This is a genomic window from Streptomyces sp. NPDC020681, assembly GCF_044334895.1.
GTDB lineage: Bacteria > Actinomycetota > Actinomycetes > Streptomycetales > Streptomycetaceae > Streptomyces.
Genome location: NZ_JBIRTX010000011.1, coordinates 1 through 115,343, shown reverse-complemented (window position 1 = coordinate 115,343; position 115,343 = coordinate 1). Strand labels below are relative to the sequence as shown.

Annotated in this window: 43 protein-coding genes (1 of these 43 running past the window's edge); 20 read left to right on the top strand and 23 right to left on the bottom strand. The window is 67.6% G+C overall.

Annotated features, from left to right (window positions below):
• Window positions 1-2,080: the 5' portion of a type VII secretion protein EccCa gene (gene eccCa, locus ACH4YL_RS25095; RefSeq protein ID WP_398509676.1), read on the bottom strand. The gene continues 1,898 nt to the left of window position 1, outside the view; 2,080 of the gene's 3,978 nt are visible here — the first part of the coding sequence; it begins with the start codon at window positions 2,078-2,080; the stop codon falls past the left edge of the window.
• A gap of 426 nt (window positions 2,081-2,506) precedes the next feature.
• On the opposite strand from eccCa, the gene eccD reads away from it, so the two are divergent.
• From eccD to ACH4YL_RS25045, 10 genes are all read left to right on the top strand, one after another.
• Window positions 2,507-3,907, top strand: coding sequence for a type VII secretion integral membrane protein EccD (gene eccD / locus ACH4YL_RS25090; RefSeq protein ID WP_398509675.1), 1,401 nt, complete (start codon window positions 2,507-2,509; stop codon window positions 3,905-3,907).
• 106 nt (window positions 3,908-4,013) lie between these two features.
• Window positions 4,014-5,471, top strand: a complete 1,458-nt coding sequence (gene eccB, locus ACH4YL_RS25085) for a type VII secretion protein EccB (protein ID WP_398509674.1) — start codon at window positions 4,014-4,016, stop codon at window positions 5,469-5,471.
• Window positions 5,472-5,720: 249 nt separating this feature from the next.
• Complete coding sequence (locus ACH4YL_RS25080; RefSeq protein ID WP_398509673.1) at window positions 5,721-6,065, top strand: hypothetical protein; 345 nt, start codon at window positions 5,721-5,723, stop codon at window positions 6,063-6,065.
• Window positions 6,066-6,128: 63 nt separating this feature from the next.
• Window positions 6,129-6,449 (top strand): WXG100 family type VII secretion target, encoded by a 321-nt coding sequence (locus ACH4YL_RS25075; RefSeq protein WP_398509672.1) that lies wholly within the window; start codon window positions 6,129-6,131, stop codon window positions 6,447-6,449.
• 30 nt (window positions 6,450-6,479) lie between these two features.
• Window positions 6,480-6,971, top strand: coding sequence for a type VII secretion system-associated protein (locus tag ACH4YL_RS25070; RefSeq protein ID WP_398509671.1), 492 nt, complete (start codon window positions 6,480-6,482; stop codon window positions 6,969-6,971).
• Window positions 6,972-7,043: 72 nt separating this feature from the next.
• Window positions 7,044-10,466, top strand: a complete 3,423-nt coding sequence (locus tag ACH4YL_RS25065) for an AAWKG family protein (protein WP_398509670.1) — start codon at window positions 7,044-7,046, stop codon at window positions 10,464-10,466.
• 2 nt (window positions 10,467-10,468) lie between these two features.
• Window positions 10,469-11,005, top strand: a complete 537-nt coding sequence (locus ACH4YL_RS25060) for a YbaB/EbfC family nucleoid-associated protein (RefSeq protein ID WP_398509669.1) — start codon at window positions 10,469-10,471, stop codon at window positions 11,003-11,005.
• Complete coding sequence (locus ACH4YL_RS25055; RefSeq protein ID WP_398509668.1) at window positions 10,998-11,384, top strand: hypothetical protein; 387 nt, start codon at window positions 10,998-11,000, stop codon at window positions 11,382-11,384. Before ACH4YL_RS25060 ends, ACH4YL_RS25055 begins: the two co-directional genes overlap by 8 nt.
• Window positions 11,371-77,583 carry a hypothetical protein gene (locus ACH4YL_RS25050; protein WP_398509667.1) on the top strand — a complete coding sequence of 22,071 codons (66,213 nt, stop codon included), beginning with the start codon at window positions 11,371-11,373 and terminating at the stop codon, window positions 77,581-77,583. The genes ACH4YL_RS25055 and ACH4YL_RS25050 overlap by 14 nt, the downstream gene beginning before the upstream one ends.
• Before the next feature lie 146 nt (window positions 77,584-77,729).
• A complete protein-coding gene (locus ACH4YL_RS25045; protein WP_398509666.1) occupies window positions 77,730-78,461 on the top strand; it encodes an immunity 49 family protein in 732 nt (243 codons plus the stop codon).
• Between the two features lie 24 nt (window positions 78,462-78,485).
• Here ACH4YL_RS25045 and ACH4YL_RS25040 read toward each other — a convergent pair whose 3' ends face one another.
• Complete coding sequence (locus ACH4YL_RS25040) at window positions 78,486-79,127, bottom strand: hypothetical protein (RefSeq protein WP_398509665.1); 642 nt, start codon at window positions 79,125-79,127, stop codon at window positions 78,486-78,488.
• Between the two features lie 267 nt (window positions 79,128-79,394).
• On the opposite strand from ACH4YL_RS25040, the gene ACH4YL_RS25035 reads away from it, so the two are divergent.
• A complete protein-coding gene (locus ACH4YL_RS25035) occupies window positions 79,395-80,090 on the top strand; it encodes a GNAT family N-acetyltransferase (protein WP_398509664.1) in 696 nt (231 codons plus the stop codon).
• On the opposite strand, the gene ACH4YL_RS25030 is transcribed toward ACH4YL_RS25035, so the two are convergent.
• From ACH4YL_RS25030 to ACH4YL_RS25010, 5 genes are all read right to left on the bottom strand, one after another.
• Window positions 80,044-81,159, bottom strand: coding sequence for a sensor histidine kinase (locus ACH4YL_RS25030; protein ID WP_398509663.1), 1,116 nt, complete (start codon window positions 81,157-81,159; stop codon window positions 80,044-80,046). The two genes, ACH4YL_RS25035 and ACH4YL_RS25030, sit on opposite strands and share 47 nt — an antisense overlap.
• A 3-nt stretch (window positions 81,160-81,162) precedes the next feature.
• On the bottom strand, window positions 81,163-81,942 hold the full coding sequence (locus ACH4YL_RS25025) for a response regulator transcription factor (RefSeq protein ID WP_398509662.1): 780 nt from the start codon (window positions 81,940-81,942) through the stop codon (window positions 81,163-81,165).
• 164 nt (window positions 81,943-82,106) lie between these two features.
• On the bottom strand, window positions 82,107-82,586 hold the full coding sequence (locus ACH4YL_RS25020; protein WP_398509661.1) for a transposase family protein: 480 nt from the start codon (window positions 82,584-82,586) through the stop codon (window positions 82,107-82,109).
• Window positions 82,587-82,817: 231 nt separating this feature from the next.
• Window positions 82,818-83,540 carry a hypothetical protein gene (locus tag ACH4YL_RS25015; RefSeq protein WP_398509660.1) on the bottom strand — a complete coding sequence of 241 codons (723 nt, stop codon included), beginning with the start codon at window positions 83,538-83,540 and terminating at the stop codon, window positions 82,818-82,820.
• A gap of 136 nt (window positions 83,541-83,676) precedes the next feature.
• Entirely contained in the window at window positions 83,677-84,207 is a 531-nt protein-coding gene (locus tag ACH4YL_RS25010) for a WhiB family transcriptional regulator (RefSeq protein WP_398509659.1), read from the bottom strand.
• 325 nt (window positions 84,208-84,532) lie between these two features.
• On the opposite strand from ACH4YL_RS25010, the gene ACH4YL_RS25005 reads away from it, so the two are divergent.
• Both ACH4YL_RS25005 and ACH4YL_RS25000 read left to right on the top strand, forming a co-directional pair.
• Entirely contained in the window at window positions 84,533-85,651 is a 1,119-nt protein-coding gene (locus ACH4YL_RS25005) for a cytochrome P450 (protein WP_398509658.1), read from the top strand.
• Between the two features lie 220 nt (window positions 85,652-85,871).
• Complete coding sequence (locus tag ACH4YL_RS25000; protein ID WP_398509657.1) at window positions 85,872-86,510, top strand: sigma-70 family RNA polymerase sigma factor; 639 nt, start codon at window positions 85,872-85,874, stop codon at window positions 86,508-86,510.
• Between the two features lie 215 nt (window positions 86,511-86,725).
• Here the strand turns inward: ACH4YL_RS25000 and ACH4YL_RS24995 are convergent, their stop codons facing one another.
• From ACH4YL_RS24995 to ACH4YL_RS24980, 4 genes are all read right to left on the bottom strand, one after another.
• Window positions 86,726-87,193, bottom strand: coding sequence for a hypothetical protein (locus ACH4YL_RS24995; RefSeq protein WP_398509656.1), 468 nt, complete (start codon window positions 87,191-87,193; stop codon window positions 86,726-86,728).
• 91 nt (window positions 87,194-87,284) lie between these two features.
• Entirely contained in the window at window positions 87,285-88,046 is a 762-nt protein-coding gene (locus tag ACH4YL_RS24990; protein WP_398509655.1) for a DeoR/GlpR family DNA-binding transcription regulator, read from the bottom strand.
• Window positions 88,047-88,274: 228 nt separating this feature from the next.
• The gene (locus tag ACH4YL_RS24985) at window positions 88,275-89,126 is read right to left on the bottom strand and encodes an RICIN domain-containing protein (protein WP_398509654.1); all 852 of its coding nucleotides are present in this window, start codon (window positions 89,124-89,126) and stop codon (window positions 88,275-88,277) included.
• A gap of 1,324 nt (window positions 89,127-90,450) precedes the next feature.
• On the bottom strand, window positions 90,451-91,023 hold the full coding sequence (locus tag ACH4YL_RS24980) for a hypothetical protein (protein ID WP_398509653.1): 573 nt from the start codon (window positions 91,021-91,023) through the stop codon (window positions 90,451-90,453).
• A gap of 256 nt (window positions 91,024-91,279) precedes the next feature.
• Between ACH4YL_RS24980 and ACH4YL_RS24975 the strand changes: the two genes are divergently transcribed.
• The 6 genes from ACH4YL_RS24975 to ACH4YL_RS24950 all read left to right on the top strand — a co-directional run bounded on the left by ACH4YL_RS24975 (window position 91,280) and on the right by ACH4YL_RS24950 (window position 97,743).
• Window positions 91,280-92,446 (top strand): hypothetical protein, encoded by a 1,167-nt coding sequence (locus ACH4YL_RS24975; RefSeq protein WP_398509652.1) that lies wholly within the window; start codon window positions 91,280-91,282, stop codon window positions 92,444-92,446.
• Entirely contained in the window at window positions 92,433-95,078 is a 2,646-nt protein-coding gene (locus ACH4YL_RS24970; protein WP_398509651.1) for a nitrate- and nitrite sensing domain-containing protein, read from the top strand. The genes ACH4YL_RS24975 and ACH4YL_RS24970 overlap by 14 nt, the downstream gene beginning before the upstream one ends.
• Window positions 95,079-95,084: 6 nt before the next feature.
• A complete protein-coding gene (locus tag ACH4YL_RS24965) occupies window positions 95,085-95,516 on the top strand; it encodes a roadblock/LC7 domain-containing protein (RefSeq protein ID WP_398509650.1) in 432 nt (143 codons plus the stop codon).
• Between the two features lie 7 nt (window positions 95,517-95,523).
• Window positions 95,524-95,904: a DUF742 domain-containing protein gene (locus ACH4YL_RS24960; RefSeq protein ID WP_398509649.1), complete on the top strand. Its 381-nt coding sequence runs from the start codon at window positions 95,524-95,526 to the stop codon at window positions 95,902-95,904.
• Window positions 95,816-96,490, top strand: a complete 675-nt coding sequence (locus ACH4YL_RS24955; protein WP_398509648.1) for a GTP-binding protein — start codon at window positions 95,816-95,818, stop codon at window positions 96,488-96,490. Before ACH4YL_RS24960 ends, ACH4YL_RS24955 begins: the two co-directional genes overlap by 89 nt.
• 65 nt (window positions 96,491-96,555) lie before the next feature.
• A complete protein-coding gene (locus ACH4YL_RS24950) occupies window positions 96,556-97,743 on the top strand; it encodes a branched-chain amino acid ABC transporter substrate-binding protein (RefSeq protein ID WP_398509647.1) in 1,188 nt (395 codons plus the stop codon).
• A 43-nt stretch (window positions 97,744-97,786) separates the two neighbouring features.
• Here ACH4YL_RS24950 and ACH4YL_RS24945 read toward each other — a convergent pair whose 3' ends face one another.
• The 10 genes from ACH4YL_RS24945 to tgmA form a co-directional block, all read right to left on the bottom strand.
• Window positions 97,787-98,449 (bottom strand): DUF6461 domain-containing protein, encoded by a 663-nt coding sequence (locus ACH4YL_RS24945; RefSeq protein WP_398509646.1) that lies wholly within the window; start codon window positions 98,447-98,449, stop codon window positions 97,787-97,789.
• Window positions 98,450-98,485: 36 nt separating this feature from the next.
• Complete coding sequence (locus ACH4YL_RS24940) at window positions 98,486-99,355, bottom strand: D-alanyl-D-alanine carboxypeptidase family protein (protein WP_398509788.1); 870 nt, start codon at window positions 99,353-99,355, stop codon at window positions 98,486-98,488.
• A gap of 478 nt (window positions 99,356-99,833) precedes the next feature.
• Complete coding sequence (locus tag ACH4YL_RS24935; RefSeq protein WP_398509645.1) at window positions 99,834-100,178, bottom strand: SCO0607 family lipoprotein; 345 nt, start codon at window positions 100,176-100,178, stop codon at window positions 99,834-99,836.
• Between the two features lie 135 nt (window positions 100,179-100,313).
• Window positions 100,314-100,559 (bottom strand): Smr/MutS family protein, encoded by a 246-nt coding sequence (locus ACH4YL_RS24930; RefSeq protein ID WP_398509644.1) that lies wholly within the window; start codon window positions 100,557-100,559, stop codon window positions 100,314-100,316.
• 987 nt (window positions 100,560-101,546) lie between these two features.
• On the bottom strand, window positions 101,547-104,408 hold the full coding sequence (locus ACH4YL_RS24925) for an AAA family ATPase (protein WP_398509643.1): 2,862 nt from the start codon (window positions 104,406-104,408) through the stop codon (window positions 101,547-101,549).
• A 207-nt stretch (window positions 104,409-104,615) separates the two neighbouring features.
• The gene (locus ACH4YL_RS24920) at window positions 104,616-105,173 is read right to left on the bottom strand and encodes an RICIN domain-containing protein (RefSeq protein WP_398509642.1); all 558 of its coding nucleotides are present in this window, start codon (window positions 105,171-105,173) and stop codon (window positions 104,616-104,618) included.
• 144 nt (window positions 105,174-105,317) lie between these two features.
• Entirely contained in the window at window positions 105,318-106,790 is a 1,473-nt protein-coding gene (locus ACH4YL_RS24915; protein ID WP_398509641.1) for a hypothetical protein, read from the bottom strand.
• A 189-nt stretch (window positions 106,791-106,979) separates the two neighbouring features.
• A complete protein-coding gene (locus tag ACH4YL_RS24910; RefSeq protein WP_398509640.1) occupies window positions 106,980-110,498 on the bottom strand; it encodes a hypothetical protein in 3,519 nt (1,172 codons plus the stop codon).
• 180 nt (window positions 110,499-110,678) lie between these two features.
• Complete coding sequence (gene tgmB, locus ACH4YL_RS24905; RefSeq protein WP_398509639.1) at window positions 110,679-111,608, bottom strand: ATP-grasp ribosomal peptide maturase; 930 nt, start codon at window positions 111,606-111,608, stop codon at window positions 110,679-110,681.
• Between the two features lie 13 nt (window positions 111,609-111,621).
• Window positions 111,622-111,816 carry a putative ATP-grasp-modified RiPP gene (gene tgmA / locus ACH4YL_RS24900; protein ID WP_398509638.1) on the bottom strand — a complete coding sequence of 65 codons (195 nt, stop codon included), beginning with the start codon at window positions 111,814-111,816 and terminating at the stop codon, window positions 111,622-111,624.
• Between the two features lie 284 nt (window positions 111,817-112,100).
• On the opposite strand from tgmA, the gene ACH4YL_RS24895 reads away from it, so the two are divergent.
• On the top strand, window positions 112,101-113,858 hold the full coding sequence (locus ACH4YL_RS24895; RefSeq protein WP_398509637.1) for a hydrogenase maturation protein: 1,758 nt from the start codon (window positions 112,101-112,103) through the stop codon (window positions 113,856-113,858).
• 155 nt (window positions 113,859-114,013) lie between these two features.
• On the opposite strand, the gene ACH4YL_RS24890 is transcribed toward ACH4YL_RS24895, so the two are convergent.
• Entirely contained in the window at window positions 114,014-114,460 is a 447-nt protein-coding gene (locus ACH4YL_RS24890; RefSeq protein WP_398509636.1) for a hypothetical protein, read from the bottom strand.
• 22 nt (window positions 114,461-114,482) lie between these two features.
• Window positions 114,483-114,935 (bottom strand): HesB/IscA family protein, encoded by a 453-nt coding sequence (locus tag ACH4YL_RS24885; RefSeq protein ID WP_398509635.1) that lies wholly within the window; start codon window positions 114,933-114,935, stop codon window positions 114,483-114,485.
• Window positions 114,936-115,343 lie beyond the last annotated feature (408 nt).

Sequence of the window (115,343 nt, the reverse complement as noted above, 5' to 3'; positions counted from 1 at the left end):
CGGCGCGGAAGCGGGTGAGTGCCTCGACACCCGACTTCAGGAAGCCGGCACCGGGCTGCGAGGGAAGTTCGTAGGCATCCGGGACACCGAGCACTCCGCGGCTCTCCATCGCGGAGAAGGTCCGCAGACCGATGCGGTACGAGAGGTGGCTCTCGAGCTGGTGCATCCGGCCCTCGTCGAGGCGCTGCGAGGCCAGCAGGAGATGCACTCCGAGGCTGCGCCCGAGGCGTCCGATCATGACGAAGAGCTCCATGAACTCCCGGTGTGCGGAGAGCAGTTCACTGAACTCGTCCACGACGACGAACAGGCTCGGCAGCGGAGCGAGCGGCGTCCCAGAGGCCCGGGCCTTCTCGTATTCGAGGGCCGAGGTGTAGTTGCCGGCGGAGCGCAGGAGCTCCTGGCGGCGCATCAGTTCGCCGTGCAGGGCGTCCTGCATCCGGGAGACCAGGGCCACTTCGTCGGCGAGGTTGGTGATGACGGCGGAGGTGTGCGGAAGTTCATCCAGGCCCAGGAAGGTGGCGCCGCCCTTGAAGTCGACGAGGACGAAGTTGAGGGTCTCCGAGGAATTGGTGAGTGCGAGCGCGAGCACCAGGGTGCGCAGCAGCTCGCTCTTGCCGGAGCCGGTGGCGCCGATGAGCATGCCGTGCGGTCCTGTGCCGCCCTGCGCGGACTCCTTGATGTCGAGTTCCACGGGAAGTCCGTCACCCGCGACCGCGATCGGCACCTTCAGCCGGTCGGTCGAACTCCTGCGTTTCCACAGGTCGTCCGCCTCGTGACGGCGCAGATCGGAGATGCCGAGCAGGGTGGTGAGTTCGACATCCGTGGCGAGCGGCTCAGTTGCCTCGGTGCCGAACCCGATACGGAACGGAGCGAGCCGCTTGGCCAGCGAGACCGCGCCGACCACACCGAAGGAGTCGGGCTCACCGAGCGGGGTGGTCTGCTCCTTTCGGTCGCGGTCGGTCCGTACGAGAGAGAGCTCGTCGTCACCCAGGTCGAGCCGCAGGGTGGCCTTGCCCGGGCGCCAGGTGAGGCTTGAACCAATGTCGAACACCACGCAGTTGCTGGTCCCGATCCCGTCGAAGCGGTGTCCGCCGGGAGCCGGTACTCCGTCGAGAACGACGACGCAGTAGGGCTCTTCGCGGCTGGGCTGCGCGTCCGGGTCGAAGGCGGCGCGCTCGGCGAGTTCGGGTCCGAGCAGATCCTCCAGCTCATTGAAGGAGTGCACGATCCGGCGGGCCGGCCCTGCGCCGTCCTGGCTGTGCGGATGCAGTGTGTGCGGCAGCCACTTGGCCCATTCGTAGTCGTCCCTGTGCTCCTCCGCCACGCATACCGCGATCCACAGGTCCTCCGGAGCGTGCATCGTCGCCAACTGGCAGAGCATGGCGCGCACCATGGCCCGTAGCCGCTCCTCGTCGCCCCGCATCAAGACCCGGGCCCAGGCCCGCAGATAGACGGATATCGGCTGGTCGGGGACGATCGAGTAGGCCCGGATGAAGCTGCGCAGTGCATGGGCGCAGAGCGGTTCGAGGTCCTCGACCGGCTTCGTGGACAAGGGATTCAGCTTCAGACCGAGCCGCTGGTCTCCGACAGCGAGGCGGACCTCACCGAAGTCACGGTCGCCTGGCCGCCGCTCCCACAGACGCGAGGTGCCGACCAGGGACCACAGGGCGGTCGGCTCCAAGTTCCGCCAGCTCTGGGCCTTCTGCTGGTCCATCACCGAGGTCCGCACCTTGCGGCGGGTCTGGGTGAGGTAGCGCAGATAGTCGCGGCGTTCGGCCTTGATGTTGTTCTTGCGGTCGGCGGCCCGCTTCATGAACTGGCCGAGAATCATCACCACCGAGGCGATCAGCATCATCCCCATGGCGAGATACATGAAGATGCTGCCGCCGAGCCCCATGCCCGGCCGCATGAACATCATCATCATCGACACCGACATCATGGCCATCGGCAGGTACTGCCACACGGCCCCGCTGTCCGGCACCATCTCCGACAGGGTGGGTGGCTCCTGAAGGGTCAGCTCACCCTCCGGCATATCGGGGCCGGGCCTGCGCGCAGGTCTGCGAAACAGCACGACACTCAACGGGGCCACTCCTTCGATGGTTCGCTGCACACTCCCTACCACTACGGATACGGAGAGCCTAAGGATCGAACCAAGCGCAGATCACACGGAGACCACATCGACGTCCCGCAACTCCAAAAGGAGTTGGGGTTTGAAGCCATTGAGTGCCGACTGTGCCAGTAGGGTGCGGGTGACCGGCATACCTGGTGAAGCCGTTGTACGGCGCAGACCCCGCCAGGCAGCCGGCCACCCTGGGTGTGTCGTGGTCTCTTGCGCTCCGCGACACACCCAGGACCTGTCTCCGGCGGGCAGACCCCACGTATCGCCACACACTCGGGCACTTCTCCCTCACCGTGCGTCCAAGGCGGACAGGCAACTCGACCGCAACGCAGCAACCGGCTGGTGAACCACCCACGACGGGGGCCGACTTGAGGATCACAAGCACACATGACTGAGAATTCGGCGAATCCCCTGTGCCGCCTGACCGTGCGCGCACCGGCGAAGGTCATCGACCTGGCCGTGCCATCCGATGTGTCCGTCGCCGACCTCCTGCCCACGCTGGTGGACTACGCGGGCGAGGAGCTGGCCGAGGAGGGCCTCGAGCACAGCGGCTGGGTGCTGCAGAAGCTCGGCGGCGAGCGCCTCGACGAGGAGCTGAGCTGTGAGTCACTCGGCCTGCACGACGGCGATACGGTCTATCTGCGCCCGCACACCGACCAGTTGCCGGAAGTACAGCTGGACGACTTGGTGGACGGCATCGCCACCACTATGCGGGACCGCCCGTACAGCTGGACCGCGGTGATCAGTCGCAGGGTGATGCTCAGCTGGTCGCTGCTCGTCCTCGTCGCCGGTTTCCTCTCTCTGGCAGCGCCCGGGTCCTCCGGCGGTTTGCGCGCCCTGGCGGCGTCGTGTGTCGCGCTGCTGCTGCTCGCGGGGGCCGGCTCGGCCAGCCGTGCGGTGGGGGACGCGGGCGCCGCGCTCTCGCTGGCCCTGCCCGGAATCGGCTATCTGGCGCTGGCCGGCTGGCTGTTGCCGGGGGGTGACATAGTCGGCGCGATGCCCGAGGCGGGCCTCGGGCCCCGCCTGCTGGCCGCGGGTGCGGCGGCCACCGGAGGTGCGATGATCGCGCTCGCCGCGGTGGCCGCGTATGCGACCTTGTTCATGGCCGCCGCGGTGACCGGCGCGTCGGCCGTACTCACCGGGTCCTTGATGGTGGCCGCGGATCTGACCCCCTCGAAGACAGCGGGTGTGATCTCGCTGGTCGCCGTGGTCTTCGGCGCGTTCGTGCCTTCCCTGTCCTTCCGGCTCGCAGGACTGCGCATGCCGCCGCTGCCCACCAATGCGCAGCAGCTCCAGGAGGGCATCGAGCCGCACTCGCCATCCGCCGTCGCCCAGCGGGCCACGCTCGCGGACGGCTGGATGACCGGTCTGTACGGAGCGACCTCCGTGATCTGCTCGGCCGCCCTCCTCGGACTCGCGACCAAGCCGGGCCTGGCCGAACTGATCACCGGCGCGGTACTGTCCCTGCTTCTCATCCTGCACAGCCGAGGGCTCGGCAACACCATCCAGCGTCTGTCTCTGCAGCTGGCCAGCTGCGTCGGCGTAGGACTGCTGCTTTACGGGGAGATCGTGAGCCTCTCCGGGACGGGCCGCCTGCTGCTCACCGGATCGCTGCTCGGCGTCACCACCGCGCTGACCATCGCCGCATGGACGGTGCCGGGGCGGCGGTTGGTGCCGTACTGGGGACGGGCCGCCGAGATCCTGCACTCCACCACCGCCATCTCCATGCTGCCGCTCGCGCTGTGGGTGCTCGGGGTCTACGGCTATATGCGCGGCCTCAGCGGCTGAGGCCGCGCTGATGGCCCTGATCGTCCAAGAAGCCCTGATGGCGCCGAGCACGCTGAGCGCTCTGAGCACCCTGAGCGCTTCAAGCTCCCCGACGGAGAGATGAGTCATGCAGAACAAACGCGACCAGGTCCAGGCCCATATGTTCCTGATGGGCCGCCTGACCTCCAGCATGCTGCGCGCCGATCCGGACTCCCCCGAGAGTCCGCAGGGACGCACCAACCGGGGCATCGCGATCGGGGTGATCATCGCGGTACTGGTGACCGCGGGTGCTTTTGTCTTCGGGCTGCTCTCCCCCGGCAAGAAGGACTCCTGGCGTACGTCCGGGGAGCTCATCGTGGAGAAGGAGACCGGCGCGCGCTATCTGTTTCTGGACGGCCGGCTCCGTCCGGTGCGCAACTACGCGTCCGCCCGGCTCCTGGTGGGCGCCGACCTCAAGGCCGCCACGGTCAGCGCCAAGTCGCTCCGCGGGACCTCCGTGGGCTCGGCGATCGGCATCCCGGGGGGTCCGGACCGGATCCCCTCGGAGGGGCAACTCTCGGACGCGCCTTGGCTGTTGTGCTCGACGCCGTACGGCGAGGACCCGGACACGGTCAGCACCCTCGCGGTGGCATCGGAGGTGAAGGGGCAGCCCGTCAGCGCGGAGCGCGGCATCGTCGCACAGGGTCCGGACGGCTCGCTCTATCTGCTGTGGAGCGGAATGCGGCTACGCCTGGACGAGGAGAAGGGGGCCCGTGAATCCCTCGGCTACGGGTCGGTCGCCCCGTACAAAGTGGCAGGTTCCCTGCTCACCTCGCTGCCCGCGGGGCCGGACCTCGCTCCGCCCTTCATCCCTGGTCAGGGCGAGCCCGGTCCCCGGCTCGAAGATCGGGAGACCCGTATCGGACAGGTCTTCGGGGTGTCCGTGATGGGGGCGAAGGAGCCTCGGCATTACGTGTTGCAGCAGGACGGACTGCGACAGATTCCGGTGACGGTCGCCGCCTTGATACTCGGCGATCCGGAGACACGGAAGACCGCATACGCCGATGAGACCCCGGGAGTGATCGGCCTCGGACCCGAGGCCCTGCGGGGGCAGTTGGCTCCTCAGGCGCCGGCCAGGAAGAGCCCCATGCGCTTGCCGGACAGCCCTCCCGAGGCGCTCAACGTGCCCAAGGAAGTCAGCCCTTGTGCACGGATCGCCCCGGCCGATCCCGGCTCCACGGGCACAAGCATCAGCATCACCCTGGCCGACATCGGCGACCTGGGACAGCCCGTACAAGCCACGTCGGATGTCGCCGCGAAGGCATGTACACAGGTGGACCGGGTGGTGGTACCTCCGGACACCGGTGTCCTCGTGCAGGTACTCAACGCGAGTGGCACGCGCGGGTCGACGCTCTATCTGGTCTCCGGTACCGGCCTCAAGTACCGCATCCCCACCGAGGAGGCGGCGAAGGCGCTTGGCTATGAGACCACGCCGGCCCAGGGGCTGCCCTCGCAGCTGCTCGGGATGCTGCCGCATGGTCCCGATCTGTCGCCGAAGGCGGCACAGACGGGGCGCCGGAGCGTGGCAGGCCCTCTGTGCAACTAGTGCTCTGCCGTCAGGTCAACTCTCTCCGAGTACACGTGACTTCGCGGCTGGCGCTGGCACGACAAGGTTCCGACAAGAATGCGGCCACCAAACGCAAGACCCGCCCCATACCGTTCACGTGAGGAACGAGACCGCCGGATACCCGTGCGCAGGAGGGCGGAGCTCCGTGCTCCGTCGGGCTTCCGGCAGTCTCCCCTCCCCCGCCGGCCCGGGTCCCCGGCCGCCCACCATCGAGCGAAAGGCAGCCTTGTGGCGACTGCTAGTGGTAACCGTCAGTCACTCGAAAGCGCAACACGCAACGGCATCAACGCCCTTGAGCAGGCCTACATGGGTGTGGACCGCTGCAAGAACGACGTGGAGACAACCAAGCTCAGCCTGACGACCGGCTACCAGGGAAGCGACGGTGGCAGGTTCCAGAGCCTGGTCACAGCCTGGGAGGCGAAGGCCACCACCATTCTCAAGAGCCTCGAGGAAATGATCGAGACGCTCAACGAGACCCTCAGGGAACAGGGACTGCAGCAGGGTTCGGCCAATACGAAGGTCGAGCAGGCCTATCAGGAAGCTCAGGGCGTCTACGACCAGCTCACGGGCTGAGCAGGGCCATGGCGAAACGAGTAACTCCCGGGCTTTTCCCTTCACTCAGAGCGAGGACGGACCATGTCTGACAACTTCTCCGATGGATTCATCTACGTCGACTACGCACACATGAACAACGCGGCCGACGACCTCATCGCCCAGACCCGGGCGATCGCGACGACCCTCACCAATCTGGAGATGGAACTCCAGGAACTGATCAAGTCCTGGGAGGGCGAGGACCGCGATATCTACACGAAGAAGCAGGAGGCCTGGGCGAACGCGGTCCAGGCGATGGAGAACATGCTCATGAAACACGTCGAGCTCCTCAACGACATCTCCGGCTCCTACAAGTACAGCGAGAACGCCCTCAGTCAGCTGTGGTCCGGCGTCCAGATCGGCTGACTCTCGCTCACGTAAAGGCAGGCCACGCCCATGCAAGACCCGAATTCAAGCACCGGCAAGATCACGATCGACAAGAATGGCATCCAGGCCTTCATCGAAGAGCGTGTGAAGGTCTTCGCAACCGCGCTCGACCACATCATGAAGGACGATGAGAAGTTCGGGCCCACGCTGGAGACGGTTCTCGGCACGAACGACTACACGGAAACGGGCAAGGAGAACTACAACCTCAAGAAGCCACTTGCCATCGGCTTCATGGAGGACCCCCAGTACTTGAACGGCCGTGGCAGCGAGATTCAGCAAGGACTCAGGGAATCCGCCGAGTCGATCATCGCCCTCTACAAGCAGCACATAGATCTGATCGCCGAAATCGAGGAAGCCCTCACCGCCACCATCAAGGAATTCCTCACCACTCAGGGCAGCAATCTGACCAAGGTGGGTGGCCGCGAATTCCTGGAAGGGGTCGAGGATGTGATCGACGCCCTGGAGCCGTCGTCGACCGAGGGCTCCGGCGACGAGGAGTAGGAACACCACGGCGCACCAGTCGCCGGCAGCAGCAACACCAGCACATACGTATCCACTCGGGGGATCCCTTTCATGCCTGTCGACTATCTCGACTTCCTCAGCGACGATGGCGACTACTGGTGGACGGCCGTTAAGGCGTTCACCGGATATACGATGCCGACGCAGGCGAATCTCTTCGACCAGCTGATCGGCAACAAAGAGATCCCGCTGATGAGGATTCAGTTCGAGGATGTCGGCCAGAAGGAAGCGGAACAGGTTGAAGCCAGCGACTACTTGAGCTGGCGCACTCACAACTCAGGCCGCGAGATCAAGGTCACTGAATTCACTATTTGCTGGTACACCTATTACGACCAGGCGGCCTTGCATGACGACAAGATTGGGATGAAACGTGCCCGTATCTGGCTGCTCGGCAATATGACCCCCGATTCCCCGCCGGCCGGCGGAGTGATCGAGGGAAAGAAGTTCGGCGTGGAGGGCGGCGGCCAGTTCGACGACATCGCCGCCGGGCATTCATGGGACAGCATCGCGCTCGCACAGTATTCCTTCGGCGGTGGCAAGGCTCTTGAGCAGCTTCGCGACCAGAAGACCACCAGGGGCTTCTCCTGGCACACCATCGATGTGCCCACGGACGGCGCGGTCGAGTTGAGCACGTTCGATGAAGCGGCCGATGCCTACGACCGGGCGGCCAAATTCTTCGACGAGCGGCACCAGGCCCTCCTTGACTGGGAGTTCGACCTCGGCAAGGAGACCTCCGCCTGGAAAGGGAAGGCCGCCGGCGTCTTCTACGACCTGGTGCACGGCCTGGAGCGCCTCTACGAGGACTGGTCGGAAAAGGTGCCACTAGCAGGAGCCGAGGACTCCGTGCAAGGGCAGGCGATCCGCGACTTCAAGACCGCCCTCGTCACGGCCGTGGAGGACCTGGCCGCGAAATGGGACTTCTGGCAGAAGTGGTATGGAAATCCCCTGCGTTGGCTGCACGACGAGCTGATCGACATGACCGAGTGGATCTGGCTCAACAACATCATGATGACCGAGTACGACGTGCTGCCGTCTTCGGACGACTCGTCCGACTTCGGCCTCGTAGCCACTCCGGGGTTCAACGAAATCTATTCCCCGCATGGCGCGCTCAATGATCCCGAGACCTGGAAGCGGATCGCCATTCACGCGATCCGCGAGTGGAAGGTCTCACTCGACGAGCTTTCCCAGCACGCCAAAGACGCAATGATCAACGTGGAGAACGCCTGGAACGACGTCAAGGAGTTGTTCGGGCCGATCAAGTCTCAGGTCAGGATCGACCTCGAGTCGAAGTTCCAGATCGACCTCGCGGAGGCCGAGGCGGCCAACGCCAAGAAGGAGGCGGACAAGACCAAGAAGGACGCCGAGGAGGCTGCGGCCAAGGCCAAGAAGGACCAGGACGACTACATCGCGTGGTCGAAGAAGAAGCAGGAAGACGCGGACAAGCTCAACGAGCAGCGGTACCAGGACAGCCTCGCCAAGGCGGCCGAGCAGGACAAGATCAACGACAAGCGGTACCAGGACAGTCTCGACCGGCAGGAGAAGCAGGACAAGCTCAACGAGCAGCGGTACCAGGAGGAAAAGGCCCGCGCGGATGCCGACCGCGAGGAGGCCAAGGCCGAGCGCGACAAGGCGGACGCGGACAACAAGGCGCGCCAGGACGCGGCGGACGCCCGTGCGCTGGCCTTGGAAGAGGAGCGCAAGGCCGCCGATGCCGAGCGGAAGAAGCTCGATGAGCAGCGGTACGCGGAGAACATAGCGCGACAGGACGCGGCCGCCGCCAAGGCGGAGGCCCGCGCGGCAGAGGCGGATGCCAAGAACGAGGCCCGCCAGAATGCGGCGGAGAAGCGCGCCGACGAGCTGCAGGCAAAGCAGGAAGCAGAGCGGGCGGCCGCGCTCGCGCAGGGGAAGGCCGACCGCGAGGAGCAGAAGCGCGAGCAGAAGAAGGCGCAGAAGGAGCAGGAGGAGCGCCAGGACCGGCTCGAGCGCGAGGCGAAGGACGAGCGCGACAAGGAACTCGCGCGCCAGCAGCAGCTCCAGAAGGAGCAGTTGCAGCGGGACCAGGACAACCAGCGCCGGCAGGAGGAGCAGCAGAAGCAGCAGCTGGAGCAGCAGCAGCAGCGCGAGAAGGAGCAGCTCCAGCGCCAGCAGGAACTCCAGAAGCAGCAGCAGGAACAGCAGCAGCAGCGCGAGGCGAAGGAAGACCAGCGCCACGAGGAGCAGCAGAAGCGCCAGAAGGAGGAGCTGGAGCGCCAGCACCAGCTCCAGCGCGAGCAGCAGGAACAGCAGCAGAAACAGCAGCGCGAGCAGCAGCAGTTCCAGCGCGAGCAGGCCGAGGAGCAGCGCAAGCAGCAGGAGAAGGAGCTGGAGCGCCAGCACCAGATACAGCAGCAGCAGCTGGAGCGCCAGCAACAGCAGGAGAAGCAGCAGCTGGCGCGCCAGGAACAGCAGGAGAAGGCGGCGGTGGACCGCCAGAACCAGCAGGACAAACTCCAGCAGGACAGGCAGAACCAGCAGGACAAGCTCCAGCAGGATCGTCTGACTCAGCAGGAGAGGCTGAATCAGGAGCGCCAGGACCAGCTCGGCGGGCTCGGCTCGCCGGACCGTATCGGCGATCTGCCGGGCGGCGGCGACGGCACACGCACGCTCAACCCCGACGGCTCGCTCACCGACCGGTTCCCCGACGGCAGTACGCAGACCATCGACCCGAAGACCGGCGAGGTCAGGATCAACCCGCCGGACGGCCCGCAGAGCATCCGCGATCTGGAACCGGGCGAGTCCCTGCGCAATCCGGACGGCAGTTGGACCACCCGCAATACGGACGGCACGATCACCACCGACCTCCCGGACGGCAGCTCCACGGTCTTCAACCCGGAGGACAGGTCGCTGACCACGACCTTCCCCGACGGTTCCACAAGCACCACGGAGCTCGATCCGAAGGAGACCCTGACCCGCAACCCGGACAATCCCTACGACTCGCTGCCCCCCGGCGTGGACTGGCCGAGCCGCAACTCGTATGACTCCGGCGGCTACTCGGGCGGCGAGGACGAGGCCTTCGAGCAGGGGCTCGAGACCGGTCCGGACGGACTCGGGGCGCCCGCGGGCGACAGCAGCGGCTACGGAAGCGGTTACGGCGGCGGTGCTCCCCCGCCGATGCTGCCGATGGCCACCCGGATGAACGGCTCGCAAAGCGGCGGCGAGGGAACGGAGCGGGTGCGCACCGTACTTGACGACGGACAGCCGACCATCGTCCGCCGGCGGGCCGCCAACCGCCGTGACGACAACGTCGGTCCGGCCACCCGCGACGGCTCGCAGTCCAGCGGCGCACCGCCGTTCATGCCACCGATGGGCGGCGGCGCCCCCGGCGGCGGACAGCAGACGCAGAACACCGACCGGGAGCGCGACTCCTGGGTCACCGAGGACGACGACATCTGGGGTACGGACGAGGGCGGCGCCCCGGCCGCCCTGGGGAGGGAATAGCGATGACACAGCCCATGGACAGGGATTCCGTCCTCAAGCAGATCGAGCAGGCAAGGGCCGCGCTCGAGGAGACCCAGGCGGCGATCGAAAAGGTCGAGTCGCGGATGCACGCGACGTCGTCGAAGGTCCGTTCGCGCGATCGAAGCGTGGAAGTGGAAGTGGGCGCACGCGGCGATCTGTTGAAGATCCGCTTCCTGGAGAACAAGTACCGCACCATGAGCGCGAATCAGCTTGCGGACTCCGTACTCGAGGCGATTGGTAACGCGCGCAGCCGGCAGGCACAGCAGGTCATCGACGCGTACAAGCCGATCGCCGATGAGATCACTGAACTTCCGGGGATCAGTGACCGTATTAACTGGGACGGCATATTCGGCCCGTTGGAGGAGACAGCCAAGGGCGGCGCATCGAAGAACGCAGGCAGTCGGCTGCATGACGAAATCCACGAGGACGACGAACCGTCGGCATCGCAGCTGGGTGCGGAACAGAGTTCCGCCAAGGATCGGTCCAGCAAGAAGGGCCGGAGGGGCCGGGATGGTTAGCAACGGCAATTTCGAAGCGGATCAGCACGAGCTGGTCGTGGCGGCGAAAGTTCTCGTCGAGCTCGCGAACTACGCCGCAGCGCTCGGCACGGACTTCGAGAAGCTGATGAACATTTACAAGTTCTGGCACATGCCGAGCGGCGAGGCCGATCGGGATGAATTCTCCTACGAAGTGGGAGTCCCGTCGGATGCGATGTTCAAAGACCTGATCGAGACCTACCTCGCTCTCATCAAGGTGCTCGTCGCCGCCCACGATCCGGTCACGCTGGCCGGCAAGGAGCTGGAGAACACGCAGCAAGGGCACGTGCAGGCGATCGACGAGAGCCGCAATTACACCGAGAATTTCAACCCGTACGAGGCAAAAAATGGCCGCAAGTAGCGGTAGCGGTGGCAAAGGCGTAATCGGCAGCGGCAAAGGCGGCGGCTCCGAGAACGGCTCCATACCGGGCGACATCACGCCCACCAAGGAAGAAGACGACCTGGTCTTCACCCTGGTGGGCCAGAGGTTTCCGAAGGCCAGCGAGACGATGGCCTACGAAGCCAGTGGTGTCATGCTGGACGCCTCGTTCGGACTGCTTGAGCTCGCCGGGAAGATGAAGGATGCGAACGGCAAGATCAAGTACGGGTTGCCGGCCGAGGCGTACGCCAACTATGAGCGCGTGATCGGCCAGTTGACCGGCGAGGGCGGCCTGATCAACCGCATCGAGCAGTTCAGGTCGAACCTGACGCGGGCTGGCGACGGCCAGGTCCAACAGTCACTCAATGTGCAGAACTCGAAGTGGCAGCTCATCGCGGAAGTGATCGTCTTCCAGATCGAGCTCGCCTTTCTGATGTCTCTTCTGGCGTTCACTGGTGGCGCGTCCGCCACGGAGATCCTGCTCCTGAAGATGCGCACCCGCCTTGCCATGCTGCTCACCATTTACCTCATGCTCAGCCGCGCCCAGGTGACTCCCGCGCTCGAGCAGGGCCTGCAGGAAGCGTTCACCGCACTGTTCACGCAGATCGCGCAGCAGAACCTGAACACCGGCCGGGCCCGCCCGAAGTCCATCGACGGCATCGACATCGCCAAGTCCTTCACCCTCGGTCTCTTCGCCGGATTCCTCGCAGGTGGCATCGGCGCCGGCCTCGCCGGCGCCCTCAAGACCATTTTCAAGCCGCTCTTCGACAACAAGTTCGCCGCCGACTTCGTCAACGACTTCACCCAGATCCCCGGCGAAACCATCGCTGAACCCACCGCCGGCTACCTCGTCAACGGGTTGTACGACGGCAAGTGGGAGTTCGAGGCCGACGAGATGTTCGGCGCGGCGGTCAGCGCCTCCACCGAGGTCGTCGTCTTCGGCGCCGGCGCCGCCGGCGGTTTCGCCATATACAAGAAGTTCTTCGCCCCCCGCCCCGACTTCAGCTTCAGCGATCTCAACAACACCCCGAAACCCGACTCCAACTCCAACTCCATCACCACCAACAACACCATCAACGACACACGCACCGACACCCAGTCCGCGGACTTCGACCCCGTACCGCCCTACTCACCGCCGCCACCCTCCTACACCGCCACCAACACCACCGACGTCAACGGCAACAACCTCATCGGCAACGACTTCAACCCGGGCCCGGATTTCAACCCGGACGGCAACGGCTTCGTCTCGAACGCCAACACCGTCGGTTCGAACCCGTACAACGTGCATGGCACCGGCGGCGACCTCGACACCCCGCCGGACAACTCCACGTTCGACACCCCCTTCAACACCGGCAGCACCCTGCCGCCGCCCTACTCCACCACCGACAACAACAACGTCGGCCCCAGCACCACCGACCCGCGCACCACCGGCCTCATCGACAACGGTCTGCTCGACGGCCTGCCGCCCAACGTCAACTCCCTGGTGAACAACCCGACCGGCGGCAACCTCAACGGTTCCGGCTCGAACCGCGACGGGTTCAACACCGGCCTCGGCGACCTCGAACCCAACGGCCTCGACCTCACCGGCGGCCCGCTCGGCAACGGCCTACTCAACAGCAGTACCCTGCCACCGCCGCTCACCAACTCCCCCCTCACCAACAGCGGGTTGACCAGCAGCGGCCTCAACAACCCCGGTCTGTCGAATACCGGCAACGCGCTACCGCCACCACTCACCAACGGCACCAACACCTCGTCCGACACCAACTTCAACGACCTCATCGACCTCGGCGACCCGAGCCCGACGGACGACACCCTCGGCCATAACGGTCCGAACGAGACGGGTCCCGGCGACTCCGCCGGCAGCAACAACCCCGCGCTCAACACCCCGGGCGCGGGCGGCAACCCGGGCCCTCAGCACCTCCCCCAGACCGCAACCACGCCGGACCCTGCCCACGCCTACCGCGGCGCGCAGGACGACGGTCAGACGCAGTTCGGCGAGACCCCCTACGACCTCAGCGAGCTCACGCCCGACACCACTGCCGACCCCACAACCGCAGACACCACCAGCACCGACACCGCGAGCACGGTCCCCACCAACACCGGCTCGGCTCCCCGCACCAACCCGCTGCACGCTCCGGCGCAGGCCTGGGCCAACACCCTCAACTCCCCCCAGCTCAATCTGGGCGTTCCCGCCGACCCGGAAGAATTCATCGACTGGCTCACCCAGAACGTCACGGCGGCCGACCTTCCGCTCACCCATCCCCTCCTCACCACGCTCCCCGTCGACCAGGCCGACCGCCTCGCCACGTCCGGCTCCATCACAGAGAGCCACCGCCTTGAGGCGGAGCTCATCGGCAACGGACGTATCCCGCGCGCCAGCACCACCATCACTCCCGTCGCGCTCTTCACCGACCTCCTCGCGAGCGCGGCAAACCTCCCGACGACCAGCACCCCCACCGCCGGCCAGACTCCCGGTGCCGAAGACCAGACCCCCGAGCCCGCCCTGGCCGAGCTCCCTCAACTCCTCGCCACCACGGCCGCATCCGTCGCCTCCCGCACGCACAACGTCACCCTCAGCCTGGTCAGCACCGACCCCACCACCGGCGCCACCGCCGAGGTCAAGTTCGGCTCCGACCCGCTCCCCCACGCCGCTCTCATCCACGACGGCTCCGGCTACCGCACCGCCACCCCGGCCGGTTTCGCCGCACCCACGGGCTCGTCCCTGCCCACGACCAGTTCCCTGCCCGGCAAGCGCACCCGCGAAGCTGCCGAGGACAGTGGCTACGAGTCCGCCACCGACTCAGGTTCCGACACCAGCTCCGTATTCGGCGAGGATGAACTCCCCGGCCCCATGGGCCGTATCGCGACCAGCGGCGAGTTCGAAGTCCCCACCAGCACGGCCGCCGCCACCGTCGGCAAGCTCGCACCCCGTGCGCCGCTCGACCCCTCGGAGCTCCCCACCCTCGCGGCATACAACCCGGGGGTTCGTGTCGCCGACGCCCCCTTCAACGTAGGCCCCCCGCTCACGGTCAGCGGACCGCCGCCGGCTCCGGAACGGTTCGACCCAGTGGCGCTGCACCGGCTGCTGCACAACAACCATTTCGCGCTCACGAGCACCCTGAACCTGTTCGCCGGACGCGACTGGACGTCAGATGGCGACTATTTCGGGGCGCAGGTCGACCCGACGAACATCTTCGTGTACGACATCGCTCCGGACGGCCTTCAGCTGGGCAGCCCGCCAACTCCGCTGACTGCTCCGTGGAGCCATGAATCGCCCTATGTCATCGCGGGTGATTTCAACGATGACGGGAACATGGTGCTGCCGGGCAGCCGCACGGACGAGAATCCGGCGGGCCTGCTGGTCCACCCCTCGGATGTCGCTCAAGCCGTCCTCCTTGACCCCAACATGCCACCGAACGCCCGCGTGATCTTCGCCGGCCGCAACTCCCACATCGCACAGCAGCGGACCGCCAACGAGCTCGGCACCCACACCTGGGGCTCCACCCAGGACGGCGGCCTCACGGTGACCCGCAACGCCGACGGTCTCGCGCAGTCGCTGCAAGTCACGGCGTACAACCACCACCCGGGCCTGAACTGGCCCATCGGCGGTTTCATTCGCACCAGCCCGGCCGCTCCGCGCATCGAGCCGGACCTGGACAAGGTCTACACCTCCTCCGACGGCACACACCGGTTCTCCCTACGGCAGATCGTCAAGTCGTACGCGCGGGTGCCCTCTTCGGCCGACGGGACCACACGGCCGGCGGTCGTCCTCAATCCGACCGTCGACCGCCGCCGAGCCTACGTGCACTACCTCGACCAGAGCGTCGCTCTGCTCGGAATCCAGTCCGAGGGCCGTCCGGAGTACATGGACAAGGAACCGCTGTCGGGGCAGCGCTCCGCCGTCCAGCAGGTCATCGCGATCCATGGCGGACCGGAAGGTGTCGCCTTCGAGGTCGAGGGCCGGCATGTCATGGTGTCCAAGGCCGTCGCCGCCGAGATCATCGCGGACCTGCCGGAGGTGCTCAACGCGCCCCCGGGCGCCGAGATCCGCCTTGACTCCTGCCTCAGCGGCTACGCCGCCAACACCGCGGAGCCTTACTACGAGCACAGCGGCGTGCTTCCGCAGGCCGCCCTCGATCCGCTGGACGACGAAGGCATCGCTCTCGGTCAGCTCGCCGCCAACAGGGCCGGGCGCACGCTCACCGCCACGACTCTCCTGTCAGGTCCCACGGACAAGGGCATCGGCTTCCTCGGCCTGCCCGGCAAACCGCGCTCCGAGCGGGTCACCTATTCTCCGGAGCCCACGCAGGCGGTCCTGAACGCCTACGCGCAGTATCTGGGTGCCGTGCCACAAGGCATGGCAAGCCACGGCTCCCGCGTTCGTGTCCTGCGTCTGGTACGAGCGCTGCGGCTCAAGTTCGGCCACGACATCGACCTCAAGCCCGAGTTTCCGAGTCTGCTCCAGGCCCTCTGGATCCTCGACGACGTGTCCCTCACACGGACCGGCAACTGGGTGCTGCCGTTCCGCCTCGAGATGCTGGACCACTTCACGCGGTTCCGCACCAACGTCAAGAACCCGACGCCTGACGACTACCGCACCGCGCTGCAGGACGTCCACACGTTGCTGCAGCAGAAGCCGCCGGGCGCGAGACTGACACTTGTCGACGTGTCGCCCTACGCGCACCGAGTGCTCAACCCGGGACCGCAGGACCCCGCTCGTCTCACCCCGGTCGAATCGGTTCCGAAGCACGCGTTCGACGGGTTGCGGCCGGACCGCCAGGAATACATCCAGGAAGCCACTCATCGCTTCGTGTGGGCACAGGCGGACGCCCGTCACCGCTTGCACCTGTGGGGAGACTCCATCCACCGGGACGGCTGGGCGCATGACGTCCTGCACGTGAACCGGAACACTCAGTGGACCGCGGAACTCGCGGCCGAGTTCGAGAAGCTCCTCGTCAAGGCCCTCGCGGTTGGCATCGATCCGGACGAGCCCGGGGCACTCGGCGCCCTCCACCTGTGGGAAATGGGCTGGCACACCAGCGTCAGCTCCCTCTCGGCACGCAGGAACGCGGACCGCACTCGTCGGACACGAGATTCCACGGTGGTGCGCTGGAACGTTTCCGGCCAGGACCTCCCCGGCGGAATTGTCAGCACATCTGCATATGAGAGCCCCGCCGGCGTCCAGTTGAGCGCGGCGAACATCGACGTCTTCAAGTACAAGACTCCATGGATGGACGGCGTACCTGACGCTCCTGCCTCCGCGCACCCGCCCGAGACAGGTGAGTCGCGCACACAGAAGATGGTCACGCAGAACCTCGTCCTGGCCGCCGAGCGCGTCAACGGTCGCATCCCGGTTGATGTCGGCGGCGGGAACAGGCTCGCGGCCACCGACGTCGAGGTGGCGTATCTGCTCACGCGCCTCGACAAGACGCTGGCCAACCGCAATCAGGACGACCCCATCATCCTCGCGATGGAGGACCCGGGGGACCTCCCTGCGCTTCTTGCGAAGATGAGTGCCCACGAGATCAGGTTCACCGAGCGTCCGTTCAGGATGCACACCGAGAACAACGTCACGACTTCCAAGATGATTACGGAGCGGGCCGGCTGGGAGTCGACGCATTGGACCGAATACCCGGGCCACGTGTCGCATCTGACCGCCCATGAGAAGCCGCAGCTCCTTGCCGTCAACCACCCCACGTCCCTCGCGCCCTCTCCGGCGGGCTACGACAACGAGTATCTCTCGGCCGGCGATACCGACAGCTCCGCCGATGACTCCGACTTCGGCTCTGACTTCGGCTTCGGCTCGGAGTCGGACTCCGACGTGCGTTCCGACACCACGTATGGCGATATGGACACGCCGTCCGACAGTCCGCCGCACGATGATTCCAAGACCCGGATCGGCCCCGCAGCTGCCACTGCCGCGGACAAGATCGCTCCCGGCGCGCCCCTCGACCCCTCGCAGGTGCCCGCCCTCGCGGCCTTCAACCCTCCCCGGGACGCCCCCGCCGAGGATCCCTCGCTCGTCCCGCTCAGGCCCACCGCGGCGCGGCCGGCTCCGGAGCGGATCCCCGCTGACCAGCTGGACCCACTGCTGCACCACCCCGACTTGGTGCTCATGGACTATCTGGGCGGGTTCGCCGGACGCGACTGGACAGAGAACAGCGGGTACGGCCGCCTGCAGGTCGACCCGTCAAGCATCTACATCTATGACATCTCGGACAGCGGTGTTCCGAAGCCTCTCCCCAGCGATGCCCTGACGGCGCCCTGGGGCAACGAGCCGCTCTATCTCGTCGTGGCCGAGTTCAACCAAGACGGGTACATGGTGCTCCCGGCCAGCCGTACTGCCGAACATCCGGAGGGGCTGCTCGTCCACCACTCGGATGTCGTCGGCGCCATCCATCGGGATCCCCTGCGGGCCGCGAACGCCCGGGTGGTCTTCGTCGGCCCCCGAGCCTTGGGTCCGGCGCAGGAGGCCGCCGATCGCTCCTTCTCCCACAACTTCGCCTCCACCCAGGACGGCGGTCTGGAGGTGATCTTCGACGACAACGGCCGCCCGTTTCTGAACATCGCGGCCTACAACCACCACCCGGGCCTGAACATGCCGATCGGCGGGTTCGTCCGCACCAACCCCAGGTTGGCGCCGACCCCGGAGCCCGACCTGGACCGGGTCTTTGAATCCGCCGACGGAACGCACCGGTTCACCCTGCGGCAGCTCGTCAACTCGTATGCCCTGGTCAACTCTTCGGCCAGTGGGACCAAACTGCCGTCGGTCGTCATCGACCCCACACCTGACCGCCGCCGAGCCTACGAGGGCTACCTCGACCAGAGCGAAACTCTGTACGGCGTAGAACTCGAGGGCGGTCCCAAGTATGTGACCCGAGGACGGCCACTCGAGCAGCCTTCCGGCCTCCAGCAGGTCATCGCGGTTCACGGCGGTCCCGAGGGTGTCATCTTCGGGATCGAGGGCCGGCGCGTCTTGGTGTCCAAGGAAGTCGCCGCGGAGATCTTCGCGAATCTGCCGCAGGTGCTCGGAGCGCCCGCCGGCACCGAGTTCCTCCTCGACTCCTGCTTCGGCGCCTACAGCGCCAACACCGACGAGCTGTACTACGAGCACAGCGGAACGCTGCCGGCGCCGCACCTCGATCCGCTGTCCAACGACGGGATTCCCCTCGGCCAGCTTGTCGCCAATAGGACCGGGAGCGTGTTCACCGCCTCCGAGCTCGTGTCCGGTCCCACGGACAAGGGAATCGGCTTCCTCGGGCTGCCCGGCAGGAAGAAGTCCAAGCGGCTCACCTATCACCCGGAGCCCTCACCGGCGACGCTCGACTCCTACGCGACTCATCTCGGCGCCCCCATGGCGTCCGCCTCGGAGGTCTATACATCCCGCAGGAAGGTCTTGCGCCTGGTACGAGCGCTGCGCCTCAAGCTCGGGCCCGCGATCGACAGCAGTCCCGACTTCCGACTGTTGCTCGAAGCGCTGTGGACCCTCGACGTCGTGTCCCGCACACGCGTCGAATCATCCAACAGGCGCCCCCGAAATGTGCCGTTCCGCATGGACATGTGGGACCACCTCACGCGATACCGCAGCGTCCAGTCCGACGGCGACTTCACGCACATGGCGCCGGAGGACTACCGCGGGGCGCTTCATCACATCCACACGTTGCAGCAGAATAAGCCGCGGGGCGAGTACCTGCAGCTTGACGAGGTGTCACCGTTCGCGCAGGACGTGGTGAACTCGGACCAGCAGACCCCCGGTGACCCTGCGCTGCTCAGCGCGGTCCCGCGTTACGCGTTCCCGGGACTACGGGAAGACAGTTCGGATTACCAGTGGGAAGCGGTGCAGCGTGTCGTATGGGCGCGGGCTGATGCCCGGATGCGCATACAGCACTGGGGAAACCTCATCCACCAGTACGGCTGGGCGCATGACGTGCTGCATGCGGACAAGTCCACCCCTTGGAGCCCGGACCTTCAGTCCCGGTTCGAGACACTGGTGACGAAAGCCATCGCAGCAGGCATCGACCCGGCGGAAGAAGGGGCACTCGGCGCCCTCGACATCTGGGAAAGGGGCTGGCACACGAGCCGGACCAAAGTCCCCAACATGAGGCGGGACGACCGCAAGCTCAAAACCGTGGGCGGCAGCCACGGGGTGCGCTGGAACCTGTCCCCTCAGAGACTCGTTCCCGGCGGCGTGACCGGCATCATCAGTTCCAAGGCATTCGCCCCCCCCAACATCGCGGCGCCGCCCTCAAACCTCAAGCCGTACGCGTACAGACCTCCGTGGATGCCCGAGCCAGGCGCCGCGAATGCAGCCGTGGACACTCCTCCTTCGCGCACGCCAAAATTGTCACGGCAAAACCTCGTCCTGGCCGGCGTGCGCTTGGCCAACGGGCGCATCCCGGTCGAAGTGGCCCCCGGGGAGGAGGTCGAGGCGACCACCGCCGAAGTCGCGTTTCTGGTCGGGGACCTCGACAAGACGCTGGCCAACCGCAATCTGGACGACCCCATCGTCGTCGCGATGCACAACCCAGGGGATCTCCCCGACAAGCTCGTCATGAAGACCGGCCACGAGATCAACTACACGGATGACCCCCTCAGGTTCGCCACGCAGTACGACGTAGACAGCCACTACATGGTGACAAGGGCGGCGGGCTGGAAGACTAAGCATTGGACCCTCCCCGCCACCGAGCCGCAGCTGAGCGACGCGGAGAAGCCGACGCTGGTGGCGGTCAACCGCAGCACCGCGTTCGCGCCCGCTCCCGCGAGCCACCAGAGCCGCTCCGAGAGCGAGTCCGCCCGGGACAAGCTCGCGCCCGGCGCCCGCCTCGACCCCTCGCAAGTGCCCGACCTCGCGACGTTCAACCCTCCTCGCCGTCGGCCCGCCCAGGTCCAGGCGTCTGAGCCTCCCCCGCTCAAGCCCGCCACACGGCGGCAGGCCCCGCCTCCGATCGACACGGTCGAGCTCCACCGGCTGCTGCACGATGGCGCCTCCGCGTTCAAAGACCAGCACGGCCGGTTCGCCGGACACGACTGGACACCGTCCGGCTCGTTCCATCAGCTGCCGGTCGACTCGTCGCTCCTCTACGTCTACGACGTCCCGGAAGGCCCTGATCCGGAGTCTGAGTTCCGCAATGTGCTGAAGGCACCCTGGAGCAACGAACAGCTCTATCTCATCGCGGCCGAATTCACCGACGACGGATACATGGTGCTCCCGGGCAGCCGGACGTACGACAATCTGGACGGCAGGCTCGTCCGTGCCTCGGATGTCGCCCAAGCAATCCGCATGGATCCCAACCGGCCCCCGAATGCTCGAGTGGTTTTCGTGGGTCCCAACTCCCAGGTGCCACGGCGGGAGACCGCCAAGAGCCTCAACGCCCACAACTTTGCGTCCACCCAGGACGGCGGTTTGGAGTTTGGCTACAACGAACAGGGCGAGCTGGTCGGGCTGCGCATCACGGCCTACAACCACCACCGGAACCTGGACATGCCCCTCGGCGGATTCGTCCGCACCAACCCGGACTTCACGCCGGAAACGGTCGCCGACGAAGCCCGGCTCTACACCTCCAAGGACGGCAAGCACCGGTTCACCCTGCGACAGATCCTCAAGTCGTACGCCCTGGTCAACTCGACGGCTGTCGACTCGACGGCTGTCGACGAGACCCTGCCGCCGGAGCGCCGCTTCAAACGGCCGGCGGTCGTCTTCGACCCCACTCCTGACCGCCGCAGAGCGTACGAGGGCTACCTCGACCAGAGCCAAACTCTGTACGGCATGGAACTCGAGGGCGGTCCCAAGTACTTGGCCCGAGGGCTGCCGCTCGAGCAGCCTTCCGCGCTCCAGCAGGTCATCGCGATCCACGGCGGTCCCGAGGGTGTCACCTTCGAGGTCGAGGGCGTACATGTGACGGTGCCCCAGGACGTCGCCGTCGACATCCTGGCCGACCTGCCTGAGGTGCGCAACGCACCCCCGGGCACCGAGATCCTCCTCGACAACTGCCTCAGCGCCTACAGCTTCAACCCCCACGAGCCGTACTACGAGCACAGCGGCATGCTGCCCGCGCGCGCCCTCGACCCGCTGGCCGACAGTGGGATTCCCTTCGGCCAGCGCGCCGCCAACAAGTTCAATCGCGCGGTCACCGCAAGCACTCTGCTGTCCGGCCCCACGAACAAGGGCATCGGCTTCCTCGGCCTGCCCGGCCAGGAGAAGTCCGAGCGCGTCAGGTACCTCCCGGAACCCACTCGAGCGCAACTCGACATCTATGCGGGGTATTTGGGCGCCGACATGTCCCCCGAGCACGCAGCCGTATCCCGCCGCCATGTCTTGCGTCTGGTACGAGCGCTGCGGCTCAAGTTCGGCTCCGAGATCGAAACCATTCTGGACTTCCCGCAGTTGCTCGAGGCCGGCTGGGTCCTGGACCAGGTGTCCCGCATTGAGCAGCAGCTGCCGTTCCGCATGGAGCTGTGGAATCACCTGGCGCGGTCCCTCAGCGAAGGTGTGGAGCCGACGCCGGCGCATTACCGCTCTGCGCTCCACCGCATCCACACCCTGCAGAGTAAGAAGTCGCAGGGCCAGCTTCTGACGCTGCACGAGGTGTCATCGTACGCATACGCGGTGGTACAGCCGGGTCCCGTGAACAGGGTGGATCCCGAGCCGCTCAAGGCGGTCCCGCGCCACGCGTTCCCGGGGCTGCTGGAAGGCAGCGTGATTCAACGGCAGGAGGCCAGGGAACGAGCCGTGTGGGCGCGGGCCGACGCCCGGATGTGGCTGGATCAGTGGGGAGCCGTTGTCCAGTACGGCTTCGCGCAAGACGCGCTGCACAAGCCGCGGAACACGCCCTGGGACACCATCCGGGATGAGTTCGAGGCTCTGCTGACGAAAGCCATCGCGGTAGGCATCGACCCGCTCGAGGTCGGGGCACTCGGCGCGCTCCACCTCTGGGAAATGGGCTGGCATCGCAAGGTCGACGAGGCCGCGAGCAAGAGGAGGGTTGAAGGCGCGCGTTTGCCATGGGACGGCAGAACGATCCGCTGGAACCTGTCCGGCCAGAGGTTCTTCGGCAACATGAGAAGGATCACCAACGTCGTCGCGTACGAGGTCCCCGACGACGGCGATCAGCTGCCCAATAGCCTCAGACCCTTCGAATACACCACCCCATGGATGGACGAAGAGAAGGCGAAGCGCGCCACAGCAGAACAGTCGCACACGCCGAAACTGGCCCCGCAGAACCTCGTCCTGGCCGCCGTGCGCCTGCCCAACGGACGCATCGCGGTCGAAGTCGACAACGGTGTGGTGCTCGAGGCCACCGACGAAGAAGTCGCGTATCTGATCGCGCACTTGGACCCGTCGCTGGCGTACCGCAACCAGGACGACCCCATCGTGCTCGCGATGCAGGATCCTGGGGCCCTCCCGGCGTTGTTCGCCCAGAGGACCGCCCACAAGACCAAGTTCACTCGGCTCCCCTTCAGGTTGCACACCTACTCCCGCGCTGACACGGCCGCCATGATCACCGAGCGGAGGGGCTGGGACTCGGCCAGTTGGAGCTTCTCGGACAGCGAGCCGCAGCTGAGCGACGCGGAGAGGCCGACGCTGGTGGCGGTCAACCCCACCGCGTTCGCGCCCGCTCCTACGAGCCACGAAAACCGATCCGAGAGCGAGTCCGACAGCTCCGGCACCGACTCAGGCTCCGACATCGGCTCCGAGCCGGACTCCGACACCACCTACAGCGATACGGGCAGCATCAAGGACGACCTCGGCTCAGAATCCGACTTCGACCTCAGCAGCCCGAAGACCGGCGGCACCACCAACCTGTTCGCCGACGTGCTGGCCTTCGATGCCGGCCCGGACTCGTCGGCTGCCGGCCCGCCCCCCAAAGAGGTCGTGCTCAACCCCGGGGGCTCCTCCGCGGCCCAGACCGGCGCGGTCGCGCTCGGGCCGGAACGGTCTGAGCCACCTTGGGTGGACCGCGAGATCGTGGCCCCCTTCCTCACGGTCACGGCCCAGATCAAACGTGCCGTCAGGGGAGGGTCGACGGACCGGATCGCCGGATTCGACTGGCGGCCGGGCGCCTCGGGAGACACCCCGCCGCTCTCGGCCGAGACCCTGTTCGTCCAATCCGCCGGATCGAACCCGGTACCCAGGGGCAACACCCCTTGGAACACCGAGCACGGTGCCATCGATGTGATGATTTTCGTCGGCACCTACAACAGTGACGGCTACATGCTGGCTCCGAATGGCGAGCCCATGCCACATGAGCAGGTGGCCTCCCTGGCCAGGTGGGCCCTGCTCCAGGCCAAGTCGGACGCCTGGCCGGTGTTCGTCGGTACGAACTCCCAAGGGCCGCAGCGGGCGGCAGCCGTTCTCCTGGAACGTCCGGCCTACGGCATGACGCATGAGGCCGACCTCATCAGCCTGCGGGCCGACAGCTCCAACCGCGAGTACTCCGTCATCGCACTCAAGGAGGAGTCGGCGGATGCTCAGCTCGGCGGTGTGATCCGCATCGACGCACCGTCAGGCGGCATCGTCAGAAAGGTCGACGAGAACGAGATCTTTGAATCCATCGGCGGCAAGGTGCAGTTCAGGCGTCATCAGGTCGAGTTCCTGAACATCCAGGTGTCCGAAACCGGCACGCCGCTCATCGACTTCGCCCCCACGGAGCAGCGGAGGCACCTCTACCAGTTTGCCTACCGCCACAAGAAGGACCAACTCGGCGTACTGGCCCAGGGGGAGCTGCAGTTCCCCAGGGAGCAGGCGGTCTCCTTCGATCTCAAGACGCGCTACATCGCCGGACACGGCGGCCCGGGCTACGGCGACTTCATCGTCGACGGCAAACCCGTGCGGGTGTCGGCCAAGACGGCCGGCCTGATCATCGGCGGTATGCCCGTGCTACGGGAGCTCCCGAAGGGGAGCCGGATCGTTCTCACCCCCTGCAACTCCGCCTTGGGCTCGGACAATCCGAACCGCTACTACAAGCACAGCGGGACAATCCCGGAGGCTGTCGACGACCCGCTCTCCGACGACGGCCAGCCGATGCAGCAGTGGGCAGCCAACCGCTCGCGCCATCATGTCTTCGCCTCGGAGGGCTTCGCCGGCATCACCGACCAGGGTTTCGCGTACGTGGGTGTGCCCGGCCAGTCGCCCCATCTCATGGAGCGGAGGCCGGAACCCCGCAAGCCCACAATCGGCGAGCTGGCGGTGAAGTTCGGCCTGGAGAACAGACCATCGCACCGGGAACTCGTGTTGCGCTCGATCCGCGCGATCCGCCTGCTGACCGGCTTCGCGATCGAGGACGGCATCGAGCACGACACCGAGGCCGAGGCGAAATACCACAGGGTGTTGGAAGGTGTCATCAGAGCGGTACAGGCAGTCCGCAGCAACGCCGCGGTGCACAGCCTGTCGCCCGACCTCCGGCTGGAAATGCTGGTCCACATCGCGCGGCTCCATGCCAAGACACAGAACCCCACACCCGACGACTACCTGCGGATCTTTGAGAACATCACGGTCCAGAACCACACTTCCCTGGCCCAGATCATGCCGCCGCTTCAGGCCGTGGCCGACTATGCACGCGCCTTTCCGGACGAACTCCTCATCGCCGCCGGCCACCACACGCTACGACGCGATGAAGGCGGCAACCCCACGACGCTGCCCAGGGCCGGCCGGGACCGGGAGCAGCTCATCCGCATGCGCGCCCTGTGGGCCCTGGCCGACGCACACCGGCAGCTGGCCGAGTGGAAACTCCAAGGCACCGACGTGCAGATCGGGACCGCCGTCCTGCACCTCGCTCAGGACGAGGCGTGGGAGCCCGACGTCCACGAGGCCAGGCTCCTGCGGCTCATCACCCAGGCGCACTTCCGGCGCATCCCCATGTCCTTGGAGGCACTGGGCGCCCTTCACATCTGGGAGTCGGGCTTCCACTACCACTTCGCCCCGAGCTTCGACCTCACTGCAAAGGACGCCCAGCGCAACCGGGTCAACCACACCGTGCGCTGGGACCTCACGGGCCAGTCGCTGAGCACGCGCGAACCCCTCACCATCGACACCACGTCCGTGCGAAGGCAGCGCCCCGACGGCACGTGGGAGGCCGGGCCGGCGCCGTGGAAGGACTACCTCACGCCCCCACCGAGCCTGCACAGCAGCGATCGCTCGGCGGACAGCCTCGCCCCGCAGACCCTCATCCTGTACGGACACCGGCTGGACAACGGCCTCATCGCGGTGACCGTGCCCACCAGCTTCCCCGACCGGATCTCCGAACCCACCTGGCGCACCTTCCACGCCACGGACGAGGAAGTCGCCCACCTGATACGCGACTTCAGCCTCGTTCTGGCGAACCGCAATCAGCGCGATCCGTTCGTCATCGCCATGAAGCCCGGCAAACTGCCGCTGCTGTTCGGTGGAAGGTTCGGGCATCCGACGTTCTACCAGCTGAGCGGTCCCCGTCTGATGCACTCGCTCACCCCTGACGCCTCATACCAGCTTGCCGACGGCGAGAATGCGGACGGAACGGCCGATGTATGGCAAAAGGTGGAGTTCGGTCCGCGTGCCACTGCGCTGATACCGGATCCGCTCCTGCCACCGAATGCGCTCCCGACATCGGGCGACACCACGAAGTGGTCCCTCAACCCGTCCGACACCCCATCGTCCGCCCCCTCCTCGGAGCCGGTCAGCACCACCGCCGGCTCCGAGCCCGGCGAGGACAGTGGCTACGAGACCGCCACCGATTCCGACAGCGGCTCCACCTTCGGCGCCAACGACACCCAGGACAAGCTCGCACCCGGCGCGCCCCTCGACCCCTCACAAGTGCCCGACCTCGCGACGTACAACCCAAGCGGCAGCGCTGCCCTGCAAGCCGCGCCGGCGCCCGACCGGCTCCGTCCGACGGCACCGCGGCCGGCCCCGCCGGCGATCGACATGGACGAGCTGCACCAAGCGCTGTACGACGAGAGGTTCGCCTTCAAGGACGCCCAGGGCCGGTTCGCCGGGTACGACTGGACACCGTTCCGCTCGGTCCACGGCCTGCCGGTCGACACGTCGCTCCTCTACGTCTATGACGTACCGGCCGGTGAAAATCCGGTGCCGTCGATCAGGAATGTGCTGCAGGCGCCCTGGAGCAACGAACAGCTCTATCTCATCGTGGGCGAGTTCACCGACGACGGATACATGGTGCTCCCGGGCAGCCGCACGGCGGCCAACCCGGAGGGCAGGCTGGTCGACCCATCGGCTGTCGCCGACGCCATCTTCATGGATCCCAACCGGCTCTCGCTCGGACAGGCCCGAGTGGTCTTCCTGGGTCCCAACTCCCGGGGCCCGCAGCGGGAGACCGCCAAGAAGCTCTTCCACCACAACTTCGCCACCACCCAGGACGGCGGCCTTGAGGTGGGTTACGACGAACAAGGCAACCCGCAGTGGATGCGTGTGGCGGCCTACAACCACCATCCGAGCCTGGACATGCCCATCGGCGGGTTCGTCCGCACCAACCCGGACTTCACGCCGGAGACGGCCGTCGACGAGGGCCGGATCTACTTCTCCCGTGACGGACAGCACCGGTTCACCCTGCGACAGATCCTCAACTCGTATGCCCTGGTGAGCTCTTCGGCCGACGGGGCCAAACGGCCGGGGATCATCTTCGACCCCACGGACGACCGCCGCAGGGCCTACCAGCACTACCTCGACCAGAGCATCTCCCTGTACGGCATGAAACTCGAGGGCGGCCCCAAGTACTTGCGCCGAGGAGAGCAGATCCAGCGGCCCTCCGCCCTCCAGCAGCTCATCGCGATCCACGGCGGCCCCGACGGTGTCACCTTCGACATCGAGGGCAGGCACGTGACGGTGACCGAGGATGTCGCCATCGACATCCTGGCTGCCCTGCCTGAGGTGCGCAACGCACCCCCGGGCACCGAGATCCTCCTCGACAACTGCCTCAGCGCATACAGCGCCAGCACCGACGAGCCGTACTACGAGCACAGCGGCATGCTGCCCGCGCGCGCCCTGGATCCGCTGTCCGACAAGGGAATCCCCCGCGGCCAGCGCGCCGCCAACAGGTTCCGTCGGACCGTCACTGCCAGCACCCTCATGTCAGGTCCCACCGACAAGGGCATCGGCTTCCTCGGCCTGCCCGGCAAGGTGAAGTCCGAGAACGTCAGGTACCGTCCGGAACCCACACCGGCGGAACTCGAGTCCTATGCGGCGCGTTTGGGCGCCGACATGTCCGCTGTGCAAGTCCCTGAGCCCCGCCAACGTGTCCTGCGACTGGTACGAGCGCTGCGGCTCAAGTTCGGTTCCGAGATCGAGGCCAGTCCCGACTTCCTGGACTTGCTCGAGGCCGGCTGGGCTGTCGACCAGGTATCTGTCAATGAGCACAAGGTTCCGTTCCGCATGGAGCTGTGGGACCACTTGGCGCGGCACCAGAGCCAAGGTGTGGACCCGACGCCGCAGCATTACCGGTTGGCGCTCGGCCGCATCTTCGCTCTGCAGCGCCAGCGGCCGCTGGACCAGCCGCTGACGCTCCTCGATGTGTCGGCGTACGCGTACTCAGTGGTGCAAGCAGGAGCCACGACCACGGTGGATCCCGACCCTGTCAAGTCAGTCCCGCGATACGCGTTCCCGGGGCTGGACGAAGCGAGCAGAACGTACCGGCGGGAGGCCAAGGAACGGGCCCTGTGGGCGCGGGCGGACGCCAGGATGTGGCTGGACCAGTGGGGACCCGCTGTCCAGTTGGGCTTCGCGCAGGACGCGCTGCACAAGCCGCAGCACACAGCCTGGGACTCGATCCGCGACGAGTTCGAGACACTGCTGACGAAGGCCCTCGCGGTAGGTATCGACCCGCTCAAGGTCGGGGCCCTCGGCGCCCTCCACCTGTGGGAAATGGGCTGGCATCGCACACGCCCCGAGCTCGATCGCAAGAGGATCAATGACGCCAAGCGCACGCCATGGAACGGCCGCAGGGTGCGCTGGAATCTGTCCGGCAGCCGGTACCTCGACGATCTGAGCAGCATCACCAGCGTCGAGGCATACGAGTTCCCCGTCGGCTCAGAGCCGCCCGGTCGCCTCACGCGCTTCCGATACACCACCCCATGGATGGCCGAAGAGATCGCGAAGCGCGCCAAGGAAGAGGCGTCGGGTACGCCGAAGCTGGCCCCGCAGAACCTCGTCCTGGCCGTCTTGCGTCTGCCCAATGGGCGCCTCTTGGTCGAACTCGACGACGGTGTGGTGCTCGAGGCCACCGACGAAGAAGTCGCTTATCTGATCGCGCACTTGGACCCGACGCTGGCGTTCCGCAACCAGGACGACCCCATCGTGCTCGCGATGCAGGATCCTGGGGCCCTCCCGGCGTTGGTGGCCCAGGAGACCGCCCACAAGGCCAAGTTCACCCGGCTCCCCTTCAGGTTGCATGCGTACGGTCAATCCAACACGTACGTCATGCTCACCCCGGAAAATGGCTGGGATTCGGCCAGTTGGACCTACCCGGAAAGCGAGCCGCAGCTGGGCAACGCGGAGAAGCCGACGCTGGTGACGGTCAACCCCACCTCGTTCGCGACCGCTCCAGTGAGCCACCCGAGCGGCTCCGAGAGCGGGTTCGACAGCGACACCGGTGACTCCGGCAGCGACTTCGGCTCGGAGTTCGGCTTCGGCTCGGACCAGGACTCCGCCACCACGTACAGCGATACGGACAGCAACAACGGCGACCTCGACTCCGCCGTCGCCTTCGGCGACCCGAAGCCCGACGAGATCACCGACTTGTTCGCCGCCGTGCTCGCCCTCGGTACCGACCCGGTGCTTTCGGTCACCGGCGCGCACCCCGAAGAGGTCGAGCTCAATCCCGGGGGCCCCGCACCGTCCGCCGTCCAGGCGCAAGTTCAGACCCCGCCGGACCTGCCGACGCCACAACCGGTCGACGAGCGCATCGTGCAGGAACTGTTCGACGACCGCCTCCGGATCAAGCGTGCCCTGCCGACAGGGGAATCGGACGAAACCGCCGGATTCGACTGGCGGCCCTTCGCCGGACCGATCCCTCCGCTGGTGGCCGGGCAGGTGTTTGTCCGCACCCCCTCGGGTCTGCAGCCGGTCGGCAGGACGCCCTGGAACACGCAATCCGGCGCACCGCGCGTCAAGGTGTTCGCCGTAGAGATCGACAACGACGGCTTCGTCGTTGCGCCGAACGGCGCCCCCATGCCGCACGAGCAGGTGGCCGCCCTCGCCGCGCGGGCCCTGGGGAACTCGGGCGACCTGGCGGTGTTCGTCGGTGCGAACTCCCAGTGGCCGGCGCGGGCCACGGCCACGCTGCGGAACAGAACCGCATACGGCGTGACGCATGCGGCGACCCTGGCCACCATCAAGGACAGGGCCACCTCCAGGGAATACACCGGCATCGTGCTCACCGCGGCCGAGAGCCCGGAGCTCACCGGTGTGATCCGTTTCGATCCGCCGGCGGCCGCGGTCCGCCCGACAGGGTACGGCGCCAACGACGAGTTCCGCTCCATCGGCGGCAACCGCGCCTTCAAGCGGTACCAGATCGCGAGCCTGAATATCCAGGCGTCCGAGACGGGTACGCCTCTGCGCGACTACGCCCCGACCGACAGGCGGCGTCGCCTCCTGCGGCTGATGCTCCACCATCAGCAGGCCCAGCTCGGCGTCCTGGCGGAAGGCAAGCCCCAGTTCCCGCAGCAGCAGGCGGTTCAGTTCGATCTGAACACCCGCGTCATCGCCGGTCACGGTGGCCCCGGCTACGCCGAGTTCCTCCTCGTCGACGGTGAACGTGTACGGGTGTCGGCGGAGACCGCCGGCAAGATCATCGGTGGCGCCTACGACCTCCAGAATCTTCCGAAGGACGTCCGGGTCGAGATCACGTTGTGCGGAACCGCCACGGGCTCGGACGATCCGGGGCACTACCTCGCGACGAGCGGGACGCTCCCCGAGCAGGTCGACGACGCGCTCGCCAACAGCGCCCAGCCGCCCGGGCAGTGGGTGGCCAACGCGGCCCAGCACACGATCCATGGCCGGCACGGCTTCTCGGGCATCACCGACAAGGGCCCCGCGTGGGTGAATCTGCCCGGGCAGATGACCGATTTCGTGGAGTTCCGGCCGGAACCCACACGGGAGAAGCTCTTCGAACTCGCGCGCAGCCTCGGCATGTTGGGAACCCTCCAGGATCAGGACCTCGTACTGCGCGCGATCCGCGCCGTACGCCTGCGGATCGGCTTCGGGCCGGAGAACGGCATCGAGGACAGCGTCGAGGCCAAGGCGAATTACCACCGGGTCTTGCGTGGGGTCGTCAGAACGGTGCTCGTGGTCGGCGAGCACTTCTCCGTGTCCATGCTGTCGCCGGACTTCCGTATCGAGATGCTGGACTACGCCGTCAGGATCCGCTCCGGGAAGGAAGACCTCACACCCGAGGACTATCTTCACGAAATCGGGCGCATCGCGGACGAGCGGCCCATACACATCTCCGAGATCACACCGGATCTGGAGCAAATAGCCAGGCTGGCCATCAATCAGTTGGCGCCATATGCGCAGGCCGCCGGCGTACGGTCGGACCTCCTCGACGCCGCCGGGCACCACACGCTGCGCCGCGACGGAGCGGGCGCCACCAGCTCGCTGCCGCGGGCGGGCGGACCGGAGCACAACACCCTCGTCACGATGCGCGGCCTGTGGGCCCTGGCCGAAGCCCACCGGCAGCTGGCGGTGTGGCAGGCCGACGACGTGGAGTGGCTGTTCGGGCACCAAGTCCTTCATCTCGATCCGAACGCCACGTGGGGGCCCGACCAACGAGAGCAGTTGCTACGGCTCCTCACCAAGGCGTACTTCCGGCGCATTCCGGTCGGCATGACCGAACTTCGCGCCCTGCATGTGTGGGAGTCGGGCTTCCACGCCTACTTCGACCAGTCCATGGCCCGACTCGGCAAGGAGGCCGAGGATAGCTCCGAGAGCACCACCGTTCGCTGGGACCTCACCGGCCGGTCGCTGGGCGCGGATCAGCATCCGACCATCGACGCCTGGGCCTCGGCCAAGCGCGATGCCGACGGCAACTGGGTGCCCGCCCAGGCTCCCTGGCTGGACTACCTCAAGGCTGTCCCGGACCTCCGTAACAGCAATGAGCCCGAGTCGACGGCGAAGGTCCGGAGGCCGCAGGCCCTCGTCCTGTACGGCGAGCGGAGGGACGACGGCCTCATCCCGGTGGTGGTGCCGGCCACGGCCCCCGGCCCGGACGGCAGCCTCGGCACACAGACGTTCTTCGTCACGGACGATGAACTCGCCTACCTGCTCCTCCACTTCGACCCCGTTCTGGCGCACCGCAACCAGAGCGACCCGATCGTCATCGTCATGAAGCCCGGCAAACTGCCCAAGCTGCTCGGCATGCCGTCGGCTCATCCGACGTTCTTCCAGTCCGGCGGTCCCCTGCTGGTCCCGTCGGCGTCTGTCAACCGGGACGGCGCCCACACGGACTTCATGCTCGGCACCGGCACACGTGAGGACGGAACGGACGACGTCTGGGAGAAGGTGGACTTCGGTCCGCAGGCCGCCCTGCTGATGCCGCCTTCGCTGCTGCCCCTGGGCGACGCCGAGGTGTGGGCTCTCAATCCGTCCGGCACCCTCTCACCCCCTCCTGCGTCCCCGCTCTCGGACCCCGTCCCGGACTCCGCCGATGAGTGGGTGGACACCGACGACGAAAGCGATGTCGTCTACGAAGAGAGCGATGTCGGCGACGCAAGCGAAGCCGGCGATGAGAACGAAGCAGGCAACCTGGGCGGTGTCGACGACCAGAGCAGCAATGACGGCCAGAGCCAGAGCGGCAGCCAGAGCCAGGGAAGCGGCCAGACTCAGCGCCAGGGCGATGGCGGCAAGACCATCGAACCCGCCGCTTTCGTATCCGATGCCGATGTCGTAGTCGTTCCCGAGCGCGCACCGGAGTCCGAGCCCGACGAGTGGGGCCTGCACCGTGTGGACGGTCCCCCGTCCGATGCCACCAGGCAGTTCATCGCGCATCTGGAGATGGAAGGAAAGCGCTTCGAGCGGCGGCTCGCCAACTTCATCCTGACACCGGGTACCCCGCCGGCAGGCACCGAGGCTCAGCGCGTGGTACGCGGCCTGGCCCGAGCCGCCGTGCATGTCGCGAAGCAGAACGGGCTGGATCTCAGCGGCTTCGGCTGGCCGGTGTCCGGCCCGCCCGGCGCGGTCGGTACGGATCCCGACGTCATACAGGAAGTGGCCGACTCGGGCAATATGCGTATGCAACTGGCGCTCCTGTACCGGGGAATCATCACCGGAACGCTGACGTCCGCGCTGAAGTTGCCGAGCCCGCAGCTGGACCCGTACGCGGGAGTCGACGCGGCATGGCACGACGCGCAGAACAACATTCACCGGCAGGAGGTGCGGAACGCCTACGACCACACTCTGGGCGACGGCCAGCCCTTCCCCCTCGACCGCGCCAACGCGAACCTGACCGTATTCAAAGGTCTCGCCATCGCCGACACGGACTCCCTGGCCATCCCGCTGAGCGCCGCCGAACGCGCCTTCATGCGGGACGACATCATCCAGCACGAGGACACCGAACTCGCGATCTGGCAGGTCGACCTCCGGGTGAACGCGCCGTCCTGGCTCTCGTATGTGGCGGAGAATCTCGCCGCGTACGTGAAGGTACCGTTCAACCACGCCTACCTGCGCCTCGCCGTGTTCGCCCACATGTTCACGACCCAAGGCCAGTCGCTCGATGACACACTCACGGAGTACCACAGCTCCCTCAACAAGTCGGCGCCCTCCATGTCGGGGATCGTGCATGACCGGCATCCCTCGACGCGCTATCAGTCGCTCTTCCCGTTCACGACACAGCGGTTGCGCTTGATCAACAGCGGCTCGCTCCCCGATGAGATCGCCGCATACAGGCTGCACGGCCGGCCGGAGCAGATTCTCAAGCTCGAGCAACGGCTTGGGAGGAAGCGCGCGGAGGAACGGGACACCTTCCTGGGGCACCTCGATCTGGCGAGCAAGGCGTATGCGGGCCGGGTCGCGAAAGCCATGGAGCTTCGTCAGGACGTGAACGCCTCCCTGAGGGAACTCACCGACGCTCTCTGGCAGTTCGTCCAGGACAACGGATTCTCCGTCAGCCTGCTCGGCTGGCCGAAGGCAGACTTCCCGGGCGCTGTGGGTACGGACCGCGCCGCCTTGCAGAAGGTGGTCGAATCCGGGAACGCCCGTGAGCGGATGGCGATGCTGGTCCGCGGGATCCCGCTCATCTTCAAACTGACCAGCGAGTTCCACGCCGAGTCGGATTTCGACGTCCTGCCGAAGCCGATCGAGATGACCACGCCGCTCACCACCCAACTGAGCAGCTTCAAGCAGATCACCCTGCAGACCGAGTCGGCCGCGCGACGTGGCGACGTCGACAGCATCGCAAGCGCGGTGACGGCCACCAGCCGAGTCATCGACGACCTGGCCACGGAATTCGGCATCCTGGCGCAGTCCACCGAGAGCTTGGTCCTGCCGCTGAGCCCGGCCGAACTGGCCTTCCTCAACGCGTCCCCCATGGTGGACATGCGACAGGTCCAGACCCCTCGCAGGCAGCGACGCAGGACGGCGAGCGAGCAGGACCAGCCGCTCCTGTCGGATGGCGGCGGCGGCCAGTACGTGCTCTGGAAGCAGGCCGACCAGGACACAGGCCGGCTCCTGGTACATGCGATGATCCAGCTCGCTCAGGCCAAGGGCATCGAGATCGATCACAGCGCTCTGCGCCTGGCCATGCTGGGCCAGTTCGTGGGCACGTATCGGCACGAGTACGCCTGGTTCATGGAGACCTTCCATGTCACCCTCAGGCGCGAGGGCATCACCGCGCCGGAGTTCGCCTACAACCGGATGCGTCCGCATCTGCTCCACCCGATCGCGGAGAACGAGCTCAACGCCTACGGCCAAGTGGGGACGGGGCTGCTCCCCCTCGACGTCGCCCAGCAGAAGACCGGGTACTTCCCCGTCTCGCTCGTCAACGAGCTGGCAGACGCCCACTTCTCCGATCCCTACGACCCGTCGGGCACGCCGGCGCTGGTCCGGGCGGACCAGGCGCGTCTGCCCGACGCGAACGAGGCCGCCGCAATCCGGCGCGAACGGCTGCGGCGCGTCATGGCCGAGCCGCAGTGGCGGCAGGCCCGGCTCAATGCTCCCAAGAGGCTCATCATGGCCCAGTTGCTCAATCCGGACATGCGGCGCTTCGGGCCCGACCGCACCGACCAGAGCAAGGTCAGCGCCACAGTCCTCCACCCGGCCTTTTACCATTCCCGGTTCCGCTACAAGGGTGAGGTGTACACCGACCTCCAGACCACGGTGCGGCTCATCCCTGCCGAGAACGTCTCGCAAGAGGAGGTGTACGAGACCTGGGACAAGGCCGAAGCCGGTGTGAACGCGATGTTCAACGACGGCCACAAACTGGAGAACAACGACCACTTCACCTTTACGGTCCTGGCGGCCGAGGAGGGCGACAAGGCGCTCCTCGAAGTCCCCCTCGTCAACGACGGCGGCCCCACTCGGGACGACCAGTGGCAGACCACTGCCACCGCGCTCCAGCTCGCACACGAGCTCGGCCACTCGATCGGCGTGCCCGACGAAAGCGCGCGCCAGACCAGCGTCGCGGACCCGTCGGCCACCACACGTGACAAGGTCCGGCTGCTGGGTCCCGGCGAGACACCCGACACCGACCGGACGGACGGGACCTCGGACGAAACCGTCTTCGACAACACCGGCACGCTCCTGAACATCCCCGGCAGCGCCATGGGGGACTTCAGCCGCCCGGTGGACCCGGAGACGCGCAGTGCCCCGTCCGACCAGGTGCCCGACACTGCCAACGACCCGCTGCGCCAGGATGGCCTCCGCCCACGCCACATCACGGTGATCAGCCGCCTGATCGGGAACATCAATTCGCCGATCGCCGACGACGAGATTCCGGCGAAGATGCTGTTCGACGAGCATGGTCAGGTTTTCGAGGCAAATCTCGCCGAATACATCTCGCTCATGCCCGAGGTGGAGCAGACGCTTACCCACATCACCACAAAGCTGTGGGAAGCGGCGATCGCCCTTCTCCTGTCGGATCGAGAGCTGCAGAGCTTCGGCAACAAGGACCTGACGCAGGTCGGTGCGGTGGGCACCGACCTCGATGCGCTCGCGGATGTGATAGCCCAAGGCACGGTTCACGAGCGTGCGTCCATGCTGTACCACGGCCTGCGGTCGGGCGCGCTCCGCCGGATCATCGCCGGCCAGGAAACCGCGCAGCTTGCCCAAAGGGGGAATTCGCCAACGCGGATCAAGCAGGCAACCACAGCTGTGCAGCGGCGACTTGACGATCCGGGGACGAATTCGATTCCCTTCCGTATCGACCTGCAGCCCGTGGATCAGGCCGAGTCCGCGGGCACGGATCCGGACGCCACGTACCGCCTCATGCAGGCCTTGAATCCGGCCAAGGGGAAGCTCTTCTCCTTCGACGACGGGTTGCTGAGGCTCGGTCTGCTCGCCTATATGACCGCCTCGGGCACACAGACCTTCGCGCAGGTCATGGAGGACTACTCCAACGCCCTCGCCCATGCGATGCCTGAGGTTCCCGAGGCGTTCCTGTTCAGCCCTTCGCCGGCGCAGTACGAGTCGGTCTCCCCGCTCACCTCGAAGACGCTCCGCATGCTCACGGCGACCGGCAAATTCCCGCGGGAGGAAGTCCTTGCGAGGTTCGGGGCGGTGCCCTGGACGAACAGATTCCTGAAGCCTTACAGCCCGAAGCTCCTGGCGGAGCCGCCGCAGAAGCCGCTGCCCAAGTCGCTTCGGGCACTGACTTCGACGGCTCCGCGCTTCGGTGCCCCCTCCTTCGCGCCACACGACCCCGCGGCCAACGGCTCTCCGAACAGTCCGTCCGAGCCTCCGGTCAGCGATGTGCCGCCGCCCATGGTTTCGAAGGCCCCTGAGGTTCCGATCGAGCAGCAGCTGGCAGAACATCGCCCGCCGCGCCTCGACCTCACGATGCCGCCTCCGGACGGCGCCGATTCCCAGGTGACCTTCGATGACGGCACCGTCATGCCGGCCTTCGACAAGGTGCTCAGCGACCTGGTCGAGAGTGCGGACCTGCCGGACAGCGTCAAGCAGCGCACGGGCACCTTCGGTCTCGGCCATGTCGACTTCCGCGGCGCACCCTTGGCGGTCGCGGAGATCACCCGTCAGCTCAGTGAGCGGACCGGGTTCACACCTCGGCAAGCGAAGGGCAAGAAGCCCGCCGAGGGCCTGACGGCCAAGCTCGCCCAGGCCATCGAGAGCGATCCGGACCACCTCGCCGGAGACGGCGCGGAGACCACGTACCAGACGGAAAGCGGCAACACGGTCCGGGTGAGGGTGCGGCTGCGCCCGTACAACACCAGCTGGGAGCGGTTCAACGGGACCGGATCCACCGAGCCGAAGGCCGTGATCAAGAGCTCCCGCACCGCGGTGACCTCCGGCGCCACCCCGCAAGTCGGCATGGCCCGCAATTTCAATGTGCTGATGCCGGTCAATGCCCTGACGTCGGCACTTGGCATCTATGTACGCGGTGGTCTGACCCCGGGGCATCGACGCACTCTCAATTTCGGGATGCTCAAGAGCACACAGATCGATGCGGAGTTGTCGGACTGGGGCGCTTCCAGCGTCAGTGTGGGCCATGCCTATGTCGAGGTCGAGGCGGTCGTCCTCGGTCCCGACGGCACCGAGCCGGCCTCGGACAAGGCGCAGGGCAAGGCCCCCGCCACGCGGCACGAGTTCGGCTTCGGCACACGCAACGCGCTGGCCCTGCGCCTGGGCACGAGCGCCACCACGGCGCCCGAGCTGGGCAATGCCCCGCAGACCCTGGTGTACAACGGCAAGCCCGACCCGCGGCTGACGGTCACAGAGGAGTTCGGTCCGCTGACCGAGCTGCGCGACGCGATGGTCAAGCAGCTGGGTGTGTCGACGAAGAGCCCGGCTTACGTCACAATCACCAACTTCGTCAACAGCCTGTCCTTCAAGCAGAAGGCGAGGATGCTCGCCGCCGGCTCGGTGCTCACACCTCCGCTGGTCGGCGACAAGGAAGATCCGCTCGGCGTATACCAGATCAGTTTCACTCCGCTGACGGCCAAGCAGTTCCAGGACATCACCCACCAGGGCGTCGCCTTGGCCGATTCGACGCTCCAGGCCAACGAGCGCACTCAGATCAAGGGGAAGTCCTTCTCCACGCACCTGGTCGTCGGCGGCAAGGGCGAGATCGACGATGCGTTCGGCGAAGGTACGCATCTGCGCCTCATCCTGGCCCTGCTCGGCCGGGCGGGTGTGAGCACGGAGCGCGGTACGGTCTCCGGAGGCATCACCAGCAACATCGCCTACTGGTTCTCGCAGGCCGCCGGGCACAAGGTCGGCTATGCGGGCGCGGTCGAGATCACGGCGGTGCGGTCGGGACGTGACATCAAGGCCGCTCCCGACAAGAACGGGCAGTACCCGGCGTACAAGCCGCTGACACACCGCACATGGGTCGTCGAACGGATGCTGCGTTCCAAGGCGCGCGACATCGCCGGATGGGACACCGGGCGCGCCCTGTCGCAAGGGCCGGGGCCCGACGGCTCGGAGCGGTCTCCCAAGCTCTTCCCGCCGCCGTATCTCACGAAGGACAACCCGCCGACGCTGGGTCTCAGCCGGGTCGAGGCGTTCTACCACCGCGGGGGCGCCTATACCGATTCCGGCCAGCGGACCCTGCTCGACACCTTCGCCGAGAACGTGCTCCGGGCGATCGCGAAGGCCGCGCCCGGTCTCGCGGTTCCGCTGAGCGAGCTGTATCCGGAGAACCCCGTGTGGGGCGGGGACATGGAGCAGTACCTCCAGGCGCAGGCCAACACCATCGCCGTGGTGAGGGCGCTGTACCACTCGGCCACCGCGACGAACCTCGAGCGGCAGATGACCAGCGGTGTGCCGGTCGAGCTGCGCAGGAAGTCCGGGGTCAAGATGACCACCCGGCAGGTGGTGTTTGGCGCGAAGCTCACCCGGCGCCGCGCCGAGGGCGCCGAACCGCATATGCGCCTCGCGAAGCTGACCGGCAACTCGACGAACCTGCGCAGCGAGGACGGCGGCGGGCACAGCTTCGAGGGCGGCCCCGAGGTGGGCCTCATCCCACGGCCGGGGACCTTGAGCCCGGACAGCCCGGCAACCAGCCGCTTCGGCGCGCTGGCGCTCTCCGGAACACAGACCAGCGAGAGCAACCGCTCCAACGTCTTCGGCCCGACAGTCGAGATACTGACAGCCACCAGCACCGGCAACGATTTGCTGCTGCACCGCTACGACCTTGAACTCACCGCGACCCTCACGGGTTTCACCCAGCTGCGCTCGCTGCTGCGCAGCGGCTGGCTCCTGAAGATTCCGGACACCCAGCTCTTCGTCTCCGTGAAGACACCCAAGGACCTGGGCCTCCGCACGCGCGGCGAGGTGCTGCTCGCCACGTCGTCCGGTCATGCGTCGCTCACGGACCCGGAGGGGCCGGACGCGGACCACCCCTTCAAGCCGCTCGGCGAGGGCGCCTACAGCTCGAAGCTGTCGCTCGAGGATGCCTTCGCGCTGGCCAGTGGCCGGCATCTGCGCAAAGCCGCCGAGCTGACCGCCCCCCTATACTCCAAGTACCAGCTCCAGACCGTGTCGCTGACCGCCCACCGGGAGATCTCCCGGCTGGTGCTCAGGGCTCTGAAGAAGGCGTCCCGCGGGCAGCTCTCCTTCGGACCGGCCATTGACTCCGTGACCCTGACCGTGGCACCGGACGAACTGACGGCGATGTTCGGCCAGAGCTCCTCACCGCTCGGTCATCGCGTCGGCGAGCTGTTGACGCCGCGTGCGTATGACAACGTCAATGCCTCCGTCGCGTACCGCACAGAGCTTCTCCGGCTGCGGCTGGCGTCCGACAAGCTGGACCAGGGCGAGCTGGAACAGGTCCATACCCAGCACCTGGGGACCGAAGGCCACGCAGTCAAGCGCATCATGCGGCTGCTCGGCTTCAGAGCTCAGGTCGGCACCCTGACCCAGGACGGCCGGGCGACGCCCGGAATCACCGCGATTCCCCATCTCAGCGCCGTGCTTCAGGTCCTGCGCCCGTCGATCGGCGTGTTCCGCGAGACGCGTCTCTCCTTCGAGGGCGACTTCTTCACGGCACTGGGTGACGTCGATTACGAACTCGCCGCGCTGTCAACCAAGTTGATCTCCAAGAGCGCGGCCGGTTCCAAGTACATCCCGGCCTCGTTCGCGAACGCTGCCGGCTACAAGCTGCTGGTGCCCGGCGGCTGGATCGGCCAGATCACGGTGGAGGACGCCGTCGAACTGGGTCTCTACTATGACGGCCTCGGTACCCGGCCGCGTTACACCGCCCACGAGTGGACCATCCCGGCCTGGGTGCGGCCCGGTGGCTTCGGCCAGTTCCCGATCAATTCCCTCAACGCCGCAGCGGTGCTCGCGGAGTTCGCGGAGAAGATCAAGGGGCTCGGCCTGCGCGACAGCGACCGGGAGGTCCTCAACACCCTGGTCTCCGCACGGGTCCTCCAGATCCTGTCCGGCGATATGTCGGGCGACGCGGGGGTCTCGGTGCCCGCACGCGTCACGAAGTCGGGGCTGCGCACCCTGATCGGCGGGCAGCAGGCGCTGATCAACGTCGAGCTGATCCCCGAGGAGGCCGGCTTCGAGGGCCTGGGCCACAAGCGGACTTTCGCCACGGCCCTGATCGGCGACACTGGCACCGTGTCGGCCGAGGTGAAGGTCCGCGGTTCCCAGTTCGGTCTGACGCAGAACTACCGGGACAACACGGAGAACCCCGACGCTCCGAACGCCGGTGTCCACCACACCGAGATGGCGGGCGAGCTGAGGGCCACCTCGGTCACCCGGAGCAAGCTCGTCGAGTCCTCGAACAAGACCCGTTTCGCAGGGCCGCACGCGCAGCACAGTACGAAGTACTCGCTGAAGATCTCGCTGTTGCTCGACGCGGCGGCCGCATCGAGGTCCTCCTTGGACGTCAGTTCCCCGGGCGGCTCTTCGGTCAGCTCGCCTGTCGACTCGCCGGACGGCTCTTCCGCCAACTCCCCGGGCGACCTCTCGGTCATCTCCCCTGCCACCTCCGCACCGAGTCCCTCGGGCGACGTGCCGAATCCGTACACCGCCATCGGCGATGCCGGCGATCTGGTCACGCATACGCCGGTCAGCGTGCTCAGGCCGAGGCGCGAGAACCCGGATCTCCTTGACCTCGACCCCGAACTGCCGGGGCAGGACGCCCTGGTGAAGCCCGTGCCGCTGCCCACGTTCACCGGCACGGACGACTGGCGCCTCGTCGATCTTCCCGACGGCAGCCGTCAGGTGTTCCCCCTGCAGGAGCAGGGCTTCATCGTGGTCGACGTGCGAGGCGCAGGCAGTGTCACGGAGGCCGGAGTCCGGGCGCTGGACGCGGCCGGCGGTTACCGGCCGTCGAGCAAGAAGACGGAGGGCTCACCGCTCCCCGCCATCGCGGAGGAGGGCGGCCCCGCGCCGGCCCCGCCCTCATCGTCCTCCCTCACCGCGTCCACCGAACCGGCTGACGAGACGGGTGTCGTACGGGAGGGCGGGGCGACCCCGGGGACGACGGCAGTCACCTTCCAGGACAGCGCCGCCGTATTGCCCGAGGGGCCGGCGGCGGACGGCGCTGACTCGGATACCGCGTCGATCGTGTCGGATGACGACTCGGACGACGGGTCGACCGATGAAGCGGCGCCGGGCGACCCGCTGCTGCAGACCCCCGCGAGCAGTGTGGACGACCTGACCTCGGACGCCGGCTACACCCCATCGCTGCGGTACGGCTTCACCGGCTTGACCACCTTCGGCTCCGGTGCGGCGAACGCGCTGGCCGAGGCCACCAAGCCGGCCGTCCTGAGCGCCTACGCACGCCACGCTTTCGGGGAGGCCGGCTACACCCCGCCCACTCTGCACAAGACCCATGTCTTCGGCGGGACCGACGGTGATGTGACCTTCTTCGCCAAACCGCAGCTGACGCAGGCCACGCTGCTCACCATCGCGACCCTCGCGCACCACCGCAAGGAGCGCACGACGCTGGCGCTCAACAAGCCGCGGCGGACCGGGGAGTCGGGCAACCCGGCGGTGGGCGGCATCGGAGCCGTCGGCGGCTCCGATGCCCAGTTCGACATGTATCCGCTGGGCGGCACGACCGGACCCAGCACCCTCACATCCCGGGCGACCCCGTCGGGTGCGGAGGGCGGCGGGATGGTCAAGAACAAGTCCCACCGGGGACGCGCGTTCCTCTTCTCGGTGCCCCTGGATGTACTCGCCAAGGCCTCCGTACACCAGCGCTTCAGGGACTCCAAGCCCGTGGAGACCTTCCTCGGCCCGCGGACCCGCACGGCGCAGGCGTACGAAACCCAGGCGACCGCCATCATCTGGGTGACCGAGGACTCCGCCCGCAGGCTGGGGTTGCTCAACGACACCAACTATCCGAAGAGCGTGTCCGATTCATGGGACGCGGTCGACTCCCTGCACGAGGCATGGGAGAAGGCCGACGAAGCGTACTGGACCAGGCGACGGGCGGCCGGCAAGGAGCCGCTGCGGCGCCGCACCGAGGCGGACGACACATACACCGCGGCCGGGCAGAAGCTGGAGGCTGCCTGGGCGCAGATCGCTGCGAAGCAGCAGGCTCTCCTTGCGGCGGACCCGATGGCCGGCGCGGCGGATGTGACCCTTCATGCCCCGGGCGCGCTGACCGGGGCGAGCGACACGCTGGCGCGGGCTCAGCAAGCACTTGCCGATGCCCGCGCCCAGGGCGACCCCGGGCGCATCGCGGAGCTGCAGCGCGCCGTCGACGAGGCCACTGTCGCGCGGGCCGGCGTCGAGTCGCGGATCGCGTCCGCCCAGGGCCTGATCACCGGCCAGGCACCCGCCGCGGCCCGATGGCTCCGTATCGCACAGGAGCAACTGAACGACGCCCAGGCCGATTTGAGCGACCGGCAGCAGGACCTGGACGCGGCCCAGGCCGGCGGAGACGCCACCCGGTTCGCAGGGGCTCAGGACGAGTTCGACGAGGCCACCCGGGAAGTCCAGCGCACCACCAAGCTGGTGGAGGACGCCCGGGCTGCGGCGAACGTGCCCGCCGGCGCCACGCCTGGACCGCTCACGCCGGACCCGCAGGCCGTCATCGACGCCAGGACCGAACTGGCCGCGGCACGTACCGCACTCGCCGAGGCACAGCGCGTCCTGGATGCAGCGGGAATCGCGCGGGATGAGGCCGTGCAGGCCTTCGCCTCGACGCGGGCCGAACTCGACACCCTGCAGGCACAGGCCGAGCAGCTCGCCGCCCAGGCACACACCGCGCACGCCGACGCACATCGCCTGATGCGCTGGCACCAGTTGAACTCCACCGACGAAGGCCGCGCTCAGCTGCAGTCCGAGGGACTCCTCGACGTGCCGCCGACCGTCACGTACACGAAGCCGAAGGGGCCCGAGCCGGAGACCTTCACTGTCACCAAGGCCGACGACGGCACCATCACGCTGACGCCGCCGAAGAGGGCCGATGGCACCGTCCACCTGGCGCCCCCATCAGGTGCGAGCCATTACACCGTCGCCACCGTGCCGAGCGACGGAAACTCCTTCTTCCACGCCCTCACCCGGGCCCTGGAAGAGAGCTCGCCGGCCAAGGCCGCCGCCCAGCTCCCGATCCCCGACCTGCGCCAGATGCTGGCCTCCCATCTCCACGACCCGGCCAATGCCGATGTGGTGGACGCACTGGCACCGGAGTGGACCGACGAGTACACCGAGGACGAGCTGCGGAGCGCGGGGATCGACTTCCCCGATCAGCCCGCACTCCAGCTGGAGTTGATGGAGGCCCGCCACATCCCGCCGGCCGCACAGCTCACCCGTGAGCAGCGCATCAGGCTCGCAAGTGCGCAGTTGCTCCGCATGGGCAGCGCCGACGACAAGGCCACTTGGAACCACGCCGGGGCCGACGTACTGGCCGTCCTGGCCTCCCGGGTCTACGAAGTCTCGGTGACCGTCGTCACCAGCAACGGCGTGTACCAGACCTTCGCTGCACCGACGGACCCGGACAACGCTCCCCACGTCGTGCTGTACCTCGGGGACGAGAAGTTCGCCGCCGCCCTGTCCGATCCGCGGCCCGCTCAGGCGGACACGGAGGCGCCGTCCGACCACGGGCTCGTCCTGCCCTCGCACAAGACACCTCCGTGGATGCCTCCGGCCAACGTGACGCCGGACCAGCTGTACACGACCGACCTCGACGCGGGCACGCTGACCCGGCCGGACGGCGAGGTACTCGACCTCGTCGAGGTCACCGGCCAGGGCAACCTCTTCTACGAGGCGCTGCTCGCCGCCCTGCCCAAGGGGCCGCTCCCCAACGGCCTCAGCACCCGCCGCGACCTGTTCGCCAGGGATGTGGCGTACGCCGAAATGCCCCTCGGTCCGGTGAAGTTCGACCCGCAAGGGCTGTTCACCTCGGACGACATCCTCAACAGCGCGATGGGTGCGCGCGCGGATCTCCGCGCCAAGCTGCCCCGTGGCGGTTCCGTGCCGGCCGACTTCGCGCAGTCACTTTCGCCCAAGGACACCGAGCTCCTGGTCCGGATGCAGCTGTCCGCCGCGCGCGGCTGGAACGCCGAGACCGGTGGTCTCGCGGGCGACCTCGCGGCGTACCGCCTAGGCGTACCGATCGAGGTGGTACGCGAGAACAACACCTCGGTGATCTACGATCCGCCGCCACCCGCGGGCACCGTGTCCGATGGCGCGTCGACCGTCAAAATGCCGGTCGCCGCCGTGCTGTACCAGCGTGGTTCCGAGTATCTGGCGGCGATCCCCCGCGTCACGACCGCCGCGGACCCGACCGCGGATCCGGGGTCGCATACGGAGTTGGGTACGGAGTCGAGTACGGAACCGCCGAAACCGCCGGCCGACGGTAACGGAGCTCCGCATCTTCCCTCGCTCGACATGGACGATGCGTCCGACCGGCGACAGTCGATGGAAGACGAGATCCTGGCCGTGCTCAACGGGCCGCAGGAGCCGACCCCGCCGCCGGCCGACGAACCGAACGCCCCGGCCGAGAACCAGATCCCGTCCACCGTGCGGGTGGGGCCGCACCTCGACCTGCCCGCCACGTTCATCACCGAGACGGACGCGGACGGGAACATCACCCTGGACTGGGCCGCGAAGCGTTCGAAGTTCGCGGTCCACCCGGCGGCCAAGGACCGCAACTCCTTCTTCCATGCCTTCCTGCACGCGGCCCACGAGATGACCGCAGCCGGAAACATCGACGCCGAGCTGGCCCGGGATCTGCCCACGGCGGACGGAATGCGGTTCGACCTGGCGGCCAAGCTCTCCCAGAACACCACGGCAGCCAGTCGTGAGCTGCGGAGCACGCTGCTCATCGACGAAACCATGGAGTTCACCCGGGACGAGCTGAAGCTTGTCGGGATCACCAAGAAGGCCGCCCACGCCTCGAAGGGCCCGCGGTCCAAGCGGACTTATCACTTCGTGTCGTACACCTCCGACCGTCGCGCCGCTCCCTGGCGGCACTTCACGATCGCGCAGAAGGCGACGCTCGCCAGCATCCAGCTGACGCGGCAGAGCGACCCCAAGCGGCCGCGGTTGCGGGGCAACGGCGCCGCGACCGCGCTGCTGCCGCAGCTTGCCAGCCGTGCGTACGGCTTCTTGGTGAGCGTGGTCTCGGCCGACGGCCGGGTGACCACCTTCGAGCCGGAGGGACCCGCGAAGGGGCATGTCGTCCTGCGTCAGGACGAGGACGGCCACTACGGCGCGGCCCGCCCGATCCGTATGCCGCACGCCGACCTGCCTCAGGCCGACGCTCCTAACCCGGGCGACGACACCGGGCCGGTCGACATGCCGGCCCGCGCCTCGGACGACGACACGGACAGCGAGCCCGAGTGGACGCTGTACGCCAACCCCGATGTGACCTTCTCGACAGCCCAGTTGGAAGCGGCCGGCATCCTGCCGTCCCAGATCGATCCGTACCACGCACTGCAGGACAGGGACGAGCAGATCCCCCTGCGGGAGTTCAGGCTCAGTGACGATGACAACCTGAAGATCATCAGCTTCCACCGTGCGCAGGCGGCGAAGCTCCCGCAAGGCCTGCAGCCCCCGCCCGGCCCCGGCACTCCGGCGACCGAGTTCAGCGACGGCCTCGTCGAGCTGATGCGGAACACCCTCGGTGCCGAGGGTGCCTTCGGGTCGGAAGCGGCCGACCTGTCACTGGACGGCTCCGTGCTCCGCCTCACCACCACCCGGTCACTGGCCGCCGACTCAACGGCACCGACCGGCGGCGGCAGCGACGAAGTCCAGCAGCACGCGTCCTCGAACGACGGCATTCGCCTGGACCGCGTCGCCAGGCGCCACGACATCCTGACGGCGCCCAACGTGACCGCAGCCGCCACATCCGAAGGAGCCCCACCCGCAGGCCACACCACGGCTCCGGCCGCCATCGGCGAAGACACGGACAGCCAAGGCAGCGTCGGCGAAGGCGCCCCCACCGACACGGTCTCCTCCGGCCTCCCCGCCGCCGCACCGCAGCAGACCCCCGCACCGTCGAAGGGTCCCGGGCTCCTGAGCCGCACCAAGCAGCGCTACCAGCGGTTCATGGATGTCCGCAAGCTGCGCCAGGCGTCCGAACTCGTCTCCGCCTCGGTCCTCGACACCGAAGCGAAGCTCATCGCGGACATGGCCGGCAATCTGCAGGCCGCAGAGCAGCACATCCGCACGATGTACGCGGAACTCGCGCTCAATCCGGCGAACGGCGTGCAACCGGACGACGCGGAGACCACGCTGGCCGAGTTCACCGACGATTCGCGTCTCATCGTGGCGTACACCCACCCGGAGCTCGCGCAGGCAGCCGCAGCCGAGGATCCAGGCGTCAGGTCCAAGGCCCTTGCGCGGCTTGCGCCCGTACAGGCCCAGGTCCTGCGCGCGATGGTCGCCGGCGGTCCGCCCGCGGGCCTCGCCGTGGGCGAGGACCTCGCGCGGCTCGACGCACTCGCCCACGGACGTACCGGCTCAGGGGACACAGCCCGTGCCGATGTACTCCTGCAGACCGAGGCCGAAGTCCGCGCGCTCCTCGAGCAGGCGGAATCCATCCTGATCCGGCACGCACCGGCCACCCCCCGGCCGCTCACTCAGGCAGCGCGCCAGGAGCAACTCCTCTCCGTGGCCCACACCTTGCACACCAAGGGCAGGGCCGAGGCCGAGACCGCAGCCGAGGCGCTGCGGACCCAGAACGCCATTTACGGCTCGGCCGGTCTCGGCGTCTTCAGCGTGCGGACCTTCGGGACGCTCTCGCCGGGTGCGGTGGCCCTGTCGTTCATGGCGCCGGGCGAAACGAAGCAGACCGTGGGCTGGCCCAAGCACCGGGTGGGCCTGCGCGAAAAGCTGGCTGTCGCGCTTCCGAAGCCGATGGCCGACCAGCTGACCAGCGGGAACGGCCAGCCGCAGAACGCCGGGGAGAAGAGCGGCCAGAGCACCACGACGATCGTCGCAGAACTGCCCATGACCTGGCACGGGCCCACGATGTACTTCCAGGTCCACGGCAGCGCCGACCGCTTCGACCCGCGCCTGGCCGAGGGCAAGGCGCGCGGAGGCCGGCGGGACAAGGTGGTGACCTCGGCGGCGCACATGCACGAACTGGCCACCCAGCACCCCACGTACACCTACATGCTGAAATTCGCCGACCTCAAGGGTGTTCCGCTCAATGTGGTCGACATGGGCTGCTTCTCGAACCTCGACCTCGGCCAGGAGACCGTCGCAGCCCAGGAGCTCACCGAGCTCTTCGCCCCGAAGAACATCCTGATGCACGCCGCCGCACAGGAAGTGGGCCTCGACAAGCACGGCGTTCTGGGTGTCTACCGCGACCCGGACCGCAGGGACTTCGAGGGCTTCCAGCAGTTGCGGCCGAAGCAGGTCCGCCCTGCGCGGCTGTCCTACCGCCGGAACGATTTCGCCGGCGCGATTTCCGCTCGCTCCGAGCGGGACAACCGCTGGCGCGGCCGTGCGGTCAGCCAGTCCGCGGCCCTGGCCGACGCAGTGACATGGAACGCCGGGTCGAATACATCCCGTCTCCGTCCACACCTGATCGAGGGTGCGCTCGTCAAGGGCGGCAAGCTGAATGTGTTCAAGCGCGCTCCGCAGGACGCCGAGGGCGGGCAGAGCTGGGCGTACACACCACACGAGATGGAAGAGCTCTCGGAGTACTTCGAGAGGGTCGGCGTACCGAAGGACGCGACCGTCGTCCTCGCGATGGCCAACGCCGCCGTGGGCCCGGATATCGGGTCCCGGACCCACGTCGAAACCCAGCCCGACGGAACGAAGACCGAAAGGAAGCAGTACTTCTACGGCCCGTCGCCCGCGCAGCGTGTCGCCACCGCGCGGCGCCGGTCGGTCATCGCGCCCTGGGGTACGCCGTACCTCGAGGTCGATCCCGCCACCGGTCGCGATGTGCTGTTGGTGGAGCGTCCGGCCGATGCGATGGACGACCCGTCCTGGCAGCCGTGGGTGGTCGTCGACCCGATGGACGCCGCCATGCTCCAGAAGTGGATGGCCGTCGACCCGAAGGAGCCGGCAACGCTCGACGACGCGAGCCAGTCGCCGATCGGTGACCGCAATCTCTATCGGCCGACCGAAGCTGCCATCGCGGAGAACTCCGGCCGCCGGCCGCAGGCGGACCCGAAGCCGGTCGGACGCAGGAGCGAAGACTCCGACCGACTCGGCCACCACGCCGCCGTCCTCGGCGCCTCGTTCTCCCCGGCGACACCCGGCGCCGTCTCGCACATCGCGGGCAGCCTCCAGGGCGCCGTCGCCGACACCACGCTGGTCGGCCAGTCGTACACACCCGGCGTGCACTCGGACAGCAACAACACATCGGGTACGGGGCGGTCGAACGCGCCGGGCCTGCTGGCCCGGGCACGCAACCGGTACCGGAGGTGGCGCCGCCCCGCTCCCGTCGAGCAGGCTCGCGTCGAGAGCACCCCGGTGGTACCGACCGCGGCGGACGCGTCGCAGGGCGAGCAGGTGGTCCCCTGGGTCGGCGGCGAACTCGCGCTGCCCAAGCGCTTCGCGAGCGCGACGGACGACCAGGGCCGCATCACGCTGGCGGCCACGAACTCGCCGGTGCGGTTCGAGATGGCACCGGCCGAGCGCAACGACCACTCGTTCTTCCGGGCCTTCAAGCAGGCGGCCATCCAGATGAGTACGGACGGCCATGTCTCACCGGAGGTCATGCAGGCGCTGCCGCCTGCGCACGAGATGCGGTACGACCTGGCGGGTCGGCTCGACGAGCCCAGGACGGCCCAGGACCGGGCGCTGCTACGCCAACTCGTCATCGATCCCACCTTCCGTTTCACCCGCGAGGAGCTCAAGCTCGCCGGGATCACCAAGAAGGCCACGTACAAGAAGGGGTCGCACATAGCGCGGACTTACATCATCGCCACGTACACCTCCAAGCACTTCACTCCCGAGGAGAAGGCGAAGCTCGCCAACATCCAGTTGGCGCGACGGGACCGGCGGCCGACCGGCCATGCGCAGTGGAACACCGGCGCGGCGAAGACACTGCTCCCGTCGCTGGCCTCGCGTGCATACGGCCTGAAGGTGTCCGTGGTCGCGGCCGACGGCGAGGTGCACACGTTCAGGCCCCAGGGCCGGGTGAACGGGCACGTGGTGCTGCGGCAGGACGAGGACGGCTACTACGCCGCGGCCGGCCTGATCCCGCCGGCGGTGCCGGAAGCCGCACCGGATGCCGTCGGGACCGACTCGGACGACGACGACCTCTACACCGACCCCTACAAGACGCGCGAGACCGGCCGCGAAACCGGCCGCGACGGCGAGCCCTACGGCGACCTCGACGACTCGGCAACGCCGGTCGACGACGAACTGGCCGCGCTGATACGCGACACGCTCAATGCCTCGGACCAGCTTGCGGCGGAGCACACCGCAGAGCCCGCCGGCACGCCTGCGGCCGTCATCCACGCCAGGGAGTCGTCTCCGGACTCCGACACCGCTTCGCCACTGGCTGACGACGCCGATGCCTACTCCGTGGCATCCCTGGACGCCGATGCCGCCGCCTACGCCGTGGCATCCGTGGACACCGACGTCGACGCCTACCCCGTGGCACCCCCGGACGCCGACGGCCACACCGACGTCGACACCTACTCCGTGTCGTCCCTGGACACCGACGGCCACACCGACGGCCACACCGACGTCGACACCTACTCCGTGTCGTCCCTGGACACCGACGGCCACACCGACGTCGAGACCGACATCGACGCCTACTCCGTGGCATCCCTCGACGCGGACGCCGCAATCGCCCAAGTTCCGCCGGCGGACACCCAGCCCATACAGCGAGTCCGCAGCGCGCCCCCCGTCATCACCACCCCGATCGCGACGGCCGCCCTCGCACCCGCGCAGTTCGGCGTGATCGTCAAGCCGGATGCCGAGCAGCCTCCGGCCCAGAGCTCCACCGTGAACCGCCTCGGTAGCCTCGAGGACGCCATCGAGGGCCGGAGCCTCGTCGGTCAAGAGTTCACAGGTCTTCCCCATGGGGGCGACTCCGCCGACAACGCCTCCACTTCGCAGGGCCAAGGCAACTTCGTGAATCGAGGGCTTGCCAAGGTCAACGCCTTCCTGCACCGCGCGGACACTGAGCAACGCCGTCAAAGGGACCTTGAGGCACGCCGGCAGAGGGAGCTCGAGGCGCGCCGCCGGAAGGACTTGGACACGCTCAACAAGGCGGCGCGCAGCGTGATGAAGGTGTACCAGCCGGCCTTCGACATGACCGCCATGATCGAGGCACTCACGGCTGGGGACCAGGAGCAGTTCGTCTTCCGGCAAGGTCAAGGCCTGTACAAGGGTCGCGTGCGGGCAGGCCTTGAGGACGGCGCCCGGCGGATCCTTGCTCCGCAGCACCGACGCAGCAACTTCAAGGCCGGGGAATGGGAAACGGCAAAGCAGGCCATCGTTCACGCCCTGGCGATCGCTGGTCCGGTCAATGCCACCTATCTCGCCGAGAGCATCGCCGACCTGTACGCGATCCTCAAAAGGCAGACGAGCGCAGAAGATCTGGCCAACGCGCTCGCCGACGCTGCGAACCTCGTGCAGTACTACGCCCCGGACCGGCCCGGCCGCGGCAGCTCGCACGCGCTGCGGGCCCACCTCCTGGGGGTGGCAAGTGCCGTACTGCTGAAGGGCAACCCCACAGCCAAGGCCAGGTCGCTGCGCCCGAGCGCCGTGTCGCTGACAGCCCCTGAGGGAGCCCTGGCCTTCTCCACCCACGTCGGTTCCACACATCGGTCGGTCTTCGTCCGTACCGTTCCCCAGGGCAGGAATCCGGACAGCACCTGGTACTTGGGCGCACACGATGCCCGGGCCAAGGCCCTGCGCATCTGGGCGCCCAGCCGGAACCGCGGCGGCCAGGCCCAACAAGTCACCTCCCCCGGCGCCCGGCACTTCGCCGTGTACGTCGACGTGGACGAGGCCGCCCAGGCCGGCACGCAGGAGCAGATCGCCGAGGCCGCCATCCGCCTCGCACGACATTGGTACGCCAGTGCGGAACACGCCAAGCTGGCTGCTTACACCGACGGTTCCGAGCCCCGCATGGCAATCGTTCCGATGTCCCACCGCACCGATGTGCTCCCGGCCCACCAGGCGGCCGCACAGCGGGCGTTCGTCGATGCCACAGTCCAGCTCGCCGGCTCCTCGGTCCAGGGACCGGCAGTGGTGGGTCCCCGCGAGGGTGCGCTCATCCGGATCAACGAGGATGGTGCGCTGCTGCTCGAACAGGTCCGTGGATCGGATGCCGCGCTGGCGAACCCACAGTCCCTCAGCTTCGAGGTGCACGGCGCCGAAGGCTGGCCCAACGGCGCCGACGGCTCGCACAGTGACTTCCTCACTGGTGAGGACCTCACCGGCCTGGACCTGCCCCGCTACGTACCTGGGCTGGCCCCTACCTACTCCTTCCCGCCGGACTATCCGGGCGCCGCGTACAACGACGCCGCACAGCAGCAGCAGCCGGAGAGCTCGTCGGCCGCCGCCCGGCGGGTATACCGGCGGAGTTCCCTCGCCGATGCGATCCTCGGCCTCGACCTGGGGACGGCGGACCCGGCGGACCCCGGCCCGAGTGACCGCACCTCGTGGGTCGGACAGACGTACACCGGAGGCACGCACAACAGCTCGGACGAATCCGATGACGCAGAGCCGCGCCCGCGCCGGGCGCAGGATCGTCTCGACAGATTCCTCACCAGCTTCCTGTCCGACGCAGGCGACATCGGCCAGACCGTAGGGGACATGACGCGCCGCACCGCGCGCCGGGTCCGGCACCTGCCCTTCGTGCAGTCCACCGTGGCGGAGTTGCGCACCGTGGGAGAGGGCATCGCCGACCTCGTCACCCGCGATACTGTCGCGCGGCAGTCGCTCAGCGCCGAAACGGAAGCGGCTGAACTCACCAGGTTCGTCGAGGTACAGGGGTACGACGACGAGGAGCTCTTCCGCTCGCTGGCCCGGCCCATACTGCGGTCCGTGCTGAGGCCCGCGGCCTACCGGGAGCGGACTCCCGAGGCCGACTCCCAGGCGGCGGAGACCCTGGTCGCCCATGCCCATGCCCTCTACGGGGCGGTGGCCGCCACGCGGATGGCCCACTACATCGACAGCGTGTTCACTCTGCGCTCCCTTGACGCCGACTTCCGTGCCGCCCTGGTGGCGCAGGCCGACGAAATCCTCGACGCTGCGGCGCCGAACCGTCCGGGCCGCGAGCACGGTCCGGCCCGGCGGCAGCAGACGAACGCCGTCGCGGTAGCCCTCCTGGAAGGCGAGAACGAAACCGCCGCATGGACGGCGGCCGCGCGGTACGAGCTGTCCGACGCCCTCCTCAACGCGCCGGCTGGGCCGGTCACTCCCCTGACCATCCCTACGCGTTCCCTCTTGGCGACCGTGCTCACCGGCGCCACGCAGGGCAGCCGACCCGCAGTACGTCGCTGGGGGAAGCACTCGACGAACCAGTCGGTCGAGAACCAGCCGCAGCTGCCCTGGGCACTGCAGCCGACGGTCTACATCGATCTGGATGCGCTCACGGCGCAGCAGATCGCCGGCATCCGTGAATTGGCCGAGTTGAAGGAGTTTGCGGGGGTCGACGGCAAGCGGCTCAACGTCGTCCCCGTGACCTCCACCCGGTCCAAGCGCACCGCGGCCCTACAGGACTTGGCTGCCCGTACGGTGGCCAACGCACTGGAGGGAGACTCCGCGTACCAGGTGTGGACCGCCCACAACGGCGCGATCAAGGTCAACAGCCGCGGGCAGGTCCTGCTGCACACGATCTCCTCCACGGTGGACCAACCGCGTTCCACTCGTGCAGGGTTCGTCTCACTCGTGCTCGGCACGCCGGGCACCGACATGCCTCCGCAGTTCGGAACCGGCAGGCGGCTCCCCGGCGTTCACGTGGGTGACGTGGCGCAGAGCGGCGCGTCGAATCTGCTCTCCGACGCCACGCTTCCCCCGTACTCCGGGTCCAATACGTTGGTCGGCCAGACGTACGAAGGGGCCCCGCACTCCAGCAACTCCGGAAGCACCGGCAGCCGCCGGTCCGGCTCGGAGCTCGGGCGCCGGATGGTGAACGCCAGCAGGCGGATCCTCCGCAGGATCTTCCGCACCTCCCCTGCCCCGAATGCACAGTCCGCCGCGGCTCAGGCACCCGTCCCGGGGAACCCTTACGGCAACCCGCGGTACGCCGCGACTCAGGCACCCCTCCCGACAAACCGTTACATCCATTCCTCGGCGGGCCGGCACATGTACCTCCTCTCGCCGGCGCTCCAGCACGGGCGCGGGGATGTGCAGCCGCCGAGCGGGCCCCGGCCTCCAGCGGCCGACTCCCGGCAGCAGTCCGACGGCTTCCAACGGCTGCCGGGCTTCTGGTCCACTCAGTCCGACGGCTTCCTGGACCGGCCGGGCTTCGGGGCCGCCGCCGACGACCAACAAGACCTGTCGGACCTCGGGTCCGCCCAGTCCGACGGCTTTCAGGTCCAGTCCGACCCCGGCTATGTGGCCGACGGCTTCCAACACCAGCCGGGCTTCCGGTCCGCGCAGTCCGACGGCCTCCAAGACCTGTCGGACCCCGGGTCCACACGGTCCGACGGCGTCGCGAACCTGTCGGACCCCGGCCATGTGGCCGACGGCTTCCAACGCCGGCAGAACCTCGGGTCCACGCAGCCAAGCGGCGTCCCAACCCTCTCGGACCTCGGCTACGTGGCCGACGGATTCCAACACCAGCAAAACCTCGGGTCCACGGAGTCCGGCTCCGGTTGGACCTATCGGCCGCCGGCGCATCGCGCGGCCGCCCCCGAGGACCAAGGTGTGCCCGCGTACACGCCGGCAGAGCCGGGAGCAACCCAACTGCCCACCTACGGAGAGGCCGGAGTCCACCACTCCGCTCTGTGGGCCGCGGTCAACGACAGCACCATCGCCATCAACCGCGGCAAGTGGAGCCCGTACAGCCTGTTGGATGCACGTGCCGAAAAGCAGTCCATCGAGAACCGTCTGAAAGCGGGCCGGCTCGACCAAGCGACCCTGACCCACTACGAGTTCGCGGCCCTCGCCGACATGAAACGACTCGGACTCAGCCTCGAAAGCAGCGGCTGGACGCAGGAACAGTTCACCGCCTTCCGTGACAAGCTCGTCCACTCCTACACACTGGGCGGCCCTGCCGCCGCCTGGACCACGGGCTTGGCCCTCCTCCGCCGCCTCGTCGTCGCCGACCACCGCGATGTACTGGTGATGGCTCACGAGCTGCTGACCCTCCACGCGCAGAACAGGCACGACCAGCTCGACAAGGACCGCCAGCTCGAACAACTCCTCGATGTGGCGTACGCGCTGGCCACCTCCGAGGACCCGGGCAACGCCCGAGCCCGTCGCAGGGCCGAGCGCTACCAGCCCACCGCCGCGCAGATCGCCAACCCCACTCCCCGTATCGACTTCCGTGTCGCTCCCACCGGCTCGCACCTCGCCAGCGTGTTCCAGCCGGCGGACACGCTGCCCGCGTCGCAGGACAAGTACTGGCCGCTGCACGACCCCACCCGCTCGCTCCTGATCGACCACTCGATCCCCGCGGGCCAAGCGGCCTCCCAAAAACTTCCCTGGAGCCATCGCAACCGGCGTGTGATCCTCATCAACATGACCGCGGCCATGGGGGCGCGCGCCCACGGGCAACTCCCGCACACGGCGGGCGACATCGGCACACACCTCCAGAACAACATCGCTGTCGACTCCCTGTCCATCGGCACGGAGGAGCATGAGGGAGAGCTGGCGATCCTTCCGCTCTTCCTCAGCGACGACAGCCGTTCGATGGAGCAACGCACCCTCGCCCTGGAGGAGTTCACCCGAGGGCTCGGCTCGTACGCCAAGCACCTGTGGATCACACGACTCCCCGGCACCCTCGACAGGTACGGCGACCTCCACATCAACAACCACACGGGGGAGATTGCCTTCCGCGGCCCCGTCGACCGCACCCCGGCCCGCACAGGCGCCACCGCCCCGCCTGTCTCCGTCCCGGCTGCGGACGCCCCGGCCGCAGGCACTTCGGGCGCGGACTCTTCGGGCGCGGACTCTTCGGGCGCGGGCTCTTCGGCCGCGGGCACCGCGGCCGCGAGCGCTGGCGCCACCAGCACGGTCCCTGTCTCCGGCCAGGCCGGCACAGCCGATGACGCCCCCGTGGTCCTCTCCGCCAACAGCACACCGGAGGCCGACGAGTTCAACCCCCACGCCACGTACAGCGACGACGAAGACGGCGCCACCGGCACGGCCCCCGTCACCGACCAGGCCGACACAGCCGATGACGCCCCCGTGGTCCTCTCCGCCAACAGCACACCGGAGGCCGACGACTCCGACCCCTACGCCCTCGCCCACGCCACTGACAGCGACGACGAGGACGAGGACGAGGAGGACAGCAACGACGACAGCGACAGCAACCTGGACCCGCTCCCCGTGCCGCCCGCCGCACCGGTGCTGCCCTCCCTGGCCGCGGAGGACCCTTCGCTGTCCGACGACCCCGACCCGGAAGCCCTCCGCGTCAGCAACACGATCGGCTACGAAGGCCCCCTCAGCCGGGCCGTGGTCAACGGTCAGGTCCTGGGCCGGTTGCCCTACAGCCGGGTCGGCCAGAGCTTCGACGACCCGGGCACCCACACCGGCGACGCAGACGACGCCAACGACGAGGAAGTCTCAGCCTTGCGGAGACTCGTGGACGCGGGCCGAGGTGTCGTTCGGCGCCTGCGCATCCGACGGAACCGCACCGGCAACTCGCGTCCCCAGCAGTTGCCCTTCCCGATGCCGCTGTACGAGGTGACCCCCGCCGGCGGCTGGAACATGACCGGCACCTCTCACGCCGAGCCGTCAGATCTGCCCCGGTACACCGCGACGCCCGTCGTCGGCGAGGTCACGGTGACGCTCGAGGAGGGCGGCACCGAAACGGCAGCGTTCCCCGAGGAGCACTACACCGATACGGCAGGGCTCCTCGATGCGTACGACACCGAAACGGCAGCGCTGCCGCCGTCGTACGGCCAGAACGACGAACGGCGGCCCGCGGCGCCCGCGTTGGAGGCGGCCCGCATCGCCGCCGTGAGGGCGCAGGCCAACGGCGACTGGACTCCCGAGCGGCTCCTGCAGGCCGATCCGGCACGGGCTGCCCTCTTCCAGCTGACGGAACACGAGGCGTACGGGCACCGGATCCGGGCCACCAGCATCTTGGTGAGCCTCCAGCTCGGGCTGAACGACGCCCGGCGCAAGGACTTCGTCGACCTCGTCGCCCACGCCGCCAGCCAGGGCGGCCGCCCCGCTGCCTGGGCGACGGCTCTGGACCTGCGTGCCCGCCTTCTGCTCGGTACCCACGGGCCACAGGCCCTCAACAATGCGGAGTACTACCTGAACGACTTGGCGCCGCACCGTGCGGGCCAGGAGAGCATCGACTACCAGATGTACCAACTGCTCTCCGTGGCATCCCTGTTTCTCGCCCATGGCGGGGGCGACAGGGCAGCCAGGCTCGCGCGCAGCTATCAGCCCAGCGACGAGCAACGCCGGGCGGGGGTCCGCTTCCGGGTCGCCTACGCAGGTCTGTCCGAGCGGGCAATCGTCTTCGCACTCGAGCACACCACCGCACACGCGACACCGCTGCCCGACTACTTCTGGAGGTCGCACCACCCCAATTCCTCATCCCAGCTCCACATCCAGGGCGCGCAAGGCCTCATCCGTTCGGTATCGCTTCCATGGACTGACGGGGACCAGCCAGGCGCCGGTGGACCGGCGCTCGGCTATCTGGACCTGGCCGCCGCGCTGCGCACCATCAACCCCGACACCGGTCAGCTGTACACCGCGTGGGAGGTCGGTGAGCACTTCCGGAGCGGCCCGCTCCTCCAGGGCCTGCTGCGCGAATCCGTGGCGACAAAGCAGGAGGTGCGGATCATCGCGCTCTTCCTGAACGACAGGACCCGCCCGGAGGCCAATCGCAAGGCCAACATCGAGCAGCTCCTCCAGGGCATGTCCCCACTCCTGGCGAGCGATGCCCCCGCCAAGGTCGCCGTGTACGCCTCCGACGCGCCCGCCGAACTCGAGTACGGCGAGCTGACGCTGCACGACCACGGATCCACGCACGTCGCCGGCCCGCACTTCGTCCGGTATGAGAACCTGCCGCAAGCCCAACCCGGTCCGGCACTCCGTCCGGATCTCCTGGGCGTCGGCAACGGCGAAGGTACGTCTGCGCAAGGTCAGCACGGGCAGCGAACCAACACGGGCACCTCGTGGACCGCGGCGGACCTGACCGCGGGCAACGACAGTCGTGGTGACGCGGGCTTCGCCGGAGTCGTGGATCTCGCCGTTATCGTGGGTCCCCCGGAGGAAACCGACGACCCGGCCGATGCCCCCGCCCCGTCTGCGGCCCTCAGCCGGATTCTCACCGCCTTCGGTGCCCGGCCCGCGAAGTTGATCCGAGCCGTCCTGTCGGGCGGGAACAGGATGCAGGTCGTCTATGGGGGCCCCTACGGCCGGTACAGTCTGCTGTTCAACAGCGACGAGGCTGCACGGACGTTTACCAACAGGGGCGTCGGTCCGCAGGACGTGGCCGTGTTCGACATCGACAATGCAGCCGTAGGTGCTTCGAACGGCCGCAACGCGGACGGTACCCAGGCCTACGACGAGCCGTACGGCCTGACGCTGGCCAGGCTCCGCGGCGCCCCGGTGGTAGCCGCTTGGGGCAGGGTCGTCGTGCGCAACCACAACGACAACCCGTACAGGCCCTACCTGGCCGTGCTACGCCCGGACGATGTACCGCCCGGCGTGCAATGGCAGCCCTGGGTCGTCTACTTGCCGACCGACACCCACGACAGCCACTCCGTCGTCGGCCTGAGCGCCTCCGCACTCCAGGACCCCAGGCGTCCCGGCAACACGGTGAACAGCGCCGTGTCGTACGACGGAACGCTCCGGGAGGCGACCGACGGGGGCCGGGTCCGGCCTTCACGGGTCGGCCAGGGCTGGGAAGATCCGGGCCTCCACTCCGACGACTCCGTCGATGAGACGGGAACGAGGCGCAGGAGGAGGTTCCGGACCTTCGGCAGGCAGGTCCTGGAGCGCGTGCTCAACTCCCAGCAGCGTACGGACAGTTCTGCACAGACGGCGCCGATCGCTGCGCCCGAGCGGACCATTGCGCCGGCGCCAGTCACTCTGCGCGCGCCGGTCGCTGCGTTCACTGCGCCCGTCAACAGGCGGTACTGGTCGCGCCTCACGATCGGCGGCTGGGCGTCGGAGGTCGCCGAGGAGCTGGTGCGGGAGCGGGAGCGGGAGCTGGAGCTGACGCAGGGCGCCCCGAGGCCCGCCGGCAATGCGGGGCGCGAGGCGGACGCGCTGTCGCGGGCCCGCATCATCGCGATGGCAGAACATCGCTCCGGCAAGTGGACTCCCGAGCAGCTCCTGGACACCCGCCAGGCACAGGACACCCTCGACACCCAGCCGCGCTCCGAGTCGGCCGCCGTCATGTACCGGGCCATCACCGTCGTGGCGAGACTGGACATCGGTCCGGTCAGCGGCTCCAGTGAGCTGCACGTCTATGACAACTTCGTGAAGGTCGTGGCCGCAGCCGACATTCGCGTTGGCCGGGCCACGGCCGAGGCGACGGGTCTGGACCTGAGCGCCCGCCTGCTCCTCGGCAGGAGCTCGCCGCAGCTGCTTGTCGATGCGGAGTACCTGCTGACCACCTTGGCGCCCTACCGCGCGGGCCAGGAGAGCATCGACCACCAGATGTATCAACTCCTCACCGTGGCGGCCGCGTTGGCTTCCGAGGGCGGGTTGAGGGCTGCGGAGAAGGTTGCGGGCAGCTATCAGCGTGCCGACAGCCGGCCCCAGGCGGCGATCCCCATCCAGGTGGCACGCACGGGTTCCAAGCGGGCCAGTGTCTTCTCACTCGAGCACGTCACCATGGACACGTCACCGGTTCCGCAACATGTCTGGGAGGGGCACGACCCGAGCCCGTCATCCCAGCTCCATATCCAGGAACTGTACGGACAAAGCGACATCGCGCTTCCATGGACTGACGGCGACCAGGCTTTCGGCGAGCAACCAGAGATCGCCTATCTGGACCTAGCCGCAGCAATGCGCACTCTCAACCCCGACACCGGACTGCCGTTCACGGCGTTGGAGGTCGGCGAACAGTACCGGCACAACCGGTTCCTCCAAGGCCTGCTGCACGACTCCCGGGCGACAAAGCGGGAGGTCCGGATCGTCCTGCTCTTCCTGAACGACACACGCCGACCGGATTCCAACCGCAAGGCCGACATGGAGGGGTTCCTCAAGGGCATCGCCCCGCTCCTGGCGAACGACGCACCCGCCAAGGTCGCCGTGTACGGCACCGCCCTGCCCACCGCTTTCGACTCGAACGGCGACCTGGTCCTATACAGGTCGCGGATCGGTGCACCCTCACAGCCGTTGCTCTCGGGCTTCGTCCGCTACCACAGCTCGGAATTCGACGCCACCGGCCTCCGCCCCATCGCCGACAGGGTCGGCACCGACGACGCCGAAGGTGCCGGCCCAGGCGGATTCATCCCCGACCTCGGCCAGTTCGGGCCTAATGCCTCGGCACGGCACACTGCCCCAGGGGTATCGGAGGACGCAGCCAACACGCGCGGTGCAGGTCCGGCAGAGGGCCTCGCGGCCGACAACGACCAGCACAGCGGCATGAGTTTCGCGGCCATCGTGGATCTCCGCCAGGAGACCGGACCAGCGGCCATCGCACCGTCCGTGGCCCTCGGCCGGATACTCCGCGGTTTCAGAGCGCACTATTCGAAGTTGATCCGAACGCACACCTCACCCGCGGGCAAGTTGCAGATCTGGCGGGCGGGCGCCAGAGGCGCCGGCGGCACGTACGAAACCATACGCAACCGCGACATCAAGGAGACGCTGGCAAGCAGGAGCGTCACAGGGCGCGACGTATCCGTACTCGACTTGGACAATGCGGCCATCGGTACGTACCTCGGCACGGACTCGGACGGCTTCCAGGTCTACGACGAGCCTTACGGCCTGACGCTGGCCAGGCTCCGCGGCGCTCCGGTGGTAGCCGCTTGGGGCAAGGTGGTCGTGCGGTACCACAACGGCAACCGAAACTGGCCCTACCTGGCCGTCCTGCGCCCGGACGATGTACCGCCCGGCGTGCAATGGCGGCCCTGGGTCGTCTACTTGCCGACCGACACCCACCTCAGCTTCTCCGTCACCGGCCTGTACCTCTCCGAACTCAATGACCCGAGGCGCCCGGGCAACTCGTCGAACAGCACCGTGGCGTACGACGGAACGCTCCGGGAGGCGACCGACGGGGGCCGGGTCCGGCCTTCACGGGTCGGCCAGGACTGGGAAGATCCGGGCCTCCACTCCGGCGACGATCTGGCCACGCGCATCCGTGAAGGCGACCCATGGACGATGCGCTTCCAGCGGATCGGCCAGCGCATCGAGGCGATACGGAACAACTTCCGTTCCAGGACCCCCGAGTTGCCCGATGCCCCGGACCCGGAGCCGGAGCTGACGGCGGACTCCGGTTCCTCCCTCGTGGATCCGTCGGCTGCCGCCACGCCTGCGGCCGGCGACCCCGCACCACCGACGTACTCGGGCGAGCAGGCCAGTTCGGACACGCCGCTGTACGAGGCGCCCGTGGATGACTGGCCCATGACGGAGGGCCTGCGGGATGCCCTTGACCTCGCCCAGAACGCACGCAGGTCCGGCGCCTGGGAACGAAAGGCGCTCTTCGGCCCCGGGGGGCCCAAGGGGCTCATCTCCATGACGTCGGCCTTGAGATTGCACGGAGGGGAGACGTACTACAGAAGGCGGCAGGCACGCAGCACCCTTCGAACAATGTCGCTCACCGGCAAGGAGCCCTACTTCAACGACCTCTTGGACGTCGTGGCCTACGCCCACCACGAAGGTGGTCCGGCCGGCGGCCGGCGCTTGGCCTTCGAGCTCAAGGCTCACCTCACCCTCGCCGAGCGGTCACCGGAACTGCTGATCACCGCCGCGAACCTGCTCACCGCCCTGGCACCGCATCGCTTCGGACAGGACGACACCCCGACCCAGTCCTATCAACTCCTCATGGTGGCCAATGCGTTGGCCGCCACGGGCACGGCGGACGTCGTGCTGGAAGCGGCCTGGAAGGTGGCTCTCGGCTTCCAGCGTGACGCCGGTCAGACCACGGAGACCATTGGCTTCCGGGCGGACGCCACCGGTTCGCTCCTTGCCAATGTCTTCACGCCCGTCGGCCTCTCCGGTGCCGAGGAGAGCGGCAGGCGGTGGGGGCAGCTCAAGGTCGGCCAGGCGTCCCGGTTGGTGGTGCACGGTGAAGACGGGCGGACGTCCGTAGTCGAGTACCCGTGGCACACCGACGAGGCCGGCGACGCGGACGCCGACCGGTCTGCTCTGGTGGCCATTTTCGACCTGGCTGCCGCGGTCCGCAGGGCCGCAGGCGACCCCGACGACGACAGCCAGCCCTTCACGCCGGAGTCGAGCGGTGAGCACCTGGTCGAGAGCCCGGACTTCCGCTATCTGCAGAGCGCCGCCCGGGAAAGGGGCGTTGAGCTTCACCTCGTCCTCCTGTTCCTGAACGACAGAATCCGCGCCGAGGCCGCAAGCCAAGCCGAGATCGTGGCTGCACGCCAAGCCGAGATCGTGGCTTTCCTCCAGGGCGCCAGGAAGGCCGGAGCCACGGTGTGGGCTTCCGACGCCCCCTCGGATCTCGACGAGCTCGGCATGCTGCACCTCTACGCCGACAACTCCACCCACCTGGACCAGGACGGCCATCGGACCGCGGGCTTCGCGCGCTACCGCCCGCAATCCGACGACCATGACCTGTACATGGGCCCGGAGTTGCTGCCGGCGCACCCCGACAGGCCGGTGCCGGTGCAGAGCGGTACGGACAGCAGCACCGCGTTCGGCAGCGGCGAGGGCTCCAGCGCGCCAGGACTGCCGGGGTCGCGCCTGTTCTCACGCATGGCCGTACACCCTGCCAGCCTCCTGATGGAGGCAGCAGACTACGGAGATCTCTACGACGAGAACGGCTACGACTACGACGAGAACGACTACGACGACGGCAGCTCCGACACGGCATCAGACGCCGACGACGCACAGGATGCCCGTCTCACAACACCCTTCCCTGCCGCAACGCGCACGGTGGCCGAAGCGGAGTACAGCGAGTGGAGTCTGAGCGGTCGCGGCAACGTCGTGCGCGTAACGCCCAGCAATCCGGCCGCCGAACCCCAGAGTTCCGATGACCTCCAGCGGGTCGCCACACACGACAGCGGCCACCGAGGAAGCAGGTCCGGGCGGCGCATACAGCTTGCTCTGGAGCCCTCCAGCGTCATCACCGACCGGGAATCCAACTTCTTTTCCATCCTGGCCCCGCCGCCCACCCCCGATGACCGCTTCGCCGAGGCCCTCGCCCAACTGACCGGCCTCCCAGTCATCAACGGCACCGGCCAAGGCACCGGTGAACCCTCCGACCGGTCGGACGACCGCCAACTCCTCGGCCGCACCTGGGACCCGGGTACGCATGCCGAGTCCGCCTTCTCGCAGGACCGCAACAGTGTCCTCGACGGACTGTTCCGCTTCTTCAACTGGCTGTCCGAGCAGGTGCGTTGGTCGGCCGCCGCGCCTGCCGCCCCGGACGCCCAGCAGCGCCTGAGCGGGCAGGCGAGCGGGAACCCCACCGAAGCATTCCCGGGATACGGGCACATCGAAGGCAGCACATCGGTCCAGCCGTCGGACGGTCCGAGCCTGCTCGGCCGGATCTTCAACGTCCGGCAGCAGCGCAATGCGTTCGGTATGCCCACCCCCGGCCGGGTCGCGCGCGCGGGACAGTTCCTGCGCCGCTTCTTCGATCGATTCCGGCCTGCTCCGTTCCTGCCGGACGCGCCTTTGCCGTCCCTGACACCCGTATCCACAGCCGAAACGCAGTACATCCTCAAGCCCGTCGCGACTGCCTCGACTCCAACTCTCGGGGACATGACGGCGCCGGAGGCCGACGACGAGAACACCATCGGTGGCGACACCGACTCGACTGACCCGCTGAACCCGGCCGACGACAACCGGACCATCGGCAGCGCATCGTTCGACAAGATCCTCAACTATCTGGACGCCCCCGACGAATCGAACCCGAGCACACCGTCCGCCGCCCTCAGCAACAACCTCTTCGTCGCAGCCCAGGCACGGACGGTCCGTTTCGACGTCGCCTTCAGGGACGGCAAACTGCAGCTCTGGGTGAAGGACGACGAGGGCCCCGGCGGCACCTATGTGCCTGCGCCCGCCAGGACCGTCGCGGCGTTCCTCCGCGAACAGGGAATTGTCGACGGGGACCACCTCGTGGTCAACGCCGACAATGCCGCCGTCGGGGCGCTGCTCAGCCACAACAAGGACACCCGGCTGCCCGAGTACCAGGCGCCGCACCCGCTGGTGCTCGCCCGGGAACTCGGGATTCCCGTGACCGCGCCCTGGGGCACGCGCCACCGCAGGACGCTCGCCGATGGCCGGTCCTTCCTGTCCGTCCGCCACCCGGGGAAGACGCCGCCGCCGGGCTGGCAGCCCTGGATCACCTACTATCCCGACGACATCCACAACACCAACTCCCCGGTCGGGCTGACCCTCGACCTGCCGCCGTCCGAACCGTCCGTGCTGTCCGGCGGCCAGCAGGTCGGCCCGGTCTCGGCCGGCCTCACCATGGGCGGACCGCTGAGCAAGGCCGTCGACGGTCAGGACCTGCGGCTACGCCCCAGCCGGGTCGGCGAGGCCCTCAACGATCCGGGCGCCCACGGAACCGCCGGCGAAGACGATCCGGGCGCCCACGGAAGCACCGACGAAGGCGCGCCCAGCCCCGCCCCCCTGGGGTCCCCCACGCAGCCGAAGCGCCCCGCGCTCCTGGCCCGCACCAAGCAGCGCTATCAGCAGTTCCAGGACTCCTTCAAGCTGCGCCGGGCCACCGACCGGGTTGTCGCCGCCGTCCTCGACACCGAGTCGGCACTCATCGCCGATACGGCCAGGAACCAGCGGGCCGCCGAGCGGCAACTCCGCAGGGCGCACCGGGAATTGGCGCGCCATCCGATCAACGATGTGCAGCCAGGAGACGTGGAAGCGTCGCTGGCCGAGTTCACCCGCGATGCGCGTCTCATCGTGGCGTCCACCCACCCGGAGCTCAAGAAGGCCGCCGGCGCCGAGGACCTGGCTGTGAAGCTCAAGGCACGAGTCCTGCTGGGTGCCGTACAGGCCCGGGTGCTGCGCACGATGGTCGCCGACGGTCCGCACGAGGGCCTTGCCCTGTCCAGGGACCTGGCGCGACTCGACGCCCTCGCCCACACGGGCACCGAGCCCTCGGGCCGGCAGACCGAGGCCGAGGTCCGCGCCCTTGTCGAGCGGGCCGAAGCCATCCTCGCCCGGCACGCACCGGCAACCCGGCGGCCGATCTCTCAGGTCCTGCGCCAGGAGCAAATCCTCGCCGTAGCCCACACCTTGCACACCAAGGGCAGGGCCGAGGCCGAGACCGCTGCCGAGGCACTGTGGACGAAGACGAGCGTGTACGGATCGGCGGGCCTCGGCATCTTCAACGCGAGGACCCATGCGACGCTCTCGCCGGGCACGGCGGTTCTGTCCTTCATGGCGCCGGACCAGAGGCATCACACCACGAGGTGGTACAAGCACCGAGTGGGCCTGCGTGAGCTCGTGGGCATCGCCGCCCCGGCGGACAAGGCAGGCAAGGGCACCGCCGGGCCGACAGGGGGCCTGTACATCTCACACCAGCTCATGGCCTGGGACGGACCCTCGCTGTACGTCCAGACGCACGGAAACCTCGACCGCTTCCAACCGGGCCTCGCCAAGAACGCAGTGCGCGGAATCACCAACGGCGAGGCGGTGACCTCGGCAGCACACATGCACCAACTGATCACCCAGCACCCCATATACCCCCTCATGCGGGATTTCGCCGAACTCAAGGGTGTGCCGCTGAACCTGATCGACATGGGCTGCTACTCGAACCTCGACCTCGGCCAGGAGACGGTGGCCGCGCAGGAGATCTCCGAGCACTTCGAGAAGGACGGAGTCCGGCTGCGCGCCGCCGCACAGGTCGTCACCGTCGACCGGCACGGCCTGCTGTCGGTCACCCTCGACCCCGAGCGCCACGAGGACGTCGTGGGCTTCCGCGAGGTCCTGCCGAGGAAGGCCGGACGCGCACAACTGTCGTACGACCGGAGCTCATTCGCGTACGCGCTCTCGGTACGCGCCGAACGGGACAGCAGCTGGCGCGGTCGCGCCGTCAGCCAGTCCGCGGCACTCGCCGAGGCACTGAGCTCTGCCGACGGCCTTGCCCCATCCGGTCACCTGCCCTACCTGGTCGAGGGCGCGCTGGTCGAGGGCAAGCTCAACTCGTTCGAGTTCAGTCCGCAGGGGGCGCAGGACGGCCAGTACGAACAGGCCGGCTCGGACTGGAAGTACACACCGCGCACGATGGAAGAGCTGTCGGCGTACCTCGAAAGGACCGGCATTCCGCAGGACGCACACCTCGTCCTCGCGGTGCCGAACGCCGCCGTGGGCCCGGTCGTCGGGTCGCGGACGGTCCGCGCCACATACCCCGACGGAACGCCGGTCCTCGACGCCGAAGGACGGGAGGTCACCAAGGTCCAGTACCTCTACGGACCGTCACCGGCGCTGCGTGCCGCCAGAGCACGGGGCAAAGCCGTCACCGCTCCCTGGGGCACGCCGTACCTCGAGCTCGACCCCAGGACCAACCGCCATGTGCTGAAGGTGGAGCGTCCGGCCGAGGCGAAGGACGACCCGCGCTGGCAGCCGTGGGTGGTCGTCGCGCCTACGGACCGCGCCACGCTCGAAACGTTGGGTGCGATCGCCCCGGAGCGGGACCCCGCCTCCCTCGGACTTGCGAGCACTTCGCCGATCGGCGACACCATCCTCCATCGGGCGAGCCAGGCCGCCATCGCGGAGAACTCCGGACGCAGGCCACGGCCGAACCCGAGGCCTGCCGGATTCAAGAGCCGCGTCGCCGGCCCGCTAGGCCGTCAGGCCCCCGTACTCGGCGCCACGTTCTCCCCGGCGACGCCCGGCACCGTCTCGCTCACCGCGGGCAGCCTCCAGGGCGCCGTCGCCCGCACGGCACTGGTCGGCTGGGGCGTCGAAGGCGCGTACCGCCACGGCAGCGACTCCGAGGAGAGTCGCTCGTCGCGCACGCGTAGGTTCAGGAACGCCGTGCGGCGCGTACTCGCTCACTCATCCCGCAACAACGCCCCGGAGAGCTCCGGGCTGATCCCGGTACCGCAGCAGCCGCAGCGGCCGCCCAGCATGATGTGGCCCCGCGGGGGCAACCTGCGCTCGGTGGTCTCGCTGCGGACGGTCCGTCAGGCCGCCGAGACCACGGGGCGCGTGGGCCCCTGGACTCCCCGTGACGTGGACGTCATCCTGGCGGACACGTTCCTCTCCCGGGCACCCGCCGACCGGGTATCCCGCCTCCGGCTTGCGGCCGGCGCCATCATGACTCTGCTGAACTTCAATCTCTCCGGCCGCATATACCGAGACCTCCGTACGCTCATCACGGCCTCCGCCGCCAAGGGCGGCAAGCCCGCCGGCTGGGCGAAGGCTCTGGACCTGCGTACACGCATCCGGTTTGCTGCGAACCCGCACTGGAAGTTTGAAGATGCGGAGTTCCTGCTGACCGAGCTTGCTCCGGACCGCTCAGGCCAGAGCGACATCAACCACCAGCGGGCTCAATACTTCGCTGTGCTCTCCGAGCTCTTCGACCCCACGCGCTCGGACGAGGAGTCGTGGGAGGCGGCACAAGAAGTTGCGCGCAGCTATCAGCCCGCCGACAACCAGGTCCGGGATGCGATCCGTTTCGAGTCGCGGGCCACCAGCGCGGACCGGGCCAGCTTCTTCCAGGTCGAGAACGCCTTCGCGGAGACGACACTGCTGAGCGACAGCATCTTGCAGGTATACAACGCGCTCCCGACGGCCCAGGTGGTCCTGACGGACGCCAGCGGTGCCACGGTCCGGATCGCGGTGCCCTGGACTGCCGAAGACCGGCCCACCGGCACACAAGCACCCATCATCCTTCTGGACCTGGCCGCCGCAGTGCGCACTCGCAGCCCCCACACCTTCCAGCTGTACAAGGCGGAACAGGTCGGTGAGCAGCTCCCGCACAGCCCGCTCATCAAGGGCATCGTGCGCGAGGTCCAAGCGTCGCAACAGGAGATACGCCTCGTCGTGCTCTTCCTGAACGACGGCGATCGCGACGAGAACGCCCGCAATGCCGAAATACAGCAATTCCTCCAGGGCATCTCCCCGCTCATGCGGGGCGACGCCAAGATCTCCATCTTCGTCTCCGATGCGCCCTCGGCCTTCACGCCGGATGGCGAACTGAATGTGTACACCGGCGCATCCAGCCACCCCGTGAGCTTCGCCCGCTACACGAACACGGAACCCGGCAACGCCGGACGCCCCATCACCCACCACGTCGAACTCGCAGACACCAGCCGCTATGAGCTCGCGGCCATCGTCCCCGTCGAGGTCACAGGCGCCAGTGCCACCGGTACCCCAGGCAACCCCGCCGAACTCGCGGACTCCGGGCGCCTCGAACTCGCCGACACCGGCCCGTACGTCGCGCCCGACCCGCTGACGGCATATCTGATCGAGGGCAACGAAACGGCCGGCAGCTCCATATTCGGCGGCATCGTCGATCTCCGCGGAGAGGCCGGCAAGTTGGTGCCCGGCCTCCCGTCCTTGGCCCTCAGCCGGATACTCGTCGGCTTCGGTACCCGAAGGCCGGTGCTGATCCGGGCCTTCCTGTCGGCCGGCGGCAAGATGCAGATCTGGCAGCCGAATGCAGACGGCACCGGCGGCCAGTTCGAAGCCCCGCGCAACAGCGAAGTCAGGAAGGCGCTGGCCGACAAGCACGTCGACCCTGCGGACGTGACCGTACTCAACACCGACGACGCGGCCATAGGTCACCACCTCGGCAAGGACGAGAACGGCCTCGACACCTACGACCAGCCCTACGGCCTGACGCTGGCCAGGCTCCGCGGCGGCCCTGTCGTGGCCGCCTGGGGCAAGGTCGTCCGCAAGTTCAGCAGCGGCACATCCGTCCTGCCCTATCTGACCGTCGAGCGCCCGGACCATGTGCCGCCAGGCGTGAACTGGCGGCCGTGGGTCGTCTACCTGCCGACCGACACCCACGACATCCACTCCGTCGTCGGCCTGGCCGCAGACGCGGTCAACGACCCGCGGCGCCCTGGCAACACACCGAACAACACGGTCACGCACGGCGGTTCATTCCAGCAGGCCACCGATGGTGGTCTGCGGCCCCGGGCCCCGCTGGCCGGCTGGACTCAGGAGGGCGCTCGCTCCCACGCGAGCAGCGATGGCGGCCAGAGCCGTCGCAGCGGTGGGCTCCGTGAGCGCACCGCCGACCGGGCCAGGCGGACACGCGAGCGCGCGAAGCGGTTCCTGCAGCACATCATCTACGGCTTCGAACGTGGTCGGTCCGCCCTGGACCGGTCGCCGCTTCAGGACATGCCGGACCCGCCTCCGCCGCCCTCGCCGACGGGCGCGATGCCGGACAGTCTCGAACCGGTGCGGTACCTCCTCACGTCCGTCTCGGACCTCCCTGATCCATCCCTCCCGGCTGCGGGAACGCGGGAGGCCGCGGACAACGACGCGAGCACCTTCGGGAGCGACGACGACCCGGTCGACCCGCAGAACCCGGCACACGACAACCGGAGGATCGGCCGCGCAACCTTCACCGAGGTCCTCAACTACCGCGCGGCTCCGGACGAGACGCCCCCGAGCGCACCGTCCGCCGCCCTCAGCGAGAAGATCTTCGCCGCAGGCCAGAAGCGAACGGTCCGTATCGATGCTGCCGTCGAACACGGCAGGCTGAACCTCTGGCTGAAGGACGACGAGGGCCCCGGCGGTTCCTACGTGGCGCCAGCCGTCCGGAGCGTCGCGGAGTTCCTGGAGGGAAGGGGGATCGCCCCCGGGGACCATCTCGTGATCAACGCCGATCGTGCCGCCATTGGCAGGCTGCTCGGCCCCAACAAAGACACCCGTCTTCCGGAGTACCAGGCCCCGCTCCCCCAGCAGTTGGCCGACCTCCTCGGGATTCCCGTGACCGCCCCCTGGGGCACCGTCCACCGCGAAGTCCTGGCGGACGGCCGGGTCTTCCTCCGGGTCCGTCCCCCGCAGAACCCGCCACCACTGGGCTGGGAGCCCTGGATCACGTACTGGCCGAAGCGCGCCCGGGACATCAACTCCCCCGTCGGGATTACCGTCAGCGTTCCGACGGACCTGCAATCCCAGACCGCCGAAAGCTCCGGCGCGGTCTCCACGGGCGTCACCGCAAACGGGCAGTCGCCGTCCGTCGGCGTGCTGGGCGCGAGCGCCAACACCGTCACTCATGACGGTCAGCTCCGCAGCGTGTTCGACGACCAGGGCGGCATCGCGCGGGTACGGGCACATCTGGCCGAGCACCAGGTCGAAAGCCCGGTCGTCCACTCGATGATCCGCCGCGGTCGTGGTGCGGGGCTCGGGGCGCGGCTGGCTGCTGCCACCAGGCGGATCGCCCGCACCTTGTTCCGCACCTCACCACCCGTCAGCCCGCCCTCCGATGGCCAGCCGCAGTTCCGTGGAGCGCCGACGCAGGTGAACCCTGTCCTGCACGGCGCGGCGAACGGGTACGCGTATGTCGCGCAACCCGTCGCACAGACCTCGCCCGGTCACGTACAGCAGACTGGCCGAACCGCGCTCGTTCCTGCGCCCCGCACGCAGATCCCAGGCGATCCGGCACCCGATGCGGCTTCCCCCGCGTCCGTGTCGAGCAACCGCAGCCGGCCCGAAACACCGGTGCGGGCCGCGGTGTACGACGGCGCGTACGCCATCCACCAGGGCCTCTGGGACCATGCCGTCCTCCTTGACGCCACCGCCGAACGGGCCGCGATCCAGCGGCGGTTGGAAGACGGCAGGCTCAAGGCCTCGGCTCTGGTGGGCTACCGCAGCGCCGCCCTCGACCTCATGCGAAGGTTCGGACTCGACGCCGGGACATGGGTGGGGACACACAGCGACGCCCTGCGCGACAAGCTCGTCCTCGCGTACGCCCAAGGCGGTGTTCCCGCCGCCCGAGTCACGGCGCGGGACCTTCGGCGTCGCCTCGTCGTCGCCACCCGGCCGCAGGCCCTGCTCGACGCCGGCGACCTGCTTGCCCCGCTTGCGCCGGACCGCCAGAACCCGCCCGACGGCCCTGCCCAGCTCGCCGAAGTCCTGGACGTGGCCTACGTCCTGGCCACCAAGGGCCGGGCGAGGGCGCTCTCCCATGCGCGCGCCCTCCAGAACACCGGTCCCGCACCGCACATCACCTTCGAGAGCGATCCGACCGGCTCGCCCCGCGGCACCGTTTTCCGGCCCGCCAACACCTATGGACACCCCGGGCACATGCCGCCCTGGACCGGTCACAACCCCTCGACCTCACAGGCGTACAACCACGTCTACGAGGACTGGGCAGACGCCCAGGAGTTCCCCTGGAGTGACCGCCCGCACCAGCCTGTCGCCTTCTTCGACATGAACGCGGCCATGGGACCGCGCACGAACGGCGAAGCCCCTCCCTCACCCCGCACCCTCGGCGAACAGTTCCGGCGCAACCTGCTCTTCCACGAGGTGCAGCAGGAAGGAGGTGAGGTGAGGGAGGACGTCATCGTCTTCCCCTACTTCCTGGGCGGCACCGCCTGGGCCGACAACCTCACCAGCGCCGAACGTGCGGCCATCATCGAGGAGTTCGCCCAAGGCCTCGGCACCGAGTCCGCCGAGACCTGGGGTTCCTCACATCCCCTCTCCCTCGACGACGACGGCGACTTCCACCTCAGCCCCGGCGCACCCGGCCCGCTGTTCGTCCGCTTCGGCGTATCCGCCGACACCACAGCGGACCCGACCGAACTCGCCACCGCCACTACACCCACCATCGACTCCTCGACGGACCTGGCCGCACACGCACCCATCGTCACCACCACGATCACCACCACCGAGACCGACAGTTCTGACACCCCCGACTCTGCCGACACCGAGGAGGACGAAGCCGAAACGCCCGCCCGGAGCTCCGCCGAACTCTCCGAGATCCCCGTCCCACCGGCGCCGCCAACGCCACCAGTGGTGCCGCCCGCCGTCCCCCCGCTCCCCGCCACCGAGGCCAACCAGCCGCGCCCGGCGGTCCGGCCGAACCTGGTACGCCAGAACGGAAATCTCCAGGACGCGGCCGCAGGCAACATCAGCAGCCCCCAGGTCGCGAGCCAGAACACGCACTCGGTACCCCCATCGACTGCAGCCAGGAAGTCGAGGGCAACGCGCAGGGACACCCTGTTCCTGAGCGCCGCCTCGGACTGGATACTCACCTCGGTCGACAACGACCTGGCACACCACGGCCGCCTGCTGGGGGACCGGGAGGCGACTCAAGGGCTCGACGCCATGGAGCAGGCCGGGACGCTCACCCAGGAGAACAGGAGGAACCTGGACGACATCGCCGGCCTCGTCATGGACGAGACGCTCGGCTCGATGCACCGCTACCACCCCGATACCAAGAGGCGCGCCAACCTCCAGATCCAGTTCGCCTTGGCGACCGGCGGTATTCCGGCGGCTACGCGCAAGGCGCGGTCGATCGACCACCTCACCTACCTCCGGATGAACGTGGGCAAGGAGCAGCTCAAGCTCGACCTCCAGATCGCGCGGCAAATGTTCCTCGCCAATCCGGCGGCCATCCCGACGAGCCGTCTGGCCGCGATGGAACAACTCGTGCATGTGGCCCGGGTGTACTCCGAGCAGGGCAAGCAGAAGGCCACCGAAGTGGTGACCTCGTACATCCCGGGTACGGGCCGGGTGGACAGCCGCGACATGCAGCCGACGGGCACACCTCTGGTGAGTGTTCTGAGGCTGCACTCCGGCTTGAGGCAACCGGACGCTGTCACTCGCAACTGGCTCAAGCATCTGACCGGCCAGGACGAAATAGCCGCCTATGTCGATGTGGACACCGTCAGCGACCGAGGGATCGACCAACTCGCCGGACAGTTGCGGCAGTTGGACGAGTACCGCATCATGCTGGCACTCTCCAGGAAGTGGAATCGACCCTTCAATATCCTTCTGGCCTCGACGGATCCCAAGGGTGCAGCGCATCTGCGCACCCATTTCCTCGAGAACCGCCGGGACGTGACCATCCGGGTGTGGGGCACCCACACCCCAGTCAGGCCCGATCTCACAGGAAACTTGATCGGCGCGGGGAACCAGCCGGCTGATTTCAAGCAGTACGACGACGGTGTCTTCACCGTGTTCGCGAGCCACCAAAACCAGGAACAGGGCGCACCCAACCCGCCGTTCGCCGGTGCGACGGCCTTCCTCGAACCGGTGCGCACACCAATCCACCGGCGCCCCTTCCATCTGTCCACCGATCTGACGCTCGCCATGGCGGCGTCGGATCGCACCGCCTTCCACCTGATCGACGGCGACCCGGTACAGAACGGCAAGCTCCCCGCCTGGAATCCCGATGGCCGGCCCGCCGACGAGCTGGACGCAAAGCAGCTGGTCATTCAGCTGCTGATGGAAGGCGCTGACCGCGAGCACGGCCTGCTCTTCCTCCCCAGGGGGGCCGCGTTCGGCGAGCCTCAGGCTGACGGCACGTACACGAAGTCCCTCGCCCGCAACGTCGCCGAGCAGTGGCAGGGCAAGGTAATTGTGCCGTGGGGTGAGCCCTACATCCTCGTCCGGCGCGACGGCACGCGCATCCTCATGGTGAAGAAGCCCGAGCTGCCGGACGAGGTGGAGTGGAATCCCTGGATCGAGATCAACCCCAAGGTCGCGCACGACCCGACCTCACCCACGGGCGTGACGCTCAGCCAGGTGGACCCGGACCGGGTTCCTGCCATGGGCGGTCCCAGCCTGGGACAGGGCGCACAGAATGCGCCGGGAGAATCCGAGAAGCGCCGCTACCGGCCCGCAGGGAACCCGGGCCCGCGCCGCCGCGGCGCGGCCGCCACCGCCCCGGTGAGCCCCATGTCCGCTGCGGATACGGGACTTGAACCCGTATCCAGCACGGTGACCCGCACCACCCCCCTCTCCCTGGCATCCACAGGTCAGGGCCTGACAGCACCCGGCACAGCTGCTCCGCAGCCCGCAGACAGCCCGCCGGCCTACGACGCGCACCCGCAGCGGGGCGCCCGGCGTTCCGCGCCGCGCAAGGGGAGGCGTTCACACCTCCCCACATCCCCGCACTGGTACGAGCGGCCGGTCGCTCCCCGCAAGGTTCTGGACGACCTGATCGCCGCGATCAACAACGACGCGTGGCATCCGGGCACCCTGCTCAACGGATCCAACGAACTCCAGGAACTGAACGCGCTGGTCGCCGACGGCATCCTCGCGCAAGCGGACATCGACAGCTATATGCGCAAGGCCAACCAGCTCATCGCCGGCCTCCGCGCCGTCGACAGCCTCCACCCGAACAATCTGGCCGCGGCCCGAGCCAAGATCGCACACGCGCACGCCACCCGAGGCCCGGGCGCCGCGATGCGACTCGCGCGGGCCCTCAGCCATCTGGCGGAGTTCCATCTGCACTACGCCGCGGGGTACTTGAACAGCAGTCTCGAGCAGGCCTACAAGATCCTGGAGCTCAACGCTCCGTTGCGCGCGGACCGGCTCGACCCCACGGGACAGTTCGCCCACGTACTCTCGGTACTGCGAAGGCTGCGGATGCACACGGGCAGTCCCGAGAAGGCAGCCACCAGAGCCGCCGAATTCCAGCCGCCCCGGGGCTCCCTGGGACCGACCGGCCGCCCCGTGAAGCTCGTCACCCGCCCCGCCGGTTCGCTCAATGCGGAGATCGTACGGGCCGGCAACTCCCCGCGGTCCGCTCAGGACGACGCGAACGCACGGCTGCACGACGCGGGAGCAAATAGCGGGCTTCCCTGGGCAGGCGAGCCGGTCATGTACGTGGATATGGACAGCATTACGCGGCCGCACAGCACGCCGGCCGGCACGCCGCTGACCGTGGAGCAGTTCGCGCAGCAGCTGCGGCACAGCGAGGAGCTCGCCGACATGGTGCAGTACGCGAAGGGTCTGGCGACCGAGGAAGGGCTGCCCGCGAGCCAGGCTCCGCCCGTCAACCTGGTGTTCTACTCGCGCCAGGGCACGCTCGACGAAACCGATCTCCAGAATCTGAAGGATGAGTTCAGCGCCGCACCCGGTGTCAAGGCCTGGATCTCGGCGGCGTCGGCCGACTTCGACAAGTACGGCGTCCTGCGACATGGCGGATTCGCCGCGGACATGGTGATCGCGCGGACCGGCGAACCCGTACCCAACGCGGAAGAGGCCGTGCCGGCGTACGACCTCGATACGCCACCGCCGTACACCCGCCCGCGGCCCTTCCACACCCGTGGGACCTTCGCCGACGGCGCTTTCGCCGGTGGGCTGTCCTTCCGCGAGTACGCCGACCCGTACTTCGACCAGAAGGACGAGGTGGGACCGTCCACGGCGCTGACCGAGGCGATGCAGGCGACGGGAGCCACATCGTTCCACCTCGTCGACGCCGCAGTCGATCACCGGGGCGTGGATCCGACCGTCCAGTTCTGGGAGGAAGACGAATCACTCACGTGGGGTGGCGCCAACCACCCGTTGGATGAGGAGCAGTTGACGGCAGCGCTCGATGACGCGCAGGTCCCCGCCGACTCGATCCTGGTCCTGACTGCGGACAGCACCGCGCTCGGCCGGTTCACCATCCGGAACTATCCACTGGATCCCGTCCACGGCAGGTCGTACGCACAACGCGTCGCCAACCAGCGGGGCCGGAGCGTACTCGCTCCCGCCGGCAGGACCCGTCGCGGATACGAGCCCGGCTCCGCCACGCCCGTCGTGATCGTGGAGCGGCCGCCCTACCTGCCCGCCGATGTGTACTGGCAGCCCTGGATCCTGGTGGAACCCGAACCGACCGGCGCACAGGAAAGCTTCTCGAGCTCGCAGATCGGCGAACCGCTCCACTTCGTTGCATCACCCGAGGCGATCGCACTGAACGGCCGGGCGACCGAGGTGCCGGGCAAGGGCAAGAGCCGGGCGGACCGGGCCGAGACCGGACGGCAGCCCAGCTCTGCTGACGCGTCGACGGCCACCGCCACGAACTCCACCCCCGTTGTCCCGTCCGGACGTGACGCCGCTGCCAACCCGGTCGTCACCATGATGGCGGCGATCGAAGCGGGCAAAACCATCCACCCTCCCGCTTCTCGGTTCACCGGAGGGAACTCCGGCCCGACGCAACCCAGGCAGCGACGCAGGGCCGTACTCGAGCAAATCCAGCGCGCTGCGGAGGCGGGTGCCACGTCCGCGACCAGGCGGAGCGCCGGTCCGAACACGGACGCTCCGGGCGACATCTCACGGTCCATGTACACCGGCAAACAGCCCAGGCGGAAGTACCCTCCCACGTTGGACGACAGGAGGTTCCCTCCCACGGTGGACGAGAGGAGGTTCCCTCCCGCGGAGGATGAGAGGGAGGAGCCCACCCCTCGGCCTGGTTCGCGGCTGCAGTACCGCCCGAGCTCACGCAACCAGTACCCCGTTCCACAGCCCGGCGTGGAGTATGTGTCCTACGATCCGAGCCCCTCGCGCGCCCAGGGGAACGACGGACCCGGAGGTTACGGACCCTACGCCCCCCCAGCCGCCGAACCGTTCCCCCGGTCCGCCACAGGCATGGGCTACCGCTCTCAACAAGGCGTGAGACACAGCAGCCACGAACCGTCCTCAGCCGCCGATCCGTTCCCACGCTCCACCACAGGCATGGGCTACCGCTCTCAACAAGGCGTGAGACACAGCAGCCACGAACCGTCCCCGGCCCCCGATCCGTTCCCACGCTCCACCACAGGCATGGGCTACCGCTCTCAACAAGGCGTGAGACACAGCAGCCACGAACCGTCCTCAGCCGCCGATCCGTTCCCACGCTCCACCACAGGCATGGGCTACCGCTCTCAACAAGGCGTGAGACACAGCAGCCACGAACCGTCCCCGGCCCCCGATCCGTTCCCACGCTCCACCACAGGCATGGGCCACCGCTATCAACAAGGCAGCCACGAACTGCCCCCAGTCCCCGACCTGTTCTCTCAATCTTCCTCGCGCGCCCCGCAGCACAGCCGAGGCTACGACTTCGGAGAGCTCGTGCCGTCTCAGCGGACCGTCGCCTCCACACCGCAACCCGCGGCGCTCGGCGGTAGGTCAGCCTCGGGCATGGACCGGCGCAGTCACACGCCAGGCGTGGAGGATGGCGGACGCCGCAAGGTCGGACAGTACGTGACAGGCGCGATCCCACGCCGGATACCGGGCGCGGTCCCGTCCTCAGGAGGCTCCAACCTCGGACCAGTCGTGCCGCCGGCGCGGCCGGGCGCTCCAGCGCCGATCGACCTCAAGAAGCCGCATGGAAGCCGCGGGCACAACGAAATCAGGCCGTCCAGGGGAGCCGGAGCTCAACACAGCGAAGACTCCGCGCCCGACGACACCAGCAGGAAACGCAAGAGCTACGTCAAGCACACACGGCGCGACTCGCTCGGCGGAGCTTACGACGACAACGAAGACGCTCAGGACAGTACGGACGGCTACGAACACAGCGCCGGCGACTCGGACCCAGCCAGTCCCTGGCGACCAGGCCACTCTCGACAAAACAGCTACGAGACGCGCCGCCAGAGCTTCACGCAAAGCGTCATGCTCCCGGGCTATGTGCTCGCCGAGGGTGTTGAGTTGGAGGTCTCGCCTGAAGAGCGCAAGAGACGCGAGGAAGCGCAACTCCAGCGCACGAACTATGAACCCGTTCGCCGCAACACGAGGAGCTCCGGATCGGACCCTGACGATGTCCTTTCGCAGCTTCCGAAGAACGCCCGGGGGGGCTTGTACTCCACATATGACCTCCCGAACGGGCCGTCCGAGGAAAGGTTCCCAGCCCTGCCCTTCGGTCGTGCGACTGCGCCGAACCACATCCTGCGGCAACTCGACCGAAGAATGCAGCAGCGTGAGGCTTACCGAGAGCTCGTCAAAACAGAATCCGCGTATCGAAGGAAACGAACCAGACCGAACAAGGAAGCCTACACCGAGGCTCAGCACAGATACGCCGATCGACTTGGCACAACACCGGTGAACAGTAAGATCTCCGAGCGATTGGGGGAGGATGCTTCCCGACTCCACGCGATACCCGCGGCTTTCGGTGATGACCTGGACGAGATCGACCTGCCGAGGACCGGCAACGGAGCAAACATGTTTGATGCCGCATACCGCCTCCCGGGCGGCGACATTTTGATCGTGGAGGACAAGGCACCGGGGAGCGATCTGGACTGGCGGCGGGGTCGCTCCGATCCGGATCTCGATGACCCGTATCTGGAAGATGGTGGCGCCGAAGGCTTGAAGGTCAAGCAAGGGACGGTTCTCTACCTGCGCACGATCTTTGCCGAGATGGTGAAACGTGGCGGCACCGACGCCGTGTATGCGCGGGAGTTCAGGGGGGCCCTCAAGGCGGGGAGGCTGAGGTACGTGGCAGTCAAGGTCAGAGAGCCGGTCATGGTGAGAGAGCCATACACCGACTCCTATAGTGGCGTCGACGTTGTCGAGATGAAGCTCTACTAAGGGGGGCAGAAAAAGTGATTCGCATTTCTCGCCATGAATTTCCCGTAAGCGACAAAGGTGAAGGCATGGCGCCTATCATCCAGAGCACCGAAGAGACGATTGCAGAAATAGAGACTTCGGCATTCGACCGTTATGATGCACTGAACTTGTCCCTGACTCTGGCCAACTGGGCCTGTCTGACGGATCCAGCTGTCGGAGAATTCGCCACCTGGGAAACCTGGGTCACTGCGATGCAGGTCGGCTCGGGACTGTTCATCTCGGGAGCGGCCGAGAGCGGCCCGACACCGTCCCGCGTCGGAACCAAGGGCGAGATCAAGAATTTGCCCGCCACCGGACCGCAGGACTATCTGCATGCCGGAAACTGGCTCACCGCCTACTACTTGGCGGTGATCTGTCGTGAGAACGAACGACTCGACCAACTGGCCCGGATCCCGGTCTCGTTCCTGCGCGCGTCCGGCGCAGAGATCGACGAATGTCTCTACGCCTGGGTGGAGACACTCCAGAACGCCTGGTTCAGCCGCCCCGAGACCTGGGACACGCTGGCCGCCGCGATCGACGGTACAGACCCCGAGGCCCCGCACATCGCCGACGCCGAACTCATGCTGAACATCCTCTATCCGCCGATGGAGGTCTTCCACCGGTACCAGCTCCAGGAGCCCGAGCCCTTCAACTCGGCGCTGGAAAAGGCAGTCACCTGGCATCGCGAGTACTGGTCGGGCGACGAGGCGCGAGCAGTCAGCGGTGCAGGGCTCGTGGCTCTGGGACCGCTGGCCATCGCCTGTATGGCGTTCGACGCGGACATCCCGGTGGAGGTCGAGTCCGAGTATCTGCCCAGGTACCTGGTGGAGCGCAGGTGGGTCGGCCAGGCCGCGACCTAGGGGACGGCAAGCGGGGCCGGCCGATCAGTCAACGGGCGCTACGAACAGGGACAGTTCCCTCAGCTCTTCCAGTGTGCTCGGAATCCCGGCCAGCGCGCTGATCACCCGCATGTTGATCTGCTGCCTCAAGTCCGCGCCGCCCACGTCGGCAGCGCTCACGGCCGCCCGGAGCTCGGGCGGAGCACCGGCCGGAACACGGCTCTCGGTCAGGAACATCTCGTCGACGAGGAGCCGGCCACCGATCGCGTACAGAAAGCCCTGGTCGCCGGTGACAGTCCAGTAACTGGTGGCGGCGGCCGTACCGGCCGCCGAGAGGAGCTGCGCACCGGTCTGCTGCGGCCCTTGGGGGAAGAGCGTGTAGCCCAAGTCGTCGTAGATGAAGGTCCATTCGCCGATCTGGGCGGCGAGCAGCGCGGCCATGGGGTTCACCGGGTGAAGGGCCGCCCTCGGCAAGGAGATGCCTGCCTTGGGGCGCTGCTCAGGCAGGTTGCAGGGGACGATCGAGTAGGCCGAGACTCCGAGTGCCGTCAGTGCGTAGGCGGCATCAACGCCCCGTACAACATGGACTAGATGGTTCGGATCATCATGGTTGGCGACCGCGGTGAGCCAGAGCGGGCTGCCGAACGCGTCGAGTTCATGGGGTTCAAATGCCTTTAACTCCTGCATCGTTGACCTCGCAGCCGCTCTCTTCGTGGGTACGTGACGGCCGTCCCGTCGCTTGCGCGCCGTCGGCCGCCACACTGGTTTACGGCCTTCGCACGGCACGGGTTCACCATCCCGACACCCGCCGTCGAACCGGGGCATGTCGGGTGGGTCACCAATGAACTCGATCCCCGGCAGACACGTATCACTGTTATGACGCACGACCGCACGCATATCCGTCCGGTACAGCACTCGGACCTGCCCGGCGTCGCAGATATCCACGCTCAGTACGTGCTGGCTGGATACAGCGCGCTGGACGAGGAACCCCGGCCGTTGTTCGAGTGGCGCTCTCTGCACGGCGTACTGCGGGCTTCGGGCCTGCCGTTCGTGGCGGCCGTCCACGAGGGGACCGTACTCGGCTACTGCCATGCCCAGCCCATGCAGCCGGGCTGGGTCCAGCACCACATCGTCCAGGTGTCCTGCTATGTCTGCCCGAGCCATGTGGGCCGGCTGATCGGCACCAGGCTGCTGCGGGAGTTCCTGGTACGTGGCGCAAGGACCGGGGTGCGTGAGGTCGTTGCCATGATCAGCGATGTGGAGAGCGAGCGCACCGTGTCGTTCTTCGGCAGCCAGGGATTCGATTTCATGGGGCGCTTCCGCAGTGCCGCGGTGAAGCGCGGCCGCACGGTAGATCTGCTCCTCATGCAGTGCTCGATCACGCCGGCCCGTGGGGGGCGGGCGGTCCGCATGAGCCCTGTTTCCCGGCGTGAAGAAATCCTGGCGCCCACGGAGCGGCAGACACCGGGACATGCACCAGGACCTGCCTCACAGCCACTCACTGCACTCGACGCACACGAGACAGACGAGACAGACGAGACACCGATCAGCCGGATGCCCTCACATCCCTGCGGCGAGCCGCCCTGCAGGTCACGGCCGCAGCTCACGGCGCGCGAGGGAGTACCACCTCGAAGCAGCACCCACCCATGACATTGCGGACACTGGCGCGCCCCGAGTGTGCCTCCACGATGCCCTGCACGATCGCAAGCCCAAGTCCCGCTCCCCCAGGGGGAGTTCTCGCCTCGGTGCCGCGCCAGCCGGTGTCGAAGACCCGGGGCAGATCCTGCTCGGCGATCCCCCCGCAACCGTCGGTCACGGAGAACACCACCGTGTCGTCCGCGCCCTCCTCCGCCGCGATCACCACCGTGCCGTCCTGCGGTGTGCGGTGCAGCGCGTTGGACAGCAGGTTGTACAGGACGCGGGTCATCTCCTTACTGTCCACATCGATGGCCTCCTGGACCACCCGCTCCCCGACGAGCCGAACACCGAGCTGCTCAGCGAGAGCGCCGACGCTGGACAGCGCTTCGTCCACCAGGTCGTACGTGGAGATGCGTGACGGCATCAGGGACAGCGCACCAGCGTGGATCCGCGAGAGCTCGAACAGATCGCCCACCATCGTGTTGAGCCGCTCGGCCTCGGCGCGGATCTGGCGGTAATAGCGCTCGGGCTCGGCGGCAACACCGTCCTCCAGGGCTTCCGCCATGGCGCGGACTCCGGCGAGCGGAGTGCGCAGATCGTGCGAGATCCAGGCGACGAGTTCCCGCCGGGAGGCATCAAGGGCCCGCTCTCTTTCCCGCGACTCGTTCAGCTTGGCGCTGGTCGCGGCCAACTCCCGGCTGAGCGCCTCCAATTCGGCGGTGCCGGCTTTCACCGGTGCGGCAAAGGCCCCACCGTCGCCGAAGGAACGTGTCGCCTGCGTCAGCGCCTTACTACGGACGACCACCCAGCGTCCCAGGAGTACGGCCGCTCCGAAGGAGACGGCGGAGGCCGCCCCGACGACCACCGTCACCACGAAGAGGTCATGCGAGGAGAGGAACATAGCCTGCGCCACGCTGAGCGTGCCGGCCATCATCGCGGTCACGGAGACGGCGACGACGACCGTCAACGACACGGCTGCGGAACGGTGCCGTACCGCCCAGAGTGCCCCCGCCCCCAGTACACCAGCAACCGCCGCACCGCCCAGCGCGTACAGGAAGATGAAGAATACGTCGAAGGCCACGGGTCACCGCCCACCGGAGGAGGAAGCGGTGGACAGGCCGACGGGCGAACCGGAAGACCTTCCGGCCGGCACATCGGCGGGAGGCTCGAAGCGGTAGCCAACCCCCCAGACGGTCTGGATGAGCTGGGGATCTCCGGGGTCCTCCTCGACCTTGGCGCGCAGGCGACGGGCATGCACGGTCACCGTCGAGAGGTCACCGAACTCCCAGCCCCACACATGCTGGAGCAGCAGCTCCCTACGGAGCGCACGTCCTGGGTGGCGCATCAGAAAGGCGAGGAGAGCGAACTCCCGGTAGGTGAGCCCGATTTCCACGCCGTTCCTGGTGGCGCGGCGGGCGGTCAGATCAACCACCAGATCCCCCGCCACCACCAGCTCGGGGAGGTGAGGTCTGGACATCTCGGCGCCGCGTCGGCGCAGCACGGACTTGGCTCTGAGGACGAGTTCGCGTGGACTGAACGGTTTGGTGACATAGTCGTCGGCCCCCACCTCCAGGCCGAGGACCCGTTCTTCCTCCTCTCCGCGAGCGGTGAGGATGATGACGGCAGGCGCGGGCGACAGCTTCCGCAGCGCCTTGCAGACGTCGATGCCGTCCATCCCGCCGGGGAGCATCAGGTCGAGGACAACGAGATCGGGGCGCGCTTTGGCGACGCGCTCCAAAGCCTCGTAGCCATCCGATGCGCCGGCGACTATGAGGCCTGCTTGCTGAAAATAGCTCGTGACGACTTCCGCTACGGTCGGATCGTCGTCGACGACGAGCACCCTGTGTGGGGTTACAGGCTCCATGTCGCCATCCCTTCATGTGACTTCGGCCACGTCATGGCCTGTTCCTCTCTCCTCCGCTGTGGCAATTTCATCCCCTGTTGCATTCGAACAACCAGTCGCGCTTTACGGGACAACTGATCGCGGAATTCGGAAATGGATGCCGCAGTCCATATCTTTCGAGGTATTCAGGCTGCCCGTTCGACAGCAGGAACGCAGCCCGTCACGGCGCAGACATCGAGGACTCCTATGTCAGCGGCGAGCCCGATCCTCGTACTCCTGTCGATCCGCAGGCGGCGGCGCGGGGCATAGCGGAGCTCACCCGCGCCGCGCGCGGACCCGGGCCCTGAAAGGGGGACGAGCGCCCCGTCGACCAGGCCCTCGACGGGGCGGCGGCAGCGAGCACACTGGGTCTCGAGCGCGAGGTAGGGAGCGAGCGCGTCCACGATCCGGTCGGCAGCCGACTTCGAGATGGAGAAGAGCCCGGCGAGATGACGGAGCGTCAAGTTAGTTCGCCAGTAGGCGGCTACGAGCAGCACGCGCCGTTCAAGCGGCAGACTCCACGGCCGACCTCTGCGGGGCCGGTCGGCTCCGCTCGCGCGGAGCGTCGCGACCAGAGCCGCGAAGCCGGCCGGCGAGAGACCAGTGAGCGCGGTATTCCACGCCACCCCCGGAATCTGCGATATCTCCGATGCACGTGGCACAGCGGTAACCTCTCCTTGCGCGACCGCTCGCTGAGAGCGGACGGTTTTCCGTCGGGGGCGGTCAATTCCGCGATTACAGGAGCCCTTTCCGCTTCCCGCCGATAGAGGGGGAACATCCGGCAGCGGAATGCGGTGACCGGCCTTTCGAGAGGGCCCAATCCAAACAGCCGCTCTCGCCGCGACGTGGCTGTCGGTTCAGTTCTGTCCGGCGTCTCGATACAGCGCTCGTACGTCCGAGGCAAGCGCGGCATCGGGCACACACTGGCCGCCGAAGCCCTCGCCGCGCGCGAGCACCGCGTCATGCATGAGCGCGCAGGCATCCTGCGGCTCGGGGGTGAGGCCGTTGACCGGCGGGGCGAAGCCGTGCGCCTGCGACACCGACGCGAGCCGTGCACGCCTGCGCTCTGCCGAGGCAGCCAGCCGTACGACTGCGGGATGTTCGGCCAGCCGCTCGATCTCCGCGCGCGGAACATCCCCGGGAACCACCGGCAGCAGCGCGGTGACCGAGCCGCCCCCCAAGAGCATGAGGACAGCCTCGGCGTCGGCCACACCCCTCGCCTCGGGCAGCACCACACCGTCGGCCTCGTCGACCAGGTTCTGTACGTCCTTCAGCACATCCCGGTATCCGGCTGCAGCCAGGTGATCCGCTGGATGGATCCGGAGCCAGATCTGGACGTCGGCGGTGGAGCGAACGGCCCCGAGTACCTTTCCCGCCCACGCCAACGCGGTCTGCATTCCCTGCTGTTCGGCAGCGGTACGCAGATCCACGACGACGGCATCGATCGCACCCTCGCCCCACTCCTGGACGGCCCGTGGTTCGCTCGGGTCCACGAGGAGAAAGGTGACGGGCGCCGCCGGCCAATTCACGGCCATGCGCCGCTGAGCGGGGCGCTCGGGGTGCTGCTTCTCGAGGGTCACGTAGGTCTCCTGAACCGGTGGGCGCTGTCCGGGGCCACCCGGGTCGGCGGGGTGTTAGCTCTCGAACTCACCCCCGACTACGCAGGACACCCGCGATCGGGTCAGATCACCGCGCGGCTGCGCGGCGTGTCATGTCTCACTCCCAGCCTTCTGGATAACGGCGTTGCAGCAGGCGGCGGTACACCAGGATCTGGGCACCCTGCGCGCGGGCGCCCGCGACGTCAAACGGAGTGATGGACAACGCCTTCGCCACCTGGCGGACATCCCAGCCCAGTTGCAGCAGCTGCACAACGACGGCCGGCCGGTCCACTGGCCGGACATGTTCCTCATGTCCGCGCGCCAGCGCTTCCACCAGGTTCTTGGTCCCGTTGAAGCGGCGCAGCTGCAGCCGGATACTGCGGCGCTCGGCGGGTGTGGTGCCGCCCCAGACCCCGTCCGTCTCCCCTGATTGGATGGCCAGGGCGAGGCAGTCCTCGCGCACCGGACAGCGGGAGCAGATGTTCTTGGCCTCGCGGATCTCCCGCTCCCCCAGGGGCACTTCGTGTGCCGGGAAGAAGATCCGGGGGTTGGCGCCGTGACAGGCCGGGGCGTTTGTCTCGTCGTAGGCGGCCGGCAGCACCGGTGCGCCCGCGTCCCGACGGTTGTCCACCTCCAGCGTGTTTGCCATCGCAAGCACCTCTCCCGTTGTCAGGTATCTTGCCTGAACACGCGCGCGGCACCGCCGGAGTTCAGTCTCGGCAGCAACTGTCCCTCCCGTGACGAATGTCCACCTTGATTCATTCGTCCGATGTTCTGGCCAGGTTGGATCTGAGCAGGCCAGTTCCTTGCGAACACATGACCATCACGCCGAACTCCGATCCCCCCTGATCCGTAGTTGTACAGAACGCAGGCGTACTTCAAACCGTGCACCCGACGGCAAAGTGAGCAAAGTGATGCATGACTCGGCAAGGTTCGACGACTGGGCCCCTGGCCCAGATCGGCTCCGTCACGCCGTGCAAACCCCTGTCACCCAGTACGGCGGCCCGGGTCTGCCTGTCTGGCGGATCACCGGTCATCGGCTCATCCGCAGTCTGCTCGCCGACCCGCGACTCACCCCGTCGCATGCGGCCGCGAGCGAAAAATTGCGCGCCATGTGCCCCCACGCCGATGTGTGGGGAGCCGGCCTTTCCGGAGCCCTGAACCGTGCGGACGGCGCGGAGTACATCCGGCTGCGCAGCATGTTCGGCCGCGCCTTCTCACCCACCATCGTCTCGCGCCTGCGCAGCAGTACGACGGGCTGCGCAGACATGCTCATCGCCGGTTTCGCCGAGCGCGGGCACGCGGAACTCATAGCGGATTACATCCGGCCTCTGGCCGTGATCACCACCCTGGATCTGCTCGGCGTACCAGGCGAGGACCGCAGGGAAGTGGCGCGCTTGTTCACGGCCGGCACCGACGCCCAGGAGGAGGCGCGCGCGTACTTCACCACCGCGCTGCCCGATCTCGGCGGGTGGATCGGCTGCCCGGACAGCCCCGCCAACATCCATGGCGCGCCGGGCTTGATCAGTTTGCTGGCCCAACTGGAGGGAGACGGCCTCAAGTTGACGCACGACGAGCTGCACGCGGCCTTTCTGCTGCTGCTCGGCACCGGTGCGACACTGACCGACGTACTGTCCGGCGCCTTGCTCCATGTCGTTGCGGACGAGTCCACGTCCGACAAGTTCCGCGCGCAGACGACAGGCGGGGCGCTGTCGGTGAAGGCCGTCAACGAGCTGCTGCGGTACACGTACACCGGCCGCGATGTCCTGATCCGCTTTGCCACGGAACCCCTGTCCATCGACGGCCAGGCCATCTCGGCAGGGGACGCGGTGCTGTTCGACATCGCAGCTGCCAACCGCGATCCGTCCGCCTTCGCCGAGCCGGACGAGCTGCGCCCCGACCGTACGCTCAATCCGCATCTGTCCTTCGGCCAAGGGCCGCACAACTGTCTGGGCGCCGCCGTGGCGCGTACCCAGATAGGGGGCGCCCTGGGCGCACTTCTCAGCCAGCTCCCCAGGCTGCGACCTGCGGATGCGGCGACCTGGCCCGCGGACGGGGCCCCGCCCACCGAGCTCCACGTGGAATTCTCCTGACGTGGCGTATGGCCCCGAGGGGCCACGCGAGGCGAATCCTCTTACCGATGCGCCACATACGCCAGGCGGACACGCGTAGACCCGCCCGCGTACGCCATGCACCCCCGGCGTACGCGGCGAGATACGCGAGGTGGCCGATGTTTCGGGACGGCGAACTGACCAGAGTGATCCATGCCGACACGAGGGCGACCAACCGCCCAGGATTCGCAGGGGGATCACCATGGCTACAGCACTGCTCACCCGCCCCGAGACCAGCCGCCCACACGAGATGCCCGCGCAGCGCAGGCCAGAACTGCGCACGCCGCCGGCCACGGAGCCCAAACCGCCTACGCCGAACCCTCCGCGCACCGCGACCGCGGCGCAGCTGGAACAGATCGAGGCACTGCACGGTGCGTCTTTGCTGCGGTACTGCATGTCGTTGACCCGCGGAAACTGGATGCGTGCCGAGGAGATCAAGCAGGAGACCCTGATCAGGGCGTGGAAGAACCCACACGCCATGACCAGCCGGGAGTTCGAGACGTTCCGCCCGTGGCTGTTCACGGTCGCCCGGCGCATCTCCATCGACCTGGAACGTGCCCGCAGGGCCCGGCCGCAGGAGTGCGACCAGGAGGTGCTCCGGCTGATCCCGGAGGCCGACTGCGGTTACGAGCGGGTGCACGACATAGAGATGGTGCGCGCTGCCATCCGTGCACTGCCGCGCCAGCAGCGTGAGGTCATCGTGTGTCTGCACTTCAAGTCGATGACCTCCGCCGAGGCTGCCGAGGCTCTCGGGATCCCGCAGGGCACGGTCAAGTCCCGTGCGTACTACGCCCTCAAGTCGCTGCAGCGGACGCTCGTGGCGCGCGGCTTCAACGACTGAGGCCGCTTCCGCGCCTGACTTCGCCGTCGGCGCCTCTGAATGTGCATGCCCCCAGACCACATGAGGTGGACTGGGGGCATTCGTACGTGTGGAGCCGTGTGTGTGGGGCTGTACTTGTGCCGTACGCCCTGCGCGTACGAACACACATTCATACGCCACCCGCGTACGTACGCATGTTCGTACGCGGGTGGCGTAGAGGGAGCCGGACGCAGGTCCTACGCGTAGGAGGCCGACATCGGAAACGTGTCGTACACACTGACCTCCGACCGCCGGCGCACCGCCTCGAGTGCGCCGAACTGCCGACCGGGGACGCGTATCCGCAGCGCGACCAGCTCCGGGGCCAGCCTGTTGATGTCGTACGGGTCGGACAGCTGCTGCCACTGGTGGTGCGCACGGTCCACGGCCGCCTCGACCTCGGCTGAGTAGCCGGACTCGCCACGTGCCAGGCGCACCATGGCCGCGCTCATCCACACCTGGGAACTCCGCAGCACATCACCCGCGAGATATGCGGTGTGCGCCTCGGCCTCGATCCAGCGAACGGCTTGGGGCGAGCGCGTACCGTTCAAGCGCACAGCCTCGGACCGGAAGGCAACCGCGAGCTTGATTGCTTCCGTGAAGCGACCGTCGTCCGCGAGCGCGACTACCTGCCGCAGCTGGTGGATGTACGACACATCAAGGTCCATGACCGTTTCCCTCTCTCCTGGGATTGACGCACGGCTCAAGTGGGGTGGAGCGCGCACCTTCAAGGTGTGGCGCGTGCAGCGGGTGTGCTGCCTACACCCGCACCAAGCGGCTGCCCGCGCGGGTGTAGCGGCGCGCTTCGGACAGCGGTAGTTGGGAGTCCGTGATGATCGCCTCGAACTCCCGGAAATCGGCGAACCGGCAGAAGCTCACCGCACCGAATTTGGTGTGGATCCCGCAGAACACCTTGCGGCGGGAGACCTTCATCGCCCGGGCCTTCATCTTGCCGACCGCCGGATCGGGTGTGGTGACACCATGCTCGCGGGAGATTCCGTTGGCTCCCATGAATGCGATGTCGACCACGAACTCGTCCAGCATCTGCGTGGCCCACGGGCCTAACGTGGACCGGGTGGTGGCCCGGATCTCACCGCCGAGCAGGAGCACTGTGGTGTTCTCGCGGTGGCTCAGCAGGTGGGCGACGCCCAGCGCCGCGGTGAGCACGGTCATCGGCCGGTCGTCGGGGAGTGCCTCGGCGATCAGCTGCGGGGTGAAGCCCTCGTCGACATAGACCGTCTCCGCCGGGCCGAGCAGTTCCACGGCTGCGGCCGCGATGCGCCTCTTCTCGGGTACAAAGCGACTGGTCCGTGCATCCAGCGTCGTTTCGTAGCCACGTGTCTCCACGGGGTACGCGCCACCATGGGTGCGGCGCAGCAGTCCGTATGACTCTAGTACTCGCAGATCGCGCCGGATGGTCTCGGATGACACATCCAGTTCCTTCGCGAGGACCTGGACATCGACGGAGCCCTCAGCGCGTGCCCGCGTGAGGATGAACCGCTGCCTGTCTTCCCCTTGCATGGTGCCTCCCTTCGTAACCGCACCGAAGCGCTCCATGCCCAGTGATGCTGTCCTCTGCTACGCATGGGGCAGGGTGAAAGTTCGGTCGCAGGGAAAGCTCTCGGCATGGGTGTTCGAGCGGTGGGCCAAGGTGCGGGGCGATGCCCGCTCGGCCGGGTCCGGTGCGGCGGACCTCAACACACGTGCCGCCCGGGCATGGTGTCCGGGCGGCACGGGGTCAAGGATTGCCTACTTGGTGATGTACCACTTGTGATCGTCGTTGACGAGGCACGGCCGTATCTCCACTTTCCAGCCTCTGCCCCCTTCGCCTGCCCAGCCGGCGATATTGAGGCACTGGCCTCCCGCGGTGTAGTTGCGGATCCACCAGTCGTTGTTGCCCCGGCTCTCCAGGTACCACAGCTGGTTGTCGCTCGTGGTCGGCGAGCACTTGTTCTCGAACACCTGTGAGTTCTTCGGAGCCGTGCTGGTGCCGGTGACGTCCAGGCAGAAGCCGTCCTTGATGTTCGAGATGGTGAAGAGGTCGGCCTTGCCCGGCCCCTTCTTCTCGTAGCGGACGGTGAAGTCCCAGAGCTGGTTGTCGTTGCTCTCGTTGTTGCACTTGTACTGCACGGCCGGGCCTTGGAGTCTGCCCTTGCCGGTCCCCAGAATGTCGGCGCACAACCCCGTCATCTTGTTCTTGAGCAGGACGCGCTTCGAGTTGGCCACATTGACCACAGTGGCGGGAACCGCCTTCTGGCGTTCCTGCGTCTGGGTTTGGGCTTCGACGGTCTTCCTGGCGTCGGTTCCGACCACCATGCCTGCGCTTGGCGGAGCGTTCCTGTGCTCGGGGTCGCTCCCGTTGTCGTTCCCTCCGGAGGTCGTGCCACCCTTCGGATCCTTCTGCTGCTTGTCCTTGGGCGTGGGCGCTTCCATGGACGGCTCGGCGGGCGCGTCGCTCTCCATGGTGTAGCCACCCCCGCCTGCGCTGCCCTGCATGCCCGGCGGCTCCTCCAGCGTCATGGATCCGCCGGAGAGTTCACTGCCACCTGCCTTGGGCTTCTTCTCGTCGTCGTCCGAGAGGGCTCCGACCAGCAGCGGCACGGTGACCAGGATCGCACCGACGATCGCCGCGCCGGCAAGGAGCTGCTTGGGCGGACGGCCGAGCTGCAGTCGGGACTCGCCGTCACTGTCCGGTCCGCGGGTACCACCGACTGCAGCAGTGGCGGCCGCCGCGGCTGCGCGGCGACGCCCTCTCTGGCGCCCTGCGGTGCGCGGCTCGCATTCACCTTCGCCGCGCGTCCCGGAAGCTGCGGACGTTCCGTTCGTTGCCGAGGCGCCGCTGGTTCCGGACTCATCCGCCGCCGAACTGCTTGCCGAGCCCGGGGAGTTCGCAGTGCTGGACGATGTCGAGGCAAGCGACCGGGCTCCGGTGCCACCTCGCGCGGCGCTTCCGCTCACGGCACCCTCCCCCTCGGAGTCGGGAATACCGGCCGAGGTGGCGCCAGACTCGGCCCTGGCGGGCCTGGACCTTGTCTCGGGCTCCGATGTCGCGGAGGTGGCAGAGGTGGCACCGAGCACGGTGGGCTGGGCCGAGGCCGCCGCGGCGGGCGTGGGGGAGCGGCCCGCGACCTGGGACTCCGCCTCACCCGCCGAGGCAGCGGCGCTCGTGCCCGCGCGCCGCTCGGCGCGCTTCCCCCGTTCATTCCCTTCGCTCTCACTATCGGCATCGTCGGCGCCCGCCAGCTCCCGCTCGGCGCGCGAACTCACATTGTTGGATGGTGAATCGGGCAGCGCGGAGGAGCCGCCGCGACCGGATGACGAGGTCTCACCGGACGGACCGGCGCTCCCCGTCGGCTCTTCGATTTCGTCCATATCGGGTCCTGTTCACTCGCAGATGATGAACGCCCCTGCGGCATGACCGGAGTCGCCCGGCCCGGCATCGCGGGACATCTCTGCGGACACGAGGGCCGCCACGGAGGAGGAAACGCGCGGCAGCAGCCGGCATTGGGCACCGCATCCGCTCGCCGTCATCGTGACACCCGCAATGCGGCGGCCGGTATCAACAGGCCATGAATCCACATACGTTGCGCGGACTCGGTCAGGGGAGGCGTCCCGCTATACATCGGTACGACGCTTCGCCTCGTAGTACGGGATGTGCGAGCCAACCCGGCCAGGAAGGAGGCCACCCGACCCACGGCAGCGCGCCGACAGGCAACGCGCCACCGCGAGACGGGAGTTGCAGATCATGCATCCACAACGACGTGAATCACGGGGATGACGAAATGAAGCAGGCCGATCGAACTGCACTGCGCACCCATCAGCGGGCCAGTGCCTTTGCTCTTGCAGTCGCGGCGACACTCCTCACCTTGACCGGCTGCCAGATCGGCGGCAATGACGACGTCTCTCCGTCAGGAACGAGGAGCGTTCAGGACCCAGGCGTGTCCGCCCGTACCGCCGTGTAGAACACCGCACGCTTCTGCCGCATGCGCTCAGCACGTCCCTTGGCGACGAGCGCCTCCAGAGTGTTGCGTACGACCTTCGGGTTGAACTCCCGTGCGGGATTGCCCTCGTGTAGGGCGGAGGTGATCTCCGATGCGGCCCTCGGTGTCTCGAACGTGCCCAACTGGGACACGATCAAGTCGATCAGTGTGGGGCCGCCCTTGCCATGCTGCTCGGTACGCGCATTCTGCTGGCGCGGCACCGCAGCCACCTCCTTCTTCAGCGGCGCCTCGGAAGCACCCTTCATCGCCACCTCGGGAACATCCGCCGGCGTACGCTCCGTGTCCACAGTGACATCTGCTGCCACCGCGCCCTCTCCAAGGGACTGCATCAGCCCTTCAAGCAACACATGATTCTCTTCCAGGCATGTCAACTCCCCCTGCAGTGCCTTCATTTCAGCTGCGATCCGCTTTCGCTCCCGTTCGTTGTGCGCAAGGTCCTCGGAGATGCGGCCCGCGTAGAGGGACTTCAAATCTGCCATTGATGGTTCGTCTGTCATGGTGGGTTCTCTCTCCCTACAAACATGCTGCCGCGTGGGATGTTACCGACTGGTGTGCATGTGTGGAGTGGTTGTGGACCGGTTGGTGTGATGCCCGTTCGGCACAGAGAGTGATCCTGGTTCGTCGCGCGAACTGATCCGCTCCGCACAACCGGCTGGTAGCCCGCCTGAACCCGGCTCCTCGCTGGTGCGTAGACGGCCGTGAAAGAGCACTCTTCGAGCTCACGCCTCCACGGAAGTCGGTGAATTTCGCCCCATGACCGTGCATCCTGCGCGCACGCCGGCCCTCTCGGTGGCCCGCCGCGTTCTTCGCCCCTTGCTCGTCGCTATGGTCCTGCTCGTACCTCTCGGCTTTGTCTCGATCGGCTTGTGGCAAGCCACGGACGACGATCTTGAGTTCACCACGGCAGAACGGCACGGTGTCATCTATCTCCGTCCGCTGACCCGGCTCATCACGGTGCTCGGCGAGAACCATGCCATCGCCGTCACCGGGACGAAGCCGGAGCCGAAACGGCTCGATGAAGCGATCGCAGCGGTCTCCGCAGCGGATGCCACGGTCGGCAAAGTGCTGCATACGCAGGGGACATGGGCCGAACTGCGGGCCTCGCTCAGCGATCTGAAGGCCGAGCAACCGGTCGGCCGGGCGGCCTACCGTCCGTACTCCGAGGCCCTGGACGCCGCCCTGTTCCTGGTGGGTCGGGTCGGTGACTCCTCGAACCTGATCCTCGACCCCGAGCACGCTCCGTACTACTTGATGGACACCGCGATGCTGAAGCTGCCCGCGCTGGCGGCCGACAGCAGCAGGATGGTCGCGCTCGTGGCACTACGGGGCAGCGAGCGCAAGAGCAACGAGCTGACGTTGTCGCGGATCCTGGTCGCCCGCGACCGGGTGAGTTCGGCTGCGGCTGGTGTACAGGAAGGCCTGTCCAAGAGTTTCGGTACCTACGCCAGCTCCGCGCTCGGCACCGATGTCCTGCGGCACATCGACGCCTTCCGCGGTGCGGTGGAGGACTTCGCCCCCGTTACCCCCGTTATCACCCAGCCGCTGCCGGACACCCTGGAGAAGATTCAGCTGGGCCATGCGGAACTCTCCGCAAGCGCCGCGAAGTTGAGTGATGAGGTGTTCCTGAGCCTCGATCAGCTCCTGGCCGAGCGGCAGCGGAGCCTGGAGCTGCGAAAGTGGTTCGTGGTGGCCGCCGCGCTGCTCGGCACGGCTCTGGTCGTCGCCCTGCTCCGGTGGGGCCGCAGCCCGTGGCGTATGACGACACCCGAGAGCACTCCGGCAGGGCCCGGCGACGGCGCACCCGACGTTCCTCTCACCACCCCTGAGTGGGCCGCCGCCCCGCCACCGGCCGCGATTTCGCAGAGCGGCTCACGCCACCGCCGTGCCAAGGACAGGGAGGCCATCCGTGCGCTTCGCTGATCTGTCGGTACGCCGGCGTGTGGCCGTGCTCGGCGTGGTACCGCTCACGGCTGCCGCGCTCCTGACGACACCGCTGGTGGTGGACCGGGTGCAGTCGGCCGGCGCATCGCGGCATGACGCCAGCCATCTGGACCAGGCACGGCAGCTCGGCGGGCTGCTCACGGAACTGCAGCGCGAGCGGCTCCTCGCCAATGTGTATCTCGCGACCAAGGCCAGCGAGACCACGGCGATCACCCGGCAGACCGTGCGCACCGACGCCGCCGCCGACGACTTCAGTCGCCATATGGACGACGACGCGCCACCGGCGATAACCCGTGCCCTCACCCAGGCCGGCGGCCTTGGCCGCACGCGCGAGCTGATCCTCGACCGCAAGCTGGACCCCGCAGAGGTCAATGCTCTGTACGGCGGTTTGATCTCCGGGCTCATCGACGGTCTGGGGCTGGCCGACACCGATGCCGACGGCGTGCATGTCGTCGGGCGGGAACACAGCATGGTGGAAGCCCTGCTACGGACGGACGAACACAGCAGCGCCCTGGGCGCGGGGCTGCTCGCCGCGATCTCAAGCCCCGAGGAGGCACGTCAGCGCGTCAGTGACCTGGCCGGCATCGCCGCAGCGCAGGAAACCGAGCGAGAGAGGTTTCTGCGCCTCGCGCTGCCCAGTGAGACGCAACAGTTCCAGGCCGCCGAAGCCAGCACGTCCTCGGCGCGCGTCCAGGCCTTCGCCAACTCCCTGAAGCTGTGGGCGGAGCATGGTTCCAAAGAGGGCACCGCGCTGGGGGAACTCGCCGAGATCAGCACGATCGAGCGCATCGCGGCTGCCGCGGACTCACTGGACCAGCAGCGTCTTCTGGTCCAGAACAAGGTGGTGTACGAGGCGGCCAGGAGCGCCGAGGGCGAGGCAGCCGATGCCACCGAACTGGCCGTGTACTTCGCTCTCGCCGCGCTTGTACTGGCCGGCTCCATGGTCTGGCTGACCATCCGTATCGGCCGGTCCATCGTGGGTCCGCTGCAGGAGCTGCAGGGGGCCGCCGAGGAGATCGCGCAGGCCGCAGAGACCGAGCTGTCCCGGGTCGCCGAGGAGTCGACCCAGGACCCAGGTCAGTCCCACATACCCATGCAGCTCCAGCGAGTTCTGGTGTCGAGCAACGATGAACTCGGCCTTCTCGCCTCCCACTTCAACCGGGTGCAGGACGCCGCCGTGGAGCTCATCGAGCGCCAAATCCGCAGCTCGCAGAACGCGAGCGCGATGCTGGTGAACGTGGGGCGGCGCACACAGAACCTCAGCGCCCTGCAACTGCTGATGATCGACGAGCTGGAGCGCGTGGAGACCGACGGCGTACTCCTGGAGAAGCTGTACCGGCTCGACCACGTCACCACCCGCCTGCGCCGCTACGCCGACAGCCTCCTGGTGCTGTCCGGCCGGCCGGAGAAGCAGCTGGTGGGTTCGCCCGTACCGCTGGACGATCTGACCCGGTCGGCGCTTGCCAAGGTGGAGGACTTCTCCCGCGTACAGGTGCTCGGCGAGCTACCGGACTCGCCCGTCGTCTCCCATGTCGCATCCGATCTCGCCCTTGCCGTGGCGGAACTCCTCGACAACGCCACCTCGTACTCCCCCCCGCACACCACAGTGGAGCTCTCCCTGGCCGAACTCCCCAACGGCGGCTGCCTGTTGCGCATCGTCGACCACGGCGTCGGGCTCTCCGACGAGCGGCTCGCCGCGGAGAACGCCCGCCTCGGCGCCGAGGAACGTCTCGACCGTGCGCCCACGGAGTCCCTCGGACTCTTCGTGGTGGGCCGCATCTGCCGCCGCCATGCCTTCGCCATCGGCCTCGACCACACCGCAGAGGGCGGGCTCACGGTACGGCTCAAGGTGCCGAGCAGCGCCTTCGCGCGGGGACTCGCACAGCTCGCGGAGGGAACGACACAGGGCGGCCGCACGCAGGAAGAGATCCGCCCGCTCACCGTGGTCCCTGATCCCGTGGACCACTCCGAGAGGTACGAGACCGGCGCACCGAACACGGGACAGTTCACCTGGTTCGGCGGACCCCCGCCGCACGCGGCCAGCGCCCCGGACTCCGGCGGGCAGCACCGGACGGCGGCGGTCACCTCGTACAGCATGGGAGTGGAGCGCGGCCGGGTGTCGACGGCCTCCGCCGCCTCGAGCTTCCCCGAGCCGCCCATGATCTATCCCCTGCCGGTCCGGGACACCGGAGCCTCGCCCGCGTCGGCCACGCTGGACAAGCCACGCCTGCCGATCCGCGACAAGGGCGCGGCCGGGACCGCCCCCACGCCGGCGCCGACGGCCGAGCATACGAAGCCGAGGCACGAGCACACGACACAGCACCAGGAGCACACGGCGCCGCAGCACGAGCAGTCGTCACCACACCACGAGCAGATGCAGACACCCCCACACAGCGAGCCGACCCCGCCCCTCAACGGGTCCGTCAAGCTGGTTCGGCGCGTGCCCGGGGCCCAGTTGCCCGCCGGTGCGTTCGTCCCCAACGGCGCGGTCGTCGGGCCCCGGCCCACCGCCGACCCGGACGCCGCACGCGCCATGATCCAGCAGTTCGAGCAAGGCATCGCCCGGGCCATGGAGTCCGGCCCCGACTCTCCTTCCTTCGACCAGAGGTGATCTCAGATGCGTTCGACCACGGAGCTCAGCCCGGAAGCCACGAACTTCAACTGGCTCCTCAACAGGTTCGGCGCAGGCACCAGCGGCGTCCGCGATGCCATCGCGGTCTCCTCCGACGGCCTGATGATCGCCGCGTGTGACACCGGTAACCGTGCGGCGGCCGACCGGCTCGCCGCCATCGTGGCGGCGTTGACGTCGCTCGCGGGCGGGGTGTCGGGCTCGTACCGCCTCGGACATCTCAACAAGGTCATCCTCGACATGTCCGAGGGCTATCTCCTGGTCTCGGCCATCGGCAACGGCTCGGTGCTCGGGGTCGTCGCCGCCAAGGAAGCCGATCTGGGCCAGATCGCGTACGAGATGACGCTCTTCGGCAACAGAGCCGGCGCCGCCCTCACCCCGCAGCTGATCTCCGAGCTCAAGCTTCACATCCAGAGGTGAGCACACGGTGACGGCAGACAGACATCATCCGAACGGAGATCCCCACCGGCTCGATCTGCGGCCGCGGCCGTTCCTCATCACCCATGGACGCACGCAGGGGGCCACGGAGGCCATTGCGATGGAGACACAGGTGGAGTCCACCGAGTACGGCCTTGCCATCTGCGGCCAGCTGGCCTTCGAGCGCCGGGCCATCGTCGAGCTGTGCCGCTCCCCCCTGTCCGTGGCCGAGATCTCGGCCCAGCTGCGCCTGCATCTCAACGTGGCACGGGTCCTCGTCAGCGATCTCTACGCCGACAACCATGTCCACGCCCACCTGCCCGAATTCGACGCCGCCAGGGACGTCGACACCCTCCGGAGGGTCATCCGTGGTCTATGCAACATCTCCTGACGAACGCTCTGCGTCCGACGGGCGGCGAACACCCCTGCCCGTAAAGATCATCATCGCGGGCGGCTTCGGCGTCGGAAAGACCACCGCGGTGGGCAGCATCTCCGACACACCCCCCATGACCACCGAGGCCGTGATGACATCGGCCGGTGCGCAGTGGGACGACAACACCATGACGCCGGACAAGCGCACGACGACGGTCGCCATGGACTTCGGGTCGGTGGCCATCGACGAGGGCATCAAGCTCTATCTGTTCGGCACCCCCGGACAGGACCGGTTCGGTTTCATGTGGGGGGACTTGATCCGCGGCGCCCTGGGGACGCTGGTGATCGTCGACACCCGCCGCATGGAGGACTGCTTTCCCGCCGTGGACTACTTCGAGAAGTCCGATGTCCCCTTCGCGGTAGGTGTCAACCGCTTCCCGGGACAGCCCGAATACACGGAAGAGGAACTCCGCTGGGCCCTCGCCGTCGACTCGACTGTACCCGTCGTCCAGTTCGACGCCCGCGACCGCTATTCCGTACGCGATGCCCTGCTCGTCGTCCTCGATCAGGCTCTGATGTACGCCAAGAAGGCGGTGCGGCTGTGAGCGGCAGACCCGCGCGCCGCTGTCACCTACCGTCGGAGGGGACGTCACGGCGCGGTGTGCTTAGCATGGGCATGCAGGCCACGGCGGGGCTCTTTGTCGGGACGGCGTGCGCCGCCAAGCACCAAGCGCCTTCGCGCAGAGTGGTGATCGCGGTGGTCTCCCCGCTGACAGGGCCCCTCGCGGCCTCAGGACTCGGGATCGCCCACTCGGTCCACCTGGCGGTGGTCCAGGCCAACTGGTCGGAGGCGGTTCCCGGCATCGAGTTCGAGGTCAAGGCGTACGACGACCAAGGCTCCGCGGGCCGTGGCCGCGATATCGCAGAGAAGCTGATCGGCCGGCCGGAAGTCATCGGTGTCGTCGGTCCCCTCAATTCCCATGTGGCCTTCCTGATGCAACCGCTTTTGAAGGACGCCCAGTTGGCCCTGGTGTCCCCCGCCAACACTCACCCCGCGCTTACCCAGGGCGAGAATTGGCTGAGCGGGAAGGCGGTGCGTCGTTCGGAGAGCTACTTCCGGACCGTGGCGACGGATGCCGCTCACGGGCCGTTCGCCGCACGCCATGTCCACCGCGATCCCCGCAAGAAGCGCGTGCTCGTGCTCGACGATCGCGGGCCGTACGGAGCGACTCTGGCGACGACCTTCGCGGACGAGTTCCGCCGGCTGGGCGGAACCGTCGCCGGCCGGTGGAACTTCCGGCTCGGCGACCGGTCCTTCCCCGGGCTCGTCGATCAACTCGCTGAAGTTGAAGCAGACTTGGTGTACTTGGGGGCCGAGCACCCGGAGTGCGCCGCCCTGATCAAGGCCCTCAAGGAATACGACAGCCACCTCGCACTGATGGGCGGCGATGCCGTCTACGATCCCGCGTACATAGAGACCGCGGGCGACGCCGCGGAAGGTGACTACGTCACGTCAGTAGGTGTGCCCCTCGACCGGCTGCCGTCGGCCGACGTCTTCAAGGCCGAATATCACGTCGTCGGGTATGACGAACCCCCTGGCCCGTACGGGGCGTACGCCTACGACGGTGCCATGGCCATCGTCGAGGCCGTCAAGGTTGTCACCGCACAGAACGCGGAGAAGCTGCCCAAGGCACCCCGCGCGGCCATCTCTCGAGCCCTCAATGAGGTGGCGTTCACCGGCGCGACGGGGCCGGTTTCCTTCAACAGTTTCGGCGACTCGGCCAATCAGCAACTGACCATCTACCAGGTGCAGAAGGGACGTTGGAGCCCGCTGGAGTCGGGCACGTACCAGGAATGACATGCAGTACGGGGCGGCAGCCGTCCACAGGCGCCGCCCCTGGTCACACTGGCAGCAGGCTCACGGCCGCGCCGAGGAGGGGTCCTTCGATGTGCCTCACGGCGGGGCGCAGACCGAGGTAGTCACAAGCTACCTGCAAGAGGTCCACCCAGCCGTCCTCGAAGTCCTCGGGTGGCTCGTCACCCTTCTCGAAGGGCCGCAACGCGGAGCGAATCAGCAGGGACAACCGGGCGGCCAGTTCCTCGTCCTCGGTCTGCACCGCCTTGAGGCCATCGGGTCGGTCCTCAGGGCCGTCGGCGAGGTCATCACCGTGGACACATGCCACTTGGGCACCGTTCTCGACGATGGTCAGTTGTTGGCACCCGCGAACGGGCACCTCATGGACATTGATCAGCTCGGTACCTTCGGACAGCGCCAGCTGCCACTCCGGGAGGCTGCCGCGGTATCCACGGTCCTCCACCACCACCGCGAACTCACCGACGGAGAACGCGGTGGTGGCGTTGTAGTGGCCGCGCGGTTCGCGTGAGTCCGCGTAGTCCGTCAACTCGTTCCATGTGCCGGTGCGGATATCGGCATCTTCGATCCCCAACCCGCGCAGTGCCGCCCTCGGCTGCACTCCCCGTACGAAGGTGATGCAGTAGCCGACCTCTTCCACATGGAGTCCGGCCTCGTCCACCCAGTCCGAGACATATTCCACCAGCGTCATGCCGCCTCCTCGATCGTGCCATCGTCGCCCGCCGTGTCACCCAACGGCGGTACGCCCCTCACCGGCAGGCACCGCGGAACGGAATTCCTCCGTCTGCGCAAGAGAGGTGCCGAACGCGTAGTCGAGCAGCTTGCCGGCGTCCGGGTAGCGGTCAGCGCCGTTGAGGACGACACCGATGACGGTCCGCCCCTCGCGCTCTGCTGCGAACACCAGACAGGGCCCAGCGGGCGTGCTCGTGCCGGTCTTGATGCCCAGGGTGCCGTCGTAGGCACTGAGCATCTGGTTGGTGTTGGTCCAGGTGTAGGTACGTGTGTTGCCGTTCGCGGCAGGCGCCCCGGTGGTGATCTTGGTCGTCTTGACGACACCCCGGAACGTGGAGACCTTCATCGCGGTTCCGGCCAGCTTCGCCAGGTCTTTTGGCGTGGAGTAGTTGGCTCCCGAGTCCGAGACGCCGTCGAAGGAGTCGAAGCGGGTGTTCGTCATGCCGAGGGCGGCGGCCTTCTTGTTCATCCTGGCGATGAACGAGACTGTACGGGAGGACTCCGTGGCGCCCGCCCCGAAGGTGTCGGCGAGCGCGTAAGCGGCATCGCAACCGGACGGCAGCATCAATGCGTAGAGGAGCTGACGAATGGTCATCCTGTCGCCGGTCTGCAGATCGGCCGTGCTGGCTCCGTGGCGGAACACGTAGTCCCGGTAGGACTGCTTGACCTTCACCTTGCGGTCGAGATCGAGACCTGGCGTGTCGAGAACCACCGCCGCCGTCATGATCTTGGTGGTGCTGGCCATCTCCCGCCTGGTGCTCGCGGCCTTGGCGTAGAGCTCTCCCCCAGCCGAACCGTCCAGCAAATAGGCGCCCTTGGCGCTGACCGCCGGGGGCGGAGTGTGCGCAGGAGCCGCAGAGGACATGAGGCTGAGCCACACCCCCGTGGTCACCACGGCGGCACCGCGACGGAGGCGGCGGGCTCGATGGGAGCGCCGGGCAGGATGGCTTTGCCGGGTCCGAGGTATCAAGGCAGTGCTCCGAAGGTACGTTCCTTGTGACATCCCTGACCGGGATGCCCGTCCATGACCAGCAAGCTAGGTGATCAGCGGATTCTGCGGGCGCGTGAAATCCTTACGAATCCATGGCGGTTGGAGCCGCAGACGGACATCAGGGTGTCGGTGACCGCGCCCGCGCGGACCCCGCCCCGGCGCGTGGAGTCGAGACGGGACACGATCCCACGTCGCCATCGTCGTCCCTCTGTCGGAGCTTCACACGCACCACTCCAGGGCGTGTACCGCCCGCAAAGGGCGGTGAAGGCCGATGCTGCGCCACACGTCTTGTCGACTCCTTGCGTGAACCTTGTCGTCATCACCCGCCGCGAGAACGCCCGCTGGGCGGCCATCAGTTGCCCCCTGGCACCTCGACGATCCGGCCCTCCTTGTCCACGGTGTGCGTGTCCCAGTACTTGTCCCACTTGTCATCGACCTTCTGCGGCTCCTTGCCCTCGGGGTAGCGCACATAGCCCTTGGGTGGCTCCTCACCCTTGGTGACGCAGTCCCCGCCGATTGCGCCGACGGCGAGCGTTGGGTACTCGTTCTCCATGCAGATGCCCTCCTCGTACCCGAAGTCGGACAGCGAACAGCCGGCGAGTGCGAGGACTGCGGTCGCGCTCACCGCTGCGGCGATGAGGTGCCGCTTGCCCGGGCGGGTCATACGGAGCCGGCTGATCCTGCGGAACGCGGTCATGGTCACTCCCGTGTCGAGGTGAATGCTTTCTTAACTCTGGTGCCCCATAAGCCGTGCGGAGCGCGTCCCGGCATATCTCAGGGCAGGAGAAAACGGCGGTCGCTGCAGCGACCGCCGCGCACCTCTCCGTTCCTCCTACTTGAAATAGACCACGATCCGGCCCGCATTGTTCGGGTCCGCTTCCACGCGACGGTAGAACTTGCGCATGTGGTTCTGGTTCAAGTACGCCAGGACATGCGACTTGAGGTTCTGCTTTCCCTTCCCGGGGATGATTTCCGCCACGGACTCTCCCGCGCTGTACGCGCCGAAGATGAAGCTCCTAACCGCCTGGTCGATATCCCGGTTGTTGCGGAAGATCGGGTGCAGATCAAGTGAACGCAAGATACCTCTCCCTCTCGGGGAACCATCGAATTACGGGACAACTTCTGCCCGTCTCCGTACTGCGCCTATACCTACGGATGGAGCAGCCACTCGGTTCAGCCTTGGCCGGCGGTCAACGTAATCAGTTGCCCGGCCGGCGCGGGCGGTGCTGTACTCGCAAATGTCTGCCTCGGCGCATGAGGGCAAGACGACGGCGGTCGAGGTCTCCACGAAGGCGCTGCGGTGCGGCGTTCCGGGGTGCGGGCGGGTGAGATCGCGAAGGTTGGGGGCTTGGTGAGGTACGGATCGGGGACTGGGTGGGCACGGCCCGCAAGGATCCCGTGATGCGGACACCATTTCGCGCCGCCCACGCTGGACACCGTCGTGGTGCCCGGCACTGGAATCGATCGAGGCGCACTGCATCTGGCCCTGGCCCCAACTCGCTGACAGGACCCGCTGATCGACCTCCGACAGGTCGACCTACGCGGCCAGGTCCATCTCTCCCTCCACGACGAGGTGCAGAAGGAGCCGGTGAACTCACCTACGCGCGCTTACCTGGACTCATACGCCCAGTGGTACCGGGTCGTGTACAACGCCAGCCACAACGAATTCGATGCCCACACGTAATGAACCCCACCACGCCGAGTACGTAGAACACGTTGGTACGGGCATTCTGGCAGAGCTAGCCCGCACTGCCACCGAACACCTCGATAGCGGTGGCCCAGGGGCCGCTGCGACTGTGCAACGACCCCACCCACGTGAGCACGGCACCGCCGACCAGCCGCGCCCAGGCCTGTTGGGGAACCTACGGGGTTGACCAGTTGGGGAACGGGCCGAAGCCTGGAAACGCAGCCCGGCTTCGGCCCGCCCGCTCTCCTGCCTTGTCGGTACATGGGCACCTTCGGACGGTGGGTGCGGCCGAGGTGAGAACCTCGATGTGCAGTGTCGTCCTCGATGCGGTACTGATCCAGAACCGGTCGACGTGCAGGCGGTGCGGCCGATCCGGGATCAGCTCACCGCACGAGGCCGAGACCGGGCTGCCATGGCTCTGGCGACCTCGTTGCGTGAGCGCAGGCCCAGTTTGGCGAGGATATGGGTGACGTGGGTCTGGACTGTGCGGCGTGAGGAGTAGAGACGCTCGCCGATGTCCGGATTGGACAACCCTTCCGCGACGAGTTCGGCGATACGCAGTTCCGTGGGGGTCAGCGCTTCCCAGCCGTCTGCGGGGCGCTTGCGCGCTCCCATGACGCGCCGGCGCAGGCCCACCGCACGCCAGCGCGCATCCGCTCGCTCGAGGTCACCCGTCGCACCCAGCTGGAGATACCCCTGCACGGCCTCCCGCATCGCCGCCCTGGCCTCCGCGGTGTCGCCCGTCTCGGCCAGCACCACCGACAGGTCCTCGGCGCACACGGTGGCCTCAACCACTCGCGACACCGTACGAAAGAAGGTCAGTGCCTCACGCAACGGCCCTGGGTCGGAAGTGAGCAAACCCTGGCACTGGCGTGCCGTCGCTCGCACGACTTCACGAGTGTCACGTTCGTGTACGCGGCTCACCGCGGCGAGCACTTCCGCCGCCAGCGCACTGTCCTCCAGCCCTCTGGCGGTTCTCGCCGCGAGGGGCAGGGGGCGAAACGCGTCATCGCAGGTCAGCAGGAATTCGTCCGAGAGGATCCTGCGCAGGATCGCGCGCGCATCGTCCTGACGGCCTTCGGCCTCGGCTATGGCCAGACGCGCATACATGAGGATCCCGGACACGGCCCGGACGTTCGGCGCCATCTCGTCCTGCCCGATCGCTTCCAAGTGGGCGGCTGCTTCGGCCAGTTGGCCCCGGCGGATCTTCAGCATGGCCGTCATGCTGTGGCGGATGACGGTGACGTAAGGAGCCTCCGACAGCTCTTCCGACAGTTCCAGGTCGGCCAGAGCTTCGTCATGAGCGCCGACGATGTAGGAGAAGTTCGCCGTCGCCACCAGCACCATTCCCAGTCGCGCCGTGCCGGCTTCCGCCGCCAGCTTGCGCGCCTTGCGTGCACTCTCCCGGGCTCGGTCGAGGAGGTCCACTTGGCGGAAGAGGTCCAGGCTGTTGGCCAGGAGAAGCAGGTGTACGTCGGTCAGTTGGGGATCGCCTTCGGCTGCGGCGATGCCCTCTTCCAGATACCGCCGTCCCTCATCCAGCATGTCCGCGCGCAGACACGCGACCTTGAGCGAGTTCGCCGCGTAGGCGATGGTCTGAGCATCGCGGAGTGCCCTTCCGCTTTCCATCGCCTTGTGCAAAATCGGCATCACGGAGTCACCGCCGACTTCGCCGGGCAGCGTCACCAAGAGGACGCCGTGCAAGGCGCACAGCCGGGCCTCCCACAGCGGTGGGAGTTCCCACCGCCGAGGAGCGTCGGTCACCAGGTCCAGGGCTTCGCCCGGCCTTGCCTGCTGGAGCAGGCTGTACGCCAGGATCCAGGTCATCTCCGCGGCCTGAGCGGGTTCTTTCGTGCCGGCAAGAACCCTGGTCGCGAGGGCTTCGCACTCCTGATGCCGGCCGCGCAGGAACGCGGCCATCACCAGGACGGCTTCCAGCGGGTCGCGCCGCTTGTCGCTCTTGCCCAGTGAGGCGACGGCCCGTTGGAGGAGCTCCCGGGCAAGCTCCGGGGCTTTGCAGAGCAGACTGGTTCCCGAGTCGGCCAGCCAGGACAGCGTCCATTCGTCCTGCACTCCTTGGGCGAGGAAAAGGTGTGCCGCGACCCGTTCGGCAGGCCGGCCGTCCTCGCTGAGCATCTGTGCCGTGTGGCGGTGGCGCATGGCCCGTACCGGCGTCGGCATCGACTCGTAGAGGGCCTGCCTCAACAGCGGCGCGTGGAACTCGGCGGCTGCCCCGGTGTCGCGCAACGCACCTGTTGCAGCCGCTTCGTCGAGCGCTGTGATGACTCTGGCGACGGACCAGCCCAAGACAGCCGCGAGCTCGCCCGGCTCAAAGGTGGTACCCAGCATGCTGGCGGCCCGCAGCACCTCCAACGTGTCCTGCGCCATGTGCCCGATACGGTCCGCGATGACCTCACCCAGCGATCCGGGCAGCCGCTCCTCGGCCTCAGCGCCGCGCACGAGGTGTGCACTTCCGTGCCGCACCACGATGCGACGCTCGCGCACCATGGCAGCCGTCATCTCGCGTACATACAGCGGATTCCCGCCGCATTTCGCGGTGAGCGCACGGAGTTCGTCGCCAGCAGCGACCCCGAGAAGTCCTTCCGTGAGGCGAGCGGTCTCCTCCTGGTTCAAGGGACCGAGTGCAATCTGCTGGGCCCGTCTCGACAGGATGGCCCGGCGCAGCTGATGCACCTCGTCGCGCGTCGAACCGGTCGTCACCTCCGCCACCAGCAACAGCGGCACCTGCGCGGTGAGCCGCGCCAAGCCGCCGAGCACGGCCAGGCTCGCCTCGTCCACCCACTGCAGGTCACTGGCCACCAGCACCACCGGCTGTACCGCACACGCCCGCTCCACCCGGGCCAGCGCCTCCTGCACCCCCGCGGCCAGCGGATCCCGCGCACTCGCTCCCCACAGAGACCCGCCCTCCGGGGGCGTTTCCACCGCCCGTACGGGCCGCAATGCCTCGGTGATCAGCTGGAAGGGCAGGCTCACACAGAATTCATCCGCACTGCCGCGCAGCAACAGGACTTCAGCCGCGCCGAAGCGCTGCACTGCCTGACTCACCAGCGCGCTCTTGCCGATGCCGGGCGGCCCCTCTATGAGGACACAACCGCCCTCTCCATGACGAAGCGACGTCAGCAGATCCTCAAGCACGCCGAGTTCGGCAGTACGCCCCACCCACCGAGACCGGTCTGATATCGCGCTGATCGTCAGCGGCGGTGGCTGGTTCTCGTCCATGCGCGGATCTTAGGCCGTGCGTTGCCCCTCGTAGGGGTTCGGGGGATACGACCTGGGGGACCTTCAAGTTGGACGCCGCTCCCGGCGCCGACCGGCTGCCCGAGATCGCCTGATTGCCCACCGAATGCGGGACCATGCGTGGGCCCGGTCGGCGAGCTCGCCGACCGGGCCCCAAGTGCATCCGCTCCTCACCGACAGGGGCGGAGATCAGCCGCGGGTGGTTCGGGCCCACTTCTGGGAAGTGCTGCCGTTGCAGACCTGTGCATAAGCCCGCTCGTAGGTGCCGCCGAGGCAGAACGGCTGGTTTCCTGTGCGGGGGTGTTTGGCACGAATGGCCATGTTGTTGAAGGACGTGCCGACAGCGTCGAGGAGGGCGGTTTCGTTGTTCCAGATCGCGTCGCCGCACCTGGCGTCGGTCGCGAGATGCCCGTGCGGGTAACTGTCCGACCACATGATGAGGCATTGATTCGTGGCCCTGTTCTTAATCCTGAACCGTCCATAGCCGTCATCGGCCGTCAAGTCGGCAGAGAAGATCGTCCATGTCTGGTGCAGATTGTTCACTTCGCAGGGCCGCATATAGACGTTGCCCTGGTGGTTCGCGTCGAGGCAGCGCTTGGTCTGCTGGTTCTTGAGCTGGCCGGTGACCTCGGCCGCCACCGCGGGTGAAGAGGCGGCGACGCCGCCGCCGACCGCGAGAACGGCACCGAACGCACCGACCATCGCTATGCGCTTGAGCCGTCCCACCTGTGCGCGCGCACGCTTCATATGTGCTGGTCTCCTTGCTGTGACAGGTATCCGGCGAAGCGCCGGACCAGAGAAGAACACCACGTCGAATCCCCGCCGTTGGGCCCTGCACGTATTACGAGATCCTTACGCGTCCCTGACAGGTGCGGGCCGCGCGCCCGGCCCTCAACTATCCGCAGCGCGCCCGGCGCCCAGCGCCTTGACGTGCTGGGCCAACAGCACTCGGCTCGTCTCGTCATCGAGTTGGAAGTCACCCAACGGGTGCCGCTCGCTACCTTGGAGCGCAAGGAACGTCCGCACCTCCGGGGACACAAAGATCCCGGCCTCCTCGACTTCGGCGAGCGAGAACCTGACAGCTATGTCGTCGATCGGGTCCGCTGTGGGCACCAAGGGTGCCGCGCCGATGGGCGGTAGTTCGGTCGGGGTCCCTGGCAAGGGGCCGCCGAAGATATCCTCGGCGTGCTCGCGCGGGAATTTACCTTCGCGTGCGATGGCGCGGAGCTCTTTCTTGGTGAGCGGAAAGACGTTCTCGTAGCGCGTCCAAGTGTCAATGAAGGAGATGGACGGAGGAGGCTCCTGCATTTCTTCCATGGCAAGCTGGAAGCCCTCCATCGCCTCCGCGAAACTGTGCTGCTGAAGAAGCACGTTCGTCGCCAGTAGACCGAGCCTCAGCAGACCAAAATTGATGTCGACTTTCTGCCTTTCCGCCAGGATGGCGAGGCGGACGGCAATACGGTGGACCGACCCCGAGATGCCCGTCGTCATGAGACCTCCGCCAAGCTCCCAGTTGAGCTGGACTGGAGCAGACATGGGCATCTCATACATGGCTCTGGGCAGCTCCCAGGCAGTGTCAAGTAGAGGGTTGATGAGCTTCATCTCTGCATCGCTCAGAGAGGGAACCACAGTTCCCAATCTCAGCCTGAGCACCGTCTCGTGCCACCGGGAGAACTGCTCCCGCATGAGGACCGGATCGTCTGCGACCCCCGCAGCCCACCGGGCTCTGATCTTGCCCTTCACTTCCTCGTAGCGATTGAATATCTCCGGTCGGCGCCGTAGCGCTAGCTGCCCCTCGATCGCTGGCGGTTCCTTGGGCTCGAAGCCGACAAGGTCTCTGAGCAACCTGCTTTTCAACCCGTGGAAGAAGAACGCCGCGAGTTCGCGAACATTTCCCGACTCAACGACCTCCTCGAGCGCGTCACGGTCGGTCCCTACAGCCCCGGGGTCTTGCGGGTCGTCGGAGCCGAACAGCTTGACATCCCGGTCGGCATCGATCGCCATGTCCCAGACCATCTTCGCGAGACGCCGGAGCTCCAGGGTCACCGGCTCCATATTCGTTGCGATGTGCCGGGCGAGATTCTGCTCGAAGATCTCGGCTTCTTCTCTGTACCGAATTCTGGCGAGATCCAGCGGCGTTGCAGGGAGCCCCGTGGGGTCATGGACAGGTGGTGCAACGCGAACGATGGCGGCGATCCGTTCGATGTGCCGATCACGCAGGCCGTCCGGGGTGAGACCGTCCTTGACCCACCGTTGGCGTCTGCCTTCACGATGTTCGGGGACCTTGCCTGCTTCATCGTCAAGTACGTCCTGGCTGATGGGCTCTCTATGAGGCGCCATGGCGCTACCGGTGACGTTCAGCAACTCGCCGGGAGTGCCGAGCAGTTGAGAGGCCTTCTGGTCGCCGGCCGGGGTGGTGGCGCTCGCGGCGCTCGCTTCGTTCGGGATGCCGAGTTGCTGCCCGATCGCGCGGGCGAGCGTGCCAGGTGTGTCATTGAGGTGCCAAGAGCGTTGGTCGGTGGGTGTGTCCGGATCTCCTTTCCTTGCGGGGAGTTATGCTCCCTCAACGCCGTATTGCTGCCCACCGATGAGAACGCTGGGCTCGACTCTGTCCCCGTTCCTCAGCCAGGTCTTGGCCAAGACCGCGGCGGACTCGAATTCACGCACATCATTGTCCGCGAAGACGAGGCCTGGCGTGCCGTCCTCCTGGTCGCCGACGCGCATGACGTGAACATCTCTACGGTGAAATACGTCTGCGGAGTCTTGGGCGTTGAATTCTTCATTGCCTTGGTCGGGGATGGTTTGTGCAGGCTTATCGAAGCGGACCATGTTTCCGTGTGGCTCAGCCTTGGTCACGGGGTCGCGGTCCACGAGACTCACGACGGAGGTCACCTTGCCGCCCACTTGCGTGACGTGGAGTTCACCGGATCCTGACAGTCCGTAGTTGGGGGCTTCGAGGCGTGTGGCGGTGGCGCGTTGGAGGTTCTGATTGCCTCTGGCGATGTAGTTGACGGCAAAGAGGACTGGACGCCAGGAAGCGTAACGTCGCCGCTCCGGGTCGTTGAAGATGGTTTCGGCGATGTCCACGTGACGGCCCAGAGAGTTGCCTGCGGCGTCGATGAGGTTTCCCTCGGTATCGGCGTCGGCGACGATGACCCATGCGCCGCCCCAGGGTCCCCAGACGGGATATGTGGGGGCAGCGGCGGAATAGAGCTTGCCGTCCTCGCGGAGCTCGAGCCAGAGCATCTGTGAGGTGTCGACCACGCCGGTCGTGCTGGCGCGTAGCTTGCCCCAACTGCGACCGGTGGGAAAGCCTTTGCTGCCGTGCAGCAGACTGCCATCCTCCAGCAAGGCGGACACAATCTCCGGTGGCTTTGGTGCTTGATGACTGGAGTCGCCCGGTTCCGGCAGCGCCGGAGTGGCCTGGCCGTCGCCCAACTGGAGCTGGCCGAAGGCTTCCTGCGGCGGGTCCCACACATCCGGTGCCAGGCTGACGACCGCGACAGGACGCAGAGCACCGACGAACTCGGCGCCGGCCAAGACTGGACCGGTGTCGCTGGCGGTGGAACCAGTGCTGACAGGCGTGGAGTTGGTGGGGGTGGCGGTCTGGTAGGTGGTGCCGTTGTGGATGAGGGCGGCGTCGGGTTGGGGGTTGGGGCCGAATGTGGCTTCGGTGGTGGTGCTGGTGGTGGGGTTTGTGCTGACCAGGCTGAGGGTGAGGTTGTGGGTGCGGGCGGCGATGGAGGCGGCGGCGGTGGCGAGGAGTTCGGCGAGGTCGGTGAGGTCGAGGGTGGGGTCGGGGGTGGTGAGGAGGTCGGTGAAGAGTTGTTCGGGGGCGATGGTGGTGCTGGTGCGGGGGATCTGGCCGCTGTGGGTGAATTCGGCTTGGAGGCGGTCGAGTTCGAGGATGGCGGGGTCGAGGCGGTCTGCTCCGGTGAGGGGGAGGGTGGTGAGGAGGGGGTGTGTGGTGGGGAGGTCTGCTGCGGTGACGTTGTCGGTGATCCAGTTGAGGAAGTCTTGGGGGGTGTCGGGGATGCCGTCGAGGTTGAGGTGGGGGGAGTTGAGGGTGTTGATCCAGGCTTGGGCGGTGGTGTGGAGGGTGGTGGTGTGAGGGGTGGGTGTGCCTGTGGGCGTGGGTGTGCCTGTGGGCGTGGGTGTGCCGGTGGAGGTGGTCGGGGTGGTGCCGGTGGGGGTGGTGTCGGTGAGGTCGTAGGGGGTGTCGCCGAAGTGGGTCTGGTCGGTGCCCTCGGTGCGGTAGGCGTGTTGGGGGTCGGGGGTGTGGCCGGTTGGGGGGAGGTGCTGCGGCGGGGTGGTCCGCGGTGTGCCGGTGGCGGGGTCGAGGGGGGAGGTGTCGCTCGGGCCGGTGTCGTTCCCGCCCTCGTCGATGGGGCTTTCGTCGAGCGGGGTCAGGTCGCCGTCGCTGGTGAAGTCGTCGAAGGCGGTGTCGAGCGGGCTGTTGCTCGTCGAGATGCCGGTCAGCGGCGGCGGGGTGTTCGTCAGGCCGCTGCTCGCCAGCGAGGGGGTGCTGTTGGTCAGGCTGGGGTTGAGTGGGTTGTGGGTGGGGGTGTTGAAGGGGGTGTTGTCGTTGGGGGGCAGGTTTTCGGGCAGACCGGTGCCGTCGGAACCGGTTCCGGGCGCGTTGTTGGTGTTGTTGCTGTGGGGCGGCGGGAAGGTGCTGCCGGTGTTGAGTGGTGGGGTGAACGTGCCGTTGTTCAGCGGGGTGTTGAAGTCATTGCCTGTGTTGAGGTGGGTGTTGGGGTCGTTGCCGACGGTGTTGACGTTCGAGGTGTACGGGTTGGTGTCGGCGGGGTCGTCGGTGCGCGCGAGCTCCCCGAGGTTGGGTTGGCCGACGGGCCCGTGGGGGTCGACCGGATCGGGCCGGATCTCGGCCTGCGGGGTGTAGATGGGGGGCGGGTCGAAGGGTGAGCCCTGCTGGCCGACGTTGTTCTCGTTGAACGGCAGATTGTTCTTGTTGCCGAAGCCGTTGCCACCCGAGTTGCTGCCGGGGCCATTACTGCCCCAGCTGTTGCTGTTGAGCTGGTGGGGCCCGAACTGGGGGCGGGGCTTGACGTAGTTCTTGTAGACGAAAGTGCCGAAGGCCATGCCGGCGCCGAAGACGAGCATGGTGGTGGCCGCACTGACCATGCCGCCCAGAATCTGATCGCTCTCGAACTTGGTCCAGTTGCCGTCGAACGCGCCGTTCACGAACCAGCCGGCAGTGGCCTCGCCGATGCCCTCACCGGGAATGGTGCCGAACTCATGGAGGATCTCGCTGCCGAACTTGCGGTGGTCGAAGAAGTCCTTATAGAGGCTCTTGATCCCGATCGCGATGCCGTCGGCGATACCGCTCGCCACATACCCGGCGACCAGCCCCAGGACGAACGACTTCGCCACATCCAGGCCGTCGATGCCCTTGGGCTTGGCCCGCCCGGTGTTCAAGTTGATCTGCGCGCCCTGCACCGAGAGTTCGATGAACGCTTCCTGAATGCCCTCATCGAACGCCGGCAGCACATTCGCCCGCGTCAGCATCCGGTAGACGGTGAGCAGCAGCGCGAAACGGGTCCGCATCTTCAGCAGCAGGATCTCGGTCATCGACGCGCCGCCGGTGAACGCCAGAACCGACGTCAAAAACGACAACTCGATCGCGAACGCGATCAACTCGGCGATCAACTGCCACTTCGTACCCTGCACATTGCGGGCCTGCTCGACCTGCCCGTCCGCCATCGCGACCAGGTTCCGCTTGAACCGCTCCAACTGATCAATGGTGCCGCCCTCACCGGTCAACTGACCGATCCCAGCGGCATACTGGTCATACGCCGACTGCGGCAACCCCTCACGCGCCCTGCCATACGAGTCACGAAGCATGTACGCGATCTCAAGCATCGCATTCGCAGCATCCAACATCGGATTACTGGAGTTGAACGCCATCGTCTCACTGGCCTTCGGCGGCCTCTCACCCAACAACGCGTAAAAGGTGCCCTTCTCCTCCTCAGTGAACGTCAGATCACCAGGAATACCGCCCTCAGCAGCCCCACCCGCACCCCCGCCGCCACCACCACTGCCTACGGCCATGGCTCCCCACACTCAGCCCGAGTGAAGCGACCCGCACACATCACAACACTCCGCACCGCCGGCGACACCCAACGTCACCATGAGACGGCAGCCGGCTTGCAGAAACCTTGTCGAAAGTGCGCGAACAGGTGCTGACGACCTCGATGTCATCGCCGCCCCGGCGCCCAGCGACCCCGAAACCTAGCCAGAAAGCCGGCCGAGCCACTCCGCCACAGCGTCGGCGATCGGCTGCCCCGTCTCCAGTTCCACGAATCCGAACTGGCCGCCCTGGTTGCACTCGAGGAACCACCAAGTGCCGTCGGCGTCCTCGGCGAAGTCGAATGCTCCGTACACCAGTTGGGCGCTGAGCAGGTAGGCGTTGGCCGCGCGTCGGATATGCCCGGGTGTCTCGACAGGGCGCCAGCACTCGCCTGTGTTGCCGAAGCGTCCGTCGACCTGATCAGCCGCAGACACCTTCCGGGCCGCGAAGAACTGGTCCCCCACCACGGTCAGCCGTATGTCCGCAGACCTGCCGACGAACCGCTGCAGCAGCGTCGGCCCGGCGGACACACTGGAGAAGTCGGCATCTGCCGGTACGAGGGTCGTCGGCAGTGCCACCGGAGGTTCGCCCGCCGGGCGGCCCGAGACGGATTTCACCACCACGTGCCGATAACGCTCGGCGAATCGCTGTGCCACCTGCGGATAGGTCGTCACGACAGTGGCCGGTACGGGAAAGCCGCAGCGATGGGCCAAGCGCACCTGCCATGGCTTGAGCCGGGCTCGGTCCGCTGCTGCCAGCGGGTTCATCCAGCGCGCCCCGAGTCCCTCGAGCAACCCGTAGAACGCCTGAGCGCATTCGACCGTGAGCCACTCGCATGCATCCTCGGCATGCGCGGCGGGAAGGCCGGGCCGGCGCACCCACACCGAGCGGATGTGGTCCACGTTGACGACGCGGCTCCCCGTCGAGAGGTAGCCCTCAAATTCTCCGTGGACGTACTCCGCCGACATCGCACAGCGGGCCGGCATGTCCGCCGGATCGAAGCGGAGCAACGGCACGCCTCGGGCGTTCAACCGGTCGACCACCATGTCGGCGGTCACGTCCTGCTCGCAGGTCAACACCAGGACCGTCATGGCCCGCTCCGCATCAATCGTCGAAATGAGTGGCGGAGCCGGCGGTGGACGTGGTGGTGCCGAGCTGGAGCATCAGCGCCTTGTCCTTTGCCGTCCGCCGTCCATCGGCCAGCACATTCAGCTGGAGTGTGTCGTCGTATTCGAAGGGAGGGGCAGCCGCCTGCTGCTGCTCCACACCTGTCGCGTAGCGCCACACGAACTGCTTCATTGCCGTCCCCTTCTCCTCAGCCCTAGTCGGGCGGGTCATTCGGCACTACGTCTGGAAACAGGTCGTCGCCTCGCTTTGCGGGACGGCCACGCTCGCCGCGCGCCACATCGTCCAAGTCGGATACGTCCGGAAGCTCTCCGGATCGGCGCCCACAGCGCGATGCCCGGCTCGACACTCGGACAGGTCCGGCCGAACCAATCGCAACCGACTGTCGTAGTTGAAGCCACACGGCCGAACTCCCCACGAGGCCACCACCATCCTCTGTCCGACGGAGGCTCCTTCCGATGCGCATTCTCCTGATCTCCAGCGCCTTCAACAGCCTGACCCAGCGCTTCCACACGGTCCTGCGCGACCGCGGTCACACCGTCTGTGTGCAACTTGCCCTCGGCGACGACGCGATCCGCGAGGGCGTCGACCGTACGGATCCGCACCTCATCCTGGCGCCCATGCTGACCACCACCGTTCCCGAGGACATCTGGTCCACCCGGACGGTGCTGATCATCCATCCCGGTCCGCTGGGCGACCGCGGACCTTCCTCGCTCGACTGGGCCCTGCACGAGCGGGCACGTGACTGGGGTGTGACCGTGCTGCAGGCGGGTCGCGAGATGGATGCGGGCGACATCTGGGCGTCCGTCCCCTTCCACGTGCCACCGGGCATCAGCAAGAGCGACCTGTACCGCGGCGAGGTCGCGGACGCGGCGGTGGAGGCCGGGCTGCTTGCGGTGGACCGCTTCGCCGCCGGCAACTGGCGGCCCGTTCCACTCGACTCCGGCGCAGGTTACGTACGCGGACGCCTCCGCCCGTACCACGCACAGGAATACCGCCGGATCGACTGGAAGACCGACAGCACCGCCGCCGTGCTGCGCAAACTGCGGGCGGCTGACTCCCGTCCGGGTGTCCTGGAGGAGCTGTACGGCACCGAGTACTACCTCCACGGCGGCCACCCCGAGGACGAGTTGCACGACACCGTCCCGGGCCGGTTCATCGCCACCCGCGACGGCGCGATCTGCCGGGCGACCAGTGACGGAGCGGTGTGGATCGCCGAGCTGCGCCGCCGTCGCACCAAGGGGTCTACGCCGGCGTGGAAGCTGCCCGCAGCGGATGTCCTGAGCTCCCACTTGGCACAGGTGCCCGAGGTTCCGGTCGACCCCGGAGACGCCGCAGGCCGTGCCACGTACTCGCAGATCCGCTACCGCGAGAGCGGCCCGGTCGGTCTGCTCTCGTTCTCGTTCCCCGGTGGCGCGATGAGTACGGACCAGTGCCGGCGGCTGCTCACGGCGTACCGCACCGCCTGCACCCGTCCCACATCGGTGCTGGTACTCGGCCCGGAACGGGACATCTTCTCCAACGGCATCCACCTCGGCATGATCGAGGCCGCCGCGGACCCGGCTGCCGAATCGTGGGCCAACATCAACGCCATGAACGACTTGGTCGAGGCCATCTTGACCACGACCGACCGGCACATCGTTGCCGCCCTGTCCGGGAACGCGGCGGCCGGAGGGCTGATGATGGCCCTCGCGGCCGACGAGGTCTGGTGCCGTGAGGGCGCCGTCCTCAATCCGCACTACCGGACGATGGGCCTGTACGGCTCGGAGTACTGGACCTACACCTTGCCGCGCAGGGTCGGTGCGGAGATGGCGGAGCGGCTGACCACCGAGGCGCTGCCGGTGAGCGCCGCCGCAGCCCGGTCCATGGGCCTGATCGATGTGTTGGTCCCCGGCAGTCCGGGCGAGTACCGAGCCTGGGTGACCCGGGCCGCAGCCAACCTGGCCACGTCCCCCATGCTCGCCACCCGCCTGGATCAGAAGAAGGCCCGCCGCGAGCAGGACGAGAGGACCAAGCCCCTGGCGGCCTACCGTGCCGCTGAACTAGACGAAATGAACCGCAACTTCCGAGGCGGTCCCACCGAGCCGTACCCGAGCCTGCGTCGCGCCTTCGTCCACAAGACCCGGCCCCCGCAGACCCCGGCCCGCCTGATCCTGACCTGCCCGCACTCCTACGAGAGTGATCGTGCCGGAACCGTGGCGCTCAGTTCGGTGTGAGGGGGTCTCGTACGGCTCGTCAACGCTCTGAGCTCGCGCGGGCACGGACTCTCGGACTGCCGCCGGGCAATGTGTTACGCAGCCCCGCTTCTCCCATGCCTCCATGCGGCGGGAGCACTCCCCTGCTCCCGCCGCTACACCATGGCCTTCACAACTCACTGGGACAATTCCCCAGTTGCCGCGCCGAGGTTCCGGAGGAATTCGCGTGCACTTGTCACCCCAAGTGACACGCCCACGCCGCGCATCAACACATCCTCCTGGCCCGGTGAACACCCCGCAAGGAGTTCGCCTCCGAGCAAACGGCTCTCTGCAAGCCACCGCCACGCACGCCCCGCCTTGTCGCGGTCGGCGATGGTGAGAACGACCTCGGGACTGATCAATTGGGCCTGGCACCACACAGCCCACTCGATCTCATGCTCAAGTACGCGCCGCACCTGGCGCATCGCACGCGCCGGATCCATCCGGTCGGTGAACAGCAGAGTCAGCGCGAGGACCTCGTACGCGGCACGGAACTCCATCGAAGCCGTCGACCATGTCGGGCGGAATCGAGAGATCAGTCCGTACGACAGCGCCTGAGCACATGTCCAGTTGGGCGCTTCCACCTCCGGCTCCGAAGGGACCGCGTCACTGGAAGGAGTCACCACAGCCGCACGTACCTTGCGCGTTCGGATTGTCGATGGTGAACCCCTGCTTCTGCAGGGTGTCCGCGTAGTCGATTTCCGCCCCATCCAGGAACGGTCCGCTCAGCTTGTCCACGACCACGGCGAATCCCCCGTACCACTGGACCGATTCACCCGCCGTCTCCATGGCCGTACGCTGGTTCGCCTCTGTGGCATCGTCGGGTTCGGCGAAGCCTTCATCCGCGTCTTCGTCCTGCTGCTTGCGCAGCACCTTCGCGTACTCGTCGGTGAAGTACAGCTGGTAGCGCATCCCGGAGCAGCCTCCGGGCTGTACGGAGATGCGCAGCGCGAGTCCGGGCTCCTCCGGCTCCAGCAGTTTGCGTATCTTCTCGACCGCGGCATCCGAGAGATTCACGGAGTACCGCGGCGGAGGCGTGATCGTGCTCTGCTCGGTCATCTAACCCACTTCTGTGTCCGACTGCTGTTGGTGACAGCTCGGCTGCCCGCCGGCCCTGCCATCGATTCGCGCCATCCGCTCGTGGCGATCGCGATCCACACCTGGGTTCGCAGATCCCGGCGAGCGTGTGCGCTGCCGACGACAGGGTGCAACCGATACGTCCAGCTGCGAACACCACGCGTCTCGAACTCGGGCACCCTCCGTACACAGTCGGTCAGTTCACTACTCGGGAGTACCCCGACCACGTGGTTCCCTTCGGCGCGTTCTGCCTCGGATCGGGCATACAGGCGACAGCGCCGACACCAACTCGGAAGGGTGCGGCTCTGTTGCGGGGAGCCCTTGGATGATGATTCGCAGGTGCGGGACGGCATGAGGAGGGCTCTTCCTCGTTGATCAAGGTGTTCTACG

Bases quoted from the DNA above. Each gene is read 5' to 3' on its own strand.
- eccD (WP_398509675.1), top strand. From the start codon at position 2,507: ATGACTGAGAATTCGGCGAATCCCCTGTGCCGCCTGACCGTGCGCGCA.
- eccB (WP_398509674.1), top strand. From the start codon at position 4,014: ATGCAGAACAAACGCGACCAGGTCCAGGCCCATATGTTCCTGATGGGC.
- ACH4YL_RS25075 (WP_398509672.1), top strand. From the start codon at position 6,129: ATGTCTGACAACTTCTCCGATGGATTCATCTACGTCGACTACGCACAC.
- ACH4YL_RS25070 (WP_398509671.1), top strand. From the start codon at position 6,480: ATGCAAGACCCGAATTCAAGCACCGGCAAGATCACGATCGACAAGAAT.
- ACH4YL_RS25065 (WP_398509670.1), top strand. From the start codon at position 7,044: ATGCCTGTCGACTATCTCGACTTCCTCAGCGACGATGGCGACTACTGG.
- ACH4YL_RS25060 (WP_398509669.1), top strand. From the start codon at position 10,469: ATGACACAGCCCATGGACAGGGATTCCGTCCTCAAGCAGATCGAGCAG.
- ACH4YL_RS25055 (WP_398509668.1), top strand. From the start codon at position 10,998: ATGGTTAGCAACGGCAATTTCGAAGCGGATCAGCACGAGCTGGTCGTG.
- ACH4YL_RS25050 (WP_398509667.1), top strand. From the start codon at position 11,371: ATGGCCGCAAGTAGCGGTAGCGGTGGCAAAGGCGTAATCGGCAGCGGC.
- ACH4YL_RS25040 (WP_398509665.1), bottom strand. From the start codon at position 79,127: ATGCAGGAGTTAAAGGCATTTGAACCCCATGAACTCGACGCGTTCGGC.
- ACH4YL_RS25025 (WP_398509662.1), bottom strand. From the start codon at position 81,942: ATGGAGCCTGTAACCCCACACAGGGTGCTCGTCGTCGACGACGATCCG.
- ACH4YL_RS25010 (WP_398509659.1), bottom strand. From the start codon at position 84,207: ATGGCAAACACGCTGGAGGTGGACAACCGTCGGGACGCGGGCGCACCG.
- ACH4YL_RS25000 (WP_398509657.1), top strand. From the start codon at position 85,872: ATGGCTACAGCACTGCTCACCCGCCCCGAGACCAGCCGCCCACACGAG.
- ACH4YL_RS24995 (WP_398509656.1), bottom strand. From the start codon at position 87,193: ATGGACCTTGATGTGTCGTACATCCACCAGCTGCGGCAGGTAGTCGCG.
- ACH4YL_RS24990 (WP_398509655.1), bottom strand. From the start codon at position 88,046: ATGCAAGGGGAAGACAGGCAGCGGTTCATCCTCACGCGGGCACGCGCT.
- ACH4YL_RS24980 (WP_398509653.1), bottom strand. From the start codon at position 91,023: ATGACAGACGAACCATCAATGGCAGATTTGAAGTCCCTCTACGCGGGC.
- ACH4YL_RS24975 (WP_398509652.1), top strand. From the start codon at position 91,280: ATGACCGTGCATCCTGCGCGCACGCCGGCCCTCTCGGTGGCCCGCCGC.
- ACH4YL_RS24965 (WP_398509650.1), top strand. From the start codon at position 95,085: ATGCGTTCGACCACGGAGCTCAGCCCGGAAGCCACGAACTTCAACTGG.
- ACH4YL_RS24955 (WP_398509648.1), top strand. From the start codon at position 95,816: ATGTCCACGCCCACCTGCCCGAATTCGACGCCGCCAGGGACGTCGACA.
- ACH4YL_RS24950 (WP_398509647.1), top strand. From the start codon at position 96,556: ATGGGCATGCAGGCCACGGCGGGGCTCTTTGTCGGGACGGCGTGCGCC.
- ACH4YL_RS24945 (WP_398509646.1), bottom strand. From the start codon at position 98,449: ATGACGCTGGTGGAATATGTCTCGGACTGGGTGGACGAGGCCGGACTC.
- ACH4YL_RS24940 (WP_398509788.1), bottom strand. From the start codon at position 99,355: ATGTCCTCTGCGGCTCCTGCGCACACTCCGCCCCCGGCGGTCAGCGCC.
- ACH4YL_RS24935 (WP_398509645.1), bottom strand. From the start codon at position 100,178: ATGACCGCGTTCCGCAGGATCAGCCGGCTCCGTATGACCCGCCCGGGC.
- ACH4YL_RS24925 (WP_398509643.1), bottom strand. From the start codon at position 104,408: ATGGACGAGAACCAGCCACCGCCGCTGACGATCAGCGCGATATCAGAC.
- ACH4YL_RS24920 (WP_398509642.1), bottom strand. From the start codon at position 105,173: ATGAAGCGTGCGCGCGCACAGGTGGGACGGCTCAAGCGCATAGCGATG.
- ACH4YL_RS24910 (WP_398509640.1), bottom strand. From the start codon at position 110,498: ATGGCCGTAGGCAGTGGTGGTGGCGGCGGGGGTGCGGGTGGGGCTGCT.
- tgmB (WP_398509639.1), bottom strand. From the start codon at position 111,608: ATGACGGTCCTGGTGTTGACCTGCGAGCAGGACGTGACCGCCGACATG.
- tgmA (WP_398509638.1), bottom strand. From the start codon at position 111,816: ATGAAGCAGTTCGTGTGGCGCTACGCGACAGGTGTGGAGCAGCAGCAG.
- ACH4YL_RS24895 (WP_398509637.1), top strand. From the start codon at position 112,101: ATGCGCATTCTCCTGATCTCCAGCGCCTTCAACAGCCTGACCCAGCGC.
- ACH4YL_RS24885 (WP_398509635.1), bottom strand. From the start codon at position 114,935: ATGACCGAGCAGAGCACGATCACGCCTCCGCCGCGGTACTCCGTGAAT.